This window comes from Methanobacterium sp. BRmetb2, assembly GCA_003491285.1.
In the GTDB taxonomy this organism is placed as follows: domain Archaea; phylum Methanobacteriota; class Methanobacteria; order Methanobacteriales; family Methanobacteriaceae; genus UBA117.
The window spans coordinates 732,843-848,185 of sequence record CP022705.1; the positions used below are offsets into that span (position 1 = coordinate 732,843).

At 33.3% G+C, this 115,343-nt stretch carries 131 protein-coding genes, 5 tRNA genes and 1 pseudogene (1 of these 137 only partly in view); 43 read left to right on the forward strand and 94 right to left on the reverse strand.

Annotation, left to right across the window (positions count from 1 at the left end):
- The 13 genes in view from mtrH to mcrB are tightly spaced (at most 57 nt apart) and all read right to left on the reverse strand, a layout consistent with a single transcriptional unit that may run on beyond the window.
- Positions 1-324, reverse strand: the 5' portion of a protein-coding gene (mtrH, locus tag CIT01_03590) for a tetrahydromethanopterin S-methyltransferase subunit H (GenBank protein AXV37347.1). It extends 609 nt beyond the left edge of the window; 324 of the gene's 933 nt are visible here — the first part of the coding sequence; the start codon lies at positions 322-324; its stop codon lies off the left edge, out of view.
- A gap of 19 nt (positions 325-343) precedes the next feature.
- Positions 344-598, reverse strand: coding sequence for a tetrahydromethanopterin S-methyltransferase subunit G (mtrG, locus tag CIT01_03595; protein ID AXV37348.1), 255 nt, complete (start codon positions 596-598; stop codon positions 344-346).
- A gap of 2 nt (positions 599-600) precedes the next feature.
- Entirely contained in the window at positions 601-807 is a 207-nt protein-coding gene (gene mtrF, locus CIT01_03600; protein AXV37349.1) for a tetrahydromethanopterin S-methyltransferase subunit F, read from the reverse strand.
- A gap of 16 nt (positions 808-823) precedes the next feature.
- Complete coding sequence (mtrA, locus tag CIT01_03605) at positions 824-1,540, reverse strand: tetrahydromethanopterin S-methyltransferase subunit A (protein AXV37350.1); 717 nt, start codon at positions 1,538-1,540, stop codon at positions 824-826.
- 12 nt (positions 1,541-1,552) lie between these two features.
- Positions 1,553-1,858 carry a tetrahydromethanopterin S-methyltransferase subunit B gene (mtrB, locus tag CIT01_03610; GenBank protein ID AXV37351.1) on the reverse strand — a complete coding sequence of 102 codons (306 nt, stop codon included), beginning with the start codon at positions 1,856-1,858 and terminating at the stop codon, positions 1,553-1,555.
- A 12-nt stretch (positions 1,859-1,870) separates the two neighbouring features.
- Positions 1,871-2,677: a tetrahydromethanopterin S-methyltransferase subunit C gene (mtrC, locus tag CIT01_03615; GenBank protein ID AXV37352.1), complete on the reverse strand. Its 807-nt coding sequence runs from the start codon at positions 2,675-2,677 to the stop codon at positions 1,871-1,873.
- Complete coding sequence (gene mtrD / locus CIT01_03620) at positions 2,677-3,378, reverse strand: tetrahydromethanopterin S-methyltransferase subunit D (protein ID AXV38711.1); 702 nt, start codon at positions 3,376-3,378, stop codon at positions 2,677-2,679. The genes mtrC and mtrD overlap by 1 nt, the downstream gene beginning before the upstream one ends.
- A 16-nt stretch (positions 3,379-3,394) precedes the next feature.
- Positions 3,395-4,261 carry a tetrahydromethanopterin S-methyltransferase subunit E gene (locus CIT01_03625; GenBank protein AXV38712.1) on the reverse strand — a complete coding sequence of 289 codons (867 nt, stop codon included), beginning with the start codon at positions 4,259-4,261 and terminating at the stop codon, positions 3,395-3,397.
- Positions 4,262-4,318: 57 nt separating this feature from the next.
- Positions 4,319-5,971, reverse strand: coding sequence for a coenzyme-B sulfoethylthiotransferase subunit alpha (mcrA, locus tag CIT01_03630; GenBank protein ID AXV37353.1), 1,653 nt, complete (start codon positions 5,969-5,971; stop codon positions 4,319-4,321).
- A gap of 17 nt (positions 5,972-5,988) precedes the next feature.
- Entirely contained in the window at positions 5,989-6,738 is a 750-nt protein-coding gene (gene mcrG, locus CIT01_03635) for a coenzyme-B sulfoethylthiotransferase subunit gamma (GenBank protein ID AXV37354.1), read from the reverse strand.
- Between the two features lies 1 nt (position 6,739).
- Complete coding sequence (gene mcrC, locus CIT01_03640; GenBank protein AXV37355.1) at positions 6,740-7,336, reverse strand: methyl-coenzyme M reductase I operon protein C; 597 nt, start codon at positions 7,334-7,336, stop codon at positions 6,740-6,742.
- Positions 7,333-7,776 carry a methyl-coenzyme M reductase operon protein D gene (mcrD, locus tag CIT01_03645; protein ID AXV37356.1) on the reverse strand — a complete coding sequence of 148 codons (444 nt, stop codon included), beginning with the start codon at positions 7,774-7,776 and terminating at the stop codon, positions 7,333-7,335. The genes mcrC and mcrD overlap by 4 nt, the downstream gene beginning before the upstream one ends.
- A gap of 31 nt (positions 7,777-7,807) precedes the next feature.
- On the reverse strand, positions 7,808-9,139 hold the full coding sequence (gene mcrB, locus CIT01_03650; GenBank protein ID AXV37357.1) for a coenzyme-B sulfoethylthiotransferase subunit beta: 1,332 nt from the start codon (positions 9,137-9,139) through the stop codon (positions 7,808-7,810).
- 281 nt (positions 9,140-9,420) lie between these two features.
- Here mcrB and CIT01_03655 point away from each other — a divergent pair, with 281 nt between their 5' ends.
- Positions 9,421-10,674: a methanogenesis marker radical SAM protein gene (locus CIT01_03655; protein AXV37358.1), complete on the forward strand. Its 1,254-nt coding sequence runs from the start codon at positions 9,421-9,423 to the stop codon at positions 10,672-10,674.
- Positions 10,675-10,758: 84 nt separating this feature from the next.
- Complete coding sequence (locus CIT01_03660) at positions 10,759-12,093, forward strand: TIGR04014 family B12-binding domain/radical SAM domain-containing protein (protein ID AXV37359.1); 1,335 nt, start codon at positions 10,759-10,761, stop codon at positions 12,091-12,093.
- Positions 12,094-12,267: 174 nt separating this feature from the next.
- On the opposite strand, the gene CIT01_03665 is transcribed toward CIT01_03660, so the two are convergent.
- The 11 genes from CIT01_03665 to CIT01_03715 form a co-directional block, all read right to left on the reverse strand.
- Positions 12,268-12,921: an MBL fold hydrolase gene (locus CIT01_03665; GenBank protein ID AXV37360.1), complete on the reverse strand. Its 654-nt coding sequence runs from the start codon at positions 12,919-12,921 to the stop codon at positions 12,268-12,270.
- Between the two features lie 5 nt (positions 12,922-12,926).
- Complete coding sequence (locus tag CIT01_03670; protein AXV37361.1) at positions 12,927-14,141, reverse strand: cation transporter; 1,215 nt, start codon at positions 14,139-14,141, stop codon at positions 12,927-12,929.
- A gap of 49 nt (positions 14,142-14,190) precedes the next feature.
- Positions 14,191-15,075, reverse strand: coding sequence for a P-loop ATPase (locus CIT01_03675; GenBank protein AXV37362.1), 885 nt, complete (start codon positions 15,073-15,075; stop codon positions 14,191-14,193).
- Positions 15,072-15,941 (reverse strand): P-loop ATPase, encoded by an 870-nt coding sequence (locus CIT01_03680; GenBank protein AXV37363.1) that lies wholly within the window; start codon positions 15,939-15,941, stop codon positions 15,072-15,074. Before CIT01_03680 ends, CIT01_03675 begins: the two co-directional genes overlap by 4 nt.
- Positions 15,942-16,012: 71 nt before the next feature.
- Positions 16,013-16,411: a hypothetical protein gene (locus CIT01_03685; GenBank protein AXV37364.1), complete on the reverse strand. Its 399-nt coding sequence runs from the start codon at positions 16,409-16,411 to the stop codon at positions 16,013-16,015.
- Positions 16,408-17,259: an ATP-binding protein gene (locus CIT01_03690; protein ID AXV37365.1), complete on the reverse strand. Its 852-nt coding sequence runs from the start codon at positions 17,257-17,259 to the stop codon at positions 16,408-16,410. The genes CIT01_03685 and CIT01_03690 overlap by 4 nt, the downstream gene beginning before the upstream one ends.
- A gap of 52 nt (positions 17,260-17,311) precedes the next feature.
- A complete protein-coding gene (locus CIT01_03695) occupies positions 17,312-17,677 on the reverse strand; it encodes a dinitrogenase iron-molybdenum cofactor biosynthesis protein (GenBank protein ID AXV38713.1) in 366 nt (121 codons plus the stop codon).
- Between the two features lie 21 nt (positions 17,678-17,698).
- Complete coding sequence (locus CIT01_03700; protein AXV37366.1) at positions 17,699-18,298, reverse strand: hypothetical protein; 600 nt, start codon at positions 18,296-18,298, stop codon at positions 17,699-17,701.
- 69 nt (positions 18,299-18,367) lie between these two features.
- Complete coding sequence (locus CIT01_03705) at positions 18,368-19,441, reverse strand: metallophosphoesterase (protein AXV37367.1); 1,074 nt, start codon at positions 19,439-19,441, stop codon at positions 18,368-18,370.
- Positions 19,442-19,529: 88 nt separating this feature from the next.
- The gene (locus CIT01_03710) at positions 19,530-20,441 is read right to left on the reverse strand and encodes a methanogenesis marker 7 protein (protein ID AXV37368.1); all 912 of its coding nucleotides are present in this window, start codon (positions 20,439-20,441) and stop codon (positions 19,530-19,532) included.
- Positions 20,426-20,974: a hypothetical protein gene (locus CIT01_03715; GenBank protein ID AXV37369.1), complete on the reverse strand. Its 549-nt coding sequence runs from the start codon at positions 20,972-20,974 to the stop codon at positions 20,426-20,428. The genes CIT01_03710 and CIT01_03715 overlap by 16 nt, the downstream gene beginning before the upstream one ends.
- Positions 20,975-21,332: 358 nt before the next feature.
- Between CIT01_03715 and comB the strand changes: the two genes are divergently transcribed.
- The 4 genes from comB (at position 21,333) to CIT01_03735 (ending at position 25,262) form a co-directional block, all read left to right on the forward strand.
- Positions 21,333-22,010 carry a 2-phosphosulfolactate phosphatase gene (comB, locus tag CIT01_03720; protein AXV37370.1) on the forward strand — a complete coding sequence of 226 codons (678 nt, stop codon included), beginning with the start codon at positions 21,333-21,335 and terminating at the stop codon, positions 22,008-22,010.
- Positions 22,011-22,037: 27 nt separating this feature from the next.
- Positions 22,038-23,204, forward strand: a complete 1,167-nt coding sequence (locus tag CIT01_03725) for a conjugal transfer protein TraB (protein ID AXV37371.1) — start codon at positions 22,038-22,040, stop codon at positions 23,202-23,204.
- A gap of 99 nt (positions 23,205-23,303) precedes the next feature.
- Positions 23,304-23,516 (forward strand): hypothetical protein, encoded by a 213-nt coding sequence (locus CIT01_03730; GenBank protein ID AXV37372.1) that lies wholly within the window; start codon positions 23,304-23,306, stop codon positions 23,514-23,516.
- A 156-nt stretch (positions 23,517-23,672) separates the two neighbouring features.
- Positions 23,673-25,262 (forward strand): GTP-binding protein, encoded by a 1,590-nt coding sequence (locus CIT01_03735; GenBank protein AXV37373.1) that lies wholly within the window; start codon positions 23,673-23,675, stop codon positions 25,260-25,262.
- A gap of 30 nt (positions 25,263-25,292) precedes the next feature.
- Here CIT01_03735 and CIT01_03740 read toward each other — a convergent pair whose 3' ends face one another.
- Positions 25,293-26,135, reverse strand: coding sequence for a TIGR00269 family protein (locus CIT01_03740; GenBank protein ID AXV37374.1), 843 nt, complete (start codon positions 26,133-26,135; stop codon positions 25,293-25,295).
- 127 nt (positions 26,136-26,262) lie between these two features.
- On the opposite strand from CIT01_03740, the gene CIT01_03745 reads away from it, so the two are divergent.
- Positions 26,263-26,568 carry a hypothetical protein gene (locus tag CIT01_03745; GenBank protein AXV37375.1) on the forward strand — a complete coding sequence of 102 codons (306 nt, stop codon included), beginning with the start codon at positions 26,263-26,265 and terminating at the stop codon, positions 26,566-26,568.
- Positions 26,569-26,678: 110 nt separating this feature from the next.
- Here the strand turns inward: CIT01_03745 and CIT01_03750 are convergent, their stop codons facing one another.
- Positions 26,679-27,773, reverse strand: coding sequence for an aminotransferase DegT (locus CIT01_03750; GenBank protein AXV37376.1), 1,095 nt, complete (start codon positions 27,771-27,773; stop codon positions 26,679-26,681).
- Between the two features lie 155 nt (positions 27,774-27,928).
- On the opposite strand from CIT01_03750, the gene CIT01_03755 reads away from it, so the two are divergent.
- Complete coding sequence (locus CIT01_03755) at positions 27,929-29,071, forward strand: tRNA (guanine(10)-N(2))-dimethyltransferase (GenBank protein ID AXV37377.1); 1,143 nt, start codon at positions 27,929-27,931, stop codon at positions 29,069-29,071.
- Positions 29,072-29,174: 103 nt separating this feature from the next.
- On the opposite strand, the gene CIT01_03760 is transcribed toward CIT01_03755, so the two are convergent.
- The 3 genes from CIT01_03760 to CIT01_03770 form a co-directional block, all read right to left on the reverse strand.
- Entirely contained in the window at positions 29,175-30,779 is a 1,605-nt protein-coding gene (locus tag CIT01_03760; protein ID AXV37378.1) for a hypothetical protein, read from the reverse strand.
- A gap of 105 nt (positions 30,780-30,884) precedes the next feature.
- Positions 30,885-31,577, reverse strand: a complete 693-nt coding sequence (locus CIT01_03765) for a hypothetical protein (GenBank protein AXV37379.1) — start codon at positions 31,575-31,577, stop codon at positions 30,885-30,887.
- Between the two features lie 454 nt (positions 31,578-32,031).
- Entirely contained in the window at positions 32,032-32,724 is a 693-nt protein-coding gene (locus CIT01_03770; GenBank protein AXV37380.1) for a hypothetical protein, read from the reverse strand.
- A 302-nt stretch (positions 32,725-33,026) separates the two neighbouring features.
- Between CIT01_03770 and CIT01_03775 the strand changes: the two genes are divergently transcribed.
- The gene (locus CIT01_03775) at positions 33,027-33,719 is read left to right on the forward strand and encodes a hypothetical protein (GenBank protein AXV37381.1); all 693 of its coding nucleotides are present in this window, start codon (positions 33,027-33,029) and stop codon (positions 33,717-33,719) included.
- Between the two features lie 105 nt (positions 33,720-33,824).
- Here the strand turns inward: CIT01_03775 and CIT01_03780 are convergent, their stop codons facing one another.
- From CIT01_03780 to CIT01_03790, 3 genes are all read right to left on the reverse strand, one after another.
- Positions 33,825-34,145, reverse strand: coding sequence for a hypothetical protein (locus tag CIT01_03780; GenBank protein ID AXV37382.1), 321 nt, complete (start codon positions 34,143-34,145; stop codon positions 33,825-33,827).
- 284 nt (positions 34,146-34,429) lie between these two features.
- Entirely contained in the window at positions 34,430-36,298 is a 1,869-nt protein-coding gene (locus CIT01_03785; protein ID AXV37383.1) for a glutamate synthase, read from the reverse strand.
- A gap of 14 nt (positions 36,299-36,312) precedes the next feature.
- Positions 36,313-36,981, reverse strand: coding sequence for a tributyrin esterase (locus tag CIT01_03790; GenBank protein AXV37384.1), 669 nt, complete (start codon positions 36,979-36,981; stop codon positions 36,313-36,315).
- A 175-nt stretch (positions 36,982-37,156) separates the two neighbouring features.
- On the opposite strand from CIT01_03790, the gene CIT01_03795 reads away from it, so the two are divergent.
- A complete protein-coding gene (locus tag CIT01_03795; protein ID AXV38714.1) occupies positions 37,157-37,705 on the forward strand; it encodes a transcriptional regulator in 549 nt (182 codons plus the stop codon).
- Positions 37,706-37,871: 166 nt separating this feature from the next.
- Here CIT01_03795 and CIT01_03800 read toward each other — a convergent pair whose 3' ends face one another.
- Positions 37,872-38,093: a hypothetical protein gene (locus tag CIT01_03800; protein ID AXV37385.1), complete on the reverse strand. Its 222-nt coding sequence runs from the start codon at positions 38,091-38,093 to the stop codon at positions 37,872-37,874.
- A 126-nt stretch (positions 38,094-38,219) separates the two neighbouring features.
- Here CIT01_03800 and CIT01_03805 point away from each other — a divergent pair, with 126 nt between their 5' ends.
- Positions 38,220-38,705, forward strand: a complete 486-nt coding sequence (locus tag CIT01_03805) for an AsnC family transcriptional regulator (protein ID AXV37386.1) — start codon at positions 38,220-38,222, stop codon at positions 38,703-38,705.
- 10 nt (positions 38,706-38,715) lie between these two features.
- Positions 38,716-39,105, forward strand: a complete 390-nt coding sequence (locus CIT01_03810; protein ID AXV37387.1) for a hypothetical protein — start codon at positions 38,716-38,718, stop codon at positions 39,103-39,105.
- 83 nt (positions 39,106-39,188) lie between these two features.
- Here CIT01_03810 and CIT01_03815 read toward each other — a convergent pair whose 3' ends face one another.
- From CIT01_03815 to CIT01_03825, 3 genes are read right to left on the reverse strand one after another with little or no spacing between them, the layout of a single operon-like run.
- Positions 39,189-39,572: a hypothetical protein gene (locus CIT01_03815; protein AXV37388.1), complete on the reverse strand. Its 384-nt coding sequence runs from the start codon at positions 39,570-39,572 to the stop codon at positions 39,189-39,191.
- 42 nt (positions 39,573-39,614) lie between these two features.
- Positions 39,615-40,190, reverse strand: a complete 576-nt coding sequence (locus CIT01_03820) for a hypothetical protein (GenBank protein ID AXV37389.1) — start codon at positions 40,188-40,190, stop codon at positions 39,615-39,617.
- 45 nt (positions 40,191-40,235) lie between these two features.
- A complete protein-coding gene (locus tag CIT01_03825) occupies positions 40,236-40,652 on the reverse strand; it encodes a sporulation protein (GenBank protein AXV37390.1) in 417 nt (138 codons plus the stop codon).
- A gap of 151 nt (positions 40,653-40,803) precedes the next feature.
- On the opposite strand from CIT01_03825, the gene CIT01_03830 reads away from it, so the two are divergent.
- The 5 genes from CIT01_03830 (at position 40,804) to CIT01_03850 (ending at position 45,346) form a co-directional block, all read left to right on the forward strand.
- Complete coding sequence (locus CIT01_03830; protein AXV37391.1) at positions 40,804-41,826, forward strand: acetylpolyamine amidohydrolase; 1,023 nt, start codon at positions 40,804-40,806, stop codon at positions 41,824-41,826.
- A 9-nt stretch (positions 41,827-41,835) separates the two neighbouring features.
- Entirely contained in the window at positions 41,836-42,513 is a 678-nt protein-coding gene (locus tag CIT01_03835; GenBank protein AXV37392.1) for a DUF2100 domain-containing protein, read from the forward strand.
- 274 nt (positions 42,514-42,787) lie between these two features.
- Entirely contained in the window at positions 42,788-43,744 is a 957-nt protein-coding gene (locus CIT01_03840; GenBank protein ID AXV37393.1) for a GTP cyclohydrolase I FolE2, read from the forward strand.
- Between the two features lie 71 nt (positions 43,745-43,815).
- Positions 43,816-44,250, forward strand: coding sequence for a hypothetical protein (locus CIT01_03845; protein AXV38715.1), 435 nt, complete (start codon positions 43,816-43,818; stop codon positions 44,248-44,250).
- Positions 44,251-44,260: 10 nt separating this feature from the next.
- Complete coding sequence (locus CIT01_03850) at positions 44,261-45,346, forward strand: 7,8-didemethyl-8-hydroxy-5-deazariboflavin synthase subunit CofG (protein AXV37394.1); 1,086 nt, start codon at positions 44,261-44,263, stop codon at positions 45,344-45,346.
- A 118-nt stretch (positions 45,347-45,464) separates the two neighbouring features.
- Here CIT01_03850 and CIT01_03855 read toward each other — a convergent pair whose 3' ends face one another.
- From CIT01_03855 to CIT01_03870, 4 genes are all read right to left on the reverse strand, one after another.
- Positions 45,465-47,750 carry a hypothetical protein gene (locus CIT01_03855; GenBank protein ID AXV37395.1) on the reverse strand — a complete coding sequence of 762 codons (2,286 nt, stop codon included), beginning with the start codon at positions 47,748-47,750 and terminating at the stop codon, positions 45,465-45,467.
- A 202-nt stretch (positions 47,751-47,952) separates the two neighbouring features.
- Positions 47,953-48,576 carry a hypothetical protein gene (locus CIT01_03860; GenBank protein ID AXV37396.1) on the reverse strand — a complete coding sequence of 208 codons (624 nt, stop codon included), beginning with the start codon at positions 48,574-48,576 and terminating at the stop codon, positions 47,953-47,955.
- 90 nt (positions 48,577-48,666) lie between these two features.
- The gene (locus tag CIT01_03865) at positions 48,667-49,188 is read right to left on the reverse strand and encodes a nitroreductase (GenBank protein ID AXV37397.1); all 522 of its coding nucleotides are present in this window, start codon (positions 49,186-49,188) and stop codon (positions 48,667-48,669) included.
- 34 nt (positions 49,189-49,222) lie between these two features.
- Positions 49,223-49,948, reverse strand: a complete 726-nt coding sequence (locus CIT01_03870; GenBank protein AXV37398.1) for an SAM-dependent methyltransferase — start codon at positions 49,946-49,948, stop codon at positions 49,223-49,225.
- Between the two features lie 355 nt (positions 49,949-50,303).
- Here CIT01_03870 and purP point away from each other — a divergent pair, with 355 nt between their 5' ends.
- The 7 genes from purP (at position 50,304) to comE (ending at position 57,682) form a co-directional block, all read left to right on the forward strand.
- Positions 50,304-51,395, forward strand: coding sequence for a 5-formaminoimidazole-4-carboxamide-1-(beta)-D-ribofuranosyl 5'-monophosphate synthetase (gene purP, locus CIT01_03875; GenBank protein AXV37399.1), 1,092 nt, complete (start codon positions 50,304-50,306; stop codon positions 51,393-51,395).
- A gap of 296 nt (positions 51,396-51,691) precedes the next feature.
- A complete protein-coding gene (psmB, locus tag CIT01_03880; GenBank protein ID AXV37400.1) occupies positions 51,692-52,324 on the forward strand; it encodes a proteasome endopeptidase complex, archaeal, beta subunit in 633 nt (210 codons plus the stop codon).
- 100 nt (positions 52,325-52,424) lie between these two features.
- Positions 52,425-54,332, forward strand: a complete 1,908-nt coding sequence (locus CIT01_03885) for a hypothetical protein (protein ID AXV37401.1) — start codon at positions 52,425-52,427, stop codon at positions 54,330-54,332.
- A gap of 178 nt (positions 54,333-54,510) precedes the next feature.
- Positions 54,511-55,542, forward strand: coding sequence for a phosphoribosylformylglycinamidine cyclo-ligase (locus CIT01_03890; GenBank protein AXV37402.1), 1,032 nt, complete (start codon positions 54,511-54,513; stop codon positions 55,540-55,542).
- Between the two features lie 53 nt (positions 55,543-55,595).
- Entirely contained in the window at positions 55,596-56,624 is a 1,029-nt protein-coding gene (locus CIT01_03895) for a sulfolactate dehydrogenase (protein AXV37403.1), read from the forward strand.
- Positions 56,617-57,108 carry a sulfopyruvate decarboxylase subunit alpha gene (gene comD / locus CIT01_03900; GenBank protein AXV37404.1) on the forward strand — a complete coding sequence of 164 codons (492 nt, stop codon included), beginning with the start codon at positions 56,617-56,619 and terminating at the stop codon, positions 57,106-57,108. The genes CIT01_03895 and comD overlap by 8 nt, the downstream gene beginning before the upstream one ends.
- 22 nt (positions 57,109-57,130) lie before the next feature.
- Positions 57,131-57,682, forward strand: a complete 552-nt coding sequence (gene comE, locus CIT01_03905) for a sulfopyruvate decarboxylase subunit beta (GenBank protein ID AXV37405.1) — start codon at positions 57,131-57,133, stop codon at positions 57,680-57,682.
- Positions 57,683-57,691: 9 nt separating this feature from the next.
- Here comE and CIT01_03910 read toward each other — a convergent pair whose 3' ends face one another.
- From CIT01_03910 to CIT01_03930, 5 genes are all read right to left on the reverse strand, one after another.
- On the reverse strand, positions 57,692-57,979 hold the full coding sequence (locus CIT01_03910) for a phosphoribosyl-ATP diphosphatase (protein ID AXV37406.1): 288 nt from the start codon (positions 57,977-57,979) through the stop codon (positions 57,692-57,694).
- The gene (locus CIT01_03915) at positions 57,957-58,772 is read right to left on the reverse strand and encodes a hypothetical protein (GenBank protein ID AXV37407.1); all 816 of its coding nucleotides are present in this window, start codon (positions 58,770-58,772) and stop codon (positions 57,957-57,959) included. The genes CIT01_03910 and CIT01_03915 overlap by 23 nt, the downstream gene beginning before the upstream one ends.
- Positions 58,773-58,867: 95 nt before the next feature.
- On the reverse strand, positions 58,868-59,095 hold the full coding sequence (locus CIT01_03920) for a hypothetical protein (GenBank protein ID AXV37408.1): 228 nt from the start codon (positions 59,093-59,095) through the stop codon (positions 58,868-58,870).
- A 99-nt stretch (positions 59,096-59,194) separates the two neighbouring features.
- Positions 59,195-60,544, reverse strand: a complete 1,350-nt coding sequence (gatB, locus tag CIT01_03925; GenBank protein AXV37409.1) for an Asp-tRNA(Asn)/Glu-tRNA(Gln) amidotransferase GatCAB subunit B — start codon at positions 60,542-60,544, stop codon at positions 59,195-59,197.
- A gap of 242 nt (positions 60,545-60,786) precedes the next feature.
- Positions 60,787-61,779 (reverse strand): radical SAM protein, encoded by a 993-nt coding sequence (locus CIT01_03930; protein ID AXV37410.1) that lies wholly within the window; start codon positions 61,777-61,779, stop codon positions 60,787-60,789.
- 165 nt (positions 61,780-61,944) lie between these two features.
- Between CIT01_03930 and CIT01_03935 the strand changes: the two genes are divergently transcribed.
- The 9 genes from CIT01_03935 to CIT01_03975 all read left to right on the forward strand — a co-directional run bounded on the left by CIT01_03935 (position 61,945) and on the right by CIT01_03975 (position 64,885).
- Positions 61,945-62,376, forward strand: a complete 432-nt coding sequence (locus CIT01_03935; GenBank protein ID AXV37411.1) for a hypothetical protein — start codon at positions 61,945-61,947, stop codon at positions 62,374-62,376.
- 190 nt (positions 62,377-62,566) lie between these two features.
- Positions 62,567-62,639: transfer RNA gene (locus CIT01_03940), tRNA-Asn, on the forward strand.
- A 4-nt stretch (positions 62,640-62,643) separates the two neighbouring features.
- Positions 62,644-62,717: transfer RNA gene (locus tag CIT01_03945), tRNA-Met, on the forward strand.
- 20 nt (positions 62,718-62,737) lie between these two features.
- Positions 62,738-62,812 (forward strand) — tRNA-Glu (locus tag CIT01_03950).
- Between the two features lie 64 nt (positions 62,813-62,876).
- Positions 62,877-62,960, forward strand: a tRNA-Leu gene (locus tag CIT01_03955).
- A gap of 19 nt (positions 62,961-62,979) precedes the next feature.
- Positions 62,980-63,055, forward strand: a tRNA-His gene (locus tag CIT01_03960).
- A 295-nt stretch (positions 63,056-63,350) separates the two neighbouring features.
- Positions 63,351-63,650 (forward strand): hypothetical protein, encoded by a 300-nt coding sequence (locus CIT01_03965; protein AXV37412.1) that lies wholly within the window; start codon positions 63,351-63,353, stop codon positions 63,648-63,650.
- A gap of 181 nt (positions 63,651-63,831) precedes the next feature.
- Positions 63,832-64,239, forward strand: a complete 408-nt coding sequence (locus tag CIT01_03970) for a Holliday junction resolvase (GenBank protein AXV37413.1) — start codon at positions 63,832-63,834, stop codon at positions 64,237-64,239.
- Between the two features lie 91 nt (positions 64,240-64,330).
- A complete protein-coding gene (locus CIT01_03975) occupies positions 64,331-64,885 on the forward strand; it encodes a hypothetical protein (GenBank protein AXV37414.1) in 555 nt (184 codons plus the stop codon).
- A 97-nt stretch (positions 64,886-64,982) separates the two neighbouring features.
- Here CIT01_03975 and CIT01_03980 read toward each other — a convergent pair whose 3' ends face one another.
- From CIT01_03980 to CIT01_03990, 3 genes are all read right to left on the reverse strand, one after another.
- Positions 64,983-66,059, reverse strand: a complete 1,077-nt coding sequence (locus tag CIT01_03980; GenBank protein AXV37415.1) for an AI-2E family transporter — start codon at positions 66,057-66,059, stop codon at positions 64,983-64,985.
- 85 nt (positions 66,060-66,144) lie between these two features.
- The gene (locus CIT01_03985) at positions 66,145-66,939 is read right to left on the reverse strand and encodes a dihydroorotate dehydrogenase electron transfer subunit (protein ID AXV37416.1); all 795 of its coding nucleotides are present in this window, start codon (positions 66,937-66,939) and stop codon (positions 66,145-66,147) included.
- Between the two features lie 107 nt (positions 66,940-67,046).
- On the reverse strand, positions 67,047-67,946 hold the full coding sequence (locus tag CIT01_03990; protein AXV37417.1) for a dihydroorotate dehydrogenase B catalytic subunit: 900 nt from the start codon (positions 67,944-67,946) through the stop codon (positions 67,047-67,049).
- An 85-nt stretch (positions 67,947-68,031) separates the two neighbouring features.
- Here CIT01_03990 and CIT01_03995 point away from each other — a divergent pair, with 85 nt between their 5' ends.
- Positions 68,032-69,252 carry an ATP-binding protein gene (locus CIT01_03995; GenBank protein AXV38716.1) on the forward strand — a complete coding sequence of 407 codons (1,221 nt, stop codon included), beginning with the start codon at positions 68,032-68,034 and terminating at the stop codon, positions 69,250-69,252.
- A 467-nt stretch (positions 69,253-69,719) separates the two neighbouring features.
- Entirely contained in the window at positions 69,720-70,385 is a 666-nt protein-coding gene (locus CIT01_04000; protein ID AXV37418.1) for a fibrillarin, read from the forward strand.
- Between the two features lie 36 nt (positions 70,386-70,421).
- Here the strand turns inward: CIT01_04000 and coaBC are convergent, their stop codons facing one another.
- From coaBC to CIT01_04035, 7 genes are all read right to left on the reverse strand, one after another.
- Positions 70,422-71,579: a bifunctional phosphopantothenoylcysteine decarboxylase/phosphopantothenate--cysteine ligase CoaBC gene (coaBC, locus tag CIT01_04005; GenBank protein ID AXV37419.1), complete on the reverse strand. Its 1,158-nt coding sequence runs from the start codon at positions 71,577-71,579 to the stop codon at positions 70,422-70,424.
- Between the two features lie 66 nt (positions 71,580-71,645).
- Positions 71,646-72,137 carry a transcription elongation factor NusA gene (locus CIT01_04010; GenBank protein ID AXV37420.1) on the reverse strand — a complete coding sequence of 164 codons (492 nt, stop codon included), beginning with the start codon at positions 72,135-72,137 and terminating at the stop codon, positions 71,646-71,648.
- 693 nt (positions 72,138-72,830) lie between these two features.
- Positions 72,831-74,003, reverse strand: a complete 1,173-nt coding sequence (locus tag CIT01_04015; GenBank protein AXV37421.1) for a digeranylgeranylglycerophospholipid reductase — start codon at positions 74,001-74,003, stop codon at positions 72,831-72,833.
- Entirely contained in the window at positions 73,990-74,214 is a 225-nt protein-coding gene (locus tag CIT01_04020) for a hypothetical protein (protein ID AXV37422.1), read from the reverse strand. The genes CIT01_04015 and CIT01_04020 overlap by 14 nt, the downstream gene beginning before the upstream one ends.
- A complete protein-coding gene (locus CIT01_04025; GenBank protein AXV37423.1) occupies positions 74,165-75,397 on the reverse strand; it encodes a hypothetical protein in 1,233 nt (410 codons plus the stop codon). The genes CIT01_04020 and CIT01_04025 overlap by 50 nt, the downstream gene beginning before the upstream one ends.
- Before the next feature lie 94 nt (positions 75,398-75,491).
- Positions 75,492-76,358: a hypothetical protein gene (locus tag CIT01_04030; GenBank protein ID AXV37424.1), complete on the reverse strand. Its 867-nt coding sequence runs from the start codon at positions 76,356-76,358 to the stop codon at positions 75,492-75,494.
- Positions 76,355-77,851, reverse strand: a complete 1,497-nt coding sequence (locus CIT01_04035; protein ID AXV37425.1) for a hypothetical protein — start codon at positions 77,849-77,851, stop codon at positions 76,355-76,357. The genes CIT01_04030 and CIT01_04035 overlap by 4 nt, the downstream gene beginning before the upstream one ends.
- 693 nt (positions 77,852-78,544) lie before the next feature.
- Between CIT01_04035 and CIT01_04040 the strand changes: the two genes are divergently transcribed.
- Entirely contained in the window at positions 78,545-79,090 is a 546-nt protein-coding gene (locus tag CIT01_04040) for a hypothetical protein (GenBank protein ID AXV37426.1), read from the forward strand.
- A gap of 150 nt (positions 79,091-79,240) precedes the next feature.
- Here the strand turns inward: CIT01_04040 and CIT01_04045 are convergent, their stop codons facing one another.
- The 13 genes from CIT01_04045 to CIT01_04105 all read right to left on the reverse strand — a co-directional run bounded on the left by CIT01_04045 (position 79,241) and on the right by CIT01_04105 (position 89,383).
- Positions 79,241-79,780, reverse strand: a complete 540-nt coding sequence (locus CIT01_04045; GenBank protein ID AXV37427.1) for a hypothetical protein — start codon at positions 79,778-79,780, stop codon at positions 79,241-79,243.
- A 64-nt stretch (positions 79,781-79,844) separates the two neighbouring features.
- Positions 79,845-80,477, reverse strand: a complete 633-nt coding sequence (locus CIT01_04050) for a hypothetical protein (GenBank protein ID AXV37428.1) — start codon at positions 80,475-80,477, stop codon at positions 79,845-79,847.
- 7 nt (positions 80,478-80,484) lie between these two features.
- Positions 80,485-81,342 carry a chorismate mutase gene (locus CIT01_04055; protein ID AXV37429.1) on the reverse strand — a complete coding sequence of 286 codons (858 nt, stop codon included), beginning with the start codon at positions 81,340-81,342 and terminating at the stop codon, positions 80,485-80,487.
- A gap of 122 nt (positions 81,343-81,464) precedes the next feature.
- Positions 81,465-82,679 carry an RNA ligase gene (locus CIT01_04060; protein ID AXV37430.1) on the reverse strand — a complete coding sequence of 405 codons (1,215 nt, stop codon included), beginning with the start codon at positions 82,677-82,679 and terminating at the stop codon, positions 81,465-81,467.
- Positions 82,680-82,718: 39 nt separating this feature from the next.
- Positions 82,719-83,543: an inosine-5-monophosphate dehydrogenase gene (locus CIT01_04065; GenBank protein ID AXV37431.1), complete on the reverse strand. Its 825-nt coding sequence runs from the start codon at positions 83,541-83,543 to the stop codon at positions 82,719-82,721.
- Positions 83,544-83,585: 42 nt separating this feature from the next.
- The gene (locus CIT01_04070; protein AXV37432.1) at positions 83,586-84,425 is read right to left on the reverse strand and encodes an inosine-5-monophosphate dehydrogenase; all 840 of its coding nucleotides are present in this window, start codon (positions 84,423-84,425) and stop codon (positions 83,586-83,588) included.
- A gap of 16 nt (positions 84,426-84,441) precedes the next feature.
- Positions 84,442-85,383 carry a CBS domain-containing protein gene (locus CIT01_04075; GenBank protein AXV37433.1) on the reverse strand — a complete coding sequence of 314 codons (942 nt, stop codon included), beginning with the start codon at positions 85,381-85,383 and terminating at the stop codon, positions 84,442-84,444.
- Between the two features lie 170 nt (positions 85,384-85,553).
- On the reverse strand, positions 85,554-86,369 hold the full coding sequence (locus CIT01_04080) for an inosine-5-monophosphate dehydrogenase (protein AXV37434.1): 816 nt from the start codon (positions 86,367-86,369) through the stop codon (positions 85,554-85,556).
- A 1-nt stretch (position 86,370) separates the two neighbouring features.
- On the reverse strand, positions 86,371-86,931 hold the full coding sequence (locus CIT01_04085) for an inosine-5-monophosphate dehydrogenase (protein ID AXV37435.1): 561 nt from the start codon (positions 86,929-86,931) through the stop codon (positions 86,371-86,373).
- 11 nt (positions 86,932-86,942) lie between these two features.
- Positions 86,943-87,644, reverse strand: coding sequence for a radical SAM protein (locus tag CIT01_04090; protein ID AXV37436.1), 702 nt, complete (start codon positions 87,642-87,644; stop codon positions 86,943-86,945).
- 53 nt (positions 87,645-87,697) lie between these two features.
- Positions 87,698-88,189, reverse strand: a complete 492-nt coding sequence (locus CIT01_04095; GenBank protein AXV37437.1) for a 6-carboxytetrahydropterin synthase QueD — start codon at positions 88,187-88,189, stop codon at positions 87,698-87,700.
- A 136-nt stretch (positions 88,190-88,325) separates the two neighbouring features.
- Positions 88,326-88,898 (reverse strand): hypothetical protein, encoded by a 573-nt coding sequence (locus CIT01_04100; protein ID AXV37438.1) that lies wholly within the window; start codon positions 88,896-88,898, stop codon positions 88,326-88,328.
- 104 nt (positions 88,899-89,002) lie between these two features.
- The gene (locus CIT01_04105; GenBank protein AXV37439.1) at positions 89,003-89,383 is read right to left on the reverse strand and encodes a DNA-binding protein; all 381 of its coding nucleotides are present in this window, start codon (positions 89,381-89,383) and stop codon (positions 89,003-89,005) included.
- A gap of 32 nt (positions 89,384-89,415) precedes the next feature.
- On the opposite strand from CIT01_04105, the gene CIT01_04110 reads away from it, so the two are divergent.
- The 4 genes from CIT01_04110 to CIT01_04125 all read left to right on the forward strand — a co-directional run bounded on the left by CIT01_04110 (position 89,416) and on the right by CIT01_04125 (position 93,096).
- Positions 89,416-90,432, forward strand: coding sequence for a DNA polymerase subunit beta (locus CIT01_04110; GenBank protein ID AXV38717.1), 1,017 nt, complete (start codon positions 89,416-89,418; stop codon positions 90,430-90,432).
- A gap of 36 nt (positions 90,433-90,468) precedes the next feature.
- On the forward strand, positions 90,469-91,764 hold the full coding sequence (locus tag CIT01_04115) for a homoserine dehydrogenase (GenBank protein ID AXV37440.1): 1,296 nt from the start codon (positions 90,469-90,471) through the stop codon (positions 91,762-91,764).
- Positions 91,757-92,602, forward strand: a complete 846-nt coding sequence (gene cas4 / locus CIT01_04120) for a CRISPR-associated protein Cas4 (GenBank protein ID AXV37441.1) — start codon at positions 91,757-91,759, stop codon at positions 92,600-92,602. The genes CIT01_04115 and cas4 overlap by 8 nt, the downstream gene beginning before the upstream one ends.
- Before the next feature lie 221 nt (positions 92,603-92,823).
- Positions 92,824-93,096, forward strand: coding sequence for a hypothetical protein (locus CIT01_04125; GenBank protein AXV37442.1), 273 nt, complete (start codon positions 92,824-92,826; stop codon positions 93,094-93,096).
- Positions 93,097-93,102: 6 nt separating this feature from the next.
- On the opposite strand, the gene CIT01_04130 is transcribed toward CIT01_04125, so the two are convergent.
- The 21 genes and pseudogenes from CIT01_04130 to CIT01_04230 form a co-directional block, all read right to left on the reverse strand.
- Positions 93,103-93,756, reverse strand: coding sequence for a hypothetical protein (locus CIT01_04130; GenBank protein ID AXV37443.1), 654 nt, complete (start codon positions 93,754-93,756; stop codon positions 93,103-93,105).
- Positions 93,757-93,845: 89 nt separating this feature from the next.
- Positions 93,846-94,309, reverse strand: a pseudogene (locus CIT01_04135) (pyridoxamine 5'-phosphate oxidase).
- Positions 94,310-94,398: 89 nt separating this feature from the next.
- Positions 94,399-94,659, reverse strand: coding sequence for a hypothetical protein (locus CIT01_04140; protein AXV37444.1), 261 nt, complete (start codon positions 94,657-94,659; stop codon positions 94,399-94,401).
- A gap of 66 nt (positions 94,660-94,725) precedes the next feature.
- Positions 94,726-95,727, reverse strand: coding sequence for an NADH-quinone oxidoreductase subunit M (locus tag CIT01_04145; GenBank protein ID AXV37445.1), 1,002 nt, complete (start codon positions 95,725-95,727; stop codon positions 94,726-94,728).
- Between the two features lie 13 nt (positions 95,728-95,740).
- The gene (locus CIT01_04150; protein ID AXV37446.1) at positions 95,741-96,886 is read right to left on the reverse strand and encodes a hypothetical protein; all 1,146 of its coding nucleotides are present in this window, start codon (positions 96,884-96,886) and stop codon (positions 95,741-95,743) included.
- A gap of 23 nt (positions 96,887-96,909) precedes the next feature.
- Positions 96,910-97,356, reverse strand: a complete 447-nt coding sequence (locus CIT01_04155) for a hypothetical protein (protein ID AXV37447.1) — start codon at positions 97,354-97,356, stop codon at positions 96,910-96,912.
- A gap of 76 nt (positions 97,357-97,432) precedes the next feature.
- Positions 97,433-97,918, reverse strand: coding sequence for an energy-converting hydrogenase B subunit L EhbL (locus tag CIT01_04160; protein ID AXV37448.1), 486 nt, complete (start codon positions 97,916-97,918; stop codon positions 97,433-97,435).
- On the reverse strand, positions 97,915-99,276 hold the full coding sequence (locus CIT01_04165) for a ferredoxin (protein AXV37449.1): 1,362 nt from the start codon (positions 99,274-99,276) through the stop codon (positions 97,915-97,917). Before CIT01_04165 ends, CIT01_04160 begins: the two co-directional genes overlap by 4 nt.
- A 71-nt stretch (positions 99,277-99,347) precedes the next feature.
- The gene (locus CIT01_04170) at positions 99,348-99,593 is read right to left on the reverse strand and encodes an energy-converting hydrogenase B subunit J (protein AXV37450.1); all 246 of its coding nucleotides are present in this window, start codon (positions 99,591-99,593) and stop codon (positions 99,348-99,350) included.
- 2 nt (positions 99,594-99,595) lie between these two features.
- The gene (locus CIT01_04175) at positions 99,596-100,039 is read right to left on the reverse strand and encodes a cation:proton antiporter (GenBank protein AXV37451.1); all 444 of its coding nucleotides are present in this window, start codon (positions 100,037-100,039) and stop codon (positions 99,596-99,598) included.
- Positions 100,040-100,318, reverse strand: coding sequence for an EhbH (locus CIT01_04180; protein ID AXV37452.1), 279 nt, complete (start codon positions 100,316-100,318; stop codon positions 100,040-100,042).
- Positions 100,311-100,649, reverse strand: a complete 339-nt coding sequence (locus tag CIT01_04185; protein AXV37453.1) for an energy-converting hydrogenase B subunit G, EhbG — start codon at positions 100,647-100,649, stop codon at positions 100,311-100,313. The genes CIT01_04180 and CIT01_04185 overlap by 8 nt, the downstream gene beginning before the upstream one ends.
- A gap of 11 nt (positions 100,650-100,660) precedes the next feature.
- On the reverse strand, positions 100,661-102,157 hold the full coding sequence (locus CIT01_04190) for a hydrogenase (GenBank protein AXV37454.1): 1,497 nt from the start codon (positions 102,155-102,157) through the stop codon (positions 100,661-100,663).
- Positions 102,158-102,244: 87 nt separating this feature from the next.
- Positions 102,245-102,616 (reverse strand): hypothetical protein, encoded by a 372-nt coding sequence (locus tag CIT01_04195; GenBank protein AXV37455.1) that lies wholly within the window; start codon positions 102,614-102,616, stop codon positions 102,245-102,247.
- A 1-nt stretch (position 102,617) separates the two neighbouring features.
- Positions 102,618-102,851 (reverse strand): hypothetical protein, encoded by a 234-nt coding sequence (locus CIT01_04200; protein AXV37456.1) that lies wholly within the window; start codon positions 102,849-102,851, stop codon positions 102,618-102,620.
- A complete protein-coding gene (locus CIT01_04205) occupies positions 102,848-103,120 on the reverse strand; it encodes a cation:proton antiporter (GenBank protein ID AXV38718.1) in 273 nt (90 codons plus the stop codon). Before CIT01_04205 ends, CIT01_04200 begins: the two co-directional genes overlap by 4 nt.
- A 5-nt stretch (positions 103,121-103,125) precedes the next feature.
- A complete protein-coding gene (locus CIT01_04210; protein ID AXV37457.1) occupies positions 103,126-103,383 on the reverse strand; it encodes a hypothetical protein in 258 nt (85 codons plus the stop codon).
- Positions 103,384-103,459: 76 nt separating this feature from the next.
- Positions 103,460-103,771 (reverse strand): cation:proton antiporter, encoded by a 312-nt coding sequence (locus CIT01_04215; GenBank protein AXV37458.1) that lies wholly within the window; start codon positions 103,769-103,771, stop codon positions 103,460-103,462.
- Positions 103,772-104,075: 304 nt separating this feature from the next.
- On the reverse strand, positions 104,076-104,438 hold the full coding sequence (locus CIT01_04220; GenBank protein AXV37459.1) for a hypothetical protein: 363 nt from the start codon (positions 104,436-104,438) through the stop codon (positions 104,076-104,078).
- Positions 104,439-104,673: 235 nt separating this feature from the next.
- Entirely contained in the window at positions 104,674-105,378 is a 705-nt protein-coding gene (locus CIT01_04225) for a hypothetical protein (protein ID AXV37460.1), read from the reverse strand.
- Positions 105,375-106,118, reverse strand: a complete 744-nt coding sequence (locus tag CIT01_04230; GenBank protein AXV37461.1) for a succinylglutamate desuccinylase — start codon at positions 106,116-106,118, stop codon at positions 105,375-105,377. Before CIT01_04230 ends, CIT01_04225 begins: the two co-directional genes overlap by 4 nt.
- A gap of 142 nt (positions 106,119-106,260) precedes the next feature.
- Between CIT01_04230 and CIT01_04235 the strand changes: the two genes are divergently transcribed.
- Positions 106,261-107,442 (forward strand): argininosuccinate synthase, encoded by a 1,182-nt coding sequence (locus CIT01_04235; GenBank protein AXV37462.1) that lies wholly within the window; start codon positions 106,261-106,263, stop codon positions 107,440-107,442.
- A gap of 44 nt (positions 107,443-107,486) precedes the next feature.
- Entirely contained in the window at positions 107,487-107,744 is a 258-nt protein-coding gene (locus tag CIT01_04240; GenBank protein AXV37463.1) for a sigmaK-factor processing regulatory BofA, read from the forward strand.
- A 62-nt stretch (positions 107,745-107,806) separates the two neighbouring features.
- Here CIT01_04240 and CIT01_04245 read toward each other — a convergent pair whose 3' ends face one another.
- The gene (locus tag CIT01_04245; protein AXV37464.1) at positions 107,807-108,592 is read right to left on the reverse strand and encodes a band 7 domain-containing protein; all 786 of its coding nucleotides are present in this window, start codon (positions 108,590-108,592) and stop codon (positions 107,807-107,809) included.
- A gap of 125 nt (positions 108,593-108,717) precedes the next feature.
- Positions 108,718-110,190: a bifunctional ADP-dependent NAD(P)H-hydrate dehydratase/NAD(P)H-hydrate epimerase gene (locus CIT01_04250; protein ID AXV37465.1), complete on the reverse strand. Its 1,473-nt coding sequence runs from the start codon at positions 110,188-110,190 to the stop codon at positions 108,718-108,720.
- A gap of 147 nt (positions 110,191-110,337) precedes the next feature.
- On the opposite strand from CIT01_04250, the gene CIT01_04255 reads away from it, so the two are divergent.
- On the forward strand, positions 110,338-112,200 hold the full coding sequence (locus tag CIT01_04255) for a hypothetical protein (GenBank protein ID AXV38719.1): 1,863 nt from the start codon (positions 110,338-110,340) through the stop codon (positions 112,198-112,200).
- A 103-nt stretch (positions 112,201-112,303) separates the two neighbouring features.
- Here the strand turns inward: CIT01_04255 and fhcD are convergent, their stop codons facing one another.
- The 3 genes from fhcD to CIT01_04270 all read right to left on the reverse strand — a co-directional run bounded on the left by fhcD (position 112,304) and on the right by CIT01_04270 (position 115,114).
- Positions 112,304-113,197: a formylmethanofuran--tetrahydromethanopterin N-formyltransferase gene (gene fhcD, locus CIT01_04260; GenBank protein AXV37466.1), complete on the reverse strand. Its 894-nt coding sequence runs from the start codon at positions 113,195-113,197 to the stop codon at positions 112,304-112,306.
- A gap of 281 nt (positions 113,198-113,478) precedes the next feature.
- Positions 113,479-114,495, reverse strand: coding sequence for a hypothetical protein (locus CIT01_04265; protein AXV37467.1), 1,017 nt, complete (start codon positions 114,493-114,495; stop codon positions 113,479-113,481).
- A 136-nt stretch (positions 114,496-114,631) separates the two neighbouring features.
- Positions 114,632-115,114: a YfcE family phosphodiesterase gene (locus tag CIT01_04270; protein ID AXV37468.1), complete on the reverse strand. Its 483-nt coding sequence runs from the start codon at positions 115,112-115,114 to the stop codon at positions 114,632-114,634.
- Between the last annotated feature and the right edge of the window lie 229 nt (positions 115,115-115,343).

A 115,343-nucleotide genomic window follows, 5' to 3' on the forward strand; every position in this document is an offset into this window, starting at 1 on the left:
GGCTTCTGCAGAAGTAGAATCTATAAGGAACGGATTATCTGAGTGTTCTAATACAAACTCTATATACTTCACAAGTGCTTCAGGAGTTTGCCCGAAAACATGCACAAAGTGTGGGTTACCAGTAGTATCTGACATTTCTTCTTGAACCTTCATTAATTCCTGTGCTCTTTCTGCGTCAAATACTCCAGCTTTTTCATCTTCTATAATGTTGTGTCCACCATAAAATATAGTACCTGCTAAAACAGTTGGATATTCACCAGGTTGACCGCCGACGTTAACGCCAGCAATATCTAATACAACTTGTTCTTTATCAAACCTAAACATACGTAAACCTCCTAATAAACTATCTAATGCCTAGAAGTGATAGAAATGCTCCTAACGCTATCACTTTGTATGCCATAAACAGGATTATGAGTCCTATTACTATACCGTATAAAATGCCTATGTCTCTTCCGATCTGCTGACCCATTCTTTGTGAGACTTCACCAGCAGTAAATTCAACTTTTGCTTCAATCTCATCTAATTTTTCGTTTGCAGTATTAAAGTCATCAGCAGCAACAATAACACGAGGGATAGTGTTTTTTTCTTCTTCAGACATGATTATACCCCCACCATTATTGAGTACAGAATCGGTAGGCCTACTAAAACCATTGCTAGGATAAATCCTATTGCTACACCAGATATTCTGGTTGCAATAAGTCCTGCAAATAACCTTTGTTCTCTACCGATCAGTTGGGTACGGTACTTAATATCTTCTACTACATTTTTCAATGCACGTACATTAGGTTTATTTGATAATGTTATCATTTTTGAAACCTCCAACTTATATCATCAGCAATATTCCGATGGTCAAGGTAAAGGCTAAACCAAGGGCTAATCCTTGTACTTTACCAGAATACATACCAGCAAATATTCTCTGATCTGCACCTACCATTTTTACCTGAGTCTGTATATTACGGATTCTTGCTTCAATCAATGCTGTTTCTGGAGCGACAGGTTTAATTGCTTCGCCTTCGTCCTCTTCGCCTTCTTCTTCGATTTCTATAACCATAGCTTCTTCTTCAAATGCCCCAGGATCTTTTTCAACGCATTCTTTTACCTTAGATTGTATTGCGGCTGCATCTTCAACATCGATCAAGTCCACTATTTCCAGTTGCTGTTGGAACCTTTCAATTCCTTCCAGCGGAATGTTCTCAATAAAAGGTATAGCACCAGTAGCTTCGAGTATCCTTCTTTTTTCAGGGTCTACTCCATTTTCATGGAGGGCCTGTATACTCTGGCCGGTTATGTGCCCTTGTACTTCAGATCCACACAAGATTAAGAATCTTATGTTTGGATTGGATATTAGATTAGATATAACCTTTTCAATCCCGAGATTTTCAGTTTTACATGGCCCAGCAATAGCAGCGCCAGCATCAACTGGTACGTCTTCTATGTGAGATGCAAGGGTTGCAGCTGCAACAGGGCTTTCTGGATCACCGACTACGTAGTCTCCATTTACTATGGGCCATCCTTCTGCAGGTGATTTTTTTTCTGCCAATTAAAACACCTCCTACATTATTAGGGCAATTAGCAGTACAAGCCCTAATATAAATCCGTATACTATGTTTGTGAGTTTACCTGCTGTTAGATATACTCCTTCCCTTCCAGGGTAAGCACCTTCAGAGGTCGTGGTTGGGTCTAAAGAGTTCATCAGATCATCAGCTGTAGTTTCTAGGCTACTTATTTGTTGGTTAATTTCATCCATTGATAGAATTATAGCTTCTCTGCCCAGTGATGTTCCCACCACACCTGAAGAAGGGTCAAGAGTAATGTTAAATTCAGGAGCTATTTTTATTATTGGTAACATTTCAACCATATTTATTCCTCCTTATAATTCATCCTCTTTTGGTATCCCTGTCCATTCGACTGAAGCAGCTTCGTCCAATGAGGCTTGTAAAAAGCTTCTGAATGATATAAACCATGCTAAAGCCCCTATTACAGCTACTACCCACCAGGTTGGATTAAATATTATGCTTAATAATCCAACCACAGTCATAGCCATAAATCCTGTGGATGCTGCAAGTTTCAATGTTCGAATTTGATTCTCATTTGGACCTAAACATGCGTTGAATGGATGTTGTATAGCCATAGTGTTTAAAATAAACAAGATTGCTATAAATCCAGTGTCAACAACTGCTGCTAATATTAAGGTTAAGTCATAACTTCCAGCTATTGCTGCTGAGAATGCTAAGACAGATAATGCTGCTGCACCAGAAAGTTCAGTCGTGCATCTAACCAAAATAGGTATTTTCATTTTTACGACTGTTTTTCCGAGGAATGCAACAACTGCACCTAATATCATGGCAAGAACAAACCCAAACAAAGGACCTAATATAGTAGGAATTCCTGCTATCATGGCACCTGCCAGACCAGCTATTGCACCTACAATACCAATTGCCAGTGACATGTATCCTATGGATGGAACACCAGTTCCTAAACCATAACTTGCAACTCTTCTTATTGCATCAGCACCCCAAACTATGGCACAAACTGCTCCAAGTGAAGCTATTAATGGACCTAAAACTGCGTTATATGGAGTTACGTATATACCTACGAGTCCTCCTACAATTCCGAGTACCATTAATTTTCCCGCGGAAATTGCTCCTCCGCTGGGTCCTCCTGCTGCTACTGACATCAGAAGACACCTCCTTGAGTTAATAATACTGCGAAAATACCGGCCACAAGTGAAGCAACCAGACATGCCAGTACTCCTCGTGGAATCCTCTTAAATTTAGGGTCGTGGAAACCTTCTATGGTACCACCAATGTTATATGATGCTATAACTGCATTTATAAAGAAAATACCTACAGCAAAGATTGCTCCTACTGTGGCTGCACCCATTAAACCGTATGAAAGTCCTTTAAGGGACTCGTATAAGGCCCAATAAATTAGTCCACCACCAATACCACCAAGAGCACCTCCAATTAAACCACTGATATAACATACAGTGGGAAGGCCGTGTCCTTCAGTACCAGGTGTTACAAATTTTTCTTGTTCTAATTTGGTTATAGGGTCTACTGTAACTTTAGCAGATACTGGAACAACTCCAACACCATATACATAAACTAAGTTACCTATGAGCATTGTTATACCTATCATGAGCATGGAACCTACAGCACCAGCAGCTAATATTAACCATGTTGGTTGTCCAGTCATTGCTGCTGCAGTTATAAGTCCAGTTAAACCAGAACCGGCTGCAAGCATTGCAGTACCTGTTCCTACACCTGTAGCTGTTGCTATAGCTGCTGGAGCACCTCCTACTGGTATGAAGTGTACACCCCCACCAATTAAGACTCCTCCTGCGGTTATAGCTCCTATTAATAATAATGGATCCATCATAAATCCTCCTTATCTACTCCTTGTAAGGACCATAGGTGTTTCTTGCGAATGATTCGATTCTAGAGTTCATGATTATTAATAGAATAACTATTACTAATCCTGCAATTATTCCCCAGAAGTTTCCAAAGACAATAGTTGTCCAGAAGCTTAAGAAAACAATTAAACCGAATGCTAAACCAGTAAGTGGTCCTCCGAACTTAGCACAGAAGTTTACAATATCTATAGAATTTCTTGAACCTAATTCTGCTTTTCTTGTAATGTCACCGTGTGATGCTACTGGAATTCCTCCACCGAACGGAAGATGTTGATATTCTCTTTCCGCTCCGTAGTGAACGTCCCCAGTAGATGAACCAATTGCACCTATGGTTATACCCCAAAGCACTGCTAATAATGGCAGTGGGAATGGGTGTCCTAAACCTGCGTTCATTAAGTATGATAATCCCACTATGGCAAATGATACTATGAAACCATGACCAACTATTGGGCCTAAATGGGTTACAATAACATCAAGATATAGTGGTTGATTAAATTGAGACTGACTGACAATTCTACCTAAATGGGATGTCGTGGCAAATACTCCATGAACTAACGCTGCAATAAATGCACCTGCAGCTAGTGCCATAATGATAGAAACGTTTGCCATCATGAGAACTGTGGTTATACCACCAGCAATACCTACCCAAGTACCATAGGCAACTGGTTCCCCAGAAACTGCCTTGTTAGTAAATCGGTGTAGTTTTCCCATTTGTGGAGCTAGTTGTACCTGAGAGTTTGGGTTACTCTGAGATCCAACATCAGATTCTAAATCCTCTGCAGCACCAGCAATGGTTGCAGCAGCCCCCATAAGAGCAACAATGCCTAATCCTGTTATCATGTCCATCATAATTACCTCCTAATGGTAATAAATAAAAAAAATAGGTGTTTGCGTTACACCTATTTATTTAGCTGGAGATATGAGAGTTCTTTCTCCGGCTGGTTCAAATTCTCTTAATGCACCTTTAGCAAATTCACCACGTACGTCTCTGAAGTCGAATACTGCATTTTTATCAGCAAATGCAATTTTAACCAGTGGGTTAAGTACAAATGCGTCTTTTCGAGCAGCGTGTGCTGCTTGGCTTATACCTGCGTATTCTCCTTGGTGACCTACGTTCATTGCGTAATTTGGATAGTTTGCTCCTCTAAGTTCTAGTGGTAGTCCTTCATCTCCTCTAATTGAGAATACGTTGGATGCACCACACTGATCTTGAAGGTCGTATCCATAGAAACCGAGTCTGGAGTGTTGTTCTTTGTGCAAGTACATGGATAAATACCAACCGCTTAACGCAGTTTGTGCGTTACCAGTAGCAAATCCAGTTGAACATGCAGCAGCAGCAGCAGCTACAGCTGCTCTTTGTGATCCACCGAACTGTGTTTCTAAGAGTGCTGGGTATTCTTCGTATTGTTCTAGGCCATAGAATGTTACTTCTGATGCCACATCTAACACGGTGTCCATGTTGTTAGGTGCTTCACATAATCCGAATTTGTCTTCGACGTATTCTTTACCATAGTAGGTGAAGTCGTCAAGAATGTTGTCGGTGTATGCTGCGGTAGCATATTGTGTGAATCCTACACCACCAGACATGTATGATCCGAGCCAGATTTGGTCGTATAACATTGCACCAGATGCTACAACATCTAGAGCTACACGAACTGGGTCGTCCATATTTACTCTGCTTGATTGACATATATCAGCTAAGAAACCGAATGCAATTCCACCAGGTTCGTTTTCTCCTCTTGCTCTTCTAACTGGTAGGTATGTACCCATATGTACAACTTCTGCGTGTTTTGCAGCGTAAGCGAAGTCACCAGTAGCGGCTTCCCCTGCTGCTTGTTTGTAAGCAGAAATCATGGACATACCGATCTGCATAGCAGACCATCGGGATGTGGTACCACCATCACAGGTTCTGGATACTATGGTTGGGATTTTTACAACTTGCCACATTCCATCTCCAACTTCAGCTTTAAGAACTTTAGCTTGTTCTTCTGGGAATTCTTCGTTTATGTTTATAACAAATCTTTGGTCTACTTCATCTGATATTTCATCATTACCAGTGAATATTTTCACATAACTGTCAGCCACAAGTGATGGGTTGGTTTCCACCATGTGTTCTTGTACAACTGCTGCACCAGGCATTGCGTGGTTTACAGTTTCCAAGTAATGAGTTATGGTTTCAGGTGTAACTTCTTTACCTAACCTTTTCTCGATAACAGTATGTGCGGTGTTTAGACCTACGATAACAGTTCTTCGAATTTCATCCCAAAATTGTTGCATTGCTGCGTTGTTTACAAAGTGTAAATCGTCACCTTCAACAAATGTATCTGTTGTTGAAACTTGGTATGGCATTAATACTCTTTGTCCCAGTGGAGTACCAACATCTGGATCGTACATTGGAATTCCACGCTTAGCAGCTATTTCTTTACCTGCTTCAACGAACTCTCTTTTTCTTTCAGATTGTTTCCAACCACCGTATTTATAAAACTCGGTTTTGGTTTCTTCTGGGGATTCTACGAATTTTTCTTTTAAAGCTTTCATGAATAATTTGTCAGCCATAATAATACACCTCCTGTTTACTCAGGACAGAATCCTCCTTGGGATCGTAGTACGTGAATTCTATGTAGAACTTCTACTGCGTCTTTGTCATCTCTGTATGCTTCACCGTCTTTTCTGTAGATGGTTGTTTTCAATTTAAGGGTTTCTTCATCTAACGGTTCACCTAAAACTACAGGTTCGTCTAACTCTTCACCAATTTGGTTTTTAACAGCTTCAACTTTTCCTGTAGATTTATTGAAGACTTGTCTTCTTAACATATCAAACATCATACCGTCTTCGTCAAGTCTTAAAGAGTGACCGTGTACAGTTTTTCCTCTAAAACCTGTTCTTGCAGGGTCAAAGAATTCAGTTTCCAGTAATTCTTTTGAGACTTTTTCTAAATCTCTTTCTCGGGTTTCAATAATTTGTCTACCTGAGAGAGTACCGGCGTCTGCACCTCTGAATCTGCACAGATATGCTCTTGATCTTAAGAATGGGTGAGCTGGAGCAAAATACATTGAATCCGCGAATTGTATATATCTAACTCGGTCACCAGCTTTTGCACCGTCGATTGGTTCTACCATTTCTCTTATTGCGTCATCAGGCTCATCCATTTCTTCTAATGGTGGGTGAACACTTGGGTATTCTTCACCAGGAGCTCTGTGACCTAAGATCTTCACAACATCTTCGTCGGAGATCTCTCTTAGTTTTTCTAATTCATAATCAGGGTTACAGAAGTTTCTTCTATTCTCGGCAACCTTACTTGTTCCAGGATAATATTGTGCCATATCATGCACCTCCTAACGCTAACTTAACTTTTTTTATAATCTCATCCAATTTTTCTTGGGGACAGGTTTCTCCTCTTATTACGCCACTTATTATATCCACAATTTCACCTTTTGTTTTAGGTTCTTCGGGCATTACAACACGAGTTTTTACACCAATTTTCGCAAAATCTTCGAAATCTACAGGATATTCACATATAACCACACAAGGCCTATTTACATGTCTCAAAATGAGCCGAGCCTTATATATTATATGATGTTTCACACCACCTAAATGCACCACAATTAATTTATGTCTTTTAATCTGCTCTATTTCATTAGCCGTCAGTCCAAAAAGACTTCCGCCTCCAGCTGTAGGAGCATCTTGTGGTACACCAGCCCCAGCATTTAGAACTAATGTGCTGGTCATGATGTTAGCTTCCCGCAGAGCGAATGTTATTTCACAAACGGGTTTGGTAATATGTCTTCTTCCGGGGGACATTGCAATAGCTAAAACTTCACTTCCGCATTCTGCAAATGTTCCTCGCTGGGCAATTCCGCCTCCTTCACCCATTCCCATCGTTTCTCTGCAGTCTACAACGTGTGTACACTTTCCAATCATTCTTCTGATTTCCTTTTGATTATTTTGGTTCTTTCACTTAATTTGGCGTTTTGATCAGTTAGCCCTATCATTTCTTGAGGGATTTTTTCCAATGCTTTTCCATATTTTAATTCGTCTGTGACAGTTTTCTGCTTCCGAATAAATGTACCAATATGCACATTGAACCCGAAAGGTAGATTTTCATCACATACTTCTCTAACTTCATCAATGGCTTCTTCTGTTTCAACTTCTAGAAGAACCCTGCCAGTTTGTACCTGTAAATCCACGTTTTCTCCCTTTACAATAATAGACCTGCGTTCAGAAGTTTTTGTATCTGTATTAGAGAGTCTTGGACCGTGTATAACCATTCTTTTAACGCTTTCAATCTTTTCAAGATCGTTTAGCAATTTTTCTGTAGTATCTGGATTTAATAGTCTATGTGGGAAGATTTCTATGTCCATTTGTTGTTAAGCCCCCAAAAATGTGAGATTATTAAATTTGGTCTTTAATATCGACCGCTGCCTCCACAACGTATTTTAGTGGTTCTCTGAATTCGTCTACTTGACTGAATACGTCTTTAATTAACCCAGAGGTTGATTCTGGAGAGAACATCTGTGTTCCTGCATCTAATGCCATTGCGGCAGCTACGCATGGTATAGCAAATCCTTTACTGTGTCTTGTAACAATGTGGTTTCCGTTAAAGATACCTGGTCCTCCTCCACCGTATATGGAGTGACTAAAGAAGGAGAATCCTACTGCTACACCTTCAGCTCTACCAAAGTCTACGCTTGGTAATCCAGTTTCAAATTCAAGTATGTCGTTGTAGTAAAGCAATGTAGAAGATACACCCTGTGCAGCTCTTGCAGCACCTTGGTTTACCATTGTTGCTGCTATCATACCTGCTGCTGCGTATGCGTTCCATTTTGCTAAGTCGTCGGTTCCATAAACATTGAACCCATTCAAGTCTTTTTCAACACCAATTACACCGTCTGCTTTTGCTCTGTCAACCATGTCGGCAATAACAGATCCAACAGTACCTTCAGCACCGTTGTCTTTAACTAGGTCGAATACAAGGTTGTCTCCATTCATACCTTGGTATGCAATTCCTAACAAGTGCATTCTTTCAAATGCTCCTACTGCATCACCCATTTCAAACATAGCAGATTGTTCTAATATACTTGATAGAGCAGATGTTTGCATGGTGTTTTTGAGAGTTGCGGCTACCACGTGGTTTACCATGATGTTTCTTAATGCATAACCTGGGCCCTCTAATTTTTGAGGTAGATCAAGCATTGTTGCTAGATTTCCACCCATATATTCTACTGATTGCGGATATCTACCCAAAATAGCTGCTTTAACCATGTTTGCATCATACATGTTTACGTCTAATTCGTTTATTATGGCCTGTATGAAAGCGTTAGCTGTTACTAATGGTGTTGCTGAGTATTCTGCTGCTGCTTCAAATCTTGCACTTGGTATTTGGACTAATGCCCTTTTACCACCAGATAATAACTCAACTTTTGTGTCATCACCAGGAACTACTTCAATCATTGATTTTGCAGTTTCAGCTATTGCTTCTGCATTTCCTACAATATCAAGATCCATTTCTCTTCCGAGGATCTTACATGCAGGTCCACCAACCTTAGCAGTCTTCAGAGCATTTTCTACACCTTCTAGGTTTACAGCTACAGTTCTTTTAATACCTTGCACAATGCTTTTTATCGCTGGATTTCTCAATGGACTCAAAGCTTCTATGGGTACTTGTTCTTCAACAAGGTTACCTCTGTCGTCGTACAAGTCGACCTTATCTTCAAACTTCGCCATTTTTTCCCTCCTAACTTTGTTCTGTATACCAAAACCCGTCACAGAGTTTATTAAAAAATTGTTCACTCTTGGGGAAGATACTTTAACACTTTAATGGTATACGAAACTGCATTTACTTACTTATATATTATTAAACTTTCTTCTTGAATCAATTAGAAAGATTTATATGTTGGAAATCAGCAACTTTTTAATAGGGTTAAGTGGTCAATAATACTTTTTTTGACATAATTAGGGCCGAAAAATCCAAAATTATTTATTTTGTTACACTATAAACGATTATTATGCAAATTATAGCAGATGTAGGCGGAATACCCGGTAAAGATTGCAGAGGTTTCTGTAAATATTGTTATTTTAGAAAAGTGAAAGAAATAGAACCATTAGGTTGTAAACACTGTCTCAACGGTAAGGTTGGATGTGATCATTGTACCTCTGGAGTTACAGAAACTAAAAATGAATTTGCATCCCCTTTTATGGTTGTCCATTCAGTTCAAACTTCCCTAATGATGGGTAATTACAGTGATAAAAACTTGAAAATTAATATAAGTGGAGGCGGCGATGTCAGTTGCTATCCTCATCTAAATGAGATTGTTTCAGCTTTTTCACAATTTGACATTCCTATGCATCTCGGATATACCAGTGGTAAAGGCATTGATGACTCAAAATTAGCAGATGACTTAATTTCCAAGGGAGTTAATGAAGTCACTTTTACTGTCTTTTCTACCAACCCTCTGAAAAGAAAAGAGTGGATGGGAGACAAAAATGTAGAAGAATCACTTAAAGCTCTGAAGATTTTCTGTGAAAACTGTGAAGTACATGCTGCATCCGTAATAATCCCTGGTGTGAATGATGGAGAAGATTTATTCGAAACATGCGCAAATCTGGAATCATGGGGTGCAAAAGCATTTATCCTGATGAGATTTGCAAATTATGAAAACCAAGGGCTCATATTAGGTAACGAACCATTAATTAAAGGGGTTGAACCACACACACTGGAAGAATTTGAAAATCTAGTTAAAACCATCAATAAAGAGTTTAATTTAAGAGTTACTGGAACTCCTCTTTGTGATCCCAAAAATGATACTCCTTTTGCCATTTCTAAAAATAAAAATAAACATTATCTGGAAATACTATCCAAAGTAACTTCTGAAGCCACTATATTAACCAGTAAAATTGCTGCCCCGTATATAGATAGAATCATAAGAAATATTGAAGCCGAAGACATGGTAAATGTGATTGCAGTGGACAAAGACATAGGCTGCCTAATCACTCAAAAGGACTTGGAAAATGCTGATCTTAAAGATATTAAAGAAACTGTTTTAATACCTGGGCGAGCATTTGTACATGATAAAAAGGCTGAAGAAATATTAAGCAGAGATGGAGTAGAAAGACTGGTGGCCAGAGGACCAGACAAATTAAGTGTAGATGGTGAGATGAGCGGAACACTGACCAGGAAAGATGTTTTAAAAACCGAACTAATAGCTTTTCAAGATCTAATCGAAGCCATTAATTTCTTTGGTGTTAGAAAAAATAAATAGTATAATATATATTAATTTCTCAAACAAATTGAAAGTTATAATAATATAAATTATATTTCATTTCACTTTTTTCATGTGGTAATTATGGAACAAGATATAACTATAACTGTTTTAACACCTGAATTCTATAATTATGGGGCAATGCTTATTGCAGGAATTTTAAAAGATGAAGGTTACCATGTAAAACTGCAAAAAGGCTTCGAAAATACTATAACTGCGGATATTATTTTTATTAGTATTCACTCCACTATTCATCTTTTAAAATATCAAAAAGAAATTGAAAAAATAGATGGTTTTAAGATAGTAGGAGGACCAGTTAGCCAATCCCCTGAACTAGTATTTAAATATCTAAATCCTGACTTGGTGGTTGTTGGTGAGGGAGAATTTGTTGTAACTGATTTAATAAAAGCCATCAGCCATGATAAAGAAGTTATTAATAAAGATTGTCTAAAAAAGATCAATGGTATCGCTTTTAACGAAAAAGGAAATATTATACTAAATAATCCTGCCCAGCCAGCCATACTCCAAGGCCGCCCCATCCCTTTAATCCCTGAGGATATATCCTTTGAAGATATTAGGGGAGCTAACGTTTATATTGAAACTCATCGTGGGTGTCCCGGCAACTGTGGTTTTTGTCAAGTTCCTTACTTTTTTGGAAGGGATATTCGAAGCCGTCCCATGGAAGACATTCTTTCAGAAGTGAATGAATTTCTTAAAAAAGGAGCAAAGAAAATTGCTATAAGTGGAGGAACTGGAACACTATATGGCAGTAAAAAATTCCGTGGAATTGACGAAACGGAATTTATTGAATTAATAAAACAAATAAGTAAGTTAACCGGCCCTGAAAATCTCACTATTCCAGACATTAGAGTAGATATGATAAACGAAAATATACTGGAAGCTATAGAGAAATATACAAATGGTTGGATCTTTTTTGGTATAGAGTCTGGAAGCGAAAAGATCTTAAAAAGCATGAAAAAAGGGATTAACCTTGATCACGTTAGAGAATCTGTTGAATCTGCACGTAAAAAAGGGGTTAAGGTGGCAGGATCATTCATTGTGGGTTATCCTGGTGAAACTGAAGAGGATTTTGATGATACTTTAGATTTAGCAGACGAACTCATGTTAGACGACTATTTCGTAAGTATAGCCGAACCAATTCCCGGCACAGCATTAGCTGAAGAAGTGAAAAAGATTTCTCTAAAGGAAAATCCGGTTTTTATAAAAAGTAAAGAATATAAAAATCAAAATTTAAGCATTGCAGAGACACGAGCTTTGAGATTAATGCTTGATTCATACATATTTCGCAGTGTTCCTGTTCCAATGAGTGATCAACTTTTTAATGCCCTTTTAAACGAAGTGAAATCCCAAGGCAAACACATAAAAATAGTAACTGAAATGATTAAAAATTTGAATTAATATCATATAGTAAATATTAATATTTGTACTATAAACTAAACCCCATCCAGATGTTATATTATATTATGCCCCTTAGTACTGAATAATTCCCGAGCCCTTGATACTCAGATCATATATAATATAATGTGCATTTTTAACGATAATCTTTTGAATTGATTTCCATCATTTAAAAATTTAAAATTTAAATATTGTACCTGCTTTACATTCTTTGGTTGATTCTGGGTAAATTTTTTTTATTTCTTCCTTTTTGGAGGTACAATGACATGGAACAATTAAAGGGATATCTTTTAAGATTTTTAAATCGTCAAAGTCATGGAAACCACCAATAATTGCATGAATTTCTCCTAAAGATTCTGATTTTTTTATAATGCTTTCTAATCCGGGGTGGGCACATCCTGTGACAATAATTAACCCTTCATCTGTTTCAAAAATTAATGATTGTTCTTTTATTTTATCTCCCAGTTCGCCAGTAGTCCAGACATTTTCAGATATTTGTGTAGTTTCAGAGACTTCTATTAAATTTGAACGTTTTCCTAGCTCATTTTTAAGGTTTAATGAAAATGATTTGCCTAAATAAATATCCGGGTTAATATGTTCCAGTAAATGGTTAATTCCCCCAATATGGTCCCAGTGCTGATGAGATAAAACTATTTTATCTATTTCCTCCAACCTAATACCTGCAACCTTCATATTATATAAAAGAATGTTCCCATTCCAACCAGTATCAAAAAGAATTTTACTTTTAGGGGTATTGATTAGGCTCGAAAATCCCCATCCGTTTTTATAACCATTTTTTGATTGGTTATCATATAAAATCTTGATTTCCATTCTTATCACTTCGAAGCATTTAATATGATATCTGTGAGTTTATTTCCCTTGAAAGTTACAATTTTAATAAATTCCGTTGTTAAAACATACATAGGGCCTTCACCAACATCTCCTGAAACTAAAATATCTGTGTTCTCATCTCTGAGGAATTCTGCTGTTTTTATTCCCCTTTTTCGTTCATAGTTTAAGCCAGGATTTTCCTTTAAATTGAAACTGGTGATTTTTCCTTTAGAAACGTCAGCAAATAAGAAATAAGGTGCTTTTCCAAAATGTTCTGAAATATCCGAATTTAATCCGTTTTCATTATTTACAGGAACGGCTATCCTCATTTTTAATTTTTTTTCAGGTTCAATTTTAATGGTTAAGCTATCCAGATCCTCAATTTCTTTTTTGATCTTTTTTTCAATATTATTAGATATCAGGTTGGCGTGTTCAACAGAAAATTCTTTTTTGGTTTCTAAGTGGAGATCTGCAAAAACAAAAGGACCAGACCTTCTAACTTTTATATCATGGATACCAGCTACTCCTTCAATAGACATGGCAAGTTTTTTGATTCTTTCTACTTTTTCGGGATCAATACAAGCATCTAAAAGAACAAGCACATCATTTTTAGCCAGTTTAGTTCCTACATAAACTATTAAAACTGCTACTAAAATTCCCGCCACACCTTGTAATTGGGGATAACCAAGAATAGAAGTTAATATACCAAGAAATACTATTATTGAAGTAAAAACATCAATAAGACTATGTTTTCCATCGTTAATCAGTGCTTTGGAACCTATTTCATTTCCTACTCTATCTTTGTAAATTGAAAGCCATAATGAAATCCCAATAGATAAAACTGCTGTTAACAAACTTATTAAGGGTATATCTATTATTACTGGGTTTAAAAAGGCATCAAATGATTCTAATGCTATTCCAACTCCAGATACTATTATAATTATTGAAATAATTAAGGAAGTGAAAGTTTCTACTTTATAATAACCATAAGGAAATGTTTGATCAGGTTTTCTCTGAGAAAGTTTAAGTCCGATATATACTGCAATTGATGCAAAAATATCTGAAAAAGAGTGAACAGCATCAGCTATTAAAGCCACACTACCTGAAAAAAATCCTACAATTGCTTTAATAACTGCTAAAATTAGATTAACTAAACCAGAATATTTAGCAGCATTTGCACCTTTTTTAAGTTTCAATCTCTTTTTGTTATCCAAAATAATCCCTGTTACTGTTTTTTAAGATTTTATGATTTAAATTTTTTATGGAAAATTATAAATCCAAACTTTCAAGTATTTTAGAAAAAAACTTTTCAAATTCAGGTTCATAGATTACTACTGGTTTAAGGTTAACTAAAGAATCTACAAACCGCGTATCATATGGTATTCTACCTAACAAGGGAATATCATTGCTTTTACAATAATCAATTATTTTATCAGTAAATTCTTCATTTATATCCCATCTATTGATTACAATACCAGTTGGTATCCCAAAATGATTTACGACCTCTATTGCTCTATTCAAATCCCAGAATGCAACTGGTGTTGGTTCAGTGACAATTAAAACATAATCACTTCCCCTAACCGACGCAATTACAGGACATCCAATTCCGGCAGCTGCATCAATTAACATTAAATCTGCTTGTATGTTCTCTGCTACTTCATTAGCTTTCATTTTTACAGCATTCACTACTTTGCCTGAACCCGATTCACCTATATCTAAATGTCCAGTCACTATTGGAAATCCATAAGTAGTGTTACCAACGCCAATTTTTGCATTTTTTACTTTTTTAAAATTAATTGCATTCTCTGGACATGCAACTATACATGTTCCACAGCCTACACATAAAAATTCGTTAATTACTGGCAATCTTTGATCACGATCCCATTGGATGGCAGAAAAATTACAGGCCTTTACACAGTCTTTAAGTCCTTTACATTTTTCTCTAATCAAATTAGCTTTTTCATTGGTCCTAATCTCTTCCCATGAATCAAAATTTTCTTCTTTAAGACCCAACACAAGAGATAAGTTAGGTGCATCAACATCACAATCCACAACAACTATCTTATTCTCTCTTCCAAGAATTACAGCAAGTGATGCAGTCAAAGTACTTTTACCAACCCCTCCTTTTCCTGAAAGAACAGTAAGTGCCCTCATTCTAGATCCTCCAATCGTTCAACAAATTCCTGAATTTTTGGATGGGAAATTGGAGCACCTTTAGAATACTCTTTTAATATTGCCTTTTGATATGGAATTTCAGCTACAATATCTGTTCCATACTTCTTCGAAAGATCTTTGACCAGTTGAGGATCGCCAATATTGGAACGGTTAATAAGAATTTTAGATTTAATTCCCATTTTTTTCAATAATAATAAAATAAGTTCTAAATCATGACATCCTAGGGGGGTAGGTTCTGTGACGGCTAGAGCACAATTTACGTCTAGTAAGGCTGAAATAACGTTACAATGAGTGCCCGCAGCAGTATCTATTATAATATAGTCATATTGGTCTTCAAAAGTTAAAGCGTATTCTTTAGTTGCATTCACCACCAATGATGTAGCTTCACAACCAATTTCAATTTCCCCAGAAATTAGAATGAAATCATTAGCAACATTTTTTCCCACTAATTTTTCATCCAAGAATCCTTTATATATATAACCTACTATCTGGCTATCTTTATGGATAGAAGCAGAGGGGCATGTATACATACATGCTTCACAACCATTACATTGTTGGGTGATTAGGAGAGGGTAATTATCTTTAACATAGACAATTGCGTTTTGTTTACAGACAGAAGCGCATTTACCACATTTTAAACAGGTTTCTTTGTCAAATCCCGGTAGAAAATTAGTTATATTCTTAATTTTTTTACGTTCTATAGGGAGGATTATATGATCATCAGGACATTCAACATCAGCATCAACTAACATAACTCTAAATTTTTTTGTTAAAGCCATTGATATGGCTGTTGCCATAGTTGATTTCCCGGTACCACCTTTACCGCCAGTTATGGCAATTTTCATTAATTACACCAAATATTAAATAAAATCTTCAATAATACAATTCCAAAATATTATATAATAAAAAAGAGGTTTTATCTTCTTTGACCCATACCTCTGCCCATTCCACGTCCAGTTTTCATGGCTTCAGGTCCTTGAATTTCTTCCAATTTTCCATCGATTAAGAATTCAACATTATGCTCCACTGTTCCCGTAACAATTTTATGGACCTTTATTCCAAATTGCTTTAAAACCTCAAATGCATTTGGACCGACTGCACCAGAAATGACAACATCAGCCTTTTCGTTAGCTATAATTTCAGCAGCTTTGATACCAGCTCCTCCAGATTGCGAAATTGCTGGATTTTTTAATGCTTTAAAATCTTTAATTTCACCATCGTCTACATTTACAAATACAAAATAGGAACATCTACCAAAAACCGGGCTAATTTGTGCTCCTAAATCTTCCCCTGTGGATGCAACAGCTATTCTCATTTTTCAACCTCCTTTATATAATCTTCTATTTTACTAAATATCTTAAAAAACCCTTTAGAAAAAACAGAATCAGGATTCTGTTTTAATACAGGAATTCCATTATCTATAGATTCAGAAACATTTATATCTACTGATAAACTACCTAAAAATGGAATATCCATCTTTTCTGCTATTTTTTCCCCATTATTTTGTCCAAATATTGAAAATTCCTCATTACAATGAGGACACACAAATCCAGACATATTCTCTAAAAGTCCGATTATACTAATATTTAAGTGTTTTAACATATTTATACATTTTTTTACGTCATCTAATGATACTGATTGTGGAGTAGTTACAATAATAACACCATCTAAAGATGGTATAGACTGTAAAATAGTCAGTGGCTCGTCTCCAGTTCCAGGTGGATTATCAATAATCAGTACATCCAAATCTCCCCATTTTACATCTGAAAGAAACTGTCTTATTGCACCGGTCTTTTTCGGACCTCTCCATATAATAGGTGAATCTTCATCAGGTAGAAGAAATTTAGTTGAAATAACTTCCATATCATCATCAGTTTTTATGGGAAGTATTTGATTTTTCTCAAATTTTAAAAAAGAATCCCCAATACCCAACATTCTTGGAATATTTGGACCATGAATATCTGAATCCAGGATTCCTGCTTTATAACCTTTTTTTAAGAATGCTGTGGCAAGATTTACGGCTATGGTTGATTTACCAACTCCACCTTTACCGCTCATGACAGCTATTTTATGCTTGATATGGCTCATCTTTTTGGTAATTTTAATATTTTGTTCCATTAAAGCTAATTTCTGTTTATATTCGTCTGATTCTTCATTTTTCATAATTAATCAACTTAAATGAATAATTAACTCTTTAAAAAAATTAAAACAATTTTTAATGTTTTTCAGTGCACGAATTATCATCAGCAGTAGATAATTCACCAGCAAGGTATTTTTCCACAGCTTCCTTAACTGTGCCCGATGCACCTGAATAAACTTTCAATCCGCTGTTTTTGAGCATATTTACTGCTTTTGATCCTAAATTACCACACACTAAAACATCAGCATTATGGTTCAAAATTATCTCTGCAGGAGTAATTGCACCTCCAGTGTGCCGTCCCCTACTTTCGACAGTTTCCACATTTTTAATTTCATTGTTTTCCATTTTTAAAAATGTGAAAAATGGTGATTTGCCAAAATGCATTGAAATTTCAGAGGATAGACCCTGATTTTGAAGTGTTGGTATACAAATGGTTGTGATATTCATCACCTGATTAATATATTAATCGGAGCCACACAATTGAATTCCACATTTGGGACATTCTATAGTTCTGCATGGAACTCCTGGAGTTTTTTCAGTTTCGTATCCACATTTTGGGCATTTACAAGATTTTGGTGGTCCTGCACCAATTCCTCCACCACCATAACCTCTTCTTCTTCCAAGGCCAGGTTGCCCTACTGGTTTCTGGACTTCTTCTTCAACTGATATTGTATATATTTCTTCAGATTCGCAATCTGGACACTTATCATAGTTTTTCTCTGGACTGTACCATTCAAAACCGCAAGTTTTACATTTATAACGTTTTTTGTCAGTTATATAATCTCCTCCTATAATTTTTATTATTTTACCTTCGACCAAGGCTTTAGCTAATTTTTCACGAGCAGAATTAAGGGTTCTATGAAAAGTTGGTTGGGAAATACCCATTATCTCTGCTGCCTTTTGTTGTTTGATATTTTGATAATCTTTAAGTCTTAAAGATTCAAATTCGTCTAAAGAAATGTTTATAGGTTCTAATTCGCCAATTTCATGTTCTACATCAGGTTTGAAACATCGAACTGATGGTTCTCGAAATATTTTTCTAAATCTTCTTGGTCTAGGCATGTTATGAATATATATTCAAAACTTTTATATAAAGTTTATGTTATTAAAAAAAATCTAAAATAGTAAACATTATGAATGTTTTAAAGTAATCAAACTTATCTCATTAGATGATCCAAGCCGCATGGGAGGACCCCAAGTTCCAGTACCTGCCGAAACATAGATATAAGTTTTTTTAAACTTATAAAGCCCCTTGAAATGAGGAAAAATCAATTTAACCAGTAGGTTAAATGGAAATATCTGTCCCTGATGTGTATGTCCTGAAAGTTGTAAATTAATTCCAAATTTATTAGAAACTTCTACACCTTGAGGGACATGATACATTAAAATAGAAGGAAGTGTTTTATTAATTTTAAGTCCAGTAAGAACATTTTCGAGATGATTTTTTTCAAAGGAGTAATCCACCCCAATAATTTGAATGCCCTGAAATTCAAAAATCTCATTCCTTAAAATCATCATTTTCGTGGGAGTTAAGACCCTGTAAACTTCATCAAAACCTTCATAAAGTTCATGGTTACCTATAACAAATAAAACTGGCCCTTTTATATTATCTATGGCACAAAATGTTTTTTTATGAAGTCTAGCGCTGCCGTCAACCATATCTCCAGTAATTAAGACAATATCAGGATTTAGATCATTGGTTTTTTTGACAATTCTTTCCATATAACCAGAATTTCTAATAGAACCTATGTGAATATCGCTAAGCTGGACTATCCTAAGATCTGTACTAATACCTGAGAATGGTATTTCTATTTCTTTAATTTGTATCATTAAAGCATGTATCAGTGAATAAAAAGTCAATAGCGATGAAAATACTAAAATTACAACACCTGCAATAAAAGCCGGTATTATGAAAATGAAATTAAGAATTTCATAGATAATGAGTAAAAACAGGACAAAAAAGGAGATTCCCATCCATATTGATGCAATAGTATAAAGAATTTGAGTATATATGTTGGAAACATTCCTCTCAATAAACATTGCAATAGGATAAGATGCAGAAGCAATTATGATTAAAGAATACATGAAATTAGTTTGAAAAAAACCTAATAGAAAGGCCATACGAAATAAAATGTAATAATTCAAAGCAAAAAATCCTAGAAAAAATACAATAGCCATTATAATGAGTTGGTAAATTCTTTTCATTTTAAACCTCGATTTAGATAGAATAAAAATAAAATTTCATTTAAAAAAATAATTTTTTACACAATTCTTTTTTTACAAAATAATTGAACTAAATAAGAGATGTTTCTGGTAGCAATTTGACCAGTGTGTAATCATACATAAAAGATTTCTTTATTTCTGCAATATCTCCCAGAACATAATCGTTTACTTCGACTTTTGCTATCTCCTCACGATAATCGTCGTATTTGAGTTTTACTCTGACTCCGTCAAGTTGACTTACAACTGGTGCTGGTGAATAGACTTCCTTGATAGCTGGAACTTGATTTTCTATCTCGGTTTTTACCAAGATGGATGGAACAAGAGGAGGATCTTCAGCTATTTCTCTTCTTCGATCATCTAAAATATTTTCCACTACTTCTACCAGCTTTTTCATAGCCCTAATATCTTCTCCCCTTTTTAATCTGCGTGGAATTCTGCCCAAACCACTTACATATGCAGTGGCTCCGGGAATATCATCAATATCAATTTCTGGTGCGCCAGTTACCACCACCGGTATCTCCAACCCTTCAAAAAGATGAGTTTTTTCTGTTATACAGTCCCTAAAACTTCCAAGAGCAAATACGGCCAGATCATGTTCTTCTATAAGTCTTTTTTCATCTTCAGAGATTTGAGCTATTCCTTTACCTGCGCCACGTGATAAACCAATCATATTATCCTTTGCCCCGTATCTTCGAAGATATTCTGATATGTCACAAGCAGAATGGGGAAGGTGTTGGCGGGCTAGAGTAGGAGAAACTATGGCAATCTCCGTTCCGGCCATAGGGGCTATTTTTATCTTACCCAATAATTCCCGGGCCTTTTCTTTTACTCTTTCCACATCTTCAATTGGAACTGCTAATGTAAGGACAAGATCCATCTGCAAAAAGTTTTCTTGAAGAACAAATCCGCCCAAATCCTCAATAAGCTCCTTCATCTCTTCGTGTTTATGGACTCCACCGATATAAGTTAAGGTTTCATACATAATCTTTTCTCCAGCATACTATATCTTAATTCAGCCCTTTTTAATGGATCTGTCGGCACATGTTTATGTGAAGGAATACTGATAACATTATCCCCTTTTATAAAATCTACTTTCTTCTCCATGTAATCCGGATAGATTATATTAATACAATCATCACCAATATTTTCTTCAACTATTGTAAATCCCATATCTTCAACTATGTCCTTTAAGAAATTTGAATATACCCTAACTTTTATTTTTCGTTTTTCATTAAATTTTTTTAAATCATGGATATACTGTATTTTATCTTGGAGGTTTCCCATTATTTTCTGGTCTATTTTAGTTTGAAATATGTTTGCAAGTTTTGTTATACTGTTATATATTTGAGAATATGTATTAAGCTTGATTTTAATAGATTTAATATCTGTTTTAGTTTCAGATAATACAACTGCTATATCCGCACCAGCAGAATTGATATTTAAATCCACAATAAAATCTGACAATCCTGCTAATTGTAGAACCTCCTTGCACATAGGTGTGGTAACAACTTTCATGTAATCTGCCCCAATTATATTAAAGATTATTATAGTTGAATATTAATAATATAGGTAAGCATATACAAATCAAAATATAATATTGATGAAAAAATTATCTATAAATAATAACACGAATTGATTCTATTTTTTAATCTATTACAATTTTATAGCATAATATCTAACTGCTAAATTATAAACTTTTAAAATTAAAAAGTATACTAAACAAAACCCATAACTTTAACAAATCAGGCATTACTTTGAATTTCAAGATTAATAGGTTTAACCCGGATTAAAACTTGCTGATTTTAATCAGTTTTAAGATAAATTAATTAAGTCATTAAATTAGATAAGATAATCCCAGTAAATTGGTGTTATAATGAAAATTTCATTAAGTTTAGAAAAATCAATTACCCGAGATGTGGCCATAATGGTGGATGTTTTAAGAGCCAGTACTACGATAACTGTGGCCTTAGAAAATTTTAATGAAGTGATACCTGTTAAAAATTTGGACACTGCAGAATCACTGGCAGAAAAGTATGATGCGGTTCTTGCAGGAGAAAGAGGTGGGGCTAGTGTAGAATGGTTTGATGCTGGAAACTCGCCAATTCAGATAAAAAATTTCAAGGGAAATACACTGGTTCTAACCACAAGTAATGGTACACGGATTATTGACGGAATGCAGGCTGAAAAAATCTTAATCGGATCATTTGTAAACGCTGAATCAATTGCAGAAAGTGCCCTAAAACTTGCCCGAAACCATATAGAAATAGTTATGGCTGGTGTAGATGGCAGGTTCGCTATAGAAGATTTTTTAGGTGCAGGAGAAATCATTTCCTATCTAAAAAACCATGAGTTAGATGAATATGCAATTGCAGCTTTAATGGCGTCCTCGGATAAAAATTACGTAGATCAAGTTGTTAAAAATTCTAATTCTGCCTTAAAATTGGCCGATATTGGTTTTGTAGATGATGTAGAATTTTGTCTTAAAAGAAATATATATGACACAGTACCTTTATATGAAAAGGGGAAGATTGAAAAGTTGAAGATAATTTAAAAATTTTAATAATGATGTGATAAATTCATGAATCCTGAATCACTTGAAATCATAGGAACCGCACACGTATCAAAAAAGAGCGTGGAACAAGTTCGACAGGCTATACTGGAGAAAAAACCGGATGTTGTAGCCGTAGAACTCTGTGCAAATCGTTATAATAATCTGATGAATGAAAAGTACGGTAACAAAGAAGAAGAGAAAAAAAGTATTCCCCTAAGGGAAATGATGAAAGGAGATAAATTAACGCTGTTATTGGTCAGTGGATTTTTATCCTATATCCAACGCAAAATTGGTGATGAAGTAGGTGTTAAACCTGGCTCTGAAATGTTAGTGGCTATAGAAGCAGCTGAAGAAGTAGGTGCCCGGGTTGCTCTTATCGACCGGGATATCACCATAACGCTAAGACGGGCTTTAAACCAGATGAGTTTTTTTGAAAAATTAAAATTTGTATATGGCATTATTGCTTCCTTTTTCAGTAAAGATGATGAATTAGAGAACATTGACAGTATAACTGAGGGAGATACATTAAACGAAGTAATGGAATACTTTCAAGAAATATCACCCGGTGCTTATGATGTCCTGGTTACAGAAAGAGATGCTTATATGGCTAAAATGCTTTTAGGAATTCAGGAAGAAGAGGTAATCGCCGTGGTAGGGGCTGGGCACAAACAGGGAATCACTAAACATTTGAAAAATCCAGATGAAATTCCCCCACTCTACAGCCTTCTGAGCCTTAAAAAATCAAAAATTCCCTTAGGAAAACTAATAGTGTACTCCATTCCAGTTATATTTATTGGAATATTTATTATTGCCTTGATTAACGGGATAAACATTCAAGGCAATTTAATACAATTTATAGTATTAACTGGAGGACTTTCCTTTCTTGGATCTATAATAACTGGTTCCAAGATTTACTCCGCCCTAACTGCTTTTGCGGTAGCACCAGTAACTTCTATTCATCCCCTACTTGCTGCCGGATGGTTTGCCGGAATAGTAGAGGCTAAACTGAGAAAAGTAAACTCTGAAGATTTTAATGATATAAGCAAGTGCAATAGTTTCAGAGACTTGATGAAAAATAATCTATTTAGGGTTTTACTGGTAGTTGTAGGAGCAAACATTGGCTGTACCATAGGAACCTTAATATCCATACCTAACGTTATTTTTCCACTTTTTAGTAAAATAATTGGAGGATAATTAACCTTTAAATTAAATTTATATTGCCAAAACCATTAATTAGTGAATTGAAATATATTATTGGTAATAACTATATTATATCATAAAATGAGGAATTTTATGTATTTGGTTTTTAGGTGCGATTGTGGACGAGCTATGTACTCAAAAGAAGGAGTTGCTCGTAAAAAGTGTGTTTGTGGAAAAACGATCACTTTAAAAAGCCGTAGGATAATAAAAAAGGCAGATGATTTTAAAACAGCTTCTGAACTTGTTCGAGAATTGCAAGAAGAAAAGTACGGTGGTTTGAAGTTTACTACAGCTGATAAGATATGAGATAAATAAGATATATGATAAGATATGAAATTTGTTACAATATTACATAATGATCATTCTAAACCATTTAGTAGATAATATCAATTAAACCATGAAATTTGAATGTATTAAAATATTAAAAAAGACAAAAACTAAAAAATCTAGATTTAGGTTTTTATGATATCTGATATCTATAATATCACCAAAAAAGGTGAAAGAAAAAATATTGAATTTAAAAAAAAGCTTACTAGAGATTACCATCTCCTTGAAGACAGAAAACAACGCCTAGCCTCACAAATGAAATACCGGATGGAAAGGGGAAATGGAGAAGCCGTGTATTTTATAGGTGTTGATGATGATGGAGAACTTGTTGGCTTAGAACCTGAGAAATTTAAGGAATCTTTATTTGTTTTAAAAGAAATTGCCAGGGAAATAAATGCTGAATTTCAAAAAATAGAAGAATATTCAGTGAACAAGGGAACAATTGCCAGGGTTTTTATTGGTAAAAAACCAGGCACCAACAAAGAACATATACTGATTGGTGTGGCTGGGCACGTTGACCATGGTAAAAGCACACTTCTTGGAACTTTAACCACAGGTCAATTGGATGATGGATCAGGTAAAACCCGCATATTTTTGGACGTTCAGAAACATGAAATAGAACGAGGTTTATCAGCTGATCTCTCTTTTGCTATTTATGGCTTTATAAATGATAAACCAGTCCATGTGACAAATCCATTAGATAAAAAAGAAAAATCAAAGTTGGTTGAAAAATCTGACCGATTCATTTCATTTGTTGATACTGTAGGACATGAACCATGGCTCAGAACAACCATAAGAGGCATAGTAGGACAAAAATTAAACTATGGACTGTTGACTATCGCTGCTGATCAGGGCCATACACATATAACCAAAGAACATCTGGGAATAATACTGGCAATGGACTTGCCAGTGATAATAACCATCACTAAAATTGATCTGGTAAACCCTGAAAGAATAAAAGCTGTGAAAGAAAAAATATTCGAAATTCTAAAACTGGTGGGCCGCATCCCATATAGCGTTGAATCTGAAGAAAATGCAGAATTCATAGCAGCAAACATGAATCAACATCTAGTTCCAGTGATAATGATCTCCGCTGTTACTGGTGATGGATTAAATCTTCTCAATAAACTATTTTTGAATTTAAAAAGTCCTGTTAAGGAAAAAAATCTCGATAAAGCATTTATGATATACATCGACAAGATTTATTCTGTTGTTGGGGTGGGAACCGTGGTAAGCGGAACTATAAGACAGGGAAAAGTTGAAAAAGGGGATAAATTACTTTTAGGACCTACTAATTCTGGAAAATTTATAGAAGTTACTGTAAAATCTATTGAGATGCATCATTATAAAATCGGATGTGCAGAGACTGGAGATGTTGTTGGGATATCAATAAAAGGTGTTAATATTGGGGATATCCGAAGAGGCATGATTTTATGTGACTTAAATTATGATGCAAATTCTGTAAGAGAATTTGAGGCCGATGTTGCAATATTAGTTCATCCTACAGCCATTAAAAAAGGTTATGAAAGTGTAACTCATATTGAAACCATTTCCGAAACAACTATCCTTGAACCGGTTGACAATAAATATTTATCGGCAGGAGATAGTGGTGCTGTGTTAATGAGATTCAAATACAGACCTTATTGTATTAAAGAAGGTCAAAAATTAATATTCCGTGAAGGAAGAAGTAAAGGCATTGGGACTGTCAAGAAAATAGTTAAATAAATTCATTCTTTAAAGTCCATCGTTTTATAATTAATATTCATCCTTAATTTCTTTCATCATTATGCATGCTTTGCATGTGGTTGATGATGATGGTTCACCACAATAAACGCATTCAAAAAGTTGGATGTCCGGTTTTTTAAATCTAAATGATTTTTTAAAAGATTCCAGTATGGCAAACTTTGTTCCTGGTTTTTTAGATTCAGCCTCATTCAGGAAATTTTTGATTTTCGATCTTAGAGACCTTGAAGAATATGGACATTCAGCAAAATGGACGTCTACATCATTTAGAACTGCCCACATACCTACTTCCTTCTCGGGAATATTCCAAAGGGGTTTTATTCGTGGAATTAACCTCGGATGGATTGAATCCAGTTTAGGTCCGAACTTGTAAAACTTAATAAGATCGGCACGGGCAAAACTCATTAAAAAGGATTGGATCTCATCATCAAGATTATGTCCTGTGGCAATTTTAACTGCACCCTCTTCATAGGCGGTTTTGTTCAATAAATATCTTCTAAAAACACCGCAAGGAATACATGCACTTTTATAATTTGTGGAAATATCATCCAGACTAAAATCAAATTCATCTTTAAAGGATCTAAGTATAAATTTCACATCTAAATTCTCAGCATGCTTTCGAGCAGCCATGATTCCACTTTCACGATAACCAGCAATACCTTCATCTATAGATATGGCGAAAATTTCAAAATCAAGTTCTTTTTGAAGCATGTGAAGCATGTGCAAAGTTAAAATACTATCTTTACCACCAGATACTGCTATGGCAATCTTATCTCCAGATTCTATTAATTTGTATTGTTTAGCCGTGCTACGTACAATATTCTCAATTTTCTGATTAAAAATTTCTGGATCCATAGACTAACCTTGACAAATGTGCATTAAATTGGGTTAAGAACAGTAATACTAGTTATTATACTATTTAATGTTTAATAAAAAAATTTTGCTTAAAAATTATATAATAATTTAAACATATATAAAAAACATGATATCTGCTGAAATTACCATAATCCCTATTGGAACTGGTAAAACCAGTTTAAGCGATTATGTTGCTGCTGCAGTAGCTGCTCTAGATAAAAATGGAGTGCCATACAAGGTAAGTGGAATGGGAACTATAATCGAAAGCAATGATCTTGAAGAAGTTTTGGATGCCGTTAAAGTAGCCCATGAAGCCGTATTCTTTAAAGGAACAGATAGAGTTGCTACCAGTATTATAATCGATGATAGGAGAGATGTGGAAAAAAGTATAAAAGAAAAAGTAAGTTCTGTGAGAGAAAAATTGGAAAAATAAGATTATAACTTCTTAATTAAGAATGTTATAACTAAAAATATAGTGAATATTAAAATAACATATCCACTACTCTTTCATTATCTTTTTAAATAGTTAAAAATGTGCAAAAATTATAATATTGTTTTTGATGCATTTTTAAGAGTTTGAACTATCTTTTCCAGATCTATTTTTGTTAAGCTGGGATGAACTGGGATTGAAATTACTTCTCCTGCAGCATTTTCTGCTTCTGGACAATGGGCTTTGAACCCTAATTTCTGGTACAACTCCTGTTTATAGATTGGTTTAGGATAATGAATACCGGTACCAATGCCATTATCATTTAAGAATTTTATCATTGCATTCCTTTTTGTTTTATTCACTCTTATTGTATATTGATGGAAAACGTGCTTTACACCTTTCTGTACATGAGGTGGTATGATCCCATTCATCGATTTTATATTCTCGGTAAAGTATTCAGCATTTTTAATTCTCTTATTGTTAAATTCATTTAATTTTTTAAGTTGCATAATACCTATTGCTGCAGCAATATCTGTCATTCTGAAGTTATACCCCAAAGTTACGTGTTCATATCGGTTGCTTTCACCATGAGCCCTTATTGTTCTTGAATTTTCAGCTAAATCCTCATTTTGAGTGGTGATCATGCCCCCCTCACTGGTGGTCATGTTTTTGGTTGGATAAAAGCTGAAACATGCCATGTCCCCTAAGGAACCTGCCATTTTACCTTTATACATTGCGCCGTGTGCTTGTGCTGCATCTTCAATAACCAATAGATCATAGCTTTTTGCTATTTTAGATATGGGTTCCATGTCTGCTGGCTGTCCATAAAGGTGTACGGGCATTATTGCCTTTGTATTATCAGTAATTGCATCTTCAATTTTCTCAGGATCAATATTATACATTTCGGGATTAATATCCACGAATACTGGTTGGGCTCCAGTATATAAAACAGAGTTAGCTGTTGCAGCAAAAGTAAAAGGAGTGGTTATGACTTCATCACCTTGACCAATACCTGCACTTAAAAGAGCAACATGTAAGGCTGTTGTTCCAGAACTAGTGGCAACTGCATATTCTGTATTAACAAATTCTGCAAAGTTTTCCTCAAATTCTGCGACTTTAGGACCTTGTGCAATGAATCCTGATTTTAAAACCTTTATTACTTCATTTATTTCCTCGTCATCTATGATTGGATTAGCAATGGGTATCACAAAATATCACCTGATAAATAATAATATGTAACTTGAAAAAAGTTTTTAATAAACTAACATATATTCCTTTAGTACTTATAATAGATTTTTATAATCTTTAAAAAAATATTCCATATCATTTTTAAATTCTAATAAGTTTACTTAAGGGAAAAAATATGCAAAATAAGACCATAAAAGAAGGGCAGGTTTCAATAAAAATACCTGACTTTGAAAAAGTATCTTCTAAGGCACCAGTATTCTACAACCCAGTAATGGAACTTAACCGAGACCTTTCAGTCATTGCTTTAAATCACTATCAAAAAGTGTTAGGAAATCCACTTAATATATGCGATGCTTTTGGGGGTAGTGGAATACGGGGAATTAGGTACTCTAAGGAAGTTAATAGCCATAAAATAGTTACTAATGATGTAAATCCCCGGGCCGTTGATTTTGCACATGAAAATGTTGATTTAAATAAAGTATATAATGTTACAGTTTGCCAGGAAGATGCCAATTTACTGCTTAGAAAATGTAAAGGCATATTTGACGTGGTGGATATTGATCCTTTTGGTACTCCTTCTTATTTTATTGAATCTGCAGCAATTTCACTTAAATCGGGAGGATTACTATGTGTGAGTGCTACTGATACTTCGTCTCTGTGTGGAACCTATAAAAATCCCTGCATCAGAAAATATTCTTCAAAACCATTGAAAACTGAATATTGTCACGAAATTGGTATAAGAATTCTGGCAGGTTTTATTGCTCGGGTTTTTGCCAAATATAAAAAAAGTATAGATATCAAGTTTTCCCACAGTACCGAACATTACATGAGAATGTATATTACTATTGATAAAGGTGCAGAAATAACTGATCAATCACTTAAAGAGGTGGGTTTCATTTTACATTGTGATAAATGCCTTAATAGGGAGTTGGCGAAGGGATTCGCCCCATTTATTCCATCAGAATGTCCTGTCTGCGGAAGTAAATATGGTGTTGCAGGACCTTTATGGTGTGATAAAATATTTAATTCTGATTTTATTACAGGTATGCTAAATATAACAGCAGACATAGTTATTAATAAAAGAAGAGAAGCATGCAAACTCCTGAATAGATGTAATGATGAATCTATGGGACCTCCAACATTTTTTGATCTTCACCAGATCAGTAAAAAATTAAAAATTAGCGCCCCTCCGCTGGATAAAGTATTAAATGAACTTATAAAAGAAGGATATTTTGCATCCAGAACCCATTTCAAGCCCACCGGAATTAGGACTGATGCTTCCATTGAAATTTTGGATAAGATTGTTTTAGGTATTTAAATAACTGAAAAATATTTTACTAAATTTCTTCAATTTAATTAAAAGTAGATGAAGTTGACTTTTTTTAAGTAAATCCACCCTTAAAATCCTGCTGATACTTGAGTTAATTTAAAGATTTTTGACTTACTCTTATTATTGCCTTTTGTATCTCTTCAAAATCTTTTATTTCTGGATCAACAAAGGTCAATAGGTAGTAACGATCTTTATATCTTATGGCAGGTAATTTAATATAATTTCTTTCTTCAACGAATTTAATGAAAGGTTCTTGTCGGGAAACATTTCCAGGGTTTCTTCCATCTGTGGATATAAATATTATTAACTGGGGATTCTTTTTCTTGATGTAATCTAAAGTGGCCACCCCATTTTTTGCAATAAATCTATCATTTAAACCAACCATGTCTATATGGTTCCACTTTGAAAAATAAGGCAGGGATCCTGCATCCATACTGGCGAAGGTCAAATTATCAGATGAGAATGTTTCCAATTCTGTTCCAAGAGCAATATAAGATACTGGAAACCTCTGTGAACATTGATGTAAATATAAATAATCCTGCGAAAACCCGAGATTAGACAATAAAACCAGAAATACCACAATAAAACCAGAAATTTTAGCATATTTTCTCAATTTTTCCTTAATAACTAAATTGCCCATTTCATTAATGAGAACTGCCAACAATATCGCTGTTAAAATGTAAATCAACACAAAAGAAGGATAATAAAATCGTTGAGCAAAATTCATGTAAAGAGAAGAAAAAGGGTAGAGTATATTTGCAGATATTACCATGGTAAAAATTGTGATTAACAGTACCTTTAATTTAAAATATTGACCTTCTTTATCACGCCCTAACTTTTCGAGTTTAGCAGTTAGCGTAATTAATATTAGTATTAAAAATGGTGCCAAATATTTGACTGCTTCACTTAAATAGTATAGTCCATCAAATACGCTTCCATGAGTTACTGTCTTTACATAGAAGGGTAGTGGTAAAAAATCATGGAAATAAAGTAACCTGAAAAGCATATAAATCCCTAAAGGTAAAATATAAACCAGTAAAACCGGTGAAAAGAACTTTATTTTATCTTTTAAATCATATTCAGTTTTATGAACAGTTAATATGTAAATCAAAAATATTAATGCAAATGAAAACAATATACTTTCCGGCCTTAAAAGGCTGGATATAAGGGCGAATAGAGAAAATATCCATATATACTGCTTTTTTGAAGTTACAATAAATTTATAAACAAAAAAAGTAACACACAACATTATAAAAGCGTAGAACATGGTTTCTAATCCTGATACTGTGTGTATTGCTGTAGCAGGATTAATTAATAAGAATACTGTCCCTATAATAAAGGCCGTTACTTTCAAATTAGCAGGCAATAGATCTTTACAAATTTTCCAGTAGATAAAAACAATTCCCACCAGAGAGATCATTCCTAAAAATTTAGTGGCTATTACCGGATCAAAATTCAATTTTAACAATATAACTACCATTACAACCCATAAAAAGTTACTATATCCTTCAGTAGGTAGTTCACCAATATTCCAAACTATTCCATGGCCTTCAGCAAAGTTAAGAGCATATCTAAAAGAAATAAAAGCATCATCAACAGTGAAATGCCATATATAACATAATAGTGCCATAAAAGCTACAATAATTACTAAAAAAATAATGGCATATGAATAGTTTGAATTCTGGTTTTTAAACAAGTTTATTCCTCGAAAAATTCTATATAACTGCTATGACTTCTTTTTATAATTTAATTTATTCCTAAAATAGAAATTTAATTTATTTTAAAAAAGGAATAAAAAATTTTATTCATAGTTTAACAAGTTATTTACATAATAATATTGAAGTTCCGAAGCATGTTGAAGTTCATAGTTCCTATATGGTGAGTTAAGGTATGGAAATATTGATCCTTTGATTATGTAGTAATAGGTAGCGATTCTGCCACATTCTTTCCATGATAAATGAACATATAATGGGAATCCACAACCTGGATTCAGTATAGGACTGTTTCTTTTAACAGTTCCATGCCAAACCATGGGTATGGGACCTTCCTGTCCATTTTCTTCGGCTAACTTGTAGATATGATTCATAGCCTCATCATAAGTATCAAATTCTATTCCATCTGCCCGGTATCTATATCGATCCTCAGGTATTCCAAATAGGAAAGTACTTAAAACATCTGTAAAATCTATTCCTGTAGTGGTCATGTCTGCCTTAGTATCTAAAAATCCTAATTGCAATATAGTAACATTTCCTTCTTTATAATGACTGTATCCAGAACCTCCCGCCATATGCACCACCAAAGCACATTTTGATCCTCTTTGTTCTGCATAGCTTGCTAAAAGTTCAGAATGAGGATGGCCAGGATACATGTCCGGGTTGGCCAATTTAACAAAAGCTAACCTTCCTACTGGTTCTACTTTACTATTCATGCTTGATACGTAAATAAAACCTCCGAGAATTAGAATTATTATTAAAAATATGCCTATCTTTTTCATTAATTCACCTATTAAGTATAAATACCTGATAAAATTATCTTAAAATTTGATTTTTTTGAATATTAGAAATATACTAAAAATATTTTTGCTTATCTTAGATGGGTTACATCAATCAGATTAATGTGTAGTCTACACACTTCTGATTATTAAATCTTTAGTTTTTTGGACTGTTCAAGTTATGGAGTATTGATATTATTTCTCTTTTTTGTGTCCATTTTTTGATTTTTCTCTATAAATAGTTGAGTATTCCTTGTTCAACTTTATATCTCCTTTAGATTTGTTCTGGCTCAGTTTGTTCTAGTAATTTGTTACTGGGTAAATATTCGCTGTGTTTTATGATCTATCCTGTGGTGTTGGGGCCTCCAGATGTCAAAGAATTAAGTAAATAGCTGCCAATTAGAACCTTATAAAAAAAAGAAAATGTAAATTATTTAAAAAAAGAAGGAATAACTATTTATTCATAGTTTAACAAGTTGTTCACATAATAATACTGGATTTGAGAAGCATGCTGCAACTCATAGTTTGCATATGGTGAGTTAAGGTATGGAAATATTAATCCTTTGATTATGTAATAATATGCAGCAATTCTACCACATTCTTTCCAGCATACTTGAACATATAATGGGAATCCACAACCTGGATTAAAGGAGGGATTACCTTTTTTAACACTTCCATGATAAACCATTGGTATGGGACCTTCCTGTCCATTTTTTTCAGCTAATTTTTGTATATAATCCATAGCCTCATCATAAGTATCAAATTCTCTTCTATCTGCTCGATAATTATATCTATCATCATCAATTCCAAATATAAACGTACTGATAGCATCTGTAAAATCTATTCCTGTAGTGGTCATGTCTGCCTTAGTATCTAAAAATCCTAATTGCAATATAGTAACATTTCCTTCTTTATAATGACTGTATCCAGAACCTCCCGCCATATGCACCACCAAAGCACATTTTGATCCTCTTTGTTCTGCATAGCTTGCTAAAAGTTCAGAATGAGGATGGCCAGGGTACAGGTCTGGGTTGGCTAATTTAACAAAAACCAGTCTCCCCAATGGTTCTACTCTACTATTCATGCTGGATACGTAAATAAAACCTCCGAGAATTAGAATTATTATTAAAAATATGCCTATCTTTTTCATTAATTCACCTATTAGGTAGTATATTGAATAAAATTATCTTAAAATTTGATTTTTAATTTATTAGAAATGTTTTATTTAAATGTTTTTACAATATCCTGAATATTTTACAAGTATTTTTTAAAATATTATTTTTACAGATCTTAAAGTGGTAATTTTATGAACCAAACAAACTATGTGTAGTCCGCACACTTTTGATTATTAAATCTCTAGTTTTTTTGGATAAAATGATTTATATCTGTTTAAATTCATAAAATTAATTGGCTTATGCCAATAATATTAAAAAAATAATGGAGGATAATAAAATGGATATTGGTGAAATTGTATCTGATGCCATAAAATATCCATCTTCTGAATGGAAGAATGTGATAATACTGATAGTTTTGTTTATTATTTTTTGGGCACTTAATGCAGTAACCAGTATAATTGGTTTTGTAGTAGTACCATTTATTGCAGGTTATATATTTAGAATTATTAAATGGTCCCTCGCCGGTGCAGAGGAACTTCCAGAATTCGATGAATGGGTTGATCTATTTATCGATGGACTTAAGGTTTGTATAACATATATAGTTTATATGATTCCTGCTATCATAATACTGGCCTTAACCATGGGCACAATGATGTTTCAGTTAATCGCAATGTCCCAAACTGGAATGATCACACCAATGACATCATTTGATGTAGGGCTTTATATGATAGGTATAGTTCTAACCTTCCTTTACGGGCTCATAATAGGAATACCTCTCTTCTTAATGGGTACAGCGAACATGGCTTACTACGATGGTAGCTTAGGCGCAGCCTTCAATTTCAGCGAATTATTGGATAAAATTTCTACTATAGGCTATATTGACTTCATAATATGGTATGTGGTTATGATTGTAATTGGATTTGTGGCCGCGTTTATAGGTGGAATTACAATAATAGGATGGGTAGTGACACTACCTTATTACTACATGTTCTTTGGTAGATCTCTGGCACTTTTTTTCCTATCTGAATAATTTATAAACATTCCCCTCTTTTCTTTTTTAATAATTGCATTTTATATAACTAGAACAACAAAAAATGGAAAAAATAGAATTAAAAAAAACTAAAATAATTAATATTTACTCTTCTTCAATAATTTCGTATATTCTAACATTTTTAGGAGTTACACCGGGTCTTTCATCGGTCATGTAATTAAAATAACTTATTAAATGGACGTTATACTCCAAATATCCTTTAATAAGATCGTTTAAGCTTTTATTTCGCTCTCCAAGTATCAATATTATCCACCATTGAATAAAAACGCATATTCCTGCAATAATACTGTATACAAATAGGACTATAGCAACAGGAATCATGTAAAATATTCTTACAAATAATTCTAATCTACTAGCTTTTTCTTCATATTCAAATAATTCTTTTAATTCAAAATCATCATCCATGTTATTAACCTCCTTTATTCTTATCTGAAAATATTAATATTTAAATATTCCTAAAGAAATTCTAAAAGTTGTTAATCAAAATATTATGGGCTTATAGTACTGTAAAATTATATAAAATCAACTTAAATTCTTAAAATTTGTTTCAAAATAAAATAAATGCCACTATATTTTAAAAAATAATGAAAAATGTTTTATAATATAAATTTTCTTTCAAAAAATCTCATAAGTACTATCCCTTTTTTTTAAATGGTTAAAAATCCTGAAAAAATAGAAAACAGGTAGGTTTATTTACCCACCAATTTTAAACCTGTAATCTCAGCAATATCTAAGCTTAAAGCTCTTAAATCTTCTGGAGAGAACTTACGTATATCATCGTGTCCAGCAAGCTGAGCCAACATTTTTGTTTCTTCTGTCATGGATTTAATGTAGTTTGCAACTCTCATTGCAGCTAAATCCACATCTAACCTCTTTCGAAGATCCGGATCCTGTGTTGCAACTCCTACTGGACATTTTCCAGTGTAACACATACGACAGGCCTGACATCCCATGGCAATCATGGCGCCCGTTCCAATATAAGCCGCATCAGCCCCCATAGCCATGGCTTTGGCCACATCAGCTCCGCTTCTAATACCACCAGTGATTATGAGATCTAATTCATCCTTCATGCCTGAATCTTCAAGGGCGTTAACTGCCTGGACCAGTGAAGGAAGTGTAGGTATACCAGTATGTTCAATTACTACCTCTGGAGCTGCTCCAGTTCCACCTTCCATCCCATCCACAGATATTACATCGGCTCCTGCCTCACCAGCTATAATTACATCATCATAAACTCTTCCCGGCCCTAATTTTACAATTATGGGAAGTTTCCAGTCTGTCACTTCTCTTAATAATTCGATGTGCTTGGCCAGATCCCCCTCTTTCGTGGCATCTAAAAATCTTGCCGGGCTTAAAGCATCTGTTCCTTCTGGTATGCCTCTGATTTTTGCCACTTCAGGGCTTACTTTTTCAGCTAACAGATGCCCACCCATACCGGGTTTAGCACCTTGACCAATCTTTACTTCAATACAATCAGCACCATTTAAGTAGCTGGTGGAAACTCCGAACCTGCCTGAAGAATATTGGACAATTAAATTTTCTGCAAACTCTCGTTCTTCAGGTAACATTCCACCTTCACCAGTATTGGCGCATGAACCAACCAGTGATGTACCTTTAGCCATTGCTAATTTACATTCTTTACTTAAAGCACCGAAAGACATACCTGCAATAAGTATTGGTGATTCAAGAACCAGTGGTACTTCAGCAAATCGGGTACCCAATACCACTTTTGTATTACATGCCTCCCTATACTTGTCAACAGGAGCAATTGATGCTTGTGCAGGTAAAATTATTATATCATCAAAATTAGGTAAACGCCTTTCAGTACCAAAACCTCTTAAAACATATTTACCTGCCTTTGAAGTATATCTAATATCTGCTATTGTCCTAGGATCCCATATACTTCCGGCTCCAGTAGGTATTAACACTGGACACGCAGCTAAACAGGATCCACATAAAATACATCTATTTTTGTCAATTTTAGGTCGGTTATCCACTATTTCTATTGCATTGGTAGGGCATACAATTTCACAAGTACCACAAAATACACAAAGTCCTTGAGTTGCAGCTTCCAGATCTGTGGCTGGTGAAGCCGGATTTAGGGAAGGAGATGAGTTTGATGTTTTTCCATTCACTTCAAATCCTCTCTGAAGACCTGTGGCGAATTCTTTTACATTAACAGCCTCTAAACAACCTTGTTCACATGCATCCACACATACTGGTTTTCCCCCATTTGATTCTGCACATTGCTGATCACATTTTAGCATTCCTTGTTCTGTGTAAGTAATACTTCCAATTGGACACATCAACATGCACAATTTACATCCCGCACATTCATCTTGATTTATTTTTACGATACCGTTTTCACGGTATATTGCATCTTTAAAACATCCACGTGCACATGCAGGATCGATACATTGTTGACATACAACAGTTTGATAACCCTTAGTCATTTTATGTAAAAATAAAGCACTCTCACCATTTATACTGGCACAAGCCTCTGCACATTCGTTACATCCATCACATTTTTCTGGATTAGTTAAAAGAATCTGATTCATTTTATCACCTTCAATTAGCCATAGAATGGCCTAATTTCTTTATTTTCAATTTTTTTGAAATTTTCGATATCTGATTTAATAGAATATGCATCAAATAATTTCTTTAATTTAAGCTTATCATCAAGGGTTAATTCTTTAATTACTGCATTGGTTCCAGTTTCAAATTTACCCCCCACATAAATGGAACCACCGATCATCCAATCTCCTGTGTCATTTCCTGCATTTCCGGTGACGATTATGTTTCCACTTAGCATGTAAAGTCCTGATAAATCTCCTATATTTCCATCAATAATAATTGTACCGCCTTTATTCAGTTGCCCTACTCCTTTACCTGCATTTCCACGAATCATAATAGTTCCATCATAAGTACCGAAGCCCACACCATCATCCGCAGATCCTTCGACAATTATTTCACCAGAAGTCATGTTATTCCCAACATAACGTCCTGTATTACCTTTTATTGAGATTTTTGCTCCGTCGTTAAGTGCTCCGGCAAAATCTCCAGGACTACCAGCCAAGGTGATGTCTGCATCGCAACATAGACCTACAGCTACCGAATCAAAAGGTTTGGTAACCTCTATATTTAGATTTTTTTCATTTTCATCTAATGCTTTTTTGATTTCAACATTTATAGTTCTCGTAGTCATATATTTTCCTGAAATGACCTTTTCTTCTGTTGTCATTGAATCTTCCCCTTAAATAGGTTTTATTTATTAAAGATAATTATGATTCAATTAATAGAGTCTTCTAATAAATGTTGCTATTTTGAAATAGATAAATTAGACCATTCAATATATAAGTGAGACATATTATAACAATATGAATAGATATTAAAAAATGATATCTTCAGGTGATGGAATGAGAACATTAATAACAAATCTAAAAGGCAAGTGCCTCCTAGAAGTTTCCATGAAAATTCAGGTGGATGGATTGATAACTATACATGAAAAAGGAAGTGGAGAAAGTAGTCTGGACAAATATTTCAAGGGAGGCGAAATTTTAATAGATAGTGTTGATCCATTGGATGTGTGTAAAAAAATATCAAAGATAATTCAAGGTGCAAAAACACATGGTGAAGTTTTTGTCGGTTTCAACGGAGATGGTTTAGGTCCTCTGTTAAGTTTCATGGCAAATAAAGAAGAAGTTGACGGCATTTTCATCTGTTACAATGAAGAAGCCGTGCGTCTACCCAACTTAAAACTGGAATTATCTAAAACCCGAATGAAAATTCTGGAAGCATTGAATGAAGAGAATTTAACTGCAATTTCCATTGGACAAAAAGTTGGAATATCCCGAGCTATGGTCTATAAACACCTGACTGGCTTAGTAGAGAATGGATTAGTGGAACAATCACAATTATTCGAAAAATATAGTATAACACCAACAGGACAGCTAGTTATTATTTGATCTGTAATTAACCTCGGAATATTAATCTAAATATAATGAAAATCATTTAAAAAAATTTAAATAAAAAAATGTGGACAAATAAAATAATATAAGGAGATTATGATAACTTTAAATAAAATAGAGTTGTAAAAACATTATATAAAATATTATTTAGATTTTTAATTAATTATTCAACTGGATATTCAATACGCAGCTTATAACTTGCTCTTTCACTTATCAGAACCGTGCCCGGTATGAAGTATTCCTCAAATTTTTTTACGTGTTTCAGCATGCATGGATCTATGTCAACCTTTCGAGTATACGACGAACATTCTTCATCTTCTATTATTCCTTTCTTAACCAAAGCAATATATCTCATTTTTACAGTTTCATCATTTAACAAATCCATTATACCACCTTACTATTAGCTAGTTCAAACTTATATTTAAACTATTTCCATACTCTCATGAAAAATGTATAAGTATTTATATAATAATTGTATATACTATAAACAATGTTCAGTCATTAGGTGATTTTGATGAAAGAAAACGAAAAAACCGATGGGATCATCGCCCTTGATGATATTGATAAAGAAATCCTCAATTTATTAAATGAAGACGGAAGAATGTCCTATAGAAAAATTTCGCGTAAATTAGATGTTTCAATAGGTACTGTTCACAATCGTATCGAAAAATTAATGAAAACAGGAGTAATAAAAAAATTTGTTCCAGTAATTGATCATGATAAGTTAGGCTATAAATTAACAACAGTTATAGGTGTAAGAGTCAAAGGGGGTGTTTTACTGAACTGGGAAGATAAAACTGCATACCACAAAAATGTTTTATGTCTGTATGATGTGACCGGTGAGTTTGATGCAATAATGATCACCAAATTTAAAGATACAAATGATCTTGATGAATTTATTAAAGGATTGTTAAAGGAAAGAGATACCCAACGGACTAACACTCAAACTGTATTGAATATAGTCAAAGAAGACTTTAATTCTGTTAAAATGTTATAAGGAGATTTCAATGAATAGAACTAAATTTATGGCCGAAGTTCACGAAAAATTGATACGCTCAGTAGTGAATAACTTAGAAAGAAAAGGTTATACTGTACAGGCAGATCATATTAATCATCCGAACGGCAAACCAGAAGAATGCATGGGTCACTCCCCCGACATTCGTGCCATTAGGGGCTTAAAAGAAATTTTAGTCGAAGTTGAGACATGTGATACTGTTTTATTTAACCATGAACACAAGTGGAGAAGATTTAGTTACAGACCAGACACAAAGTTCTACGTAATAGTACCGTGCAATTGCAAAGAAAAAGCAGAAATAAAGAAGAAAATAATGAATCTCCCAGTTGAAATACGCTGCGGTGACTTGCAATGGGGTAGATTGGAAGATTTTGAATTCTGAAAATTTTAATTTATATCAAAAGCTTATTTTAATTTTATTTTAATGATATAATCACATTTTCATAGTGTTAAAAAAGTTTATAATCATCTTTTTGTTTTATTATCATCTTCTTCATTTTTTATTTCTTTTAATGGATATATAACCTTTAATTTGTCCATATCAATGGTTATACTTAATTCATCTAAAATAAAAGATTTTTTGGAATCAATGAAATTTATTAAATTAGATACCGTATCACTTTCTTCCTGAGCCATCAAGATAATAAGAGTATTTTCACAATTTTTTGATTTTAATCTTTCAGATGAAAGAATAGCTGATGGATTTATGGAACAAGTTAAAAATCCTCTTTTTTTTATCCTAAAAATTTCAATTAAAGGAATTAGTACTCTATCACCAATATTGATAGGATTTCCAAAAATTAAATCGTTCTCTGAATCATGAATTAAATTCAAACTCGTTATATCCATAAGGATAACTCCACCAAGATTTGGTAAAAAATGGGTAAATTGTTAATTTAAGCTTCTTAAATCTGTTATTAATACCCTGACCGGTTTTTTCATAAATGTCCTTATAGCTTCTATTACAATCCATAATAGCTTTAATTTAACTTTTAATTTAAATGAAATATCTAAACGTTCTTTTTGAAAATCAGGTTCTATATAAAGGCAAATATTAGGAAAAGTTTTTAAAAAAGCTGCTAAAGACCACAAATAGCCACAGGTTAATGCTGTATCAGTATAACTATAAAATCCTATGATTATTTTAGATTTAATATATATTATATTAATAGATCTAAAAAACTGGTTTATTAGTCGACTTAAATAAGGTAATGAATCTAAAAAATCAGGTATTAATTTTAAAATTTTATTAAAATCTGTTTTCTTCTCTTTTTTCTCTTTTTCATCTTTTTTCGATGGTTTAGTTGAAGGAATGGTTCTTTGAAATAATTTAATTCTCATCCATGTTACGGTTAAGAACCCATTAATATCTGAATCGCTTTTTAAGAATTCAAATGTAATATGAAGAGGAATTACCAGTATACTTACTATCAAAAATAGTATAATAAGTAATATGGCAATTACCACAGTATAGATCACCTAGATCCACTCGAGTTCAAATTAATTAGGCTTTTATTTTTCCCCTTCTTCTGCTTCTTTCTTTTCTTTTTTACCGGTTTTCATGGATTCACGTTGTTCTTTTACAACATCAAGCACGACCGAACCAATTTCACCTATAGTTCTAGCTATTGGTCCGGGAGAAGTCAAAGGTAGTACTTTTACACCAGTTGGGCCAGATAATCCTTTAAAGACTACCACTATAGCAATAGGTTCTATTCCGGCAGCCCCTCCAGCTCCAGCTCCTTTTCCACCAGAGTCTGCACTGGGTCCAGTACCTTCACCCATACCTGCACCAAAAGCTAATCCCATCTTTGTTACAGGTACTAAAACTTTATCATCAGTCTCTATTATCTCACCGATAACATTTTCCGTGGCTAAAACCTTTAAAAGTTCTTCAACAGTTGTTTTAATTGGATCTTCAATTTCCATAACACCCCTCCGAGGAATAAATTTACATCGGTTATTATGATTTTTAAACTATATAATTTTATTTAATTTTTAATTTTCAAAAATTATCCATTAGAATCATCAAATTAAATAACCTCAAAAAATATAGATATAAAAAGAGAGGGATTTTAAAATGACAGTTCTGGTTTATTCAGAAGAATATAGAAAACATAACGATATATATCATCCTGAAAATCAGGGACGTTTAAAAGTCATAATGGATTATATTGAGAAAGACGATTCTTTAAGAGATTTAGATATTGTTTCACCCCATCCTGCTTCAAAAAATGATATTTTAAAGGTGCATTCTCAATCGCATGTTAATTTTATTGAAGATTTTTGTAGCAAAGGAGGGGGAAATATTGATTTTGACACTTATGCAACTCCAGACACATATCAAATTGCTAAAATTTCTGCCGGAGGGGCCATCACCGCATCACAAATTGCTTTAGAAAATAATCAGAGCACATATTCTATTGGAAGGCCACCAGGCCATCATGCCACCTCCCAGAGATCTATGGGTTTTTGCATTTTCAACAATATTGCCATTGCCATAGAATATTTAAGAGAAGTTTATGAAATTAAAAAATTCATGGTATTGGACTGCGATGTTCATTACGGAAATGGAACTGCAGATATATTTTATCAGGACCCTGATGTTTTATACATCTCTATTCATCAAGATCCCCGGACTATTTTTCCAGGACGAGGTTTTGTAGAGGAAATGGGTTCATTTAAGGGTGAAGGATTTAATCTCTGTATGCCCATGCCATCCTTTTCAAATAATCAGGATTATATTTATATTTTAGAAAAAATTTTAAAACCAGTGGCCGATCAATTCCAGCCGGATTTCCATTTTATGGATATTGGTTTTGACGGGCATGCTAATGATCCTCTATCAAATACAAATCTTGATGACGATTTTTATCCATGGATAACTGCTCAAATGAATGAAATTGCCCAAAAAACTGTTCTTATCCTGGAAGGGGGTTATGATCCAGAAACCATGGGACGGTGCAATATGAAGGTTTTAAATGCACTTAATAATCATAAAGAAAACAATGATTATAATGTTGACCTTTCCCATGTTTCAGATGAAACAAAAAGTTTATTTAAATCAATAAAAGATAAATTTTCACCTTTTTTTGAATTTTGAGGAGATATTATGGATAAATTACGAATAGAACAGGCCCAACATTTAATTAAAAATGCTGGAAAGTTTAAAGATAGTGAAGAAAATTTTAAACCCGCTGAAAGTGGTAAAATTAATTTAGATGATTTTGAAGAAATTTTATATAAAATAATTGATATGGAAGACTTTATATATTCAACTAGACCTTCTCATAATCTAAACAAAGAAGTAGCTCAGGAATTCTGTGACAAAATTATTGGACTTAGAGAGAAGATTGATGTTATACTTTCTGATTTTGGAGTAATCCCTGAAAAGAATGTTGAGGACGAAATTAAAAATTTATCCCAAAAATTCATTTTTTTAACTACAAAAAACAGTTTTAAAAAGTTGTTCACCCATTTTGGAGTTGATGTGCAACGTATTATAGTTGCAGGAGTGCCGTTGGATGTTAATGATATGAAAATACTAAATCCAAAAATTCCTGAATCTGCTCTCAAACCTATTAAAAAGAAAATAGAACACGTTCAAAATGACATAAATAGAAAAATTGAACAATTTGATCCTGAAAATATGTTAATAATATCAGAAGCAGATAAAGCAGGGGAAATTCTTGGAAAAAGAGGTAAAAAGATTTACAATGCAGAAATATATTTAATTAAGAATTTAAAGGACATAAGTCCTTCTGAATTCAAAAATATTTTAAATAATTAAGTGATTAAATAATTAACATGGAATTTGTTGAATTTTTTATGGTATTCATTTAACAATTTAAAAAAAATATGGTTTTAAAAATAAATTAAAATAATAAAATTTTTTTGAAAAATAATCGAAAAGAATATAGTAACTTATAGTTCTAACTTTAATTAATTTATTAAAAACATTATTGAAAGTATATTATGCGATGATCTAATTTATTTAAATTTATTATAATTAGAATCATTTCAGTGTACTAAATATGTAAATTATAACCAACGGGGTGAACCATTTGAGTTTAGTTTGTTACCCAGACACACAGGACAATTTACCTAAAATACCTGTCCATCTTACTAGAGTAGGAGTTACGGGGGTTAAAAAACTTTTAAAAATTGAAAGAGAAAATAAAAGACCAATAATACTGCTACCGACCTTTGATGCGTTTGTTGATCTTCCAAGTACTCAGAGAGGAATTCATATGTCAAGAAATCCTGAAGCAATCAGTGACGTTCTTGAGGAAGCTGTGACTAGCACTGCTGTAGAAATAGAATCACTTTGTGCTGAAATTGTGAGTTGCCTTTTAAAAAAGCACAAGTATGCTAAAAGAGCTGAAGTTAGCATGCAAAGTGATTTTATGTTTATGAAGAAATCTCCAGTTACCAGGGTGAAAACGCAGGAAATGACCAAGATTATGGCCGATGCAATCGGTTATCGTGAAGGTGATGATGTAATAATCAGAAAAATGATCGGTGCGGAAGTTATAGGTATGACAGTTTGTCCCTGTGCTCAAGAATCAGTAAAAGAGAGTTCTAAACAAAAATTATTAGAGTTTCTGGATGAAGAAACCACCCAAAAGGTTCTAGATACTGTATCTTTCGCCTCTCACAATCAAAGAGGAAGAGGGATGATCATGATGGAAGTACCGCAACAGCAGAGTATTCGTGGAGAAGATCTTATTAAAATAATTGAAGATTCCATGAGCTCATCTGTCTGTGAATTATTAAAAAGACCTGATGAGAATGCTATTGTTATGCAAGCTCATGAAAATCCAATGTTTGTTGAAGATTGTGTTAGAAATATGGTTCATAAAATTATTAAAACCTATTATCATCTTCCTGACGATACAATGATCACAGTCAGACAAGTCAACGAAGAAAGTATACACAGACATAATGCTTTTGCAGAAAAAGTTGCAACTTTAGGTGAATTAAAATACGAGATTGAAGGAATGGAAACCAATAATCTTTAATAAAGATTTATGAAAATTTAGGTAACATGTACAACTTTTTTTAAGATATTTAATCAGGAGGATAACCAGTGATAATACTACGTAAAGTAGCAAGTACAATTATGGGTGAGTTGGAAGCTTTTGAAGGATCAAGGCCAGCCTTAGATGCTTCAAATATCTTAATTGTGAGAGGAATGTCACGTAAAAAGATTGCTGCCCATGATATGGCCAAAGTACTTTCAAAACTTTTAAAAAAGCTTGGCGCGAAGGAAGTTGATGTTTTTTCAGATGAAGCCACTGACGTCATAGGAATCATGGACGAAAGGATAAGGAATAACGTTGAAATACAAGGCGAAACTGATGTTTATGGTATTTATCGATTAAAAGAATCTCTCGAAGCAATGAATTGTGACGTTGAGTATTCTCTTGGTATTATGGATAATGCAGGAATATTTATAGTTATGTGGGCCGACAAAAGTGGTATAGGTCCCCGTTTTGTTGAAGTAGTGGTGGCAAGCGTAGAATAAAGGAGATAAAATGTCTGGTCTTTCTAAAAAGGAAATAATTTCCCTTCTAGACGCAAAAAATGAAGACATTTTGTCATTAATGTCTATTGCTAACTCTAAACGAAACGAAAATGTTATAACTTATTCTAAAAATGTTTTTCTACCAGTTACCCACATCTGTAGAAATGAATGTGGCTACTGTACCTTTAGAAATGAACCAACTAGCTCTAAATCAAAAATAATAATGTTCCCCTCAGAAATATCATTAATTTTAAAAAAAGCTGGTGCTTATGGATGTAGAGAGGCTCTTTTTACCTTTGGTGAACGTCCAGAGGAAAATAAAGACGTGAAAAGTATACTCGAAAAATTAGGATACGAAAATATGGTGGAATATTTATATTTTCTATGTGCTGAAACTTTGAAAAAAACAGATATTCTACCTCACAGTAATCCGGGTATTCTTAAGAAAAAAGAGTTAAAAATGTTAAAAGAAGTTAATGCTTCCATGGGATTAATGTTAGAAACAGCCAGCACTCGTTTAATGAATACCATCGCTCATGAAAAAAGTCCTGGTAAAAATCCATGGCTAAGACTCCAAACTATAGAAAATGCAGGAAAACTGAAAATACCATTCACCACCGGCTTGCTTATCGGTATTGGGGAAAATATAAAAGAAAGAGCTGAATCTCTATTGGAGTTGAGAAGATTACAGAATAAATATGGTCATATCCAGGAGATAATTATTCAGAATTTCAAGCCTAAAGTAGGCATACCCATGGAAAATTATAAAGAACCTTCTCTAATTGAAATGATTAAAATGGTAGCAGTTACTAAACTCCTTTTTCCAGATGTAGGAATTCAAGTTCCTCCAAATTTGAATCATCACAACGCCCAAATATTTTTAATGGCTGGTGCTGACGATTGGGGTGGATTATCACCACTTACAAAAGATTATGTAAACCCCGAAGCACCCTGGCCAGAAATGGAAGATTTAAAAAATTTAACCGAAGAAGCTGGTTTTGTATTGAAAGAGAGATTACCAGTATATGATAAATTTATTTCTCCGGAATTTCTAGATGAAGGTATATTAAACAAGATCAAAGAAATTAAAATGTAATTTACTTTTTTAAATGATATATTAATTTAGTCTATTCTATTTTCAAATAAAAGATTGTTTTATGATTATTAAATAAAAAGTAAGTGATTTCACATCATAATTTAAGGGATTTTACATTTCAATCATACCTTTCCGTAATATCACGTGCATTGATTACTACACCATTTACAGCAGGATCATTAATAAGATTTTGGGCAACAATTTTACATCGAAGCCAAGATCCATTTTCATGTTGACAACGCACAGTTAATCTGATATTAGATGCATCATTTTCTATTTCTCTGAAAAAGATATCTAAAATTTCAGGTAAATCTTCAGGATGTATAAAATCAAAAACATTAAATCCAATTATATCGTCTGCTTCATAACCAAAAACCCGTTTTATAGAAGGACTAGCATAATTAACATTTCCTTCATCATCTAAAACAAAAATAACATCAAGAGTATTTTCTATAAGTGAACGGTAATATCTTTCACTATTTTTAAGTGCTTTTCTCGCTTTTTTAAGTTTTGTCACGTCATGAGCTGCTGCAAACACTCCTTCTACTTCTCCCATATTATTTCTATAAACTGTAGCATTATAAAGGACTTGTTTAACATTTCCAGAACTATGCCTAATGGTTAATGGATAATGTTGGAGAGAACCAAAGAATAGGGCTTTTTGATAACCCATCTTTGCTTTATCAGGATCAGTGAAATACTCAGAAAAATCAGTTCCTATTAACTCTTCACGATTCAATCCAGTTACATTTTCTGTAGCCTTATTAACATCAGTTATTTTTCCATTAGGACTTATGGTAACCATAGGATCTAAACTAGCTTCAATAAGATTTCTCGCATATTTTGATGCATTTTCTAAAGCTTTTTCCATCTTTTTACGTTTACTTATATCTTCATGTACACCTATCCAAACCTTTCCATGTTCATGTGAATCAAATGTAGAAATAATTAAATGACTGCAAAATATTTCTCCATTCTTTTTAACATTTTTTAACTCTCCTTCCCACCTTCCTTCTCTTTTAAGAATATCCATTATAGTTTTATATGTGGAAATCGAAGATTCATCGTCATCGTCATAAAATAAGTTGACCACATTCTGACCTATGATTTCATCCTTATCATAACCAAATAGGACATCAAACATGGTATTAGTATAAACAATAGTTGAATCTGCGGCGCAAACAACTATTACTCCAGAAGCTAGATTTTCTGTGATCTGACTATGAAATTCTAAAATGTCTTCCATCTTTTTTCGCACGGTTATATCGCGAGCAGTTATTAAACACCCATTAAAATTTCCATTTTCATCAATATAAGGGATTCCAATTGATTCTATCCACAAATAATGACCATCTGCATGCTTATGTCGACTTACTATTTTCTCAGATTTTCCAGAAACTATAACTTTTCTAAATGTCTTTATAACATGCCTTTGATCTTCTGGATGAATATGTAAAAATATTGATTTACCCAATAGTTCTTTAGGATTATAACCCAATACTCTATTATAAGATGGGCTTAAATATACAAAATTAGTTTCAGAATCTATTTCACTGATTAAATCATTCATTAAACTATTTATCCGTTGAAAACGGTTTTTTATTTCATTTAATTCCTTTTCTATTTCAATACGATTAGTTATATCACGAGTACTAAAAACAACTCCTATAACCTTACCTGAATCCTCTGTTATAGGGTTACCCACAGTTTCGATCCATACATAGTGTCCATCATAATGTTTAAAACGATTTTGTATGATTGTCTGAGTATTTGAAGCTATATCCTCTTTAAAAGCAGTTAATGTTCTATCTAAATCATCAGAATGTAAAAATTCAAAAATAGATTTTCCTACAAGTTTTTCTGGATCATAACCAAATGTTTTCTTAATAGAAGAACTAACATATTGAATTATTCCCTTTGAATTCAGTTGACCAATACAATCGATCATGTTGTCTGAAATAAACTGGAGATAATTTAAAGTTTTTTTTAAGCGTTTTTCAATATTATTTTTCTCAACAGCATTTTCTAAAACGAACTTTAAGTCATTATCATTAAAGGGTTTTACTAGGTAACTTGCTGATTCAGAAGTGTTTAATATTTTAGATGGAAGTCCATAATTGTTAGAAGTTAAATAAAGGACCTGAACATTAGAATGAGTAATAATTCCCCTTTCAAATTTATCTAATGAATCTTTTAATATGTTATCCATTAAAATTAGGTCCGGCTGGATATTTTTGACCTTTTTTATTATATTTCTTCCAGAAAAATCAAATTTAATTGCATCATAACCCCATAATTTAAGTTTTTTCTCCAATTCTGATGCATTTAAACTACCATTTTCTTGAATTAGGATTTTGAATTCAGCCAAATATCCCTCCCCCTCAGAATAATCATGATTATTCATTAAAATATGACTTTAAAATTGCAAGGAGATATATAATCAATGATAGAATATAAAATTATCTACTTGACTTTAGACATTTAAGGTTTTTTATAGTATTAACAGTAATGAGACCATATTACATGAATATTGTGGATTTTTTAGTTTTAAAATAAGATTATAATGAGTATAACTCTAATTTTTTAAAATGAAACGAAAATAAAATCTAAATGGTAAAATTCTTTAAATTATTTAACTTTATTTTATTGTCCGGAAGAATAATAACACCTTCTTCAATATCACCCAACTCAATAAAACTTTTTTTTAGATAAAAATATCCAGTTAATACAGCTAACCCTGCATCTAACTCATGACTTGAAATATTTTCATGAGAATTATATTCTGAAAAGCTAAAAAGATTAGAATAGTCTTTAAAATATTGGTAAACATCTTTAATTTTTAACATTTTTTGGACAGTTCTAGGATGAGTTTCTATGAGTTGATATTTAGTTTTAAGTTTTTTGGAAAGATTTATACCCCTTTTTGTTAGCATTTTCATTCCATGAAATGTAAGCGGTAAAACTCGGCCGTATTTCCTGATTTTTACTTCTGCTTCTCTAAAATGTCCTCCCCTCTTGCTGCATTCACAATCTTTTTCTAAACAACACCTTCCCCGAGGAAGTGAAGTTGGAGCATCAATAACAATTAGGTCCGGTTTTAACTCATTAATTTCATCGATTATTTCATCATCAGAGTATAAAACCTTAAAATTCATCTCTGAATTATTTAAAATACATATACCAGTTGAATTATCTGGTCTGCCTGCCAAATCTATACCTATAATGATCATATTGAGTTTGTATCCATTACATCTATATAAATTTAAAATCCAAAACATTTAGTAATTCAAAATTAAAAAATACCGTTTATTGATATAATATCAATATGTTTCCAAGTGAATAACCTCATCTATGCTTCTCCGGGTAGGTGGATAAGGTTTTTCATCAGGATAACCAATGGGGATTAATGTTACGGGTTTAACACCTTCAGGAATATTCAATACATCAATAACCAAATTTTCATCAAATGAACCAAGCCAACAAGCCCCTAAACCCAGATAATGAGCTGTTAGAAGCATATTTTGGGTGGCTGCTGCTGCATCTTGGATACAATAAAGATCACTGCCCCTTTCACCATAAACTTCGGCTGAACGATGCATATTTGCACAGACTACTAGTATAAATTGAGCTTTAGAAACAAAATCCCTCATATAAGCTGCTTTACCTATTTTCGATCTTTGTTCTTTGTTTTGTACAACAACCACCTCCCAACTTTGAATGTTGCCTGCAGAAGGAGCCCATATTCCATTTAAAATGATTTGTTCTATTAATTTATCTTCAACTATTTTATCTTCAAATTTTCTAATACTTCTTCTATCCTTTATAACCTCTAAAAAATCCATTATATCCCTCTTATCTAATTATTTAAACCTAATATTAGTTAATTTTTGCATCAATTACCACGTGACAGACCCCTGGTGAATACTTTTTTATAACCCTTTCATTCAATATTTGGACATCAAAATCTCTGGCTGCTTCTTTAATCCTTTTGATGGGTCTTTTGAATTTAATTTTTTCCGGTGCAGACTCATGATAATGGATAATTCCACCTTCATTAAGAGTTTCTAAAGCAATATCCAGGTACTGATGAGTATCGCCAATATATCCCATCAAAACCCTATCTGCACTTTTTGGAGGATGTACATCTCGACAATTTCCTAAAATCGGTTCAATAATACCATCAACCTTATTTAATTTTATATTTTCACATAAATACTCATAAGAAACCGGGTTTATTTCAATAGAATAGATTTTTGAGGGTTTAGAATGACGGGCTATGGGAACTGAAAAATATCCTATACCTGCAAACATGTCAACCACCACTTCTTCATCCTCAACAAGTTTCGCAATACGCATACGTTCTGTAGAATTGCCCTTAGACCACATGACCTTGGCAACATCTAATTTAAAAAAACATTTATTTTCTTTATGAATTGTTTCAGTTCCCTGCCCTGCTAGAACCTCAATTTGAGGTTCTCTTTTTAATCCATTTATAGAACCTAATTTAACAACTGTTTTAACCCCCTGAACAGACAACAACTCTTCTGGCTGGGGAACATCTTTTTTTAATATCATAACATCCCCAATTAATTTCCATTTCATGGAAAAATCTATGTCATTTATACAAATTATACATTACGAATAAAAATGATATTTAAATCGAATAACATGCTTTAATTTCCAAATTGTCCATAAATATCGATTAAGCAAGAATAATTAATAAAAATATCGTATATTAATTTAAAATTATTTTTTAATAATATTAATCACCTAAAAATATAGTTTAATCTATAATTGACTAAAAATCGTAATTGAGTAACCTATCCTGACTAATTGATTATATAAAAACTTTTTATCAATTTAATTTTTTCATTAATCAAGACTCAAGACAAAAAAAATAACTATTAGAATTTATCAATATCCTATTAATTTCTAAAGAATTCTCAGGGGAGATAAAATGAGTAAAGTAAACAGACAAGAAATACTTAGTATCCTTGATGATTATGACAAGGAAAATATAACCATTGCGACTTTAGGAAGTCACACATCACTACATATATTGAAAGGAGCAAAAGAAGAAGGTTTTAAAACTGCTGTTGTTTGTGAAAAAGGACGAGAAGTTCCCTACAAAAGATTTAATGTTGCAGATGAATACATCATGGTAGATCAATTCAAAGATATAATAAATGAAGAGGTTCAATCCCAACTAAGAGATATGAATAGTATTGTGGTGCCTCACGGATCTTTCGTCGCCTACGCTGGTCTTGACCGTGTGGAAAACGATTTTTTTGTGCCTATGTTTGGAAACCGGGACATTCTAAGATGGGAATCTGAGAGAGATCTGGAAAGAAAATTAATGATTGAATCAGATATAAGAATACCCAACAAATATAAAAACCATAAAGAAATTGACAGAACAGTTATGGTTAAGTTTCCTGGAGCAAGAGGAGGAAAAGGATATTTTGTTGCCTCATCAACTGATGAATTCAATGAGAAAATTGATTCCATGCTTAAAAGGAAATGGATAGAACCAGAAGATGTTGATAAAGCCCACATCGAGGAATATGTTTCTGGATGTAATTATTGTATTCACTTCTTTTACTCAGCACTTAAAGATGAAGTGGAAGTTCTGGGAATGGATAGCCGATTTGAATCAAACATCGATGGTTTGTGCAGAATACCTGCAAAAGACCAGTTAGATATTGGACTAGATCCATCCTATGTTATAACCGGGAATCATCCAGTAGTTATGAGAGAATCTCTACTCCCACAAGTATTTGATATAGGAGATAACTTAGTTGAAGCAGCTAAAGAATTAGTGCCCCCTGGAATGAATGGTCCATTCTGTTTACAGACCCTATGTACTGATGATCTGGAAATAGTGGTATTTGAGATGAGTGCCCGAATTGATGGAGGAACCAACAGTTTCATGCATGCATCTGCATACAGCTATCTCATGTTCGGCCAATTTATGAGTATGGGTCGAAGAATTGCTCGTGAAATTAAAAACGGAATAAAAGAAGATAAACTAGATGTAATAATCACCTAATTACATCTTTTTAATTTTTTAAGAACTGTCTAAAAACTAAAGTTATAAGATTATTTTTTTTAAAGATTTATTAATCATGAAAAAGATACTAATATTGGATAAGGTTTGAAAATTGTCTCTATTTTTTAAACCGAATAATTTATTATATCAGATTTGTAAAATGAAATTGATTCTATAAAATTTCCTTTAATAAATTAATAAATAAAATTACCATACCAACAATATTTATATAACATGAAATCTAAGTTAGGGTTAGAAACTATTTTTGTTATTATTTTTTATTTAGAGGTGTACTCATGAATGATAAAGATCGATTAAAAGGCACTACCACTGTCGCAATAACTTGTAAAGATGGAGTTGTTTTTGCTACAGAAAGGAGAGCTACAATGGGTAACTTAATTGCCCATAAGGTTGCTGATAAAATTTTCAAAATTGATGATCATATCGGAGCAACCATTGCTGGGGCTGTCTCAGATGCACAAAGCCTCATGAAATACATAAGTGCAGAAGTAGCACTTTACAAACTAAGAAACGGCGAGAAGATTAGTATCGAATCTGCCGCGGCTCTTGCCTCAAACATTTTACACTCATCTAGATTTTATCCATTTTTCGTTCAAACATTAATCGGAGGAATTGATGACACTGGAGCTAAAGTTTACTCACTTGACCCTACCGGTGGAATGATTGAAGATAAATTTATTTCAACCGGCTCTGGATCACCAGTAGCATATGGTGTCCTAGAAGACCGGTATACTGATGACGTGTACATTGAAGAGGGTGTTGACATTGCTATTAGAGCCATTAAATCTGCTATGGAACGAGATGCTTTTTCTGGAAACGGCATACTTGTAGCCACAATAACTGCAGATGAAGGTTTTAAAAAGCTTACAAAAGAAGAAGTTGAAAAAAAGATTAAAGATATTGCCTGATTTTACAGATAATTTATAGAACTTTTTTTTAATTAATTAACGCTTTTAAGCTGTGAACAATTGTTCACAGTCTTATTTCTATTTTTTTCGAAGTGATGTTATGGGATCAGAGATTCTAGAAGAAATTAAAAATACAATAATACATAGATTGCCACAAAGAGTTCAAGTAGCTAAAGTGGAATTTGAAGGTCCTGAAGTTGTTATATACACCAAAAACCCGGAAATTATAACCGAAAATGGTGAACTTATAAGAGACTTGGCAAAAGATATTAGAAAAAGGATAATAATCCGTTCTGATCGTTCTGTGCTTATGGATCCAGAAAAATCAATAAAAAAAATACATGAAATCGTGCCAGAAGATGCTAAGATAACCAATATTTCGTTTGATGAAGTTACATGTGAAGTCATAATAGAAGCCCGGAAACCAGGATTAGTAATCGGAAAATATGGGGCCACATCAAGAGAAATAGTAAGAAGAATTGGTTGGGCGCCCAAAATATTGAGAACACCCCCAATTTCATCTGAAATTATACAAAGAATAAGAAGAACTCTTAGAAAAAACAGCAAAGAACGAAAACAAATCTTACAACAATTGGGGAATCGAATACACCAAGAAATAAAGGCAGAAAACGATTGGGCCAGAATAACTTCTCTTGGAGGGTTTAGAGAGGTTGGTAGATCATGTTTATTTTTACAAACACCCAATAGCAAGGTTTTACTCGATTGTGGTGTTAATGTAGCTGGTGCAGACGAAAAAAGTGCGTATCCATATTTGAATGTTCCAGAATTTGTCCTTGATGATTTAGATGCAGTTATCATATCACACGCCCACCTTGATCACTCTGGATTTTTACCATATCTCTACCATTATGGATATGAGGGACCAGTTTACTGTACTACACCTACTAGAGATTTAATGACGCTTTTACAACTGGATCATATAGACATAGCCCATAGAGAAGACAGTCCACTTCCATTTAATGTAAAACACGTTAAAAAAAGCATTAAACATACAATAACACTTGATTATGGCGAAGTTACTGATATTGCTCCAGATATTCGCCTTACCCTTCATAATGCAGGTCATATTTTAGGTTCGGCCATGGCCCATATGCACATAGGTGATGGACAACACAACATGGTATACACTGGAGACTTTAAATTTGAAAGAAGTCGACTATTAGAACCATCTGTATTTAAATTTCCACGAATTGAATCATTAGTAATGGAAAGTACTTACGGTGGCCACGATGATGTCCAGACCAGCCGAAATAACGCGGAAAAAGATCTTATCAAAACTATCTATAATACTCTGCAGCGCGGAGGTAAAATATTAATCCCTGTATTCGCGGTTGGAAGAGCTCAAGAACTTATGATAGTGCTTGAAGAGTATATACGGCACGGAATAATAGATGAAGTTCCTATTTATATTGATGGAATGATATGGGAAGCTACTGCCATTCATACCGCCCGTCCGGAGTATTTGAGCAAAGATTTAAGAGATCAAATATTTCATATCGGCAGAAATCCATTTATTTCAGATGTGTTCCACAAGGTGAATGGAATCGACGAAAGAAAGGAAATTGTAGAGGGAGAACCTTCCATAATTCTTTCAACATCAGGTATGCTTACTGGAGGAAATTCTGTAGAATACTTCAAATGGTTATGTGGAGATGAGAGAAATTCCCTAGTCTTTGTTGGTTATCAGGCTGAAGGTTCTTTGGGAAGACGAATACAAAAAGGATGGAAGGAAATTCCACTAAAAGAAGATGGGAAAACAAATGTTTACAATGTTAAAATGAATATTAAAACCATTGATGGATTCAGTGGACACTCTGACCGTAAACAACTTATGGATTACGTTAGAAAAATCTCTCCAAAACCTGAAAAAGTATTAATATGTCACGGTGACAATTATAAAACAATGGATTTAGCCTCAAGCATTTATAGAAGCTACAAAATAGAAACTAAAACTCCTATGAATCTTGAAACAGTTAGGATACAGTAGATCTTTAAATATTGTGACATTAATAATGAATAAATGAATTATTATCTTCATTAAAATTCCCATGCCCCTAAAAAGGCATACCAGAATAATGATAAACATTTATTAAGCGCCAGAACAAATAACAGATTATTTAAAAGACTTTATTATTTTTTATTATTTGAAAGAGTTGGTAGATACCATGGTAACCTATTCAGAATCAGGGGTAGATATAAGTTTAGAAGAACTCACCATTAAAGCCTTGACTTCCAAGTTGAAAAAAACTTTAAATTATAGGGAAATTATAACCGAATCAGGCCATTTTGCTGCTCTTGTAAAATTAGGAAACAAAGCAATTGCAATGAGCACTGATGGGGTTGGAAGCAAGATTCTAGTGGCAAAAATGATGGATAAATACGATACAGTAGGTATTGATTGTATTGCCATGGTAGTAAACGATATTTTATGTGTCGGAGCCGAACCAATAGCTCTGGTGGATTATCTGGCAGTAGAAAAACCAGAACCCATGATAGCAGAACAAATAGGAATAGGACTATCAAAAGGAGCAGAAGAGTCTGAAATAGCCATAATTGGTGGTGAAACAGCTTCTCTTCCTGAAATCGTCAATGATTTTGATCTAGCTGGAACTGGAATAGGTTTAGTGGATATCGACAGAATCATTACTGGAAAAGACATTAAAGATGGCGACGTCTTAATTGGAATAAAAAGTAATGGAATCCATAGCAATGGACTAAGTCTGGCCCGGAAAGTATTTTTTGATAAAGCAGAATTGAATATAGATGATCCTCTGCCTGGTTATTCTGATATTAATGTAGGTGAAGAATTACTGAAACCTACTACCATATATGTCAAGGCCATAATGAAAATATTAAAAAGCGATTTAAATATTCATGGATTGGCCCATATAACTGGAGGCGGATTTTTAAATCTTAAAAGACTTAAAAAAGGTATAAGTTATAATATCACAAATTTACCTGATCTTCCACCAATTTTTAAATCAATATACTCTCTTAACGTGCCCTTAAATGAAATGTACCGGGTGTTCAACATGGGCATAGGTTTTGTGGTGATAGTATCCCCTGAAGATTCCAAAAAAGCCTTGGAAATTATCAGAGAATACCACCACGCATATGAAATTGGAACAGTTTCAGAGGACTATGAAGAAATTGTAACTATAAAAACATTTGATGGGAACATTATTAAATTCAAATAATTGATTTTAATAATTGATTTTAAGTATACAGTTTGTATTTAGAGAGGGATAACATGAAAATAAGTGCAAAACAGGAAAAATCAATAATAATTAAAATTTTAACAGAAATGGACGTACCTTTAACTGAAGCAGAGATAGTTGCAGATGTTACAACAGATGCAGACTTTAAAGGATTTTCATCTCACGGCATCGGAAGATTCCCTCAATATGTAACTGGTTTGAAAGTGGGAACAATTAAGCCAGGGGTAGAAATAACTGTGGAAAAAGAAAGTATTTCCACTGCACTTTTGAATGGTAACCATAACTTTGGTCATGTTGTAACCTATAAAGGAATGGAAATAGCAATTGAAAAAGCGAAAGAGACTGGTATTGGTTTAGTGGGAATACATAACTCCAATCATTTTGGTGTTGCTGGTTATTACTCAGATATGGCTATTATGCAAGATATGATAGGAATTGTAATTGCCAATACTGAACCAGCAGTAGCTCCTATCGGAGGAAAAGAACCTATACTTGGTACTAATCCTATTGCTATTGGAATTCCATCTGATAAGAATTACGTATCTGTGGATATGGCCACCTCTGCCTCTGCCCGTGGAAAATTATTAGAAGCTGCAAGAAAGGGTCAAAAAATTCCTGAAAATGTGGCGCTAGATGCTGAGGGTAACCCCACCATAAACCCTGAAGCAGCTTTAAAAGGTTCTATTCTGCCTTTTGGTGCTCATAAAGGATATGCACTTGCATTTATGATTGAACTACTTGCAGGACCCCTTGTTAGAGCATCGTTTGGGAAAAATGTGACGGGAACTGCAAATCCAAATGAAATGTGCACCAAGGGTGATTTAATAGCAGCAATAGACCCTTCTAAATTTGTAGATGTAAATGAATTCAAAGTAGATGTAGATGAATTTATCAGCGAAATAAAATCTGAAGAAAATATTTTCATTCCAGGAGATATGGAGGTAAGGAATGTCAAAAGATTCAGTGAAAAAGGAATAGACATAGACAACAACCTTTTTAAACAGATAAAAGAAATATCTGATGAATTATCAGTCGACCTGGAGGAAATTTTAAGTGAATAGTAGTGAAGCTGTCTATAATGCATTAAAGGAAGCAGACATAAATTTTATAGTAAGTTTACCCTGTGTAAATCTGGGAAAAATACTAGAAATGGTTGAATGCGATCCTGAAATTATACATGTACCAGTTACTAGGGAAGAGGAAGGATTTGGAATAGCTGCAGGTGCTTATTTTGGTGGAAAAAATCCAGCTATTTTAATGCAAAATTCCGGGCTTGGTAACTCAGTTAATGTACTGGCTTCCCTCTATGAGTTGTATAAAATACCAATTCTCATGATCATCAGTCATCGAGGTACTAAAGGAGAACCAATTATTGCCCAAGTACCTATGGGAAAGGCTACCCCCGATATTCTAAAAACTCTCAAAATCCCATATTTTAACCCTAAAACTCCAGAGGAAGGATTTGAAACTATAAAAAAAGGTTGGAGTCTGGCTAAAAAAGAAAATAAACCTGTAAGTATATTACTAGAGATAAGTTTCTGGTAATTTTCTGGGAGTAAGTGATTAGATGGAACGTATAGAAGCCATGGAAATTATTGCAGAAAATTTAAAGGAAGAACTCTTGATTTGTAATATTGGGTTCCCATCCAGGGAATTATATGCTGTTAAAGATTCTGCTACCCATTTTTACATGTTGGGATCAATGGGGATGGCCTCTTCAATCGGACTGGGATTAGCACTCTCTATTGATCGAAAAGTTGTCGTTTTTGATGGTGATGGATCAATACTAATGAATATGGGCACTCTGGCCACCATATACAATCATAGCCCTCAAAATTTGATTTTAGTTGTTTTTGACAATGAATGTTATGGTTCTACTGGTTCACAGTGTACTTATGCCACCACTGTAGATTTAGGAAAAGTTGCTAAGGCAGTTGGATTCGAAAAGACGTACTGTTTCCGTGATAGTATAAATTTTGAAGATATATTAAAAATTAAAGGACCAGTTTTTGTTCATATTAAAGTAGAACCCGGAAATGCAGATGTTCCTATAATAGATCTGAGTCCTGAAGAAATAAAAAGTAGATTTATTAATGAGATTAATAGTAAAAGGGATTAAATTTTCAATTTATTTTCTTCTTTTTTGAAATTCTAAAAAAAGTTCGTCAATATCTACTTTTTTGTAGACTAAAAGCATTAATGTGTGAAATATAAGATCTGTTGCCTCGTAAACAAGATTTTCATTATTTTTAGATGCTATTATAACTTCGGCTGCTTCTTCACCAATCTTTTCCAGTATTTTATCTTCTGCTAATTTTTCATCATCCATCATCAATTTGGAAGTGTAAGAATCTATGGGATTATCTCGCCTATCCTCCAAGATTTCATAAACTTCACTTATTATTTTCTCTTTCACGCTTTTTACTCTCCTTTCTGAGGCTATCTGTTACTGCAATCAATGGATGTTGTGCATCATCAATAATTTCTATATCATCAAAAGTGTATATCCCTTCTTTATCTGCAGTTTTCTCCAAACCTAATTTTATATCCTGATCCAATTCAATTACATAGGAATCTATCTCATCATATCCCAAGTTAAGAGCAGCAACAGTTCTATGATGTCCATCTACAAGTACATATCTATTACCTGTTTTAGCCACAATAGTAGGTTCTGCTAGTCCTCTTTTTAATTCGTAAGTTCTTCCTTGCAATTCATCAGCATATATCTTGTTCTGGGTGGGTCTAAGAGTTGATGTTTTAACTTTCATCCGTTTGAGTTTAGTTTTTAAACCATAAACCTGTTCTAATGTCTTTTTAAAATAATTAACTTTTAGAGGAGTTGATCTTTCAATATGAGATCTTACAATATCGGTATTGGTTATAATGCCCACCAGGTTACCTTCTTTATTTATTACTGGAAGTCTTGATATTCCCATCCTAAACATGACACGGGCTGCATCATTTATAGACATGTCTTGGTCAGCGACTACCACATCCGTAGACATGATGTCTTTAACTAACTGCATCCATGCTTTCAAGAGCAAATCAAATGCAGTTACCATTCCAATGACATTGCCTTTGATTACAACTGGGAAACCATCGTGTCCGGTTTCCTTCATAAGTTTTATAACATCTTCATTAGATGTATCCGGTGTTACTGTAATAACATTTTTAGTCATATAATGTTTAACTTGAGTAGAATCACTCATACAAACTCTCCTTGCTTATTAAAGTATATTTTTAATTATAAAAGTTATTATTAGTTTACAATTCCCACATTTTTTATAAATTCATAATATAATAATCATTTTTTCCAGATTATCTTCTGGCTGCATTCTATTCTAATTATTCTGTGTAATGGGATCTGATTTTCATCATCTAATACTATAAATCCCCTTTCCAGTTTTTTAATTTTAGAACCTTGAATAGTTTTGAGGTTTCCACGTGCACCTCTATGTAGATATGTAACTTCACAATCTGCAATTTTCATGTCAGGATGCCATAAAATCATGTTCAATATATTTTTTGCCATTTAAAACCATCTAACCAACATAATAATGAATTAATAAAATTTATGATGGAATAATTTCATTTATACTCAATAAATCTAATTAATCAAAATATAACTAGTTTAAATATATTCTTTAAGCATTTCTACTGTCTTAGCCGGCTCTGCTTTTCCCCGAGTGAGGCGCATGACTTGACCCACCAAGAAATTCAAAGATTCCTTTTTTCCCTCTTTATAATCTTCAACTGCCTGTGGATTTTCATCTATTGCTTGTTTAACAGCTTTAATGATTCCTTCATCTTCAATTACACCTATTAATCCTAATTCCTCTGCAATCTGACCTGGTCTTGATGGATTATTAGGCATATTTTCAATAATTCTTTGAGCTGCCTTAGTGGTTATTTTTTTATCTTCAAGCAACTTCAAAAGCTCAGTAATCTGTGAAGGAGTTATACCACTTTGAGCAAATGTCATTTTATTGTAATAAATCACTCTCTTTAGCTCGTCTCTCATCCATAAAGCTGCAAAATCAGGATCAACATTTTTTGCCACTTCTTCAAAAGCATCAGCCAGTTCCAATTCAGATGTTAGTACCTTGGCATGTTGTTCCTCAATTCCATATTGTTCAACGAACCTTTGCGTCTTAATATGTGGTGGTTCAGGCATTTTTTCTTTAATATCTTCAATTTGTTCTTCCTGTGCTATCATAGGAGGTAGATCTGGATCAGGGATATAACGATAATCTTCAGCCTCTTCTTTAAGCCTCATAGATACTGTTATCATTTGTGATTCAAGAAAAGCCCGTGTTTCCTGTTTTATGGTAACTCCTCTATTGATAAGGTTCTTCTGACGTACCATTTCAAACTTCAATGCCTTGAAAGCGCCCTTAATAGAGTTAATGTTTTTGATTTCAACTCTTTTACCTCCTTCAAGAGAAATGTTAACATCCGCCCGCATGGTTCCCTCACCACGAGCATTGCCACTATATTCTAAAACCCTTATCAATTCCCTCAGAAATGTTCTGGCTGCTTCAGGAGAATTCATATCTGGTTCGGTGACAATTTCAATCAGAGGGATTCCAGATCGGTTAAAATCTACTACACCCATATCTGGTTTGTACTGGCCTGGATCTTCTTCTATATGAACTTCTCTAATTCTAACCCCGTTCATCTCCCCTTCATATCCAATAGGTACGGATGTACGCTGGTATCCTGAAGATAAATCAGGATAATTATAGTGTTTTCTCATAAAATAGGTTACTTCGTCAGATATTTTGCATCCCAACATTAAAGCTATTTTTATTGCTCCTTCCATCGCTTTTTGGTTGGGAGGATAAGGCTTAGCACCAGGTTGATTCAAACAAACAAAACATATATTGGTGTTGGGAGAAGCTTCCTGGTAGTTTGTATGACATGTACAAAAAAGTTTAGAATCAGTTTCAAGTTGAACGTGAATTTCCAATCCGCATTTCATTTTAATGGTAATTCCTCCTTATTAACATGAAGTGTAGTTTTAATTTAATTGATTAATACTCAAATAAATTTCAAATTTAATTTTATAAGCTAATCTGTATTGATATGTTCCCATTAATGATTCATAAATTGTTTTTCGATAAATTTTTAGTATAAATCTAACTTAATCAATAAAAACTTTGATTATTCCATTGATCAATAAAATAATTAATATTGAAAAATTTTAAAAACGGTTATATTCTTTTATTTATTATTAAGACATTTATCAATATATCTTTTTACAAAGGGCTCCAATTGTTCATGGGTACTTCCCTGGGCTAATAAATTAATATCTGTAAAGGTTCCCGAACATTTTCTTCCAGCCCAGTAAATCTCTTCTTCTACTTTACGACCATAAGGTGTCCCAAACATTTTAAATAATGGAAATTTTGTAATTCCATTTGCTCCACTTAAAATTAGAGGACCTATATTAGACAGATTATCAATCCAAGTTCCACAGATTATTTTCAGCTTAGGAAACTTTATCCTGGTTGCAGAAACTACTCCAGCATAATATAATGAAGCTGGTGATGGTTTATCACCAAAATAAGTGTCTTTATGAGGATTCAACGAATAAAATGTTATCCTATCAATATCCACATCTTTGATTAAATCAAAAAGATATTTCAGATCTTCTGGGGTTTCTCCCAACCCTAAAATTATAGTTATGGCTTTTTGAAATCCCAAATCCCCTGCAACCTTAAGCATGCTTACTATGTCATTTAACGACTTACTAGGACATATTTTTTCATGTAACTCAGGATTCGCTACTTCAACTGCTCCAGTAATACCAGTTACTTCTTCACCGAATTCGTTTAAATCTTCAGTTATTCCTATGTTTAGCCATACTGGCTTTTCAGTTATACTGTATATCTCTTCTGCAATTTTTTTTATCTCACCAGTTGAAAAAGAGCCATACCCACCAGATAGAAATTCAATATTCCATCCTATTCTTCTGGATAATTCAGCTTCTGCCAGTATGGATTTAATGTTTCTTCGAGCTTTTTGAGGTTCTTTAATTTTAGGTTTCTGTGAAGACATGTAACAAAAAGCACAATCCCCTTTATTACACCACCATGAAAGAAAGATGGCCCTTTCAAGACTTATATTTTTACCATGCTCCTTTAAAGTGATTTTATTTGCTTTATTAATAAGATCCAAAATCTGGAAATTTTCTAATTTTTGTATGAGATTCATATTCCACCATGCTAATATTTAATTAAAATAAATTAATCAGTAATTCAATAAAGTTAAATTAACATACTAATATAAATTGTAGTTTAATATATTTAATTCGCATATCTAATTCAAAGTTAATCATATAAAAATAATTAAAATTAATAAGAAATAGGATGAAAATAAATGGTGTACTGTTCTAACTGTGGAAAAAAGAATAAGGATGATGCTAAATATTGTTATAATTGTGGTAAACCCATAATATTGGAAGAAACTGTAAAAAAACCGTATAAACCTTTGAAAGAAAAAGTATTAAACGGTGCAGAGATCGAAAAGTCTGAAAAATCGTTGGAACCCCAATATGAATATGAAGCTCCCGAAGAATCTAAAAAAGAACTTTGGGACCTTGAATGGCGAGTGATAGCACTGGGAACTCTTCTACTTATAATTTTTTATGCCATAATGTTGAGATTCATACCCGGCATAGCCTTCATAATAGGGGCAGTTATTGCAGCATTCTATGTTTTTTCAGCTTCAAAGAAAGGATCGTTGTTTTTGATCGAGTTTCCATTGGTAATACTCATCGGGTTAATAGTAACCACTTTATTCAGCTTTTAATCCACTATCTTAAAAATTTTTCTTTCAAATAATATCAGAAACTCGAGGATTAAGTCTTTCAAAAACACCCACAATATTTATATATGATGATCATCTACCTAATTGTACTTCCTTAAAGTGCTGTGTTTTTAAATCTTGCAAACCAAGATAGTATGTTGCAAGATTAACTAACAGGCTTTACTTGGCATATGCCGCCGTAGCTCAGTAGGTAGAGCGTTCGGCTGTTAACCGATTGGTCACAGGTTCGAGCCCTGTCGGCGGCGTCCTGGGCCCATAGCTTAGCCAGGTAGAGCGCCCGGCTCATAACCGGGCGGCCATGGGTTCGAATCCCATTGGGCCCACTTAAATAATACAAAAAATTGCTCCGGTAGTGTAGTCCGGCCAATCATTTCGGCCTTTCGAGCCGAAGACTCGGGTTCGAATCCCGGCCGGAGCATTCTTTAAATTTTATTATTACATCTAATACAGCCCGCATTATAAAAATAATATTTTATTATTTTGCGGGGGTGCCCGAGCTGGCCAAAGGGGACAGGCTTAGGACCTGTTGGCGTAGGCCTACCAGGGTTCGAATCCCTGCCCCCGCATAGACAATAAAATTCATTCGCCGGGGTGGGGTAGGTGGTTATCCTACGGGACTGTGGATCCCGCGACTCGGGTTCGAATCTCGGCCCCGGCCCCATTATAATTTTAAATACTATTTTTTCTATTTTATGAATTAATTCATATTAATTTAAACAACTATAATTAAAAATAAATGCAATGAGAATTTAGTTTTAAAGTTTAATTCTACATATAAACTTAATTAACCAGAGGATAATGTGTACAAACAACTTTATTTATCATTCAAATCCTAACTTTTTATATCATTAGAAGTAAAAGGCTAAATTTTAATTTTTTTAAAAAAAACCAAAATACTTATAATATATTATTAAATAAATTACTAAGGATAGTGTATTTTCCTTAGAGTTGGTAAAATGATAAAAATGGAAAGAACTTGTGGTAGTCTTCGCTGTGATGTAATCCAAAATGGCAAAAAAATTGGTCGTATGGATGGTGTAAATGTTACCCAATGGTTTTTAAAGAACAAATATCGGTATACCGGCACATTTTCACGCTTTTTAAGTAACAAACCAGAGGATAATTACACAGGGGCCAGAATAGATATTATCTTTAATGATAAAAAAATTGTGGTCAAAGATGCTGAAATCGAATGGATCAAAAACACTACAAAAAATGGGACTTTCCATGCTGCAGGAATAGAAAGCCTTCATTAGTTATTATAAACAATTTTGGATAATAATAATTTTTATTTGGAATGTTTTTAATTTTTTTATCCATTGAAAGTCCCTATTTTTCATTTTAAGATTAACCTTTTTATTTATATAAGACCTATATTTCAAGTGTAAAATTAATAGCAAGATTTAATGTTTGTTAAAATAATTAAATTATGATACTATGAGCAAAAAAGGGTCTAAAGAAGAACGTGATTTAGTTAGAATGTTGTGGGATTCTAATTTTGCCGCCATGAGAGCCCCTGCATCAGGTGGAGCAACAAAAAAACCACTTCCAGACGTTTTAGCTGGTAATGGAGAAATTTATCTGGCCATTGAAGTAAAATCAACATCAAGAGATAAAATCTATATCAATTCACAAAAAGTTAAGGGTTTATGTGAATTTTCAAATATGTTTGGGGCTATACCTTATATTGGAATAAAATTTAGATATAAAAAATGGCTTTTTTTAAGTCCTGAAGACCTTGAAGTAACAAGAAACGAAAATTATAGGTTAGATAAAGATTTAGCTTTTAAAAAAGGTTTAGAACTTGATGAATTGATAGGAAAAGGCCATCAAGTTAAATTCTAATAAATTATTTTTGGGGAAAAATTTAATTTTAGTAAATATATAATAATACCCCTAACCATTAAAAAAACAAGTGCCTAAAGGAGGGAATTATTTGAAAAAGAGTTTGATATCAACGTTATTAGTACTTATAATATTGTCGAGTGCTTCATATGCATTTGCCCAGGATGTTATCGCAACTCAAAAAGGTCCGTCTCAGGCTTCTAAAGGCGAAAACATTACCATAGAATATTTAATAACAAATAATGGTAATCAGGCCATCTATCAAGTGAGCGTATCTGATCAGAACTTTTATAGATTTTTAGGAGCAATAAAACCGGGCGAAACAAAAAAATTCACTGAAAAAGTATACATACCCACTGATAAAGAAGTTCAAGAAGATTTTGGTCCTGATGCCACTGTTCCAAATCCATTCTTCATAGGAGGCGTAGGTGTCAGTTATCAAGATGCCAGTGGAAACCAATACACTATAAATTCGAACAGTCTGGATATTCCATTAAAAACTAGTGAAAATAGTAATCAAAATTCTAACGTTGAAAACACAAATGGAACTTCAAAAAATGAGCAAAACCAGGGAATCTGGCAAGAAATAGTGAATTTTATAAACTCCATAATCCAATATTTCAAGGAATTATTCAATATTCAATAATTCCCCAACTTTTTTTAAAAATGATAAATGATTAGTTCAAGTAAAAAACTATTATAATGATGTAATTCACCCCATTTTTCAGTTATCATAATAACAATTAATCACTAGAATTTTCTTTAGATTTAGAATTTACTGATTTAGATACAGCAGCTTCATTTTCTTTTTTATACGCTATAACTGCGGCGTAGGTAACTCCTAAAATTAAAGGGCCTATTATAAAACCAACCAACCCAAAAATTAGAGGTCCAGATAAAAATCCTAAAATAAAAATTAATGGATGAATATCTGCGTATTTACCAGATAATTTAGGTCTGATATAAATGTCACTTCCACTAAGGAAAAAGCCAAAAAGAAGCACTAATATTCCTCGAACTATATTACCTGTTGCAAAATCATATATGGCTAGAGCCGTGTATGTTGGCCAAGGGCCTATTATAGGTATTAACTGGAAAAACCCTGTTATAACACCTAAAAATAGAGAATAAGGATATCCCAATAACCAAAATCCAATAGCGGCCATAACTCCTATTATGAGTGCTGTTAAAAAATGTCCATAGAATATACTTTTTAAAACTCGATCTATTTCTTTGACAAGACTATCAAAAAAGTGTTTCCTATCACCCGGTATGGTAAACTCTACATATTCCCATAACTTATCACCATCCCTTGCAAAATAGAATGTTGATGCGAAGAATATGAGCAATTCCAATGCTAACATAGGTATGGACTGTAAAAAATTAATTAAATATTCTAAAAGTCCTTTTAAAATATCAGCTATCTGTAAATTGATGGTAGCTAAAAATGAATCAGTGTAAGATTGAAAACTATCTGGAATATAGTTTTGATACGGTACCAACTGAACCGAAGTAGAGTTTAAATCAAGTCCTTTTATCATTGAAACAATTGAAGGGGCTGATTCGATTAATGTATTGATAGACAATGCTATTACTGCTATCAAAGGTAAAATCACAAGTATCATAGCAATTGAAACAGATACTGATTTATATTTTATATATGGATTAATTCTTCGAGAAATCGGACGGATTCCATAGGCAAATATGGCCCCAATAAGAACCATATTAAGTACAGGAATCATGACAATCAAAGAAAAAATGAGAAGAATCACAACTATGAACATAGCTGATGTTAGGGTTCCTTTTAATTTGTAAATCATAATATCACTGAAATCTATATTTAAATTTTTCTTTTCTAATATTAAAATTAGGTAATATTGTGTTAGATATTCTAAAAAGTTGTAATTATAGTTTATGTTTTATTCCAGATGCATCTCGTCGATATTTAGCGAATTCTCTTATTAATCTCACTTCGTCAGTAGTAAATACTGGTCCTTCTACACATATTCGCCAGCCAGTGTTATCCACACAACATTGGCCACACAACCCCATGGCACATTTCATGTATCTTTCCAAGGAAAATTGGGCAGGAATTTTATGATGATCAACCAAATCAAAAACGCCCTTCATCATAATTTCAGGTCCGCATGTAGCTATCATATCATAGGAGGACTCTGTAAGAATTTGATTAGCAAGTTCAGTAGGAAATCCACAAAATCCATGACTTCCATCATCAGTACAAGTTAATACAGAGGCTCCTGCTCTTTCCATTTTTTCCCTGTATAACAGCTCATTTTCTGTCTGGGCAGCGCAGATAACATCCACAGTTACTCCACGTCCCGTTGCTTCATCAATTAGAGCAGATAATGGGGCCATTCCAATACCTCCGCCAATTACCAAAATTTTATTTCCTTTTATCTCAAATCCTCTACCATAAGGGCCTCTTAATCCAAGTTCATCGCCTGGTTTTAGTGAATGTAATGATTCAGTGAATTTTCCAACTTTTTTTATAGATATGCCCATTTCATCATTAATAGAATCTATTAATGATATGGACATAGGCTTTTCATCAGTGAAATTCCAAACCATCATAAATTGACCTGGTTTTTCATCTTGAATTTTCCAGTTAAAAATAAAGGTTTTAACTGAATCAGACTCTTTAATTATTCTTTTAATCTTAACTACTTTTGGAATATTCATGTTATCTGCCTGAAAATCTCATTTTAAGTTCATAGTGTAATAAAGCCTTTAAATTCCATAATATTAATTTAAAGAAATTTATAATTTTTATTAGTGTTTTTAGTTTATTAATGAGCCTTGCCTACCATTTCATCTATTGATTCTATACCTTTGCGATGCATAAACTTTTTTAACCCTCTGCAGATATCATTAAAAATGTCCATTCCTCTAAACATTACTGCAGTACCAATCTGAACACATTTAGCTCCGGCATAAAAGAATTCCACAGCATCTTTATAATCCATTATGCCCCCCACTCCAATTAAAGGTACTTTAACAGATTCATAAACTTCAAATACATTTTTAACTGCTATAGGTTTAATGGCCGGACCTGAAATTCCTCCAAATCGGTTGGATAATATGGGATTTGCAGTTTCAAGATCAATGCGCATGCCTGGACCCACAGAATTGATGAGGGTTAAACCGTCACAACCAGCTTTTTCAGCACTCAAAGCTATTTCTACAATATCTGTTACATTAGGAGTTAATTTTGCAATAACTGGGACTTTAACAGTTTTTTTCACTGATTTAACCACTTCATAGGTTAATTGTGAATCCTGTCCAATAGAAGCGCCGCAACCTTCTTTAGCGTGTGGACATGAAACATTCAGCTCTATCATGTCGACCAATGTTTCGACTTGAGATGCAACCTTAGAAAATTCTTCTGGAGATGCTCCATAAATTGATGCGATTTTTGGTATGTCACCCTCAATTTTTTCCAATTCCATACATACTGCATTAACTCCTGGATTGGAAAGCCCTATGGCATTAATAACCCCGCCAATCACTTCAATTGTTGTGGGATTTGGATAGCCTTTATTAGGTTCTTGAGAAAATGATTTAGTGACAACAGCACCTGCACCACTTCTACCTGCCCAATTAAGGGATGAAGCCGTGTTTCCCATTATTCCTGCTGCTAACATGGTGGGGTTTTTCATTTTAAGATTACAGAATTCAGTTTCTAACATCTTTTCACCAGTCTTTAAATTTTTAATAGTTTTCCACCGATTATATAAAGAAAGTTTAAATCTTTCAAACATAGATTTAATATTCATGAAGTGTTATCTGACTTATTGTGTTGCCGGTTTTTTCGCCTTTAATGAAAATTGTAATCTTTTAGATTATGAACTTTTCCCAAAAGCAAAGATTGCTGAAAAACATTTAAAAATTCAAGATGGAAATTTAACACCTGAAGAAGAGTTAATTTTAAAAAAAATTACGAAAAAATGTGATAAAATAGTTATAGAAACTAAAACAGGATTTTTAAGATATAAAAATCTCAAGGGTAATGATAAATTTGAGTTTAAAAGTCCAAACATAGGTGGAGACTATTTAAGGGAGAATTTGATAAGTATTCTTAGTGAAACTGAATTTATCATATCTGAAGAAGATTTTAAGGATATATTACACTCAATATCCATGGAAATAGTTCAATCCAAATTGAAAGACGCATCAAAGGCAGAGGATGTTTTTTTAATACAAGCCATTAATGCTATTGACGAATTGGAAGAAGCTAATGGCAAATTAATTGAAAGAATAAGGGAATGGTACGCTATTCACTTTCCAGAAATGGATAAACTTAAAAATCATGAAAAATATGTAAAACTGGTAGCTGAATTCGGAGATAGGAGTTCTATAATAGAAAGCAGTCAACTGGATCCTGATATGGATATGGATAGTGTGAATAAAAGTTCCGGAGCTGCGTTAGAAGATAATGATAAGATTATACTGCAAAGTTATGCATCTTCTATTAAATCACTACAAGAATCAAAGAAATCTTTGATAAAATATGTTGACACTAAAATGGAAGAAATTGCCCCTAACTTAAAAGATTTAGTAGGATCTTCACTGGGGGCAAAAATTATCGCTCATTCAGGCAGTACTATGAAGCTGGCAAAACTTCCAGCCAGCACTGTACAGATCATGGGTGCTGAAAAGGCACTTTTTAGGCACAAAAAAACAGGGGAAAGACCACCTAAACATGGTTTAATCTATCAGCACCCTGATGTTAGAAGTTCCAAATGGTGGATCAGGGGAAAAGTTGCCAGAGCACTGGCTGCAAAAATAGCACTTGCCATTCGAAAGGACGTTTTTTCTGGAGAATATGATCCCAGTATAAAAGAAGAATATAATGAAAAGTTAGAGGAAATTAAAAAAGCAAATCCATTCCCTAAAAGGTCTAAAAAAGGGCAGATAGATAAAAATAAAAAAACTAAAAAAAAGAAGAAACGGAATAAAATTTCAAAAAAGCAGGTCAAAGACTACTATTATTAATCTATTAAAAATGATATTGTAACCATTAATAAGTTAATTTCAAGTATAAAGTGCTATATCCTTTGTTAAAGATTTAAAGTTTAAAATTAAATCATTAAAATGTATTATTAGTTGAATTAGGTAGAAATTTATTAACAAATATGGATAAATAATTGGGTTTCAAAGTTGAAATTTCCATATTTGGACTAACAATACATCATGATGGGCACGGAATTGAACTTAACATCCTGAATAATCATAACTATTGATATAATATAAGGAAGCTATTTGTATTGAAAGGAGTATTGCCCGTACTATTTATTATATCAAGCATTATTTGTATAATCTTGGCCAATATTTGCACTACGATTTTCCATGCATGTGAAACAGAGAATTCAACAAAATTTTGGACACTTAAAAATGTTTAGATAAGTGTAGTATATCAAAAGAATATAAATATTACAATTAGACTATTTAGAGGAAGTATAATGGAAATAAATGAAAAATTTAATGGTGTTTTTCAAATAAACAATAGTATTGCCACTGCAAACATCAATCCAGGTATTAAAGTCTATGGAGAAAAATTGTTGGAAGTGGAAGATGCTGAATATAGAATATGGGATCCCCGCAGATCAAAACTATGCGCTGCAATAAAAAATGGTCTGAGCAATTTTCCAATAACAAAAGAATCTAAAATTTTATATTTAGGTGCTTCTGCAGGTACAACACCATCACATATATCAGATATAGCCTATGAAGGCATTGTATACTGTGTAGAATTTTCGCCAAGAATAATGAGAAATTTGATGGAAGTATGTCAAAATCGCAAAAATATGATACCTATATTGGATGATGCCACCAAGCCACTTAATTACCTTCCAATGCTTGAAAAAGTAGATATGATCTATTGTGACGTTGCCCAACCCAAACAATCAGAACTTTTCATGGATAATATGCGTTTATATCTAAAAGAAGAAGGTTATGGAATAATAACTCTAAAATCTAGAAGCATAGATGTGACTAAAAATCCTAAAAAAGTTTTTAAAGAGGAAGAATCAAAATTAAAATCAAAAGGGTTCAAAATAACTGAAAAAATAGATTTGAAACCCTATGAAAAGGATCATATGGCATTTTTATGTCAGATAGACTTTTAAATGGAAAAGAGTGTTTAAGATTTTTATTAAACAGATTTATGAAAGCTTTTTTATTATTCTTTCAATAATTATCTGGGCAATATTTTCTTTTGAAGATAAAGAAGTTTTGGTGATTTCATCATCTATTATTATGACCTGATTTTTAGTTGATCCAAAACCAGTTTCTTCATTAGAAACATCGTTAGCAACTATCATGTTTGCATTAGACTCTTTGAGTCTCATTGAAGCTTTTTCAATTAATTGTTCCTTGCTTAGATTATACTCTGCTTTAAAAGCAATGAGAAATATTTCAGGATTAATTACCTTGGCAGCATTTATTATTTTAGCGGTAGGCTCCAATTTGAGGGTTAAGTCTTCATCTGATGAGATTTTAAGATTAATATCTCTTGATCCTTTTTTAATGGTAAAATCAGAAACAGCTGCAGCTGAGATAAAAATATGCTGATTTTCCACCAGTTGAGTTATAATCTGGTACATTTCATTAGCGGATTCTGCCTTTATAGATTTAAATGATTTAGGTATCTCTGTTGAAACATTAGCATAAACAAGGGTCACCTCTGCACCCTTTATGAAAGCCTGTTTAGCAATTTCAACTCCCATCTTTCCTGAACTTCGGTTAGTGATGCCTCTGATAGGATCTATCTCTTCAAAAGTTCCGCCGGCAGTCACCAGTACCTTCTTACCCTGCAGTTCACCTTCAGACATTAGCTGTAAAGAATGTAATACAATATCATCTATTTCAGGAAATTTAGCCTTACCTTCTTCTATTTTTGGCTTAACAAAATTTATCCCTTGGCTTTTTAATTTATCAATATTTTCCACAATTGCTTTATACATGGAATTGTGCATGGATGGGACCATTAAAATAGGCGTTTTATAACCAAAAGCTGTAATTAACAAAGCATTTATGGGATTATCTGCAATTTTATAAGCAAATTTACTGACTAAATTTGCAGTTGAAGGTGCTACGATAATCAGATCTGCCTGTGCATATTTCACATGCTCGATCTCACCGGTAAGATTTAAGACAACTTTCTCGCCAGTGGCAAACTCCATAGCATTAGGGTGAATTATATGGCATGCTTCATCACTCATGAAACATTTTACATTTGCACCTTGCCTTTTGAGTTCACGTGCAAGTTTTACCGACTCTATTGCTGCTATACTCCCAGTAACACAAAGTATAATTTCCATGTTATCCGCAATTTTTTATTATAAATATTTTTATGAACTTTGATTTTAATAAAAATATTTGAGGGTTTAATCAACCACGATAATAGTTTCCTCATTGGTTAATTTTTGTATAATATCATTTAAAACGCTTAATTTGGCTGGAATTCTGCGAGCATCTTCTCTCATGACTCTTATTTTGTATTTTTCTTTTCCATCTTTACCGTAGACAATGTTAATCCCAGAAATTCTTGCTGGTGCTAATATATCAGTTGAAACTGATTTGAGATCAGAATTTTCACCAACTACACGGACCTTTTTTCCAATCTTTTTTGTTATGGCCCTTACAATCTTTCCACCTTTACCGATCAGTTTTCCAACCTGATCCTTCTCGGTAACTATTATAACAACGTCTCCAATTTCTATGGTCTTTTTAAATCCAATTTTTCCCTCACCAACTTTGTATAATAATTTTGCAATGTCCAAGTCGATCTGGCTTATTTCACCACTTTTTAACTTGTTTTCACATCCCTGACATAACATTCCACTTTTTAAACAGACATCGCATACTGGTAATACCATTCGCATTCCTCCTTATTTTCTTTGATAAAAGTGACAATTTACTCCCTAGTCGAACCTTCTAACTGAATTAATAACTTAAACTCCCTACTTATGACCTAAACTGCATTAGGCTACCTGTTTTAATAAGATATTACTCGGCCTAATTTTGGGAAAATAATCTTTCAGATAGTCCTCTTTCCTATGAGAATTTAATACTTAGCTTATAGCTAACATAATCTTACCAAACTTTCCCTAGGTCCATTATTAATAAGATTAAAGCAATAAAATGAGCAAACTATCCTAACATGCCATAATCTGTTTATTTTACATCTTAAAATGTAAGTAAAATCAAAAAAACGGTTAACATGACATTTGAGTTAAGATGACTACTCTCTATCTAAACATAGAATGACATCAAATATAACTTTATCGTTTTTGGGATTCTTTTAACTTGATTCTTTTAACTTAATGTGTATTTCACAAAAAAAATAAGATACTCCATATTATAGAAAAAGCGTATATAACCGTTTCTAGTTGATTCCAATAACAAAATGATACATCACATAGTTGAAAAACAAGATATTATTGTTTTTATGAGAATGTAATAATTATTGCAACTTCAATGAAGTAAGTATAGAATTATAATATTCCTTCATTTTCTTTAAAAAATATTGCTTTTACATATGGTCAACTGTTATTCTACAAGATATAAATTTAAATTACATCTTTTAGATCCCATAGCAACTTAGGGTTTTTCTTTATTAGATCAATAATAAGTTTTTTTAAACTTGCTTCTTTTGTCTTAGAATCACTTATACTATGAAATATTGTGTTAAGAGTTTCATCATCCATTTCAATAAGTTTATGTTGAAGTTTAGTATATCGAACAAGTTTCTTACCAAAATCATTTTTCCATAAATCGTCATATTTTTTAAGAGCTTTTGCATGGTAATTTCCCTTTTCTATGGAGTCTGTGGCAACAATACCGGCAAATAACCCCCCTACCAATGCATTTACAATACCTCCTCCAGTTATGGGATTCACATGTCTAGCTGCATCACCTACTAACATTACATTGTCAGCTACAGCACTTTCAAGGGGACTGACTGGTTCACTGCCAACAACAAATTCAATTATTTCTCCTTCAGGAAATTTATTACTTATAAAATTATCTAAGTAATATTTAGGATTTCTTTTAGCTTTTGATGGTAAAACACCTATACCAACATTAGCAGTATTTTTTCCCTTAGGAAAATACCATATATATCCTCCTGGAGCAGAAGTATTCCCTAACCAAAAATAGCAATAATTTTGATCAATATCTAAGTTAGTCAATTGATACTGCGCACATGACTCTATTTCATTTAAGGCGAGTGTAGTATCTATTCCTGCCCATTTTCCTACACGACTTTCCACACCATCAGCCCCAATCACTATTTTAGTTTCAATACTGTCAATTTCATCCATTTTTTGAATAGTCACTTCAGCAGTTCTAAATTTACTACTCCTTTTTAACCCGACCGCCGTTGTTTTAACCATTACGTTAGCACCAGCATTAGCCGCGAGTTTTACGAGATGTCTATCAAATATTTTCCTTTCAAGAACGTATCCAACCTCATTTCCAGCAAATTGTTCTTTTAATATTATTTCAGTCCCATCAGGAGAATATATTTTAGCCCCGCTAATATCAGCAGCAACCCATTTTTTATCAACTTTTACAAGTTTTTCAAAGTGTTCTTTGCCAACACCTTCTGCACATCTCACAGGAATACCAATTTCTGGTCTTTTTTCAAGCAATAACACATCTAAGCCGTTTTCAGCCGCAGTTTTTGCTGCCATACTTCCAGCCGGGCCTGCACCAACAACTACAACGTCATAATCTATCACAAAACTCCTCCATTTCAATAATAGAAATAGGGCAGGTTCTAAGACAAGCCAAACACAAATCACATTTATTTTGTTTTATATTTACTGCCGTTCCAACAATCTCGTTTGCACTGGATTTACAAACAGCGATGCAAGCTCCACAAGAAAAACATTCATTTTTATTAATTTTTATCACTTTTTTCTTTATAGTTATTTTTTTGTCGCGACTCATAATTCATCTCTCCAAAAAAGCTATTTAAATTTAATTTCATCAATAAAAGCTTTATTTTGATTAATTTGGTTATATTAATACCTTCACCCGTTTTAATTCTATTTATGACATTTTCTACATCATCATCATGATATTTTTTGATTATAGCATCCCACCCACTATTACCTAACTTATATTTTACTTTTGACCAAGAAATATTCGCATTGTATACTTTTTTGTTGAAATTATTCCATTGGTTTTGATACTCTAAAATATTAGAATCGAAATATTTTTCGTTTTCAAATGCATTTATAATTGATTTTGCACATAAAATACTGGTTTCAAGAGCTGGTCGAAGTCCTTCAGAGCCCCATGGCGTGGCCATTCCTGCAGAATCCCCTATAAACATGACCCTTCCATTTACAAGCTTTTTACTACAACCAATAGGAATTGTTCCTTTTTCCACGCGCAGAGTTTGGGCATTCTTTAATGCGCTATTATATGGTTTAAAATACTTTATTAGATATTTTAAGTAATCTTTCAAAGTATTTTCTGGAAAATTTGGGTTTTTGCTACCAACACAAGTGCCAAATTTCGCGATTCCATCCTTGCCAGGATAGAACCATCCCCCACCAGGACTATGATCTCCACCAAATAGACAAAAATCATTAAATAATTTGATATCACTATTTTTGAACGCATATCCATAAGAGTGTTGAAAAAAGCTTGGTAATTTCATTTCAAGTTTTTTTCCGCAAAAAAAAGCATTACCTGTTGCATCTACCAGAATTTTAGTGCTTAGTACATGTTCTTGGGTGGCTACGACAATCTCTTCGCCATCTACTGAAAAATTTATTGCAGGGGTTTTCTCATATAATTCAAAATTTCCCAACATTGCCTTTTTTAAAAGTATTTCAGAAGCTTTTCTATAATTTATAAGTGCTAAAATAGGTTTGGATGTTTCATAACATGCAGAAAGCCCACTTTCACTTCGAAAACTATATTTTGTGTACGGTTGCAAAATTGCGCTATTTAAATTGAATTCATTAAGGGTATTCATAAAAGTAACTGATGAAGTCTTTGATTCATCTCCAATTTCTCCTTTTTCAAGAAGAGTTACCTTTAGATCGGAATTAGTACAAATTTGTGAGGCAACACCTAATCCTGCAAAACCACCACCTATTATTAGAATATCCGTTTGCATTTCAACGCTCCATTTCTACTAGTACATCTCATTAAAACTGATAAAATACGGCTTTTTTAATATAATAATGCATAAAAATCATATACTGACCTCGTCAAATTCTTCCTAAAATTAATCCTACAAATGCCACCACCATTGCAAGTTTACATACCTTTTGAAGTTTTGAAGCATCTATATTGCGATCCCTTGAATTAAGAATCGGATTTAGTATACAATACAAAAATAGTAAATTCACAAATAAAACTATTATAATATAATTCAATTCCATGAAACCTAAGAAATAAAAAATTGGACTCGAAAAAACGACAATAGTTAAGAGTAATGATGAAATCAGAAAAGCAAATTCTGAACTTTTAATTAAGGGGATTGTAAAAACTCCCGAATTTTTATCCCCTTTAATATCCTCAATATCTTTATATATTTCTCTAGATATTGTTGTTATAACAATAAAAATCATCAAAAGTATTGAAACATAATTAAGTGCCCCTGAAATAACAACACCAACAATAACACTAGTACTACAAGCAAATCCTATAATTACATTTTTTAACAGCGTTTTTTTATATTTTTTATTATAAAAAAATAAAATCAACAAATAAACACTTAAGACAAATATAACCAGAATACTTGTCAACGAAGAAATTAAAACTCCCGCAATCGATAGAAAAATTCCCAGTGATTTTACTTTATTAGCAGGTACAACTTTGTTAGGAATTACTTTAGTAGGTTTATTAATTTTATCTATTTCAATATCATAATAATCATTTAAAGCGTAAGCACCAGCAGAAATTAGTCCAAAAGACAATGCAGCTAAAAACAGTTTAATAGTTTCTAAAGTATTAAGTGTTGCACCAATGATAAAAGGCGTAAATAATGTAATAAACATTAAAAAAACTGAATTTGAAGGTCTAGTCACCCCAATATAGTATTTATAACTACTTAATTTATGTTCCAATCTCATTCAACCAACTCCCTGCCAAAAAGTGGGAATAGCGGTTGTTTGTTCTTTCCATGAAACTTATCATGCAACAATTTCACTAAATATCGAGAACTAGCATATTTATAAAAAATAAAGTGCAGCAAACCATCATATATATAAGCCAATGTAAACTTTCTTTTGTACCTGTCCTTACCTAATACGATTGATAAAATTTTCATTGGATGAAAAACAAATTTAAAAGATTCTTTAATTATATCGTTTATCATCTCATTACTGTCATAGTTTTCTGGAATTATTATTGGAGTTACATAATCCCATTTTTCACAATCAAATGTTCTTATCCACTCTTTTTTTGTATCTTTGTGTAACCTTGTCCAAGGAATAGGTATTGGTATATAAGTTATAACAAAATCTGGATCCCAGTCACGAATTATTCTGAATTTTCTTTTTAATCTTTCCTTAGTTTCATTTCGATCTCCAAAAAATAGATTTGCCGAAGTAGCAATTCCATTTTTTCGTAATAATTTAATCGCTTTTCTGTTTTCAGTAACTGTAGTCCTTTTGTTAATTTGATCCAGATACTCTTGTTCTACACCTTCAACTCCTAGATCTACATGCACTATGCCTGCTTTTTTGTATAAACTCAGATAATTAGCGTCTCGAATAACATCAGTCACCTTGAGGTTTAAAATAATGTGTATATCTAAATTCCGGCGTATAATCTCGTTCAAGACATTTAACCATCTAGTTGGACTTACTCCCGGATTTTCATCAGCAAAAAAGAAATATGTTACATTATATTTTTTATTTAAATATTCTAATTCATTTACAAACTTTATTGAATCTCTAACCTTGTATTTTCTCCAAAAGCCCCATTGACCACAAAAATCACATGATGATGGACATCCTCTCGAAAATTGAACTACAGCAGTTATTTCTTTTGTTGTCCCATTTCTATATAATTCCCAGTCAATAAGCTCCCAAGCAGGCCGTACGGAATCCAAATCTTCAATTGGTTTTCTAAGATCATTGACAAGATAAGATCCCCCATTTTTTCTCCAAATTAAACCATTAATTCTATCTAACGGTTTTTGATTTTCTAATGCATTGACTAGTTCTTCAATTGTTAATTCTCCTTCACCTTGGATGATGAAGTCAACTTGAGAATAATTTTTCATTATTTTATCAAATTGAAATGTGGGGTAGGAACCTCCATAAATTGTTTTAATTTTTGTGTCAATTTCTTTAACAATTTTAATCACTTCTAAACTTTTTTTTGAAGTAACTATCGAGGCACTCGAACCAACACAAACCACGTCAGGCTTAAAAATTTCAATATTTTCTCTTAAATGCCCTGTGCCCATATTTAGTTTAGCTGCATCAAGGAGTTTCACAACATGGCCGTTATCAATCAATATTCCACCTAAATAGAGAAGTCCTAATGGAGTCATAGTGCCAATTGCTAATTCTGCCCCGCCGCAATGAAAATTGGGGTGTATTAACAGAATCTTCATTAATACTCACACCTGAATTATGAATTTTTTTAGTTGTATATTGACTTCGTTTTATTATTTAAATGTATTACTATATTAATCATAATCAGTAAATTTATTAATAGCATTAAGTATAATTAGTAATATTTTAATATTTTATAAAGGTATTAATAATAATTTACTAAAATAGATATTTAAACGATTTTTTCCATTAATAGTGTTTATACTTCTTATTTGGAAATATTGATTTGTACTATTTAATATAAATTAACATTAATTTTAGATTTTTAGGAAAAAATTATTATTACTATCATTATAAAGTACATTTATATGTGAAAAAAAAGAAATACATTTTCATGAAAATTAGTATTATTAACAGTAAATTCATAGAAAAAATGAGTTGGGAATGACTTAAAAACAGTTGTTAATAAAGTAATATTTTATGGTATAAATAGGAAAAATTAAATCCACTAAAATTTGAAATATCACTATATAAAAAATAATTACTGAATTTTGGTACCTTTTATTAATATTAAAATTGTACTATTCATTTTTATAATGGGAAGCGCTGCTACCAAATTTTTTTTTGTAATACACTCTTAAAAAAATATTCTTTCATTTAATATTACATTTAATTAATTTATAAAATTAAATTGAAAAGTTTTTTAAATTGTATTGCATAATATAATTACAATTAAGATTTGGAGGTAAAAAATGAAAAAGTATCTTATTTTGATAGCCCTTTTATCAGCCGTTGTTCTGGCATCAGGCTGTGTAGATAGCGGAAATCAGACCACAAATCAGACATCTGATATAGCAACCAAAACGTATACTAATGATACTGCAGGATACTCCTTTGAATATCCTGAAAACTGGCAGAAGATGTCTGCAAATATAACTGGAGACGCTGTAGGTTTTAGAGATGAAAGTACCGGTACCAATTTAATTGTCAGTACCTTATCAACGACCCAACCCACTGACGAAGAACTCACAACCTTCCTAACACAACTAGAAAGTCAATACGGCTCACAGTTTGAAGGATTTGAAAAGGTTTCTTCAAATACCGTGACAATAAACGGAGTTAAAGGAATTGAAATAGTATTCCAAAGTACTTCTAACGGCGAAGCGATACAACAAAGACAAGTAATACTGTTCAAGAACGATGTTGCCTACTTCCTAACATTTACTGCTAAAGCCAGTGAATTTGCTAGTGAATCTGCGAATTTCGATGCTGTGGTTAACAGTTTCACCATAAAATAAATTTTAATATTTAAAATAAATTTTAATATTTTTTTATCTTTTTTATTTTCAATTAAAGGATTTCCTAATTTTCTAAGACACATTATTCATTTAAACTCTTAAAATTCAGGATTTAAGTAATCTATTAAAAATTTATAAAAAAATAAATATTTAACCCTGAATCCTTAAACTATTCAAAATCAAGTCAAAGTTGGGTTTTTCTTTTTCGTAATCTGAAGTCAAAGCACTCATTAAAATAACATATATGTTATCATCTCTTTGTAACCATAAGGCCCTCTGTTCTTTTTGAACGCCATTTTCATTGACATAATATTTATTTTCATATAATGTTTCACCGTTTACGGTGGTGTTTCCCTCAAAAATTCTCTGATAACTTGTGTTGTTAAACATTACTGCATAGTTCTCATTATAGACACTATTCAAGTTTGAACCACTGGGTATTGCTATTTTTTGTATGGTAAAAACTGTACTGGCATATCCTGTTTGTGAATCCTCAGTCCTTGGGTCCGCAACAGACACAGTGGCATTTGGTGCTCGGTTAGTTGCAATACTCCAAGAAGCAGGATAATCAAAAGAAATATTATTTTGAGAATATGTTTTAGTCTCATTCGTTTGATTAGAATCCCCAATACAACCGGATACAAATATAACTAATGACAAAAGAGCAATTGCAATTATGTATCTTTTCAAAATATCATCCTCTATAGTTTAAACTAATCTGATAAACTTTTAAAAAATTAAGAAAAGGAATAAATTACGTTAAATTTTTTGTTTCTGGATTAGAGTCATCTGTTTTCGTTGTATCATCTGTTTTTTTATCATCATCTGTTTTCGTTGTATCATCAGGTTCTTCTACTGTATCGTTATTATCCTGATTATTTGTAGTCTGTTTTGTTGTAACTTTGGTCTGATTTGTCATGTTGGTACTGTTGTTAAAATCTGGAAATGCACTTTCATTCACTGCCACAGAAATCTGAGATGAATCACTGGGACTGCTCAAAAAATAGGAACCCAACCCTATTCCAACAATAAATGCTACTGCCAGAAATGCAATAACCATTATGGGTAAATTTGATTTCCCACTGCTTGGGGCTTGTTTAGTTTTTCTATAGCCTGCAGGAGTTACATACTTTTTAACCAGTTCATCCTTTTCTCGAACATCATCTGCTTCCTTCTTTTTATTGGTCCAGTGATCAAGGGGTTTTTCAACTGAACCTCTCCCCTGAAGTCTTTTAATCCTGTCTGCAGCTTCAAACGTTTCTAACTGTGAATTATATTCATTTTTAAATTTATTATAGTCTTTTTTTGAGATTTTACCCTCTGCAAAATCTCTTTCAAGCTCATTCAAGCTTTTATTAATTTTATCTTTATCAAGAGTTATCTTCATCATCCCCTTAAATAGGATATGATCCTAGCATCTTTATGTATGGTGTTTTGGATCTGATAATATTTAAAATATTCCCAATATCTGGGTCTTCCCGGTGACCCTCAAAATCCACGAAAAAGATATAGCTTCCTAACTTTTCCTTGGAAGGTCTAGACTCAATCTTGGTTAAATTCACTTTTTTAATTGCAAAAACCCCGAGCACCTCATAAAGACCTCCGGGTTTATTTTCCGTTAATGAAAATACAATTGAAGTTTTATCGTTTCCAGTTTTTGGATGATCATGGTGGCCCAGCACTATGAAACGAGTGACATTACTTTCATGATCTTGAATATTCTTTTTTAATACTTCCAAGCCGTAAATTTCCGCAGCCCTTTTTGTTCCAATTGCAGCAGTATTTTTCTTATTCACAATCAATTTTGCTGCAGCAGCTGTGCTTGAAGTGTCATGAGTATTATAACCATGTTTTTCCAAAAATTTACGGCACTGTGAAAGAGCTTGTACATGCGAATAAACTACCTCAATCTCATCTAAAGTCGTACCTTTATTAACCAGTAAATTATGACTTATTGGAATTATGATCTCATTATTAATTTTTAAATCATAATCATGCGCTAAAAGATCTAGTGTTACACCTACAGGTCCCTCAATGGAGTTTTCTATTGGAACTACACCCCAATTTACCTCTTTTTTTTTCACTGCATCCAATACCTCTAAAATAGACTCATATTCTACTAGCTCTCCTTCAAGTTTAGAAGCTGCTTCCTCGGTAAACGTACCAAAAGGACCAAAAAATCCTATTTTTTGATTTTCACGTGTTTGAATTTTTAATTCTTGGGTGGGAGACTTGCTGGAATTAACAGGCATATTAAAACTCTCAACAAAATAATTTTTAATAAAATTGATTATAGTTATTTAATTATTAAAATAATGGTAATTAACTTCTTCTAATTTTTCATAGGTTATACAAAATGATCCAATAAATTGCATCAGTATAAACCGCCCTTCAAATAATTTGTAATTTTATCAGTAGTTGCTTGATGTATCCGTCTAATAACTGCTTTTCCATCTTTAAATTTGATTAAAGTAGCATTTACTCCCAAATCATGGAGAAATCTTACAAATTCCTCTGCTTCATCCTTAGAGTCTACGCCAATAACTAAATCTTCTGCTGCAGGGTTATCCTGGGAAACATGACTTATAATTTGAACCATTGGCATCAATATGGATTCTCCAAGTCTTTGAGCCCTTTCTTTAAGTTCTTCATGAGATTCGTTCATTTCAAACGCCTGAAAGCCTTCTCTTATCACTCTGGAAAAGAAAAATGCCCTTCCAAAATCAAAGGGATATTTAAAAGCATATCTAATTTCTCGGTCATGTGCTTGGGAAGCAGTATATTTAAGAGGCATTTCTTCCATTTTTACATCCTTTATTACTAATCCTTCTCTTCCTTCTTCTCCAAGCTTTTTTATTATTCTTTTAACTTCCATAGCTGCTTTATCCACATCATAAAATCCAAAAAGTCTGACTGGGGGAAGATTATATCTTTCTATTAATTCAAATTTTTCGTGAATAGTGAGGGGCTGATTGGATATTTTCTCACGAACATCGAATATTCTAAAACCTAGTTCCCCAATCTCAGGGTAGTAGTGGGAAACATATGGATTTTCAGTTCCTATCATTTCACCACATATAACCAGATTAGGATTATCCTCGAAAAAGGGATCTAAATCCATTAATTCCTGGGTTTTTTTTGTAGTGAAGGGACATACATAGCCTCCCCTTGTAAAAGCAAATATTTGATGATCTATAGATGCAATACGTACATTATAACCGTTCATTTTCTCTTCAACAGCTATTTTATTATTAAAATGATTTTCCACTGCAGGAGATAAGATCAAAGTTCTTCTTATCTTGGGAAATCCCCTTACAACTTCAATTTTCTCTCCAAAATAAACAACTGTACCAGATTCTACAGTTCCTACGTCCTTTCGAAATTGAAGTGCAGGAAATCCACGCGATTCATAAAACTTAATATTACCATGGATAAGTGCGTTATTTAACTTTTCTGCCTTTACTTTAAGAATTTTTTGCAATTCTTTGTCTATAAAATCTTCTATTGATACTTCTGAATCCAATTCACAAGTATCACATTTATAAAAAAAAGAAGTAAGAGAATTATTTCTTCTCCAATCAATCTCCATTGGGGATTTGCATTTAGGACAAGTTATTATAGGAAAAATTCAGCGAACCCCCTCCACCTCAGCAATAAATTTCACTAAATCAGTTTTAGTGATAATGCCTACTAATTGGCCATCATCATCAACCACCGGCATGCCACTGAACCCTTCCTCAACCATTGTTTTAGCAGTTTCCTCTACATTAAGATTTTCATTAATGGTTTCAACATTTTGAGTCATTACATCTTCCACTAGTAAGTTTCTGATCCTTGCAGCCTTATATTTATCTGGAACGACTTTTCTAAAAGATATCATTGATTTAGCAATGTCTTTAGCAGTTATCATCCCTACAAGTTCACCATCCTCCATCACCGGAAGTCTTCCTAAATCTTCATCTAGAATAAGTCTGCGGGCATGCACGATACGATCATGAGGTGCTATGGTGATTAAGTCCTGGGACATTATGTCTTTAACCAGGGTGTTCTGATACGGTTTTCCCATACAAATACCTATGAAATCCGTTTTAGTTACTACTCCCTCTATTTGATCTTTATCTAGGACAGGTAATCCCCCTACACGATTGTCCAACATTTTTTTAGCTACAGTGCCTACATTTTGGTCACTTTCAGCATTAACCAATTCTGTATGCATTACTGTTGAAACATGGAAATGAGAAGGTGCAAGATTACCATATTTAGATGAACCCAACTTTAAAGCGATGTCTTTTTCAGTAATTACCCCAACAAGTTCTTTAACGTGTTCTTCGTTAGTATTTACTACGATAAGTCTTGATATTTTATTTTTTTTCATTAATTTTAAAGCATCACATATGTTTTGATCTTTATCAACTAGGACTACTTCTGGTGTCATTATATTTTTAATATACATCAAATTCCTCACAACTGTTTAAGTCATAATATATAAAGATATTTACTGTATTCCTTCAATTATATCAGTTTTAGTAATTATTCCAACTAATTCGCCATCTTCAACAACAGGAATCCCACTTATATCTTTTTCAATCATCATCTCAGCAGCTAATGATGCATCAGCGTCTTTAGACATCCTAAGAATATCATTGGTCATTATATCCCCTGCGGTAAGCATTGAAACCATTCTAAAGTTTTTTTTATCTTTCCCATCTGCCTGACGGATGAAATAAACTTTTTCAACACTTACACCAGTTTCAGGATCATCGATATTTGCAAAAGATATATTTTCAGATGTGATTATTCCAACAGGTTCACTGTCCCTCATAACCACAATTCTTCCGATGTTATTATCCTCCATAATACTTATAACATGGGTTATGGCGTGATTTTCATTCACGGTTATAACTTCAGAAGACATTAAATCTGAAACTTTCCACTTGGATTTAAATTTGTTCTGGTAAAAGTTCATTAGATCAGTTTTAGTTATTATTCCCACTAGCTCTTCCCCATCAATAACCGGAATGGAACTGATATCATTTTTTAGCATTATTTCCACAGATTCTTTGACTTTAGTATCAGAGCTTATAGTTATTAAGTCATTGTGCATTACTCTTCGAATTGATATTTTATCCAGAGGTCTTTTTCTCCATGCTGCCCCATTACCTCTTAGTTTTCGAGCAATATCCTTTTCCGTAACAATACCTACTGGAACTCCTTTTGAATCAATCACAACTATTCTGCTGAAACCATGTTTGAGCATTAAGTTTCGAGCGTATGCTACTTGATCAGTATCTTGAATAACAACCACTTCATCACTCATTATATCTTTAACATTCATTGCCAATCACCTGAAATTAACTGTTAATAACTTTTAATATATCACTTTCAGTTATCATACCTACAACTTCACCATTTTTAACTACTGGTAAGCCTCCGATACCTTCTTTCTCCATAATCTCGCAGACGTCACCAAGTCTAGTTAATGGTGTGGTGGTAATAACTTCTTGTTCCATAATTTCAGTTATTTTAGAGTTTAAAATATCCTCTGCATTATTAGAAACCATGGTGTCAAAGGCCTTGCTGGCCCCTAAAAACTCTAAAATATCAGTTGATGTAATTATACCCACAATTTTCTCATTTTCAGGATGTGGAGTTTTTCTTTCTTCTCCAACAACAGGTATTCTTCTTAACCTGTTTCTAACCATTATTTTAGATGCGCCTTCTATAGGAGTCCCTGGTGTGGTGCTTATGACATTTTTGGTCATGAAATCCTCTACCAACTCTTCAGTAAGCACTCCTGAGAAAAGTATGGCAAAATCTCTCTCTGATACTATACCCACAATTTTTTGCTCAGAGTCTACTACGGGGAGTGCTCCTACGCCTTTTTCGTGTATTTTTTTGACTGCATCATTCAATGAAGCTTTATTGCTTAAGACCTCTATGTCACGAGTCATGATTTTTTTAACAGATTCATTTACTGCTGCTAAAAAGTTATCTTCATATTTTTCATGTAAAATCTTATACTTTTCACCACCACCTAAGAAATCGAGAATATCCATGGAAGTAACAATTCCCAGAATTTTACCAGTTCCAGGATCTGTTATAGGAAGTCTTCTAAATTTATTTTTCACCATTATTTCTGCTGCTTCCTTTATTGTGGTGGTTTGGGGTATCGTGACTACATCTTTTTTAGCTAAACTCATCACATCCCCTTCATGCTCTGAAGCATGGGATTCAAATTCGATAGGGCCTCTATCCATAGATTTCACTATATTTATGGTATCTTTTCTTCTCATTGGTACACCTCTTTAGATAGAATATCCATTTAAGCACGTTTTTAATACTAAAATATATTTTATTGAATCATGATTTAATATGAAAGAATTATCTACAATTTATTTTAATTTTAGAAGATATACAATAATTAAATCAAATAATAAATCCAATAGCTTGGTTTTTCGGAGAATCAATTTAGATACGACTCTAAAATGTCTTCTCTTGCAATAATTCCAATCAATTTAGATTCTCGCGCTCTATTTGCCATTTTTTTAATGTATATAGGATTTTCAACTACAGGTAATCTCCCTATATCACATTTGACCAATAAATCAGCTGCTTCATGAATCTTCATATGAGGAACGGCAACGATTGGTGGAGTTTTCATGACCTTTTCAACTTTAATGGATCTTTTTATTTCATCAGATTCTTTAATGATTCTGACATGGCCAGAATTAATGATGTCTTTTCTGGTGATAATTCCTATCATTTTTTTATTTTTAATTACTGGAAGTCCAGAAAAACCAGTATCATCCATTTTATTCCATACAAAAGAGATAGAATCATCATGATTACAGGTTATCACATCAGAAGTTGCAAATTCACCAACGGTTTTATTATCGAATTTTGCAGAATTCTCCAAAAAGCCTTGCAATAAATCTATTACACTTACTATACCTATCAGAGTCATATTATCTGAAGACATTACCACAGGTGCCTGTATTTCATTAGCTGTTACTAGTTTCTTAGAAATTTCTTTCAAATCCATGTCGGGGGTGGCAATAACTTTAGGATGTTCCATAATCCCCCGTGCTTCAATATTAGATTTATTGGAGGAAATGTTTAAAATATCTCCTCTAGTGATCATTCCCTCTAAATGATTTTTTGAAACTACTGGAAGACACCTGAAACCATTATTCCTAAGTACAGATCTTACTGTGGTTGCATAGGTATCTAGGGAGACTGTGACTGGATCAGATGTCATTACATCTCTTACCTCAGCCATGTTATTCCTCCTCCAGATCCTCTTTGCATTCCTCACACACATATTTTCCATCAACTTGTTCGAGGTATTCCATGAAATTACCACATATTTCACAAACACCGGGAACTGGCCTTTCTGATGAAGAATAGTCTGTAGTATTTTCTAATCTTGCGTTTATCACCAATATTTCAGTTAATTCCGGTGAAACAGACATAACATCCGTTGATGTTAAAATTCCAACTAATTTATCATTTTTAACAACAGGTAACCGTCTTATGCTGTTTTTAGCCATGAGTCTTGCTGCTTCATTCAATTCTGTACCTGGATCGATGTTTATGAGGTTTTTGGTCATTACTTCGCCGATTGTTATTTCACTGGCAAGAATATCTTTTGCAACTACTTTTCTTAGAATATCACTTTCAGTTATTAATCCTTCTGGTTTGGCGTTGCTTTTTACAATTAGGCTCCCTAAACCCATTTTGGTCATTATTTGGGCTGCTTCTTCAACGCTTATCTTGGGGTCGATTGTTACTACATTTGATGTCATTGCGTCGTGTACGGTTACTTTCGTTTCCATTTCCATTTAAAAACCTCCTATCTAACCTTCAGAATCTTATGAATTTGAGGAATGACTAAAACATCCATATATTCTGCTGCATTTTCAGATATCTTGAGTAACATATGTTCTTTATTCTGCCACTGATTCAAGGGACTTAGGGGCTGGATAACCAAAGGCACCTTTGAAGTATCCGAGACTCCTCTGTTGATCTTTGAGGCTATAAGTTCCACTGTGTCCGCTTTGGTTGAGGGCAATATGACTAATTTACAATAAATATTTGCACCCTCATCTATTAATATGTTTAGGGATTTTATTTCTCTATTAAAAAGGGTATCCCAATCATTCACTGAACAATGTTCAGGTAATTTTATATCAACAGAGGCATAATCAACTAATTTAGCTATTTTAGCTAATTCGTCAGGTAAAGAACCGTTAGTTTCCAATAAACAGTTAAAATTATATTTTTCTAAAAAATTTCTTAAAAAATCTGCATGTAAAAGTGGTTCTCCCCCGGTAAAAGAAATAGAATGAAAATCAGGAGTTAACAATTTATTCACAGCATTATAAAGCGTTTCAACAGAATATTCATCACCAGCAGTTGGATTCTTACTTTGTGGAGTATCACAATAATTGCAATCAAGGTTACATCCTGCGAATCGGACAAAAACTTGTCTTCTGCCAAGTAATAACCCTTCACCCTGAATACTGGAGAAAATCTCATTTATACGGGCTTTCATTAGAGTACCGCCAGAGTTCAATAATTAGTCCAATATTTAATATGCATTTTATATTATTTATTTTTAGTGTAATAGGCTCCCTGACCTATTCCCTCGTTAACACAGATTTGAACACTGAATATTTCTTCATTTTTATTGTTAAGTGATTCAAACACTTTTTCAGCGAAGTATTCTGCTAATTCCTCTGCGGATGTTGATTTAAGTGGTAAAAGACAGCAGTCTTCAGCAGGGAGCACATATCCTTTTTCAGCTATTTTAAATTTAATAGATTTTTCTTTGGATATATCCTCTGATATAAATTCAATATCAGAACTTTCTACTGGAATTAACACCTTGTGATCCAGTTTTGAACAGATATCCCTCACAATTCCCTTAACCTTTTTAAAATCAACTACAAAACCAAAATCACCTGATCTTTCTCCTTCTACCACTACATCTACATGATAGGAATGCCCATGAATACCTCCACAAAATTCATGTTTAGGGATCATGTGGGCAGCTGAAAATCTTAAATTTGCATGAATACCGTTAATAACTATTTTCATTATAAAACCTTCTTAATACTATATATAACTTGTTAAATAAGATAAATTCTAAAAATCACTTAATATCCTCAATGAGCTCTTTAATAGCCCAAATATTTAAATTATTAGATAAATTTTAATAAAATTTTTCAAAATATCAAAAAACTCTTGTCTTAGCTATATCTTTATCAATTGCCGATATTTCACTAATATACTTTGTGCATATTTTTGTGACAATTTTTTCAACATCTTCCCTTTTTAAGTTATCATCACATTCAATTATTCCAATGGTTTTTACATCGTCAGGTGTTCCCTCACTAACCATATTTATGCCAAAATGTATTTTAATACTGCTTTTAGAACAGGTCGCAATGGAAACAGTGAGTTTATTTCCATCAACATAAAGATCATCCCCTTCCCTTTGACAAAAAATGTTGTGTTCCGCTAAAACCTCTTTAACTATCATAACCATTATTCTTTGGCGATGATAAGCCATTCTCATATCTGGTGGTTGACAGTCAAAGTGTTCTATTATGAAGTGAATCATTTCATTTGCTTTTATCTCCAAACCAACATCTTCATAGTCTAAAACCTTGGAAGTTTCAATATTCATTGGACCTGTCCATGTTACTATGCTTGATTCCTTAATTTTGTGTATTTTAAAGGCCCATAACGGCTCAATTTGACTTCCGTCGTACAAAAGTGGCTGGTCTAAATTAATATGGATCATGTGATCACCTACAATAACAATATGATAAACTTCAACTATTTTTAATTGTAATTTAAACTATAAAAATTGATTTTGATAAAATATATATCAGATATTAGTTGATTTTATTTATCTACAAACAATTCTTTGTACCCAGTTTTTGGGTCAAAAACTCTTTTAAATTCTTTTTGTGATTCCAAAATACACACTTCTGCTGTGGTGTTAATTTCGCATCCCTGTTTTAGGTGGCCTCCGAAAACCATACCCTCACTATCTGCTATGGATAGGTGAACATGAATACCATTTATAGTAATTGTTCCCTCAGCAGAAACTATCTCAAAAGGACCTTTAAACAATTTATTCTTACCATCTGCCATTCTAAGAGTAGCTACATTCAAACTTCCAACTATTGAGATTATAACTCCTGATTTTAAATTCTCATTTTTTACTATATCTTCGATCCCTTTTTTCAGGTCTTGACCTGGCTTAAGTCTGGAAGCTATCATATTTAATAATGTTACTCACATTACATTTATTTATGATAGCCAGAACACGCGACTTCATATATACTAAAGATGATCTCTTCTTTGCCACCACATCATATCTTCATCCAAAAGATAGAATTTTATCTTTTTTAAGATACGTTCCTGATGAAAAAGGGGATAGAAGCAAAAATGATGGTAAATACAGTAAAGTTGATTCTAAACAGGCTTATGAATTCTTAAAAAAGGAATTTCCAGATTATCTTTTTGATTGTGAAAATACAAAAGTTTTAATGATGGGCGTACCTCATGAGGATGTTAAAGAGATAATTCGACCAGAAAACCGTCTTAAAGAGATAATTGCAAGTGGAACTGAAGTGGAACTTTTAAAAAAAGTGGTTAAAATCGCAGATACATTTCATGAGTATGGTGGTATCTCTTATAAAGACATGGGAATTTCAGGTTCAATATTACCGGGATTATATGATACCCAAAATTCTGACATTGACTTTGTGATATATGGATTGGACAATCATCGCAAAGCCCTAAATGTTTTTGAAGAATTAAAAGATAATAAAATTTTTAATAGTATAGGGGAGGATTATTGGGAAAAACTCTATGAAAAAAGAATTAAAGATTCCACTTTAAGTATGGATGAATTCAAGTGGTATGAAAAACGGAAAAATAATCGTGGAATCATTGAAGGAACCCTATTTGACATACTGGCAGCTCGTAAATGGGATGAAATTAAGGGTAAATATGGTGAAATACAATATGAACCTGCAGGGATTGCTGAAATCCGTTGCATAGTTACTGATTCTCTGGCTGCCTTTGATAATCCAGCTGTTTATAAAGTGGAAAATGTTGAAATCATAGAAGGTCCTGACGTAGATATAACGGAAATTGCATCATTTACCCATACTTATGCAGGTCAAGCACGTGAAGGGGAAGAAATAGTTGCCCGTGGAAAGTTGGAAAAGGTCATAATGGATGATGAGAGTTATCGTGTAGTGGTAGGTACTACACGTGAAGCACTTAATGAATATGTAAAGTTACGAAAACTATATAAATAATAACTATATAATAAAAAGTATTACGAGGAGATATTGATGAATAGTGATGCATCAATTGGTGTGGGACTAATAGGTTTTGGAACGATAGGATCTGGTGTTGTAGCTATATTCAACCATAATATTGGTTTAATAAAAAACAAATCTGGATTAAATGTAAAACTTAAAAAAGTAGTTGATTTGGATATTGAAACACCCCGTGGTGTAGAAATTGATCCAAACATATTATCTACTGATGTAAATGATATACTGGAAGATCCGGAAATAGACATTGTTATAGAGCTTATCGGTGGTTACCAGCCCGCCAAAAATTTTATCATAACTGCAATGAAAAACGGAAAACATGTTGTAACTGCTAACAAAGCTTTACTGGCGAAAAATTGGGATGAAATTATAAAAACTGCTCAAGAAAATAGTGTAAGAATTTGTTTTGAAGCTAGTGTTGGGGGCGGAATTCCAATATTACAGCCTTTAAATGAAAGTCTGGCAGCAAATAATATTGAATCAATATATGGCATAATAAATGGAACTGCAAACTACATATTAACTAAAATGACTGAAGAAAAGTTAGAATTTGAGGATGTCCTTAAAGAAGCTCAAGAAAAGGGTTATGCAGAGCAAGATCCTACATTTGATGTGGATGGATTTGATACTGCTCAAAAATTGATTATATTAACCATTTTAGGTTTTGGGGTTTATGTAAAACAGGAAGAGTTTCATGTTGAAGGTATAAGCAAGATTACCAGTGGCGACATTGAGTTTATTAGTAAAGAATTGGGTTGCATCATTAAACTTTTGGCTATTGCCAAAATTAAAAATGGAAAACTTGATGTGAGGGTTCATCCCACATTAATACCTAAAGAACACCTCCTAGCATCAGTAAACCATGCGTTTAATGGAATTTATGTTGTGGGTGATGCTGTGGGGCCGGTGATGATGTATGGTTCGGGCGCAGGTATGATGCCTACAGCAAGTGCTGTGATAGGGGATTGTCTAGAAATAATTAGTAATATGAAAAAAAATGTTGATTATGGCCCAAAAATAACCCCCGTAAAAGGTTTAAAGAATATTGAAAAAGTTATATCAAAATATTACATCAGATTAACCACTGTGGACAAACCCGGTGTTTTACATATCATATCTGGAATATTAAGTGATTTTGATATAAGTATTGAATCTGTAAATCAGAAACAGAAAAGTAGTAACCAGGAAGTGCCTATTTACATGGTGACTCATGAAGCACTAGAAAAGAATGTAGCAAGTGCCATAAAAAAAATAGAAGATTTAAACGTGGTAAAAGGAGATACTATATTTATTAGAGTTCTTGATGAATAAAAAAGGTGAGGTGTTAAAAATAATTCGTGTTTCTTCCATTTCAGAATACGTTTACTGCCCTATGAAATTATATTTAAGATATAATGTGGAAGAAACGCCTAAAAACCCTTTAATGATCAGTGGAAGACTTATCCATGAAATTAGAAACGAATTTCACGAACTGGTAAAAAGAGATTTGCGATCCATTAATGCAAACATGGAATTTAAAGAAATTTTTAATAAAATATTTAATAATTTACATTCAATTTTAGAGAGAAACCTTTTAAATCATCCTGACCTGGAATTTTTAGAAAAAACAGAAATTGAAGAAATGTTTAGAAAAATTATTAATCAGATTAAATCTGAATCATGTATAATTGCATTGAAAATTAAAAGTTTTATGGATGAAACTGGAAAAGATGCCTCCCAGATCAGTGCACTACTATTTCCATCTTCCATAATAGAATATAAAATAGAAGATCGGGAGCTTGGTTTAAGGGGTATTATTGATAAGATAGAAGTGAGTGATGGGATATATTACCCTGTAGAGATCAAATCTGGTAAACCACCTTTAAAGGGTGTTTGGGAATCTGATGAACTTCAAATAGCAGCATATGGAATTTTAATAGAAAAAGAATTTGATACAGAAGTTCTAGTCGGTTTCGTAGATTATTTAAAAATAAATGAACGAAGACCAGTTGTTTTAAACTCTAAATTGAGACAAAAACTTTTGAAAACAATAGAAGACCTGTATACAATGTTTGAAGGAAATATTCCTGAAATTGATTTAAATAAGAATAAATGCAGGTTATGCGAGTATTCAGATTATTGTGAATACTTCCATGATATTAATTTTTGAATATTTAATTAAGTGAGATTAAACAGCAAAATCAAGCTCTTTTTAATTTTAATACTAAATAATTAGTCTGAGATACTTTTGTATATCATTACTTTACCTTTTTCAAATTTCTAAAAAAATGTCATTAAATCTATTTAACCACAATTATAATTGAAATAGACAAATAGTAAAATTTTAATCATTAGACTTACATAGATTATTGCAGAATTTGTGGTGATAAAATGACTAAGGAAGATCTAATGAAAAAATGTGAAGGACTGGAAGATCCAAGTGTAATGGGATCATGCAAAGTACTTTTAGAAATGATGGATGAAAAAAAGGTGGATGTGGAAGAAAAAGACCAAACCTATTTAGAAATGGCTGAAAACCTGTCACCTAGCGACGTGCCAAAAGTTCTTGAATTGGCACTTAAAGTTAGAGAAAGTGGGGATATAAAAGATCCCGAAATAAAAAACGCTGCAAGTATATTGATCAGAGCAATAGAAATGAGTTAAATTCTATTAAAATCTTTTTCTCTTAATTTTTTTTATATCAAAGATTGCTGTATCGGCAATTGCCATTACTGCGATAACGCCTGCCTGTACAGGATCGGTAATAACTAAATCTGCCTTTTCCGTTACACTGCCCGGCATGCTGAGACTTATAACTATCATATCGTGTTCTTTTTTCACCTTATCTACTTCTTCAGAAATCTTACCCCCCATAAGAGAGCCTGCTAAAACCAGTGCCCCCACTCTTGGAATTCTACCTACAGCAGCTACTGCCTCCGCCAGTTCTTTTTCTCCAACCAATGGGATTGTATCTATACTTATTCGTTCGCCCCGGATATTATGTCTATCTGCCTCAGTAATGGCTCCCTGAGCCACCATTGCAACCTGGGCTCCGCCGCCGATAATTATTATCCTTTTACCATATATTTCATCCAGCGATGGATGTACCTCAACATCGTTAATCACTGGAAAACTTTTTAAATTCTTAACTAATGTTTCAATGTCATCAACATTTTCTAATTCCAGATGAATTGATGCAGACTCATCTTTTTCTATGAATAGATGCGTATAACTGATGTTGATACCACAATCTGCCATCATATCAGTTATGTCTCTTAAAACACCGGGTTTATTTATGGATTTTATGGTAATGGCAATTTTCATTTAAATCACAGATATAAAATTTGTAAATTGATAGATCTTTTGTCCTTTAATCAGTATTAATATTTAAGGATAAAAAATAAAATTTTGAATTAATAACCTGATTTTTTTCCGGTCATTGCATGGATTTTGACTTTTATTACAGCCACAGTAGCCAGTGCCGAATCTGAATAGCCGTATGAAGATTCATTTAAATATTTACTTATTATTATATCAAAAATTTTCTTTTTTTCTTGAATATCTTCTATAAAAGTAGCCCTGCCAAACCAATTACACTTAGATATTTCATGCCACAGCCACATGCTTTTTCTAAAGTCATTAATTCTGTTTCCATGTCAACTTCAAAACAAACATTATTATTCTTTCGTAAAATATCTATTTTTTTTTACCTTCGTGTGCAGAGTGAAGATAAAGATAATCTTCTCTAAATCCAAAATTCATCGGAATTACATAGGGTTTATTATTATCTGATAAAGCTAGCCTGCATATTTTTGCTTTATTCAATATGGACGTTATTTTCTGATTTTTCTTTTATTTCTTTATCAGTTCTTCACATCTTCATTAAACCACTGCACAATTAAAAAAATTAGAAAAAAGAATTTGCTATGAAAAAACTTTAATCTATTAGATGATCTATTGTATTCATCAGCTTTCCATCTTCAATTTTTCAAGTTTGGCTTTTGCTTTCTTGAATGTGCTTAAAAAGGATTCTTCTTCAGTAATTGGAATTACTTCCAAACCTAATTCCCTGTGTTCGTCCAGCCAATCTTCAGAATATATAGGAATTTCAATCTTTATTGGCTCATTGGTGGGATTTACCACAATTATGTTTCTGTAAGGAAAGGTTACTTCAACAATGTATCCGCCTACACTAATTATGTGCATAGGCCTTACCACGAATTTCATAAAATCACTCTTTTAAAGGTTATTAAACTTTTTAGTTTATTATATCTCTGTTGATTAATATTTAATTTAGATAAACGCTGCAATAATGCCTAATATTCCAAGTATTGACGTACCGGCTACCACTGGATAAAACTGTTTGAATGTGAATATAGGGGAGAATGCACTGAGAATTGCCATTAAAATTGGGAATAATACAGCTGTACCAATTGTAATTAGAAACAACGGATTTAATATGTTCGGAGGGATTCCTAAAAACAAGGTCACATAAAGACTGGCCAATACAAATATTAGGAATCCTCTAGTAATATACACGTAAGCTCTGGATTTTGCTGCATATTCCATTAGAGGCCCTTCTATAACATCCGCCTTTGTTTTTAAGATAGCAAATGGATATTCATTTAGTAGTATCATGGATCCTATAAAGTAAACAATCGTACCTATAATACCTGCAAGTGTAAATAGTACCGGGCCATTTATCTGTTGATAAGCTACAATTTCACTTAGATAAAGACTTTTAGCCATAGCCACAGGTATAAAGAGTGTTATGTATATTGGAAATGATCCAAATGCAATCAATCTAAAAGCTCTCAAACTACTCAATTCTTCAAGGAATGACCTGTTTGTATCCGGGTGTTTAGCTCCTTTTACTACGTCCGGAAATGGCATTCTCTTGGATAAGATTGATCTGGAAAGTACTCCCATGAACATATAAATTACTTCTTCTATCTTTAAAAGCCCAACTATGGCTATAATGGAGGTTAACGCACCTAAAAAGTACATTTGAGGCATTATGAATAGTAATATAAAGAATATTGAAAGTAAACTAATTATGGGGAGTGCATTATAAAGTCTAGGCATTGGAGAGTTAGGAGTTATGGCTTCCTTAAAGAAAAATTTGATTGGAGCCATGAAACCCGGGCTGGATAGGGGAGGGCCTACTCTCTGTTGTATTCTTGCATGCACAAATTTTCTTTCAATACCAGGTAGCCATAAACTAACGAAAAAAGCAACGATTAAGGTTCCAATAACTGCTAATGTTGAAGTTAAAATTGTTGTTGAAACTGACATCTCACCACGTCTCCTATAATTCTATAATTTTAATAGCACGGTCAGTGCATGTAAAGCAAGGATCACATTGAACTATAGCTAGTTGAGCATCGGTTATGTGATATCCAATGCAAGCATGTTGCATTGCCCCTATATTTGCTATGGACGGTGTACGAATTATAACATTTCTAGCTCTTCCATCCTCTATTTTATAAGAATGATAAAGGGTTCCACGGGGTGCTTCAACATAACTTTTTATAATTGGAGTATCCTGCATATCCCAACTTCTATTAGTTATTTTACCCTCAGGTAGATCTTTTATTGCTTGTCTTATTATTTTTATAGATTCAAAAACTTCGAATACTCGAACAAGAAGGTTTGATTTAACGTCTCCATCATCTTGAGTAATAATATCAAATTCAAAAGGATCATAACATTTCATTTCTGTCCTTAAATCCCTGGCAACACCTGTAGCTCTTAATGTAGGGCCACTAGTAGCCAATCTTATAGCATCTTTTTGAGATATTACTCCAACTCCAGTAATACGTGACATAACCATAGGATCAGAAACAAACCTATCAGCGAAATTTAAAACCTTTTCTTCAATAAGGTCCATGCCCTCTTTGATTTTTTGTATTCTCATGGCATCCAGTTCACATCTAGGCCTAACACCTCCAATAATTGGTGCTCCGTACTGGACACGGTTGCCACCAATCATCCTTAAAAGTTCCATTACTGTCTCTCTTATATAAAATAATCTCATTGAAAAGGTTTCATGACCCAAAACTTCGTTACCATGAGCTAAATATAACAAATGACTGTGTAATCTTTCTAATTCACCCATGATTACTCTGATGTATTGTGCTCGATCTGGAACTTCTATACCCAATCCTTTTTCAGCCACTAGTACTGAATTCCAGATATGAATGTTGGAACAAATTCCACATACTTTTTCAGTTAACGCGTTGGCCTTTTCTACCGGTAAACCTTCCATAATCCGCTCAATTCCACGGTGGTTAACTCCGATAGTTATTTCCGCATCTTTAACGATTTCATCTTCAACAAAAAGTCTAACCCGGTATGGTTCAATGGCTGCAGAGTGAACAGTACCCATTGCAACCTCTGTTTCGATTATGGTTTCTTTTGTTGATTTATTAGTTATCCTGTTATCTTCATTCATAAAAACACCTGATGGTTTATAAATTATTTAGCATTTAATAGTAAAGGTAATGCAGCTACAACTCCTGATAAAACATCTTCGGGCCGTACTGCACAACCAGGAACTTTTGCATCAACTGGTATCACTTCTTCCACTGGTCCTGCTATTTCTTCAGAAGGAATATCTCCATGTATATTTTTATATACTCCTCCCATGAGAGCGCAAGCTCCTGCAGCTACAACTGCTTTAGGTTCAGGTATAGCATTATAAATCTCCTTTAAAGGTTTTTCAGTATGTTTAGTAACAGGACCTGTAACCACCAGTACATCTGCTTCTCTAGGGTTCCAGGTTAAAAATACTTTGTACTGTTCTGCATCAAATTTTGGTGAAAATATGCAGTTAACGATTTCTATATCGCAACCATTACATCCACCAGTATATACTAACATTACATGTACTGCTCGAGCCCTTGAATATGATTTTAAACTCATTTGATCCCTCTTAAACTTTGGATTCGTTGATTAATATTTTTTATCTAACTATCGTATTAACTAAAAATATGGCTTTTTAATACTTTTTTTTCTTTAATATGCTGGTATCCGCGAGATATTGTGATATAAATGCAATTTTATCTTCAGATATTTTAATTGGTTTTTCAAGAAGTTCAGTTATGTCAGATTCAACTTCACCTACATCATTAGGATGTATAGTTCCTGCCTCTCCAAATAATGCGTATAATGGGCAAAAATCATGACAGTAATAACAATTTACACATTTAAGGCTGTCTAAAACCGGTATTTGATCCTTGATTAATCCTTCCATTAATTCCACAGGCTCTTCCAACTTTTTCATGGAAACTGCACCGGTGGGACACACATTCGCACATCCAGAACAACCAATACATGGCACCTCAGCAACCTTTTCTGTAGGTACTATCTGACCATTTAATATTTTATTCCGAAGTTCCATATCAGTAACTCGATCAGAAGCAAAAATTATCCGTTTAAGGTTACTATAAGCACCTTCTAACATTATTCTGATTAAATCTTTCATGATGATACCTCAAATTCCCTTTCAAATAACACTGCTCTGGCAGGACATGCATTAGAACATGCTCCACAATATGTGCATTTAGAGTCATCCACTACTAATCTTCCATCTTCTGTCTCAGAAATAGCTCCTTCTGGACATATTTTTTCACATAATTTACATTGCATGCACAATTTATCTTCAATTAAAGTAAATCCGTCTTTTATTGATTTTTTACGCATAGTAGTTTTTGGAATTGCATCCACAGGGCAGTGTATACCACATTTCTCACATAATACGCATTTTTCAAGATCAACATCAATTGTTCCTCTTTTTAATGTTATGGCATCTTTAGGACATAACTCTGCACAAATTCCGCAAGATATACAATCTTCAGATACAGTTCCATCCCATGTTACATTTTTAAAGCTTCTTGCTTCGTTTACATCACAAGCCTTTACACATTTTCCACAAGAAACGCAGAAACCTTTAATTTTTTGATTAGGATCATCAGATAATTTTAGGGTGCCGACTGGACATACTTCCAAACACTCCATGGACTCACATTCTTCACAAAGGGTTGGATCATATCTTAATTTACCATCAACCATTTTAAGCGCCCCTTTTCCACATGCCTCAGCACATAAACCACAATTTAAGCAAGAAACAATAGTACCCTCAATTTCTTCTGAAGGTTCGGGTTTTCTAATTTTCACCTCAAAATCATCTATATAAATGGCTTTGTTTGGACATTCTTTCAAACATTTAAGGCATAAAGTACATTTTTCAGGGTCTATAGTTGTATCTGATATTGCATCAGCTGGACAAACATCCTCACATACCCCACATTCTGTACATTTACCCTCTAAATTAACATTAACTTGTATTGCCTCAGTAGGACAGTAATATTCACAGCGCTTGCAAAGTGTGCATTTTTCAGTGTCTGTGACCACATTAACCCTTTCTGATTTTTCATCCTCTTTTTTAGATCTCTCTTTGGGAGGGATGGTGAGATTTAATGATTCTAAGAACTGTATTTGCCTGTCTTCTATGACATCATAAGCATCTAATCTTGCGTTGATAGGACAGGCATCTACACATATACCGCACCGAGAACAAATTCCTTTGACTGTACCTTCTTCAATTTTTATACTGTTAACTGGACAGGTAAGTTCACATACACCGCAGGCATTACATTTAGCCCTGTCAACAACATATCCGCCATATTTATTCCTAAAAATGGCCCGGTTAGGACAGGCTTCTGCACATGCACCACAAGTGATGCAACTGAAAGCTTTACCCTCAATGATTCTGATTGCTTCTGTAGGGCACTCCTTAACACATTCTCCAATGCCCTCACATTTTTTTGTTGATAAAAACATGATACTTGCCTTCCATTCAGTTGATTTGACTATATTATCAATTTATTTATCTATATCTGATTAATCTGATTTTATCTTCCTAAAATTATTTTACCTGCAAATATTCCTATAATTGCAGCAACAAACCCTGTAGCAATTGGTATACCTTGATAAAATGGAAATGGACCTAACTCATATGCCATTAAAATGGCTACGATCAAAACTACCAGGAATGACCCTAAGGTAAATTTTATTTTACTATCTGGTTCTGTTTTAATTCTGCTTCCAAGTATGAAGCCTAGTATGAAACCAAAAAGTGGTGGACCTATGTAAAACATTTTTAACTCTCCAAGAATGTTATTACCACTGCGCTTAAACCTACCATAACTTTTATTCCAACTAGGATGTTTAGGTAGGGTATAATTCCCGCATGAATCGGGTCAGGATAATCAAATAAATTCATTATAAATGGAGGTACAGTGCTGTAAAGATCTACTCCAACATTGTAAAGGAAAAATCCAGTGAAAACTAGACCTACCAATCCCAGTATGATAAATCCTAATGCTCCTACACTTTCCATTCCTGCCAAAAAGTTGTGTGAGAATTTAAAGGGATTTTCACGTAAACCATATACAACAGCACAGAATATGAAGGCACCTGCTATCATAGCACCTCCCTGAAATCCTCCCCCAGGAGTTATGTGGCCTCCCAGTATGGTTAAAATTCCCAAACACATGATTAGCATTGCTGCAGGAAATACGAATATTTTAAGAATGGTACTCATCTATTTTCCTCCCAACTCAACTTTTCCTCTTCCAAATATCAGTAAAGTTACAACAACCGCAGTTACAAGTATTAAAGCTTCACCTAAAGTATCGTATGCTCTCCAATCAAACACAACCACAGTAACCATGTTGGGAGCTATACTTGGACCTACATAATTGTATAAATAACTGATTCCAGGATAAATTAATGGTTTAAATCCATATATGGCCTGGAATAATGTAACACCAAATACAGCAAGAGCTATTCCTGCTATTAAATTTCTTAATCCATCAGACATTTAAATTCCCCCAGTAGAAAAGGGTTATTATTATACCTAGAGCCACAATAACATAGAATATCATGCTATTAAATGAATCGTTCTGTTCTCGCTTTAGACGAGGCATTAAAGGTATGGTAGTTAAAGCTATCACAAATACTGCTACTACTATCACTATCATTAGTATAGTATTCACTAATCTTAACATGACCAGAGCAATTAAAAGGGAGGATATCAAAGTTATTTCTGCTGCCAAAGTTGATGAAGCAGATATATTAGTTAATGGCTCATTTTCTTCAGTTTTTGTTTGAATTTCTCTAATTCTTTTTAATATAAGATCGTAGATATTCATAGGATCCCTCTTCATATTACCAGACTATTTGCTAACCCCTGCAAGTAACCAGTCGCTATTTGTGGGAAAAGCCCTAAAATTATACATACGGCCAATAAAACCAGCATAGATATTATGGTGGCTTTAGGTATTTTATTATCATTTATTTCTAGTTCTGCAGGTTTAGGTCGCATGAATATAGTATAAAATGCCTTCATAAAGGTCATAAATGTTACAATACTTATTAATATCATTATTATACCTAATTCGGGTAATCCTGCGTTAATTGAAGCTTGTATTAGTTGTAACTTACTTTGGAATGCATTTAAAGGTGGAACTCCTGCCATTGCAAAACCTGCTAATAAAACCAGCAGCGCTGCTTTAGGATTTTCAATCATCAAACCACCAAGTTTTCTGGTGTCACTGATGCCGGTTTTATATAACACCGTTCCGAAGCCTATGAACAGGAAAGCAGTTATAACTGCCTCGTTTATTGCCTGAAATAATCCTGCAGTAATTCCAAAGGCAGTCCCCAAACCCAGACCAATTCCAATGTATCCCAGCTCTCCAACAGCTAGGTAACCAATGATTCTCTTGAAATCATTTTGCATTAATGCCATGGTTATACCCAGTATCATAGCCAGTAATGATATGACAATTATAGCTACCTGGGCAAAGGGAAGGTATGAGAATATTCTAAGGATAATAATTCCCAGCGCTACGAAGGTGAAAACCGAAAATGCTTGAAGTAATGCCGCACCATGGGGCAAAGCTTTACTGTAAACTGCTGATTTAATAGTGTGGAATGGTGGCAATCCTGACCCATATAACCATCCGAATACTATCAAACCACACGCCATCAATAATACAGGATTTTGAGGATTTACAACTCCATTTTTTAGTGAATAAATAATGTCAGTAATATTCACATTACCTGTTAACCCTAAAAGTAGAGCTATTCCTAAAAGTAGTAACGGAGCCGCAATACTACCTAAAATCATGTATTTTAGCGCAGTTTCATAATTATTCTTCACTTTGGAGGCTACAATAATTCCCACCTGAGTTATGGCTGCAATTTCAAAGAAAACATATAAATTAAATATGTCATCAGTTAAGAGAATGGCACTTACTGCCGCAGTTCCCATGAACATTAAGAAAGCGTAAACTCCCGAAGATTTTTTGGTTTCGTTTAAAGATGTGAAAATTGCCAGAAGCGCAATTAAACCCAATATAAACAACATGATTTTTTGTGCGCTATCGAAACTATAGGTTATTGCAGGGTGGAATACATTCAAAGCCGAGCTGGTTATAAATGCCGGTAAATTCTGGGCAATAGCTGGATTTTCAGCTAGAGGTGCGTATCCACCAAAGAAATAAGTACCATAACTCGCAATTAAGGGTATTATCGGTATGGTTAACGCTACTAAGACTGCTAATATTTTAATTGTTTTATCCTTTTTGTGCAGTAGATTTAGAAGCAGAGCACATGCAATTGGAAGTATGACCATTATGGGAATCAATGGATTCATAATACTCCCCCCATATAAACCTTCAAAAGATACATAGTTCGGTTTAGAGGTGTTATAGTTGTGTAAATTGAATTAACATTCATTTTATTACTCTCCATCATCTCTCAGAACCTTAGATGCACTTATAGTTCCGTGCTTTTTGTATAATACAATTATTAATCCCAACATAACAGCAAGGGTACTGGCCCCAATAACAATACTAGTAAGTACTAATGCGAAAGGAAGAGGATAAGAAGCATTTTGTGCAAACCAGTTTACAGTCATGTCTGGAAGATAAATATAAACAATGCCTCCTGGTTTGTATCCAAGAGAAACTAAGAAAAGATTAACTCCATCACCTATGAATGCTAATCCTATGATCTTTTTAATTAGATTATCTAAAAATCCTGCCGCAAAAATTCCTATTATTATCAAAGAAGCAGCAGTAAATAGTGATGCTAATTGTGTATCAATGATCATTTTATTCCTCCATCCTGCGGGTTTTGTAAACCGCTAAAGCAAAAAATACTGGTATGATTGCTGTTCCAACTATGGCTTGTGTTAGAGCAACGTCTGGCGCCAGCAGATATTGATATAAAAAGGCGATTGATGCACCAGGAATACCAGTTAATATAGCTGCTTTTAGAAGATCTCTCTGTATTAGAGCAAGTATCGCCCCAGCAATGGTTAGTATCATAAGAATGTATTCAATCATTTTGTTTCCTCCCCGTAATAGTATGCATTTGCTATTGCGTGGTTTGCAAATGGAGCAAGGATAAAGTAAGTAGCAGCTAAAAGTGGTTGACCTAGAACTAAAAGTGCCAGTATACATGCCACATCAGCTATCCCTAAAATATGAACCCGAGCATATAACACTCTTTGTAAATCATCTTTGTATCTTATAATTCCAATAGCTGAAAGCAAGACTAAAACAGATGAAATAAGTAATACTGCTGATTTTATCAAGATTAGTATATCCATCACTTTAATCATCCTCGCAAAACTTTTGAAAATGCTATGGTTCCCACTGGCCCCAATATTACCAGTGCGTAGGCTATTTCCTTACAGAAACCAATGTTATACATATTTTGAACTAAAATTAATATGGTGGCAACAGCTATGCTCAATCCAGTCACTCCTACCAAACCCATGGCAATTGTTTTTCTGGTCGCAATTCTAATGGTTGCGATTGCAAAGATGGTAAGCGATGCCAGAAGAATATATTCAGATAATAATAGTAAATCCATTTTAACAGTCCTCAGTTTGTAATATTGATAGTTATCTTTTTGCGTTTTTAAAGTTTATTAATCGATTTTTCATTATTTATTCTAACATACCCTTTATATAAGATTCAAACGGAATTATATCACTTTTTTCTTTTGGAACGATTGTTGCAACTTTTATTATTTGGTTTTCAGAATCCAGATCAATAGAAAGAGTTCCAGGCGTTAAAGTAATACTATTAGCAAGAATAGTCTGAGAAACTGGTCTTTTGAGTTCTGTTTGGATTTCTACTACAACCGGTTCTACTTTACCAGTTACAGTTCTGGAAGCCACATCTACTGTTGCTTTTAAGATTTCGAATACCAATACAATGAAATAAACGATACCATAAAATATTCTTGTTATAAACATGGATTTAACCCCTTTTTTGTATTTGATATAAATATTATCAGGAAATATTAGCATGACAAATCATAAACAACTTTTATAACTTATTAACTGTTTTTAAAGCTATTTTGTTATTACCATGATAATTACAATTCATCATTATAAAACATGACATATATAAAGATAACTAAAAAAATTTTCCATCAGTTGACAAGTTCAAAATAATATTGCTAAAGGAACATCAATGATGCCAGAAAATTACTTGGAAATATCATATAAATAAAATCTCTACAAGTACAGACCATAAAAATAATAAAAAAAGGGTTAACTAGTCGCTTCCACTAATTAATCCACCTATAGCTCCACCAACACCCATAAACACTATGTTCAGAATTAGTGCAACGATAATTATACCTACACCTGCTACAAAAGTTGCTGCAAAGCCGGCTAAACCACCGAATATTGTTCCTCCAACAATTAGTAATATTGCCAATAATATAGATCCAAATGCTCCAGCAACAGTAGCATTCCATAAACCCCCTAAAAGGCCTTCATGCACCCAGTAACCCACAATTAATCCTGCAATAAACAAACCCAGATTGGAACCCCAATAAGGATTTATATAAACTCCGATATTGCCTAATATTATTGCTAAAATAAAACCTACAATAACTGGCCCCCATTTAACCATAGAAAATCTCCTCCTAATAATTTTATAGAATTAATTATCTATTTAAAAATATTTAAATCTAATCAAAAAGGTATCTTATGTAATATTGATTTGATAATATGAGACTTCAAAGATCAAACAAAATTTTTTTCAAAAAAGGTAGAAAAAATAATAGCTACTGCTAAAATTTTTTAAATCAACATTTTAAAGCTTTTATTGTTATATTATAAAAATAAATCAATATTTATCAAATTAATCAATAAAGAATAACTTTTAAGTACGTGTATAATCTAATAAACACAAAAATTCCCCATATAACCAGAAACAGTACCCCATATTTCTTTTTACATTTCCTGGAGGATAATGGTCTGAATAGTTCCAAACCCTTAGGAGTTAAAAGATCTAGTGTTAAATGACTTATAAACCCTAAAAACAGAGCTAAAAATGTTCCATACAACGTGATATTTGCAACTGGCAAAAAATAAATTCCAAGAACAGCCAGAATAATGTATATAGGCATTATTCGTTTATTTAAGCTTAGAACTCCGATAAATACTGCTATAATCATCAAAGTAATTTTATTATCCACATTGAAATCTTTTAATAAAAAATAGGCACCCAAAACAAAAGCTGTCAATAAAATGGATAAAACAAATATTCCAAACAAAGAATGTGTAAAACCCCGGTGTTTAGAAAAATAAAGTATTAAAACTATTAAAACCAATAAAATACCTATTAAAAATGGTAATTTCAACATGTACAATATTAAGGATAGAAGTAAACCCACTATCAATATTATATTACGGTTTTTTCTTTTTATGTTATGATCTATATCTATAATTGATGTTCCAACAACTGCCAGTGCCAGTAAAAATACTTCTTGAAAAAAGGGTATGGTAAACAAAAGGGAAAACAATACATGTTTTTTATATGAAGACACACAAACACCTCTTTTCGTTATCTAATCATGTTAAAATAATTTAAAAATGACATCATCTGATTATAAGATTTTTTAGGAGATCCTGGATCAACCACACCATTTTCAGAAACTACTTCACAGGTTACTGCAGGAATTCCAGCTAGATTACATTCATCTTCAAAAGCCCCTTTATAATACAAACCTGCATTTTTGTAAAATATAAGCTCTGAAGGAGTGTTTTCACTGATGTGTTGGGCTATTTTAAAACTTTTTATACAAGGTTTCTTGGAACAGAAAACACTCTGTCTTCCAGGGTTACTTCTAAGTTTGGTGGAATGAAAATCTGCCACCGCATCAATTTTCAACATTTTAATTATCTTAAGCAAATTATTAGAAAGACATCCGGCTTTTGCAGCCGCTCTATTCATATCAGTTCCATTGAATCTCCTAGAATTTTCCATTGTAGCATAGGGAATTGCAAATGGGATCACATATAATGTTCCTCTTAAATTACAATTCAAAACTTTATTTATAATATTCAAAGAAGCAATTTGTGGAGGTAATTCATCTCCATGAATTCCTGCCGTGATCATTAACTTAGGGCTTTTTTTACCAAGTTTAATTAATGTTGTACCTTTGCTGGCTTTTTTAATTATTGTCTCATTTAAATCCGTTTTAGGAATATTTTTCATTAATACATCATTTTTTTCAACTTTTCCCCCAGTTTCATAGGATATTATATTAAATTCGACATTAATATTATTCAAATTACTAAAAATCATTACCTACACCACAATAAAGATACTGGAAAATATTTATTAGTATATATTACTTAAATTACTTAATTAATATCTTAGATGCAATTTTATATAAACATAATATCAAAAAAATTGATTAATATTAATATATTGTAATGGTGATTAGATGGAAAAAGTGGTTCTAGCTTTCAGTGGTGGTTTAGATACTTCAGTATGCATAAAATTACTAGAAGAAAAATATGACATGGATGTAATAACAGCTTGTGTAGACGTAGGACAACCTAGAGAAGAAATAGACCGACCCGCCTCTGTAGCGGATAAAGTAGGTAGCCTGAAACATTATACTATAGATGCCCAAGAAGAATTCGCAGAAGACTTCATATTCAAAGCCATAAAAGCCAATGCTCTTTACGAAGGATATTCTCTATCTACAGCATTAGCCAGACCACTCATCGCCATGAAAATTGTTGAACTTGCAAGAAGGGAAGGAGCGACTGCAATCGCCCATGGCTGTACTGGTAAAGGAAATGACCAGTTCCGTTTTGAGTCTGTTATACGGTCAATGTCAGAATGTAAGGTAATAGCACCGATACGCGACTTGAATCTCACCAGAACTGAAGAAATGGAATATGCCCAATCATGCGGAATACCTCTACCTTCAGATAAACAGCACAGTATCGATGAAAATATCTGGGGACGAGCCATTGAAGGAGACGTGCTGGAAGACCCTATGGTAGAACCGCCTGAAGATGTATTCAGCTGGACTCGCTCCATTAAGGATGCTCCAAACACAGCACTTGATCTGTCCATAGAATTTAAAAATGGAGTTCCAACATCCATTGATGATAAAAAGATGTTTCCATTGGATATAATAGCTAAATGTAACGAAATCGCAGGTATGCACGGTATTGGAAGGATTGATATCATTGAAGATCGAATCATTGGCCTTAAATCACGGGAAATTTATGAAACACCTGCAGCAATACTACTTATAACTGCCCATAAAGCTTTAGAACAGTTAGTTTTGACTCGAGAAGAATTAAAATTTGCTGAAACGGCTAGTACCACTTATTCCGAGCTCATATATGATGGGATGTGGCATGAACCGCTGCGTGAGGATCTAGACAGTCTCTTTAATAAAATGCAAAAAAGAGTAACTGGAAAGGTTAACCTGAAATTACACAAAGGAAGTATGAGAGTTACAGGTAGAAAGTCACCCTACAGCTTATACCAGGAAGATATTGTATCTTTTGAGGACAAGGCCCTTGATCAACGGGAAATTGCAGGTATGGTGAAACATTATGGTATTCAGGCAGCAGCTTACAACAAAATCTGCAAAAAACAATAAAGTCTGCAAAGGATGATTAAAGATCACCAGAGGTTTTTAAAACGATTTCAATCGGTTTAATAGTACTAGGTATTATAATAATTATTCTAATAATACTAGGTATTGGAATACTGGCAAAAGCCCTTAAACTAGGCGTAAAAATAATTTTACACATTATACTGGGATGGGTATTACTATTCTTGGTAAATCTTCTTCCATTTGTAGATATACCCGTAAATATATTGACTATACTCATCGCTGGATTTGGTGGAGTAATAGGAGTAATCTTTCTATTGATAATCCAAGTTCTAGGGTTATTCTAAAAAATTAAAAGTTTTATTTTATAAAACTTTTTCATTTCCAAAGTCATTAAACATGTTCCTTACTATTTTTTATTTTCGTCTACACTACCTAACTCAGATCCCAGGAAGTCTTTAATATCACGAATACTGTTCAATAACTGAGCAGGGAACACTATGGTTGAATTTTTTTCTGCAGCAATGTTACTCAATACCTGCATAATTCGAAGCTGTAGTGCCACTGGATGTTCAGTTATTATGTCTGCTGCTTCTCCTAATTTACCTGCAGCAAGATATTCACCTTCAGCAGATATAATTTTAGCTCTTTTCTCTCTTTCAGCCTCTGCTTGCAATGCAATCGCTCTTTGCATACTTTCAGGAAGTTTAATATCCTTTATTTCTACCGTGGTGACTTTGATTCCCCATGGCTCACTGTGTCCATCAATAATCTCCTGAATTTTCTGGTTAACTTTAGGTGTATCTGAAAGGACTTCATCTAAAGTAAACTGACCTACCACACTTCTTACTGTGGTTTGAGATATCTGGTTAACTGCCCGATCATAATTCTCAATTTCCACCACTGCCTTGTATGCATCAATCACTTTAAAGTAAGCCACTGCAGCTACATCAATAGTTACATTATCCTGAGTAATTATCTTCTGGGCAGGAATAGGCATGGTAACAATTCTCAAAGACGGCTTGACCATTCTATCCACTAAAGGTATTATAATACGAAGTCCAGGGTCTCTAACTCCTATAACCCTTCCTAACCTGAAAACAACCCCTCTCTCATACTGGTTCACTATTCTTATGGATAGACCTAAAATAATCAACACAACAATGATTATTATTAAAATGGTAATCCAATCCATTGATATAACCTCCCTTTTAAGTTTTTTTACAGTATCATTTATGAAATTGAAAGTTAATTAAATTGTTCATCAAATAAGATGATTAATTAAAAAATGATAAAAAAAGACTTGAATTTAATATGAGATTACATGAAAACCCTTGGTATGAATGATATCAATTCACTGGCAGTAAAATTATAGCCTAAATCTTCCAGAGCCATGTCTCCAGCCCTTCCATTTATATAAGCTGCCAGATAGGCTGCTTCAAAAGTTTCATGTCCCTTGGAGATAAGTCCCGCTACCAAACCTGCTAAACAATCACCAGTACCACCAACAGTCATTCCCTGATTCCCGGTTTTATTGAGTCTGATATTATTTCCATTAGCTACAACATCTATAACTCCTTTAAGTAAAACAACAGATTTTAAATCATTAGACCTCTCTTTTACCATTTTGATCTTATCTTCAAGTTTATCTGGTATTCTGTAACCGGTCACTGCTTTGAACTCTCCAGAGTGAGGAGTTATAACTATATTTCCCCCTTTAATTGTATTTAGAGTTTTCTTGTCCAACATGTGTAAGGCATCTGCATCAATTACCAATGGTTTACCAAGTTTGGATATGATATCTTTGACCGTTAATACTGTTTCTGGATCTCTTCCCAAACCACATCCAATTAAAACACAATCAACATTATCAGCTAATTCTAAAATAGGATTTACATCATTTTCTGTTATGTAATCTCGTGAAAAGCTTCTCACAATAAGGTCCGGAGAATATGATCGGATATCTGATGCTACAACTTCAGGAGAGGCAACATACACTATATCCACCCCTGATTTCATAGCCGATAATGCTGCTAGGGCAGGGGCTCCAGAATAATCTTTACTACCTCCAATTACCAGGACCCGACCATTATTACCTTTGTGCGAATATTTTGAACTGATTTTCAGCCTCAGAAGGTCTCCAACACCAGTGAAAATCTCTGCTTCTTTTGGAATTCCAATATCACTAACCACTAATTTACCAACATAGTTACTAGAATCGTTAACTCCTTTTTTTGCCCTATGAAATGAAATTGTAACATCTGCTTGGACTGCTTTATCATTAACATCACCAGTCAAAGGATCCAAGCCACTGGGAACATCCACTGCAATTTTTAATCCATCAAGCTTATTAATAAGAGTTATAGCAGTAGAAACTGGTTCTTTAAGTTTTCCCTGAATTCCAGTTCCAAGTAAAGCATCAATTATTACCTGAGCATCTATTCTCTTAAGAAGTGTAGAATCAGTAATTATCTTAATTTTTAGAGGACTAATTACAGGATTCATATTTTGGAGGATGTTCCAGTTTTGCAGAGATTGTTTAGATTTTATATGATCAGGACGAGTTAAAAGAAATATTTCGACTTCAAAACCATTATTTATTAAATGTCTGGCTGCAACAAAACCATCCCCACCGTTACCTCCACTTCCAGCATATATTGCTACTTTACACGGTTTTATATTATTCTTTATATATTCTGCAACAGATTTGCCTGCATTTTCCATAAGCGAAGATTTAGATACTCCTAACTCTTCAGCATTAGTATCTATTATCATCATATCCTTGGGAGTCATGGTATCACTATTTATAGATTATAAAACAAATTATATTTAATTTTATAGCATTAAAAAAAGATCATTACTTCATTTATTATTAATGGTGATCCTTTGCCAAATCCCTACTTGCCCAATTCTTATAATATTCCAGGAATACCATCACATATGCTCATATATGCACTTTTCGCCCTTTTAGGATTAATAGCATATGGTTTTATTGGTTCAACAATTATTATGGGTTTAGACCCTGTTAATGCACTTTATTATACCATAATAACAGTTGCAACTGTAGGTTATGGTGATATTTCTCCAGTTACACCCATACAGAAAATTTTTGCAATTACACTGGTTTTGGGTGGCGTAGGATTGATAGCTTATGTTTTTACTTTAACAATTACGGTGGTGACCATGGCAGTGGAAGAAATTACCTCAGGAGCTAAATTAAGAAGATTAATGTCTGAAACTAAAAATCATTTTGTATTATGTGGATATGGTAGAGTAGGGGCTGCTGTTTTTAAAGAACTGAAAAAAAGAAATCAAACAGCAATAATAATCGAAAAAAACAAGAATGTAGTGGAAAAAGAATTATGGGAAGATCCTAAGATACTTGCCATGCCCGGGGATGCCACAGACGAAACTGTCATGAAAGATGCAGGCATACAAAGAGCTAGGGGAGTTATAATAACAACTGGTGACGATGTAGACAATCTATTTATTACTTTAACTGCCCGCGAATTAAGTCCCGATATATGGATAGTATCCCGGGCCAGTAAAAGTGAAAATATTCGCAGACTCTACCGTTCAGGTGCAGATCGGGTAATATCACCTGAAACCAGTGGCGGAGAAGATATTTACTTTGCTGCAATTGAACCTACCATGATGAAGATCACGGTAATGCATGATGTGGATGATATAAGAAAGGAATCTGAAATTATTATAAAACATGGGTGTACCCTAGAAGATATTGAATATCATTTACCTGAATTTCGCAGACCTTTAGCCCGAAAAATTGGCATATCTAAACTAAGTGAACTCAATAAATTCTTAGGTAGTTTAGAACATGATCCTACACGTAAAAATTCCCTGGAACGTGTTTATGAATCAGTAAGCGGCATTCATTCCCACTGGATCTCAGGTCCAGACAAGGAAACCTTACAGAAGGTAGTGGATGAAATCAAAAAGGAAGGGTTGCTTTTAGGTGTTGATCTGGATGAAGAACAAATAAAAGAAGAAGCCAGAAAGCATGGCCGGCTGGTCGAAGTTGTTATAAAACCAGAAATAAAAATCACTGAAAATCATGATGTGCATGATATAAGAGAAGAAGCAGAAGTAATTTTAAGGCATGGTTGCGTCTTAGAAGACATAGAATACTACCTTCCAGGTTTTAGAGAATCTCTTCATAGAAAAATAGGTTTATCTGAATTTAAAGAAATGGAGAGATTCATTGATATATTAGAACACGATAAAAAGAAAATGGAAAATCTTGATCGCTTATATTCACTATCCGGAGGGGGAATTCATTCCCACAGAATAAGTGGCCCGGATACAAAAACTTTGGGAGAAGTAGAGAACGAATTGAATGCTAAAGGATTCTTGGTTGGAGTTAACCTTTCCACCGAAGAAATCAAAGATGCTATAAAAAAATATGGCACCACTGTAGAACTACTATTGAAACATCACGTGGGAGAATTAGATGACAAAAAGATAATTGTTAAACAAGGAGGTCATATTCTAGATTCTAAGCATTATTTCCCCGGGGTTAGGCAGGTTGTTACTCGTAAACTTTACATTAGAACTATGGAAGATGTGAAAAATTGTGAAAGGGAACTTGACAATCCTGACGCACGTAGATCACTGGAAGCTCTCTATGAGATTTCAAGACATATTCATTCCCATACTGTCTCTGCAACTGATGTAAAAACTATTAAAAATATAGTATCCGCTTTGAAAAAAGAAGGATTATTGTTAGGGATTGATTTACCTGAAGAGGAAATATGGGACATTGTTGAAAAAGAAAATTCAGAGTAGTTCTATATTAAGATGATCATTTTATTATCATCCTTAAAACTAAAAATCCCAAAGTACACATTAAAATGTAAAAAAATAAAAAAAATAGTATAAAAACTATTTTTTAGAATAGATCGTGCAGTTTTAATTGGTAAGCACCCAAATTACCGCCGAAATTTCCGGCACTTATTCTTAAAACACCTGGTACTTTTACTGCAGATTCTATACCTGCTTTCATAGCATCTCTTACAGACTTTTCATCTAATCCATCAATTACTATTTCGTAAACACCGTTTACATCAACAGGAATTTGAGTATCTTCAACTTCGTCTTTTAGAGTTACACACATTTTTTCATTGGTGGAAGCACCTAAAAACTTGTATTTATTTGATCCTACTTTAGAACCGGAAGCAACAACTCCTCCCGGGAACGGTGTGATTGTTCCAGATATACTAGCTATTGCATCAACAGCAGCTTCCGCAGCTAATAGACCTGCAGCTTGGTTTTCGGCTAATATGAAAAAGTTACCCCCAGCAACTCCATTTTTAATTCCTAATTCACCTTCAACCAAGAAATCACCAGACATAAGTGGGATGGAATAAACAGTTCTTCCATCTACTTCAAGTTTTTTCTCATAACCGTCACCGAAATACTTTAATTTTACTCCGGTTTTAAATTTTTCATCTGCATTATCCATATTATCAAAAACAGCAGTTGTTGCTGCAGTTAATATGCACATTCCCACTCTTTCTAACAGTTCGTGGTCCAGTTTATCCTTGTTCATATTGCAGATCATTATAATGTAACCTGGCCGTCCGTCAGGGGTTTCCTCTGGAGGAACATAACAATCAATTCCCGCTTCTGCCGGACATCCAATAACTGAAGTTCCATATCCTGTTGCTTCGGTTGCTGCTATTTTAGCTAGTTTTTTTGTTGCTGCAGTTACAAGCAATCGGGATACCTGTATACCAAACGCTTCTGCAAAAGTATCTTCTATTTCCACTCCGTTTATTTCCATGATTATCACCTTTTAGTATATGAGGATGGTTTATGAAGAGAAGTTATATATTTTTCCATTTAATTTTTATCCAGACTAAATATTTAAAACACTCATAAATGCAGTAATATTACAATACCAACTTTGAAAATAGTTTATTAAAAATTATTAGTTGAATTTCATGCGAAAAATACTTCGAAAAAGTAGAAGGATGAAAATAAAACTCGATGAATGTATGTAAACTCTAAACCAAATTTGGAATTATTATTAAGGGATATGTCTTATTTTATTATTTGAATATGCTATATTTTCTTAGAAATTTTCTCTATTGCTGCACTTCCAAAGTAAGGAAGTACTGCTATACCAATAATGGAAGTCATCCAAAAAGAAATCAATCTTTCTACAAGTGTAGCAGCTGCACTAATTGATGGAGGAACTCCAGCATAAGAATATAAAACTATCATCATCCCATCTACTGCTCCCAAACCACCAGGCAGGAACGGGATTAGGCCTATTAAACTGGCTATAACAAAAACTTCGGCAATAATTATTAAAGAAATATCCGCATTGAATGCAGAAAAAACAATATAAACTCTAATTATTTCCATGAACCAGATAAAAAAGGACAGAGGAAGTCCATAAAATAATACACGCTTATCTTTAAGCATTATCCTTATACTATCCTGAAATCCATGAATAGCTTCAAGTGCTTTTTCTTCAATCTGCCGGGACCTCTTTTTTGAAATCCTTTTAATAACACCCACTAACCACATGGTAAATCTTTTAGCAATATTTTTATCAACTGAAATAAAAATTGCAATTACAAATACCACTATAATTATAACCAAAGCCACTATAAGTGCTAAAACAATCCATTGAGCTAATTTAAAAAATAGTACCATTGAAACAATGGTTAAAATAGATAAAACTATGAATGGGAAAGTATCCAAACCCCTATCTGCAATTACGGTGGCAAATGAATTTTCAAAAGGTGTTTTTGTATATTTACTGAGAATATATGCCCTAACTGGCTCTCCCCCACCTCTTGCACTAGGTGTAAGGTTATTTATAGCCAATCCAACCATTAACATTGGAAAGAGGTGCCTTTTTTTAATTGATATTCCAACTGATTTTGTAGTAATGGACCACCTAAGAGTCCATAAACCATAGGTAATAATCTGAATGATTATGGCCAGTATAATGTACCATATATTGGCCATTTTGATAGCACCTTCTATTTTACCCGGCCCAATAAACATTATCATGGCAATTAAAATCCCTACGCCCATAACCATTAAAAGTAAAACTTTATGTTTCATTTAAACCTCTTAAAAATATTTATATTACTCTATTCAACAAAACCATGATATAATCCACTAAATTATTAAAAACACGGAATATACCAGACTCAAAGATGAATTTGTATAAAATCTTATTGAAAGACTATTTATTTACTTATAATTTAACTACTTCGTGATTTAAAGTTTCAGAGTCAAGTAAAACCAGTGTTTTCTCACCAGTGACATATCCACAAGCTTCTCCCGGGTTAATTACAAGAGTTTCGCCTTCCTTGATATTCAATTTGTGTGTATGCCCACGAATAATCACATCATATTTCCCACTTTTTGTCAATGCATCCACTATTGACTCGTTAGTTCCATGGATAATGCCAAATCTTTTATTTTCAATGTTTATTTCCTTGAAGTCTTCTAAAAAGCACAAATTTTGGTACGCTTTTTTTAGTCCGTCTCTTTCTCCATCGTTATTACCAAAAACTGCTAAAAAATTGGTTTTTAACCGGGAAAATTCATTTACTGTGAATGGTGCTATTAAGTCCCCAGCATGTATCACCAGATCTACATTTTTTTGGTTAAAAAAATCCACTGCCTGATGTATAGCTTTCAGATTATCATGGGTGTCAGCTATAATTCCTATCATAAATATAATTATTCTCTTTTGAGTATAATAAATAGATTATTTAAGTAGATTGATTTTTATTATTCTATGCAAGTAGAAAATTAGATCATTTATACATAACCATGGGAATGATTAAGGAAACATTTAAAAGATTAATTTTTTTCAAATTTTTAAAAATATACATAGTAATAGTAAAGTTTATATGTAAATAATTGAAAATTATTTCTAAGCCAAATTTTGGCTTTATTAG

Excerpts from the sequence above, each read along its gene's own strand:
- mtrG (AXV37348.1), bottom strand. The coding sequence starts at position 598 with ATGTCTGAAGAAGAAAAAAACACTATCCCTCGTGTTATTGTTGCTGCT.
- mtrF (AXV37349.1), bottom strand. The coding sequence starts at position 807 with ATGATAACATTATCAAATAAACCTAATGTACGTGCATTGAAAAATGTA.
- mtrB (AXV37351.1), bottom strand. The coding sequence starts at position 1,858 with ATGGTTGAAATGTTACCAATAATAAAAATAGCTCCTGAATTTAACATT.
- mtrC (AXV37352.1), bottom strand. The coding sequence starts at position 2,677 with ATGTCAGTAGCAGCAGGAGGACCCAGCGGAGGAGCAATTTCCGCGGGA.
- mtrD (AXV38711.1), bottom strand. The coding sequence starts at position 3,378 with ATGGATCCATTATTATTAATAGGAGCTATAACCGCAGGAGGAGTCTTA.
- CIT01_03625 (AXV38712.1), bottom strand. The coding sequence starts at position 4,261 with ATGGACATGATAACAGGATTAGGCATTGTTGCTCTTATGGGGGCTGCT.
- mcrA (AXV37353.1), bottom strand. The coding sequence starts at position 5,971 with ATGGCTGACAAATTATTCATGAAAGCTTTAAAAGAAAAATTCGTAGAA.
- mcrG (AXV37354.1), bottom strand. The coding sequence starts at position 6,738 with ATGGCACAATATTATCCTGGAACAAGTAAGGTTGCCGAGAATAGAAGA.
- mcrC (AXV37355.1), bottom strand. The coding sequence starts at position 7,336 with ATGATTGGAAAGTGTACACACGTTGTAGACTGCAGAGAAACGATGGGA.
- mcrD (AXV37356.1), bottom strand. The coding sequence starts at position 7,776 with ATGGACATAGAAATCTTCCCACATAGACTATTAAATCCAGATACTACA.
- mcrB (AXV37357.1), bottom strand. The coding sequence starts at position 9,139 with ATGGCGAAGTTTGAAGATAAGGTCGACTTGTACGACGACAGAGGTAAC.
- CIT01_03655 (AXV37358.1), top strand. The coding sequence starts at position 9,421 with ATGCAAATTATAGCAGATGTAGGCGGAATACCCGGTAAAGATTGCAGA.
- CIT01_03660 (AXV37359.1), top strand. The coding sequence starts at position 10,759 with ATGGAACAAGATATAACTATAACTGTTTTAACACCTGAATTCTATAAT.
- CIT01_03665 (AXV37360.1), bottom strand. The coding sequence starts at position 12,921 with ATGGAAATCAAGATTTTATATGATAACCAATCAAAAAATGGTTATAAA.
- CIT01_03675 (AXV37362.1), bottom strand. The coding sequence starts at position 15,075 with ATGAGGGCACTTACTGTTCTTTCAGGAAAAGGAGGGGTTGGTAAAAGT.
- CIT01_03680 (AXV37363.1), bottom strand. The coding sequence starts at position 15,941 with ATGAAAATTGCCATAACTGGCGGTAAAGGTGGTACCGGGAAATCAACT.
- CIT01_03685 (AXV37364.1), bottom strand. The coding sequence starts at position 16,411 with ATGAGAATAGCTGTTGCATCCACAGGGGAAGATTTAGGAGCACAAATT.
- CIT01_03690 (AXV37365.1), bottom strand. The coding sequence starts at position 17,259 with ATGAAAAATGAAGAATCAGACGAATATAAACAGAAATTAGCTTTAATG.
- CIT01_03700 (AXV37366.1), bottom strand. The coding sequence starts at position 18,298 with ATGCCTAGACCAAGAAGATTTAGAAAAATATTTCGAGAACCATCAGTT.
- CIT01_03705 (AXV37367.1), bottom strand. The coding sequence starts at position 19,441 with ATGAAAAGAATTTACCAACTCATTATAATGGCTATTGTATTTTTTCTA.
- CIT01_03710 (AXV37368.1), bottom strand. The coding sequence starts at position 20,441 with ATGTATGAAACCTTAACTTATATCGGTGGAGTCCATAAACACGAAGAG.
- CIT01_03715 (AXV37369.1), bottom strand. The coding sequence starts at position 20,974 with ATGAAAGTTGTTACCACACCTATGTGCAAGGAGGTTCTACAATTAGCA.
- comB (AXV37370.1), top strand. The coding sequence starts at position 21,333 with ATGAAAATTTCATTAAGTTTAGAAAAATCAATTACCCGAGATGTGGCC.
- CIT01_03725 (AXV37371.1), top strand. The coding sequence starts at position 22,038 with ATGAATCCTGAATCACTTGAAATCATAGGAACCGCACACGTATCAAAA.
- CIT01_03730 (AXV37372.1), top strand. The coding sequence starts at position 23,304 with ATGTATTTGGTTTTTAGGTGCGATTGTGGACGAGCTATGTACTCAAAA.
- CIT01_03735 (AXV37373.1), top strand. The coding sequence starts at position 23,673 with ATGATATCTGATATCTATAATATCACCAAAAAAGGTGAAAGAAAAAAT.
- CIT01_03740 (AXV37374.1), bottom strand. The coding sequence starts at position 26,135 with ATGGATCCAGAAATTTTTAATCAGAAAATTGAGAATATTGTACGTAGC.
- CIT01_03745 (AXV37375.1), top strand. The coding sequence starts at position 26,263 with ATGATATCTGCTGAAATTACCATAATCCCTATTGGAACTGGTAAAACC.
- CIT01_03755 (AXV37377.1), top strand. The coding sequence starts at position 27,929 with ATGCAAAATAAGACCATAAAAGAAGGGCAGGTTTCAATAAAAATACCT.
- CIT01_03765 (AXV37379.1), bottom strand. The coding sequence starts at position 31,577 with ATGAAAAAGATAGGCATATTTTTAATAATAATTCTAATTCTCGGAGGT.
- CIT01_03770 (AXV37380.1), bottom strand. The coding sequence starts at position 32,724 with ATGAAAAAGATAGGCATATTTTTAATAATAATTCTAATTCTCGGAGGT.
- CIT01_03775 (AXV37381.1), top strand. The coding sequence starts at position 33,027 with ATGGATATTGGTGAAATTGTATCTGATGCCATAAAATATCCATCTTCT.
- CIT01_03780 (AXV37382.1), bottom strand. The coding sequence starts at position 34,145 with ATGGATGATGATTTTGAATTAAAAGAATTATTTGAATATGAAGAAAAA.
- CIT01_03785 (AXV37383.1), bottom strand. The coding sequence starts at position 36,298 with ATGAATCAGATTCTTTTAACTAATCCAGAAAAATGTGATGGATGTAAC.
- CIT01_03790 (AXV37384.1), bottom strand. The coding sequence starts at position 36,981 with ATGACAACAGAAGAAAAGGTCATTTCAGGAAAATATATGACTACGAGA.
- CIT01_03795 (AXV38714.1), top strand. The coding sequence starts at position 37,157 with ATGAGAACATTAATAACAAATCTAAAAGGCAAGTGCCTCCTAGAAGTT.
- CIT01_03800 (AXV37385.1), bottom strand. The coding sequence starts at position 38,093 with ATGGATTTGTTAAATGATGAAACTGTAAAAATGAGATATATTGCTTTG.
- CIT01_03810 (AXV37387.1), top strand. The coding sequence starts at position 38,716 with ATGAATAGAACTAAATTTATGGCCGAAGTTCACGAAAAATTGATACGC.
- CIT01_03815 (AXV37388.1), bottom strand. The coding sequence starts at position 39,572 with ATGGATATAACGAGTTTGAATTTAATTCATGATTCAGAGAACGATTTA.
- CIT01_03825 (AXV37390.1), bottom strand. The coding sequence starts at position 40,652 with ATGGAAATTGAAGATCCAATTAAAACAACTGTTGAAGAACTTTTAAAG.
- CIT01_03830 (AXV37391.1), top strand. The coding sequence starts at position 40,804 with ATGACAGTTCTGGTTTATTCAGAAGAATATAGAAAACATAACGATATA.
- CIT01_03835 (AXV37392.1), top strand. The coding sequence starts at position 41,836 with ATGGATAAATTACGAATAGAACAGGCCCAACATTTAATTAAAAATGCT.
- CIT01_03850 (AXV37394.1), top strand. The coding sequence starts at position 44,261 with ATGTCTGGTCTTTCTAAAAAGGAAATAATTTCCCTTCTAGACGCAAAA.
- CIT01_03855 (AXV37395.1), bottom strand. The coding sequence starts at position 47,750 with ATGAATAATCATGATTATTCTGAGGGGGAGGGATATTTGGCTGAATTC.
- CIT01_03860 (AXV37396.1), bottom strand. The coding sequence starts at position 48,576 with ATGATCATTATAGGTATAGATTTGGCAGGCAGACCAGATAATTCAACT.
- CIT01_03865 (AXV37397.1), bottom strand. The coding sequence starts at position 49,188 with ATGGATTTTTTAGAGGTTATAAAGGATAGAAGAAGTATTAGAAAATTT.
- CIT01_03870 (AXV37398.1), bottom strand. The coding sequence starts at position 49,948 with ATGAAATGGAAATTAATTGGGGATGTTATGATATTAAAAAAAGATGTT.
- purP (AXV37399.1), top strand. The coding sequence starts at position 50,304 with ATGAGTAAAGTAAACAGACAAGAAATACTTAGTATCCTTGATGATTAT.
- psmB (AXV37400.1), top strand. The coding sequence starts at position 51,692 with ATGAATGATAAAGATCGATTAAAAGGCACTACCACTGTCGCAATAACT.
- CIT01_03885 (AXV37401.1), top strand. The coding sequence starts at position 52,425 with ATGGGATCAGAGATTCTAGAAGAAATTAAAAATACAATAATACATAGA.
- CIT01_03890 (AXV37402.1), top strand. The coding sequence starts at position 54,511 with ATGGTAACCTATTCAGAATCAGGGGTAGATATAAGTTTAGAAGAACTC.
- CIT01_03895 (AXV37403.1), top strand. The coding sequence starts at position 55,596 with ATGAAAATAAGTGCAAAACAGGAAAAATCAATAATAATTAAAATTTTA.
- comE (AXV37405.1), top strand. The coding sequence starts at position 57,131 with ATGGAACGTATAGAAGCCATGGAAATTATTGCAGAAAATTTAAAGGAA.
- CIT01_03915 (AXV37407.1), bottom strand. The coding sequence starts at position 58,772 with ATGAGTGATTCTACTCAAGTTAAACATTATATGACTAAAAATGTTATT.
- CIT01_03920 (AXV37408.1), bottom strand. The coding sequence starts at position 59,095 with ATGGCAAAAAATATATTGAACATGATTTTATGGCATCCTGACATGAAA.
- gatB (AXV37409.1), bottom strand. The coding sequence starts at position 60,544 with ATGAAATGCGGATTGGAAATTCACGTTCAACTTGAAACTGATTCTAAA.
- CIT01_03930 (AXV37410.1), bottom strand. The coding sequence starts at position 61,779 with ATGAATCTCATACAAAAATTAGAAAATTTCCAGATTTTGGATCTTATT.
- CIT01_03935 (AXV37411.1), top strand. The coding sequence starts at position 61,945 with ATGGTGTACTGTTCTAACTGTGGAAAAAAGAATAAGGATGATGCTAAA.
- CIT01_03965 (AXV37412.1), top strand. The coding sequence starts at position 63,351 with ATGATAAAAATGGAAAGAACTTGTGGTAGTCTTCGCTGTGATGTAATC.
- CIT01_03970 (AXV37413.1), top strand. The coding sequence starts at position 63,832 with ATGAGCAAAAAAGGGTCTAAAGAAGAACGTGATTTAGTTAGAATGTTG.
- CIT01_03980 (AXV37415.1), bottom strand. The coding sequence starts at position 66,059 with ATGATTTACAAATTAAAAGGAACCCTAACATCAGCTATGTTCATAGTT.
- CIT01_03985 (AXV37416.1), bottom strand. The coding sequence starts at position 66,939 with ATGAATATTCCAAAAGTAGTTAAGATTAAAAGAATAATTAAAGAGTCT.
- CIT01_03990 (AXV37417.1), bottom strand. The coding sequence starts at position 67,946 with ATGTTAGAAACTGAATTCTGTAATCTTAAAATGAAAAACCCCACCATG.
- CIT01_03995 (AXV38716.1), top strand. The coding sequence starts at position 68,032 with ATGAAGTGTTATCTGACTTATTGTGTTGCCGGTTTTTTCGCCTTTAAT.
- CIT01_04000 (AXV37418.1), top strand. The coding sequence starts at position 69,720 with ATGGAAATAAATGAAAAATTTAATGGTGTTTTTCAAATAAACAATAGT.
- coaBC (AXV37419.1), bottom strand. The coding sequence starts at position 71,579 with ATGGAAATTATACTTTGTGTTACTGGGAGTATAGCAGCAATAGAGTCG.
- CIT01_04010 (AXV37420.1), bottom strand. The coding sequence starts at position 72,137 with ATGGTATTACCAGTATGCGATGTCTGTTTAAAAAGTGGAATGTTATGT.
- CIT01_04020 (AXV37422.1), bottom strand. The coding sequence starts at position 74,214 with ATGAGTCGCGACAAAAAAATAACTATAAAGAAAAAAGTGATAAAAATT.
- CIT01_04025 (AXV37423.1), bottom strand. The coding sequence starts at position 75,397 with ATGCAAACGGATATTCTAATAATAGGTGGTGGTTTTGCAGGATTAGGT.
- CIT01_04030 (AXV37424.1), bottom strand. The coding sequence starts at position 76,358 with ATGAGATTGGAACATAAATTAAGTAGTTATAAATACTATATTGGGGTG.
- CIT01_04035 (AXV37425.1), bottom strand. The coding sequence starts at position 77,851 with ATGAAGATTCTGTTAATACACCCCAATTTTCATTGCGGCGGGGCAGAA.
- CIT01_04040 (AXV37426.1), top strand. The coding sequence starts at position 78,545 with ATGAAAAAGTATCTTATTTTGATAGCCCTTTTATCAGCCGTTGTTCTG.
- CIT01_04050 (AXV37428.1), bottom strand. The coding sequence starts at position 80,477 with ATGAAGATAACTCTTGATAAAGATAAAATTAATAAAAGCTTGAATGAG.
- CIT01_04055 (AXV37429.1), bottom strand. The coding sequence starts at position 81,342 with ATGCCTGTTAATTCCAGCAAGTCTCCCACCCAAGAATTAAAAATTCAA.
- CIT01_04060 (AXV37430.1), bottom strand. The coding sequence starts at position 82,679 with ATGGAGATTGATTGGAGAAGAAATAATTCTCTTACTTCTTTTTTTTAT.
- CIT01_04065 (AXV37431.1), bottom strand. The coding sequence starts at position 83,543 with ATGTATATTAAAAATATAATGACACCAGAAGTAGTCCTAGTTGATAAA.
- CIT01_04070 (AXV37432.1), bottom strand. The coding sequence starts at position 84,425 with ATGAATGTTAAAGATATAATGAGTGATGAAGTGGTTGTTATTCAAGAT.
- CIT01_04075 (AXV37433.1), bottom strand. The coding sequence starts at position 85,383 with ATGAGAAGAAAAGATACCATAAATATAGTGAAATCTATGGATAGAGGC.
- CIT01_04080 (AXV37434.1), bottom strand. The coding sequence starts at position 86,369 with ATGGCTGAGGTAAGAGATGTAATGACATCTGATCCAGTCACAGTCTCC.
- CIT01_04085 (AXV37435.1), bottom strand. The coding sequence starts at position 86,931 with ATGGAAATGGAAACGAAAGTAACCGTACACGACGCAATGACATCAAAT.
- CIT01_04090 (AXV37436.1), bottom strand. The coding sequence starts at position 87,644 with ATGAAAGCCCGTATAAATGAGATTTTCTCCAGTATTCAGGGTGAAGGG.
- CIT01_04095 (AXV37437.1), bottom strand. The coding sequence starts at position 88,189 with ATGAAAATAGTTATTAACGGTATTCATGCAAATTTAAGATTTTCAGCT.
- CIT01_04100 (AXV37438.1), bottom strand. The coding sequence starts at position 88,898 with ATGATCCATATTAATTTAGACCAGCCACTTTTGTACGACGGAAGTCAA.
- CIT01_04105 (AXV37439.1), bottom strand. The coding sequence starts at position 89,383 with ATGATAGCTTCCAGACTTAAGCCAGGTCAAGACCTGAAAAAAGGGATC.
- CIT01_04110 (AXV38717.1), top strand. The coding sequence starts at position 89,416 with ATGATAGCCAGAACACGCGACTTCATATATACTAAAGATGATCTCTTC.
- CIT01_04115 (AXV37440.1), top strand. The coding sequence starts at position 90,469 with ATGAATAGTGATGCATCAATTGGTGTGGGACTAATAGGTTTTGGAACG.
- cas4 (AXV37441.1), top strand. The coding sequence starts at position 91,757 with ATGAATAAAAAAGGTGAGGTGTTAAAAATAATTCGTGTTTCTTCCATT.
- CIT01_04125 (AXV37442.1), top strand. The coding sequence starts at position 92,824 with ATGACTAAGGAAGATCTAATGAAAAAATGTGAAGGACTGGAAGATCCA.
- CIT01_04130 (AXV37443.1), bottom strand. The coding sequence starts at position 93,756 with ATGAAAATTGCCATTACCATAAAATCCATAAATAAACCCGGTGTTTTA.
- CIT01_04140 (AXV37444.1), bottom strand. The coding sequence starts at position 94,659 with ATGAAATTCGTGGTAAGGCCTATGCACATAATTAGTGTAGGCGGATAC.
- CIT01_04145 (AXV37445.1), bottom strand. The coding sequence starts at position 95,727 with ATGTCAGTTTCAACAACAATTTTAACTTCAACATTAGCAGTTATTGGA.
- CIT01_04150 (AXV37446.1), bottom strand. The coding sequence starts at position 96,886 with ATGAATGAAGATAACAGGATAACTAATAAATCAACAAAAGAAACCATA.
- CIT01_04155 (AXV37447.1), bottom strand. The coding sequence starts at position 97,356 with ATGAGTTTAAAATCATATTCAAGGGCTCGAGCAGTACATGTAATGTTA.
- CIT01_04160 (AXV37448.1), bottom strand. The coding sequence starts at position 97,918 with ATGAAAGATTTAATCAGAATAATGTTAGAAGGTGCTTATAGTAACCTT.
- CIT01_04165 (AXV37449.1), bottom strand. The coding sequence starts at position 99,276 with ATGTTTTTATCAACAAAAAAATGTGAGGGCATTGGAGAATGTGTTAAG.
- CIT01_04170 (AXV37450.1), bottom strand. The coding sequence starts at position 99,593 with ATGTTTTACATAGGTCCACCACTTTTTGGTTTCATACTAGGCTTCATA.
- CIT01_04175 (AXV37451.1), bottom strand. The coding sequence starts at position 100,039 with ATGAGTACCATTCTTAAAATATTCGTATTTCCTGCAGCAATGCTAATC.
- CIT01_04180 (AXV37452.1), bottom strand. The coding sequence starts at position 100,318 with ATGTCTGATGGATTAAGAAATTTAATAGCAGGAATAGCTCTTGCTGTA.
- CIT01_04185 (AXV37453.1), bottom strand. The coding sequence starts at position 100,649 with ATGAATATCTACGATCTTATATTAAAAAGAATTAGAGAAATTCAAACA.
- CIT01_04190 (AXV37454.1), bottom strand. The coding sequence starts at position 102,157 with ATGAATCCATTGATTCCCATAATGGTCATACTTCCAATTGCATGTGCT.
- CIT01_04195 (AXV37455.1), bottom strand. The coding sequence starts at position 102,616 with ATGATCATTGATACACAATTAGCATCACTATTTACTGCTGCTTCTTTG.
- CIT01_04200 (AXV37456.1), bottom strand. The coding sequence starts at position 102,851 with ATGATTGAATACATTCTTATGATACTAACCATTGCTGGGGCGATACTT.
- CIT01_04210 (AXV37457.1), bottom strand. The coding sequence starts at position 103,383 with ATGGATTTACTATTATTATCTGAATATATTCTTCTGGCATCGCTTACC.
- CIT01_04215 (AXV37458.1), bottom strand. The coding sequence starts at position 103,771 with ATGTTTATAACAAGAATATTTTATGGTATCGTTTATTTCATTGTATTG.
- CIT01_04220 (AXV37459.1), bottom strand. The coding sequence starts at position 104,438 with ATGGTTAAATGGGGGCCAGTTATTGTAGGTTTTATTTTAGCAATAATA.
- CIT01_04230 (AXV37461.1), bottom strand. The coding sequence starts at position 106,118 with ATGATTTTTAGTAATTTGAATAATATTAATGTCGAATTTAATATAATA.
- CIT01_04235 (AXV37462.1), top strand. The coding sequence starts at position 106,261 with ATGGAAAAAGTGGTTCTAGCTTTCAGTGGTGGTTTAGATACTTCAGTA.
- CIT01_04245 (AXV37464.1), bottom strand. The coding sequence starts at position 108,592 with ATGGATTGGATTACCATTTTAATAATAATCATTGTTGTGTTGATTATT.
- CIT01_04250 (AXV37465.1), bottom strand. The coding sequence starts at position 110,190 with ATGACTCCCAAGGATATGATGATAATAGATACTAATGCTGAAGAGTTA.
- CIT01_04255 (AXV38719.1), top strand. The coding sequence starts at position 110,338 with ATGCTCATATATGCACTTTTCGCCCTTTTAGGATTAATAGCATATGGT.
- fhcD (AXV37466.1), bottom strand. The coding sequence starts at position 113,197 with ATGGAAATAAACGGAGTGGAAATAGAAGATACTTTTGCAGAAGCGTTT.
- CIT01_04265 (AXV37467.1), bottom strand. The coding sequence starts at position 114,495 with ATGAAACATAAAGTTTTACTTTTAATGGTTATGGGCGTAGGGATTTTA.
- CIT01_04270 (AXV37468.1), bottom strand. The coding sequence starts at position 115,114 with ATGATAGGAATTATAGCTGACACCCATGATAATCTGAAAGCTATACAT.